The sequence below is a fragment of the Lacimicrobium sp. SS2-24 genome, from assembly GCF_002201535.1.
Classification (GTDB): domain Bacteria; phylum Pseudomonadota; class Gammaproteobacteria; order Enterobacterales; family Alteromonadaceae; genus Lacimicrobium.
On sequence record NZ_NIWW01000004.1, the window covers coordinates 57,672 to 173,014 of the forward strand.

General features: G+C 49.2%; 97 protein-coding genes and 1 tRNA gene (2 of these 98 cut by a window edge). 38 read left to right on the forward strand and 60 right to left on the reverse strand.

All coding sequences use genetic code 11. From position 1 onward, the window contains the following. Positions 1-155 carry the final stretch of a DUF6170 family protein gene (locus tag CCY32_RS08595; RefSeq protein WP_088330214.1) on the forward strand. The gene continues 157 nt to the left of window position 1, outside the view, so 155 of the gene's 312 nt are visible here — the last part of the coding sequence; its start codon lies beyond the left edge, outside the window; its stop codon occupies positions 153-155. Then, the gene (gene galE, locus CCY32_RS08600; RefSeq protein ID WP_088330215.1) at positions 148-1,164 is read left to right on the forward strand and encodes a UDP-glucose 4-epimerase GalE; all 1,017 of its coding nucleotides are present in this window, start codon (positions 148-150) and stop codon (positions 1,162-1,164) included. The genes CCY32_RS08595 and galE overlap by 8 nt, the downstream gene beginning before the upstream one ends. A gap of 274 nt (positions 1,165-1,438) precedes the next feature. On the opposite strand, the gene CCY32_RS08605 is transcribed toward galE, so the two are convergent. The 3 genes from CCY32_RS08605 to CCY32_RS08615 form a co-directional block, all read right to left on the reverse strand. Next, positions 1,439-2,779 carry a sigma-54 dependent transcriptional regulator gene (locus tag CCY32_RS08605; RefSeq protein WP_088330216.1) on the reverse strand — a complete coding sequence of 447 codons (1,341 nt, stop codon included), beginning with the start codon at positions 2,777-2,779 and terminating at the stop codon, positions 1,439-1,441. Continuing rightward, the gene (locus tag CCY32_RS08610; RefSeq protein ID WP_088330217.1) at positions 2,776-3,927 is read right to left on the reverse strand and encodes an ATP-binding protein; all 1,152 of its coding nucleotides are present in this window, start codon (positions 3,925-3,927) and stop codon (positions 2,776-2,778) included. Before CCY32_RS08610 ends, CCY32_RS08605 begins: the two co-directional genes overlap by 4 nt. A 232-nt stretch (positions 3,928-4,159) precedes the next feature. Continuing rightward, positions 4,160-5,614, reverse strand: a complete 1,455-nt coding sequence (locus CCY32_RS08615; RefSeq protein WP_088330218.1) for a sigma-54 dependent transcriptional regulator — start codon at positions 5,612-5,614, stop codon at positions 4,160-4,162. Positions 5,615-5,924: 310 nt separating this feature from the next. Between CCY32_RS08615 and CCY32_RS08625 the strand changes: the two genes are divergently transcribed. Next, positions 5,925-6,854: a KpsF/GutQ family sugar-phosphate isomerase gene (locus CCY32_RS08625; protein WP_088330220.1), complete on the forward strand. Its 930-nt coding sequence runs from the start codon at positions 5,925-5,927 to the stop codon at positions 6,852-6,854. A gap of 74 nt (positions 6,855-6,928) precedes the next feature. Here CCY32_RS08625 and CCY32_RS08630 read toward each other — a convergent pair whose 3' ends face one another. Further along, positions 6,929-7,729 (reverse strand): flagellin, encoded by an 801-nt coding sequence (locus tag CCY32_RS08630; RefSeq protein ID WP_088330221.1) that lies wholly within the window; start codon positions 7,727-7,729, stop codon positions 6,929-6,931. A gap of 203 nt (positions 7,730-7,932) precedes the next feature. Here CCY32_RS08630 and CCY32_RS08635 point away from each other — a divergent pair, with 203 nt between their 5' ends. The 10 genes from CCY32_RS08635 (at position 7,933) to rffA (ending at position 18,089) form a co-directional block, all read left to right on the forward strand. Then, positions 7,933-8,874 carry a Gfo/Idh/MocA family oxidoreductase gene (locus tag CCY32_RS08635; protein ID WP_088330222.1) on the forward strand — a complete coding sequence of 314 codons (942 nt, stop codon included), beginning with the start codon at positions 7,933-7,935 and terminating at the stop codon, positions 8,872-8,874. A gap of 1 nt (position 8,875) precedes the next feature. Continuing rightward, positions 8,876-9,457, forward strand: coding sequence for an acyltransferase (locus CCY32_RS08640; RefSeq protein ID WP_088330223.1), 582 nt, complete (start codon positions 8,876-8,878; stop codon positions 9,455-9,457). Continuing rightward, entirely contained in the window at positions 9,457-10,563 is a 1,107-nt protein-coding gene (locus CCY32_RS08645) for a DegT/DnrJ/EryC1/StrS family aminotransferase (RefSeq protein WP_088330224.1), read from the forward strand. Before CCY32_RS08640 ends, CCY32_RS08645 begins: the two co-directional genes overlap by 1 nt. After that, entirely contained in the window at positions 10,560-11,645 is a 1,086-nt protein-coding gene (gene wecB, locus CCY32_RS08650; protein WP_088330225.1) for a UDP-N-acetylglucosamine 2-epimerase (non-hydrolyzing), read from the forward strand. Before CCY32_RS08645 ends, wecB begins: the two co-directional genes overlap by 4 nt. Beyond that, on the forward strand, positions 11,642-12,721 hold the full coding sequence (gene rfbB, locus CCY32_RS08655; protein WP_246840567.1) for a dTDP-glucose 4,6-dehydratase: 1,080 nt from the start codon (positions 11,642-11,644) through the stop codon (positions 12,719-12,721). The genes wecB and rfbB overlap by 4 nt, the downstream gene beginning before the upstream one ends. After that, on the forward strand, positions 12,718-13,587 hold the full coding sequence (rfbA, locus tag CCY32_RS08660) for a glucose-1-phosphate thymidylyltransferase RfbA (RefSeq protein ID WP_088330226.1): 870 nt from the start codon (positions 12,718-12,720) through the stop codon (positions 13,585-13,587). The genes rfbB and rfbA overlap by 4 nt, the downstream gene beginning before the upstream one ends. A 90-nt stretch (positions 13,588-13,677) precedes the next feature. Then, positions 13,678-14,361 carry a WbqC family protein gene (locus CCY32_RS08665; RefSeq protein ID WP_088330227.1) on the forward strand — a complete coding sequence of 228 codons (684 nt, stop codon included), beginning with the start codon at positions 13,678-13,680 and terminating at the stop codon, positions 14,359-14,361. A gap of 10 nt (positions 14,362-14,371) precedes the next feature. After that, complete coding sequence (locus CCY32_RS08670; protein ID WP_088330228.1) at positions 14,372-15,991, forward strand: TDP-N-acetylfucosamine:lipid II N-acetylfucosaminyltransferase; 1,620 nt, start codon at positions 14,372-14,374, stop codon at positions 15,989-15,991. Then, on the forward strand, positions 15,988-16,953 hold the full coding sequence (locus tag CCY32_RS08675) for a sulfotransferase (protein WP_088330229.1): 966 nt from the start codon (positions 15,988-15,990) through the stop codon (positions 16,951-16,953). Before CCY32_RS08670 ends, CCY32_RS08675 begins: the two co-directional genes overlap by 4 nt. Positions 16,954-16,961: 8 nt before the next feature. Continuing rightward, the gene (gene rffA / locus CCY32_RS08680; RefSeq protein ID WP_088330230.1) at positions 16,962-18,089 is read left to right on the forward strand and encodes a dTDP-4-amino-4,6-dideoxygalactose transaminase; all 1,128 of its coding nucleotides are present in this window, start codon (positions 16,962-16,964) and stop codon (positions 18,087-18,089) included. Positions 18,090-18,111: 22 nt separating this feature from the next. Here the strand turns inward: rffA and CCY32_RS08685 are convergent, their stop codons facing one another. The 26 genes from CCY32_RS08685 to CCY32_RS08810 all read right to left on the reverse strand — a co-directional run bounded on the left by CCY32_RS08685 (position 18,112) and on the right by CCY32_RS08810 (position 45,786). Next, entirely contained in the window at positions 18,112-19,134 is a 1,023-nt protein-coding gene (locus CCY32_RS08685) for a sulfotransferase (RefSeq protein ID WP_088330231.1), read from the reverse strand. 182 nt (positions 19,135-19,316) lie between these two features. Beyond that, positions 19,317-19,835 (reverse strand): hypothetical protein, encoded by a 519-nt coding sequence (locus CCY32_RS08690; RefSeq protein WP_088330232.1) that lies wholly within the window; start codon positions 19,833-19,835, stop codon positions 19,317-19,319. Then, positions 19,832-21,709, reverse strand: a complete 1,878-nt coding sequence (asnB, locus tag CCY32_RS08695; RefSeq protein WP_088330233.1) for an asparagine synthase (glutamine-hydrolyzing) — start codon at positions 21,707-21,709, stop codon at positions 19,832-19,834. Before asnB ends, CCY32_RS08690 begins: the two co-directional genes overlap by 4 nt. A gap of 3 nt (positions 21,710-21,712) precedes the next feature. Further along, positions 21,713-22,858 carry a glycosyltransferase family 4 protein gene (locus CCY32_RS08700; RefSeq protein ID WP_141096204.1) on the reverse strand — a complete coding sequence of 382 codons (1,146 nt, stop codon included), beginning with the start codon at positions 22,856-22,858 and terminating at the stop codon, positions 21,713-21,715. Then, entirely contained in the window at positions 22,855-23,214 is a 360-nt protein-coding gene (locus CCY32_RS08705; protein ID WP_141096205.1) for a hypothetical protein, read from the reverse strand. Before CCY32_RS08705 ends, CCY32_RS08700 begins: the two co-directional genes overlap by 4 nt. Beyond that, positions 23,198-24,181, reverse strand: a complete 984-nt coding sequence (locus CCY32_RS08710; RefSeq protein ID WP_088330236.1) for a stealth family protein — start codon at positions 24,179-24,181, stop codon at positions 23,198-23,200. The genes CCY32_RS08705 and CCY32_RS08710 overlap by 17 nt, the downstream gene beginning before the upstream one ends. Further along, on the reverse strand, positions 24,178-25,632 hold the full coding sequence (locus CCY32_RS08715) for a CDP-glycerol glycerophosphotransferase family protein (protein ID WP_088330237.1): 1,455 nt from the start codon (positions 25,630-25,632) through the stop codon (positions 24,178-24,180). The genes CCY32_RS08710 and CCY32_RS08715 overlap by 4 nt, the downstream gene beginning before the upstream one ends. Before the next feature lie 38 nt (positions 25,633-25,670). Next, positions 25,671-26,396 carry an SDR family oxidoreductase gene (locus CCY32_RS08720; protein ID WP_088330238.1) on the reverse strand — a complete coding sequence of 242 codons (726 nt, stop codon included), beginning with the start codon at positions 26,394-26,396 and terminating at the stop codon, positions 25,671-25,673. Continuing rightward, positions 26,389-27,732, reverse strand: a complete 1,344-nt coding sequence (locus tag CCY32_RS08725; RefSeq protein ID WP_088330239.1) for a class I adenylate-forming enzyme family protein — start codon at positions 27,730-27,732, stop codon at positions 26,389-26,391. The genes CCY32_RS08720 and CCY32_RS08725 overlap by 8 nt, the downstream gene beginning before the upstream one ends. Positions 27,733-27,734: 2 nt before the next feature. Beyond that, entirely contained in the window at positions 27,735-27,995 is a 261-nt protein-coding gene (locus CCY32_RS08730) for an acyl carrier protein (RefSeq protein WP_088330240.1), read from the reverse strand. Then, a complete protein-coding gene (pseH, locus tag CCY32_RS08735; RefSeq protein ID WP_088330241.1) occupies positions 27,992-28,582 on the reverse strand; it encodes a UDP-4-amino-4,6-dideoxy-N-acetyl-beta-L-altrosamine N-acetyltransferase in 591 nt (196 codons plus the stop codon). The genes CCY32_RS08730 and pseH overlap by 4 nt, the downstream gene beginning before the upstream one ends. A 1-nt stretch (position 28,583) precedes the next feature. Further along, positions 28,584-29,636, reverse strand: a complete 1,053-nt coding sequence (pseG, locus tag CCY32_RS08740; RefSeq protein WP_088330242.1) for a UDP-2,4-diacetamido-2,4,6-trideoxy-beta-L-altropyranose hydrolase — start codon at positions 29,634-29,636, stop codon at positions 28,584-28,586. A 50-nt stretch (positions 29,637-29,686) separates the two neighbouring features. Beyond that, the gene (pseI, locus tag CCY32_RS08745; RefSeq protein WP_088330243.1) at positions 29,687-30,730 is read right to left on the reverse strand and encodes a pseudaminic acid synthase; all 1,044 of its coding nucleotides are present in this window, start codon (positions 30,728-30,730) and stop codon (positions 29,687-29,689) included. Then, complete coding sequence (locus tag CCY32_RS08750) at positions 30,717-31,715, reverse strand: hypothetical protein (RefSeq protein ID WP_246840568.1); 999 nt, start codon at positions 31,713-31,715, stop codon at positions 30,717-30,719. Before CCY32_RS08750 ends, pseI begins: the two co-directional genes overlap by 14 nt. Beyond that, positions 31,712-32,422 (reverse strand): pseudaminic acid cytidylyltransferase, encoded by a 711-nt coding sequence (gene pseF, locus CCY32_RS08755; protein ID WP_088330244.1) that lies wholly within the window; start codon positions 32,420-32,422, stop codon positions 31,712-31,714. The genes CCY32_RS08750 and pseF overlap by 4 nt, the downstream gene beginning before the upstream one ends. Next, the gene (gene pseC / locus CCY32_RS08760) at positions 32,419-33,564 is read right to left on the reverse strand and encodes a UDP-4-amino-4,6-dideoxy-N-acetyl-beta-L-altrosamine transaminase (RefSeq protein ID WP_088330245.1); all 1,146 of its coding nucleotides are present in this window, start codon (positions 33,562-33,564) and stop codon (positions 32,419-32,421) included. The genes pseF and pseC overlap by 4 nt, the downstream gene beginning before the upstream one ends. Beyond that, entirely contained in the window at positions 33,561-34,559 is a 999-nt protein-coding gene (gene pseB / locus CCY32_RS08765) for a UDP-N-acetylglucosamine 4,6-dehydratase (inverting) (protein ID WP_088330246.1), read from the reverse strand. The genes pseC and pseB overlap by 4 nt, the downstream gene beginning before the upstream one ends. After that, positions 34,549-38,118, reverse strand: coding sequence for a 6-hydroxymethylpterin diphosphokinase MptE-like protein (locus CCY32_RS08770; protein ID WP_088330247.1), 3,570 nt, complete (start codon positions 38,116-38,118; stop codon positions 34,549-34,551). The genes pseB and CCY32_RS08770 overlap by 11 nt, the downstream gene beginning before the upstream one ends. 2 nt (positions 38,119-38,120) lie before the next feature. Continuing rightward, complete coding sequence (locus CCY32_RS08775) at positions 38,121-38,432, reverse strand: hypothetical protein (RefSeq protein ID WP_088330248.1); 312 nt, start codon at positions 38,430-38,432, stop codon at positions 38,121-38,123. After that, the gene (gene fliS / locus CCY32_RS08780) at positions 38,429-38,860 is read right to left on the reverse strand and encodes a flagellar export chaperone FliS (RefSeq protein WP_088330249.1); all 432 of its coding nucleotides are present in this window, start codon (positions 38,858-38,860) and stop codon (positions 38,429-38,431) included. Before fliS ends, CCY32_RS08775 begins: the two co-directional genes overlap by 4 nt. Positions 38,861-38,869: 9 nt before the next feature. Next, positions 38,870-40,327 (reverse strand): flagellar filament capping protein FliD, encoded by a 1,458-nt coding sequence (gene fliD / locus CCY32_RS08785; RefSeq protein WP_088330250.1) that lies wholly within the window; start codon positions 40,325-40,327, stop codon positions 38,870-38,872. A gap of 26 nt (positions 40,328-40,353) precedes the next feature. Then, positions 40,354-40,719, reverse strand: a complete 366-nt coding sequence (locus CCY32_RS08790; protein WP_246840569.1) for a flagellar protein FlaG — start codon at positions 40,717-40,719, stop codon at positions 40,354-40,356. Positions 40,720-40,850: 131 nt separating this feature from the next. Continuing rightward, a complete protein-coding gene (locus CCY32_RS08795; RefSeq protein ID WP_088330252.1) occupies positions 40,851-41,675 on the reverse strand; it encodes a flagellin in 825 nt (274 codons plus the stop codon). Between the two features lie 777 nt (positions 41,676-42,452). Continuing rightward, on the reverse strand, positions 42,453-43,280 hold the full coding sequence (locus tag CCY32_RS08800) for a flagellin (protein WP_088330253.1): 828 nt from the start codon (positions 43,278-43,280) through the stop codon (positions 42,453-42,455). A 474-nt stretch (positions 43,281-43,754) separates the two neighbouring features. Continuing rightward, positions 43,755-44,585, reverse strand: a complete 831-nt coding sequence (locus CCY32_RS08805; RefSeq protein WP_088330254.1) for a flagellin — start codon at positions 44,583-44,585, stop codon at positions 43,755-43,757. A 376-nt stretch (positions 44,586-44,961) separates the two neighbouring features. Beyond that, entirely contained in the window at positions 44,962-45,786 is an 825-nt protein-coding gene (locus CCY32_RS08810) for a flagellin (protein WP_088330255.1), read from the reverse strand. Positions 45,787-46,045: 259 nt separating this feature from the next. Between CCY32_RS08810 and CCY32_RS08815 the strand changes: the two genes are divergently transcribed. Continuing rightward, positions 46,046-47,002 carry a hypothetical protein gene (locus CCY32_RS08815; protein ID WP_088330426.1) on the forward strand — a complete coding sequence of 319 codons (957 nt, stop codon included), beginning with the start codon at positions 46,046-46,048 and terminating at the stop codon, positions 47,000-47,002. Here the strand turns inward: CCY32_RS08815 and flgL are convergent. The 13 genes from flgL to CCY32_RS08880 form a co-directional block, all read right to left on the reverse strand. Beyond that, a complete protein-coding gene (gene flgL / locus CCY32_RS08820; RefSeq protein WP_088330256.1) occupies positions 46,979-48,202 on the reverse strand; it encodes a flagellar hook-associated protein FlgL in 1,224 nt (407 codons plus the stop codon). The genes CCY32_RS08815 and flgL overlap by 24 nt on opposite strands. Before the next feature lie 11 nt (positions 48,203-48,213). Then, complete coding sequence (gene flgK, locus CCY32_RS08825) at positions 48,214-50,358, reverse strand: flagellar hook-associated protein FlgK (RefSeq protein ID WP_088330257.1); 2,145 nt, start codon at positions 50,356-50,358, stop codon at positions 48,214-48,216. Positions 50,359-50,398: 40 nt separating this feature from the next. After that, entirely contained in the window at positions 50,399-51,415 is a 1,017-nt protein-coding gene (flgJ, locus tag CCY32_RS08830; protein WP_088330258.1) for a flagellar assembly peptidoglycan hydrolase FlgJ, read from the reverse strand. Between the two features lie 15 nt (positions 51,416-51,430). Next, positions 51,431-52,543 carry a flagellar basal body P-ring protein FlgI gene (locus CCY32_RS08835; protein WP_088330259.1) on the reverse strand — a complete coding sequence of 371 codons (1,113 nt, stop codon included), beginning with the start codon at positions 52,541-52,543 and terminating at the stop codon, positions 51,431-51,433. Positions 52,544-52,552: 9 nt separating this feature from the next. Continuing rightward, positions 52,553-53,233: a flagellar basal body L-ring protein FlgH gene (gene flgH, locus CCY32_RS08840; protein ID WP_088330427.1), complete on the reverse strand. Its 681-nt coding sequence runs from the start codon at positions 53,231-53,233 to the stop codon at positions 52,553-52,555. An 11-nt stretch (positions 53,234-53,244) separates the two neighbouring features. Beyond that, entirely contained in the window at positions 53,245-54,033 is a 789-nt protein-coding gene (gene flgG / locus CCY32_RS08845; RefSeq protein ID WP_088330260.1) for a flagellar basal-body rod protein FlgG, read from the reverse strand. Between the two features lie 32 nt (positions 54,034-54,065). Continuing rightward, positions 54,066-54,809: a flagellar basal-body rod protein FlgF gene (gene flgF / locus CCY32_RS08850; RefSeq protein WP_088330261.1), complete on the reverse strand. Its 744-nt coding sequence runs from the start codon at positions 54,807-54,809 to the stop codon at positions 54,066-54,068. 300 nt (positions 54,810-55,109) lie between these two features. Beyond that, complete coding sequence (flgE, locus tag CCY32_RS08855) at positions 55,110-56,498, reverse strand: flagellar hook protein FlgE (protein ID WP_088330262.1); 1,389 nt, start codon at positions 56,496-56,498, stop codon at positions 55,110-55,112. 58 nt (positions 56,499-56,556) lie between these two features. After that, positions 56,557-57,240 carry a flagellar hook assembly protein FlgD gene (locus CCY32_RS08860; RefSeq protein WP_088330263.1) on the reverse strand — a complete coding sequence of 228 codons (684 nt, stop codon included), beginning with the start codon at positions 57,238-57,240 and terminating at the stop codon, positions 56,557-56,559. A gap of 12 nt (positions 57,241-57,252) precedes the next feature. After that, on the reverse strand, positions 57,253-57,675 hold the full coding sequence (gene flgC / locus CCY32_RS08865) for a flagellar basal body rod protein FlgC (protein WP_088330264.1): 423 nt from the start codon (positions 57,673-57,675) through the stop codon (positions 57,253-57,255). Next, on the reverse strand, positions 57,675-58,076 hold the full coding sequence (gene flgB / locus CCY32_RS08870) for a flagellar basal body rod protein FlgB (RefSeq protein ID WP_088330265.1): 402 nt from the start codon (positions 58,074-58,076) through the stop codon (positions 57,675-57,677). The genes flgC and flgB overlap by 1 nt, the downstream gene beginning before the upstream one ends. A 100-nt stretch (positions 58,077-58,176) precedes the next feature. Further along, a complete protein-coding gene (locus tag CCY32_RS08875; protein WP_088330428.1) occupies positions 58,177-59,007 on the reverse strand; it encodes a protein-glutamate O-methyltransferase CheR in 831 nt (276 codons plus the stop codon). 14 nt (positions 59,008-59,021) lie between these two features. Then, a complete protein-coding gene (locus tag CCY32_RS08880) occupies positions 59,022-59,948 on the reverse strand; it encodes a chemotaxis protein CheV (protein ID WP_088330266.1) in 927 nt (308 codons plus the stop codon). A 271-nt stretch (positions 59,949-60,219) separates the two neighbouring features. Between CCY32_RS08880 and flgA the strand changes: the two genes are divergently transcribed. The 3 genes from flgA (at position 60,220) to flgN (ending at position 61,909) form a co-directional block, all read left to right on the forward strand. Next, complete coding sequence (gene flgA, locus CCY32_RS08885; protein ID WP_088330267.1) at positions 60,220-60,927, forward strand: flagellar basal body P-ring formation chaperone FlgA; 708 nt, start codon at positions 60,220-60,222, stop codon at positions 60,925-60,927. A 219-nt stretch (positions 60,928-61,146) separates the two neighbouring features. After that, positions 61,147-61,485, forward strand: coding sequence for a flagellar biosynthesis anti-sigma factor FlgM (gene flgM / locus CCY32_RS08890; protein ID WP_088330268.1), 339 nt, complete (start codon positions 61,147-61,149; stop codon positions 61,483-61,485). A 4-nt stretch (positions 61,486-61,489) separates the two neighbouring features. Continuing rightward, entirely contained in the window at positions 61,490-61,909 is a 420-nt protein-coding gene (flgN, locus tag CCY32_RS08895; RefSeq protein WP_088330269.1) for a flagellar export chaperone FlgN, read from the forward strand. A 144-nt stretch (positions 61,910-62,053) separates the two neighbouring features. On the opposite strand, the gene CCY32_RS08900 is transcribed toward flgN, so the two are convergent. Continuing rightward, positions 62,054-62,512 carry an LPP20 family lipoprotein gene (locus CCY32_RS08900; protein ID WP_088330270.1) on the reverse strand — a complete coding sequence of 153 codons (459 nt, stop codon included), beginning with the start codon at positions 62,510-62,512 and terminating at the stop codon, positions 62,054-62,056. A gap of 216 nt (positions 62,513-62,728) precedes the next feature. Here CCY32_RS08900 and CCY32_RS08905 point away from each other — a divergent pair, with 216 nt between their 5' ends. From CCY32_RS08905 to CCY32_RS08915, 3 genes are all read left to right on the forward strand, one after another. Beyond that, positions 62,729-63,883, forward strand: a complete 1,155-nt coding sequence (locus CCY32_RS08905; protein WP_141096207.1) for a flagellar assembly protein T N-terminal domain-containing protein — start codon at positions 62,729-62,731, stop codon at positions 63,881-63,883. 123 nt (positions 63,884-64,006) lie between these two features. Continuing rightward, a tRNA-Arg gene (locus CCY32_RS08910) sits at positions 64,007-64,081 on the forward strand. A gap of 134 nt (positions 64,082-64,215) precedes the next feature. Beyond that, entirely contained in the window at positions 64,216-64,668 is a 453-nt protein-coding gene (locus tag CCY32_RS08915) for a nuclear transport factor 2 family protein (RefSeq protein WP_210401712.1), read from the forward strand. 41 nt (positions 64,669-64,709) lie between these two features. Here CCY32_RS08915 and CCY32_RS08920 read toward each other — a convergent pair whose 3' ends face one another. Then, the gene (locus tag CCY32_RS08920; protein ID WP_246840582.1) at positions 64,710-66,725 is read right to left on the reverse strand and encodes a S9 family peptidase; all 2,016 of its coding nucleotides are present in this window, start codon (positions 66,723-66,725) and stop codon (positions 64,710-64,712) included. Positions 66,726-67,066: 341 nt separating this feature from the next. Between CCY32_RS08920 and CCY32_RS08925 the strand changes: the two genes are divergently transcribed. From CCY32_RS08925 to smrA, 4 genes are all read left to right on the forward strand, one after another. Further along, on the forward strand, positions 67,067-68,221 hold the full coding sequence (locus CCY32_RS08925; protein WP_246840570.1) for a paraquat-inducible protein A: 1,155 nt from the start codon (positions 67,067-67,069) through the stop codon (positions 68,219-68,221). After that, on the forward strand, positions 68,202-69,857 hold the full coding sequence (pqiB, locus tag CCY32_RS08930; protein ID WP_088330274.1) for an intermembrane transport protein PqiB: 1,656 nt from the start codon (positions 68,202-68,204) through the stop codon (positions 69,855-69,857). Before CCY32_RS08925 ends, pqiB begins: the two co-directional genes overlap by 20 nt. Next, positions 69,854-70,441: an ABC-type transport auxiliary lipoprotein family protein gene (locus CCY32_RS08935; protein WP_088330275.1), complete on the forward strand. Its 588-nt coding sequence runs from the start codon at positions 69,854-69,856 to the stop codon at positions 70,439-70,441. The genes pqiB and CCY32_RS08935 overlap by 4 nt, the downstream gene beginning before the upstream one ends. Before the next feature lie 252 nt (positions 70,442-70,693). Beyond that, positions 70,694-71,239, forward strand: coding sequence for a DNA endonuclease SmrA (gene smrA / locus CCY32_RS08940; protein WP_088330430.1), 546 nt, complete (start codon positions 70,694-70,696; stop codon positions 71,237-71,239). On the opposite strand, the gene CCY32_RS17200 is transcribed toward smrA, so the two are convergent. Continuing rightward, positions 71,208-71,375: a hypothetical protein gene (locus CCY32_RS17200; protein WP_168171460.1), complete on the reverse strand. Its 168-nt coding sequence runs from the start codon at positions 71,373-71,375 to the stop codon at positions 71,208-71,210. The genes smrA and CCY32_RS17200 overlap by 32 nt on opposite strands. Positions 71,376-72,182: 807 nt before the next feature. Then, positions 72,183-76,076 carry a phosphoribosylformylglycinamidine synthase gene (purL, locus tag CCY32_RS08950; RefSeq protein ID WP_088330277.1) on the reverse strand — a complete coding sequence of 1,298 codons (3,894 nt, stop codon included), beginning with the start codon at positions 76,074-76,076 and terminating at the stop codon, positions 72,183-72,185. Between the two features lie 214 nt (positions 76,077-76,290). Between purL and mltF the strand changes: the two genes are divergently transcribed. Beyond that, complete coding sequence (gene mltF, locus CCY32_RS08955; RefSeq protein ID WP_348638940.1) at positions 76,291-77,688, forward strand: membrane-bound lytic murein transglycosylase MltF; 1,398 nt, start codon at positions 76,291-76,293, stop codon at positions 77,686-77,688. Between the two features lie 299 nt (positions 77,689-77,987). Here mltF and tadA read toward each other — a convergent pair whose 3' ends face one another. Next, on the reverse strand, positions 77,988-78,500 hold the full coding sequence (tadA, locus tag CCY32_RS08960; protein ID WP_088330432.1) for a tRNA adenosine(34) deaminase TadA: 513 nt from the start codon (positions 78,498-78,500) through the stop codon (positions 77,988-77,990). 149 nt (positions 78,501-78,649) lie between these two features. On the opposite strand from tadA, the gene CCY32_RS08965 reads away from it, so the two are divergent. The 4 genes from CCY32_RS08965 to CCY32_RS08980 all read left to right on the forward strand — a co-directional run bounded on the left by CCY32_RS08965 (position 78,650) and on the right by CCY32_RS08980 (position 84,006). Then, on the forward strand, positions 78,650-78,862 hold the full coding sequence (locus CCY32_RS08965) for a hypothetical protein (protein WP_088330278.1): 213 nt from the start codon (positions 78,650-78,652) through the stop codon (positions 78,860-78,862). Between the two features lie 181 nt (positions 78,863-79,043). Further along, complete coding sequence (locus CCY32_RS08970; RefSeq protein ID WP_088330279.1) at positions 79,044-82,313, forward strand: winged helix-turn-helix domain-containing protein; 3,270 nt, start codon at positions 79,044-79,046, stop codon at positions 82,311-82,313. Positions 82,314-82,345: 32 nt separating this feature from the next. Further along, positions 82,346-82,717, forward strand: a complete 372-nt coding sequence (locus CCY32_RS08975; RefSeq protein ID WP_088330280.1) for a DP-EP family protein — start codon at positions 82,346-82,348, stop codon at positions 82,715-82,717. A gap of 233 nt (positions 82,718-82,950) precedes the next feature. Beyond that, a complete protein-coding gene (locus tag CCY32_RS08980; protein WP_141096208.1) occupies positions 82,951-84,006 on the forward strand; it encodes a diguanylate cyclase in 1,056 nt (351 codons plus the stop codon). Positions 84,007-84,090: 84 nt separating this feature from the next. Here the strand turns inward: CCY32_RS08980 and guaA are convergent, their stop codons facing one another. Further along, positions 84,091-85,668, reverse strand: a complete 1,578-nt coding sequence (gene guaA, locus CCY32_RS08985; RefSeq protein ID WP_088330281.1) for a glutamine-hydrolyzing GMP synthase — start codon at positions 85,666-85,668, stop codon at positions 84,091-84,093. Between the two features lie 86 nt (positions 85,669-85,754). Next, positions 85,755-87,224 (reverse strand): IMP dehydrogenase, encoded by a 1,470-nt coding sequence (guaB, locus tag CCY32_RS08990; protein ID WP_088330282.1) that lies wholly within the window; start codon positions 87,222-87,224, stop codon positions 85,755-85,757. Between the two features lie 180 nt (positions 87,225-87,404). Between guaB and CCY32_RS08995 the strand changes: the two genes are divergently transcribed. Beyond that, positions 87,405-88,349: a sensor domain-containing diguanylate cyclase gene (locus CCY32_RS08995; RefSeq protein WP_088330283.1), complete on the forward strand. Its 945-nt coding sequence runs from the start codon at positions 87,405-87,407 to the stop codon at positions 88,347-88,349. Here the strand turns inward: CCY32_RS08995 and CCY32_RS09000 are convergent. Next, positions 88,346-89,170 carry a hypothetical protein gene (locus CCY32_RS09000; RefSeq protein ID WP_141096209.1) on the reverse strand — a complete coding sequence of 275 codons (825 nt, stop codon included), beginning with the start codon at positions 89,168-89,170 and terminating at the stop codon, positions 88,346-88,348. The two genes, CCY32_RS08995 and CCY32_RS09000, sit on opposite strands and share 4 nt — an antisense overlap. A gap of 127 nt (positions 89,171-89,297) precedes the next feature. Between CCY32_RS09000 and CCY32_RS09005 the strand changes: the two genes are divergently transcribed. Further along, positions 89,298-90,623, forward strand: a complete 1,326-nt coding sequence (locus tag CCY32_RS09005) for a DUF3300 domain-containing protein (protein WP_168171464.1) — start codon at positions 89,298-89,300, stop codon at positions 90,621-90,623. Between the two features lie 105 nt (positions 90,624-90,728). Continuing rightward, complete coding sequence (locus tag CCY32_RS09010) at positions 90,729-92,597, forward strand: DUF885 domain-containing protein (protein ID WP_088330286.1); 1,869 nt, start codon at positions 90,729-90,731, stop codon at positions 92,595-92,597. Between the two features lie 119 nt (positions 92,598-92,716). Here CCY32_RS09010 and CCY32_RS09015 read toward each other — a convergent pair whose 3' ends face one another. Next, on the reverse strand, positions 92,717-93,460 hold the full coding sequence (locus tag CCY32_RS09015; protein WP_210401713.1) for a hypothetical protein: 744 nt from the start codon (positions 93,458-93,460) through the stop codon (positions 92,717-92,719). A gap of 132 nt (positions 93,461-93,592) precedes the next feature. On the opposite strand from CCY32_RS09015, the gene alr reads away from it, so the two are divergent. Beyond that, entirely contained in the window at positions 93,593-94,678 is a 1,086-nt protein-coding gene (alr, locus tag CCY32_RS09020; RefSeq protein WP_088330287.1) for an alanine racemase, read from the forward strand. A gap of 82 nt (positions 94,679-94,760) precedes the next feature. Here the strand turns inward: alr and CCY32_RS09025 are convergent, their stop codons facing one another. From CCY32_RS09025 to CCY32_RS09040, 4 genes are all read right to left on the reverse strand, one after another. Further along, entirely contained in the window at positions 94,761-95,537 is a 777-nt protein-coding gene (locus CCY32_RS09025) for a MurR/RpiR family transcriptional regulator (protein ID WP_281492510.1), read from the reverse strand. A gap of 134 nt (positions 95,538-95,671) precedes the next feature. Then, positions 95,672-98,167, reverse strand: coding sequence for a penicillin binding protein PBP4B (gene pbp4b / locus CCY32_RS09030; protein WP_088330435.1), 2,496 nt, complete (start codon positions 98,165-98,167; stop codon positions 95,672-95,674). A gap of 171 nt (positions 98,168-98,338) precedes the next feature. Next, a complete protein-coding gene (locus CCY32_RS09035) occupies positions 98,339-101,344 on the reverse strand; it encodes a carboxypeptidase regulatory-like domain-containing protein (RefSeq protein WP_246840571.1) in 3,006 nt (1,001 codons plus the stop codon). 552 nt (positions 101,345-101,896) lie between these two features. Next, on the reverse strand, positions 101,897-104,839 hold the full coding sequence (locus CCY32_RS09040) for a TonB-dependent receptor (RefSeq protein WP_088330289.1): 2,943 nt from the start codon (positions 104,837-104,839) through the stop codon (positions 101,897-101,899). Positions 104,840-105,219: 380 nt separating this feature from the next. On the opposite strand from CCY32_RS09040, the gene CCY32_RS09045 reads away from it, so the two are divergent. After that, a complete protein-coding gene (locus CCY32_RS09045; RefSeq protein ID WP_088330290.1) occupies positions 105,220-106,599 on the forward strand; it encodes an NlpC/P60 family protein in 1,380 nt (459 codons plus the stop codon). A 9-nt stretch (positions 106,600-106,608) separates the two neighbouring features. Next, positions 106,609-107,703, forward strand: a complete 1,095-nt coding sequence (locus tag CCY32_RS09050) for a dipeptide epimerase (protein ID WP_088330291.1) — start codon at positions 106,609-106,611, stop codon at positions 107,701-107,703. A 402-nt stretch (positions 107,704-108,105) separates the two neighbouring features. Here CCY32_RS09050 and CCY32_RS09055 read toward each other — a convergent pair whose 3' ends face one another. The 4 genes from CCY32_RS09055 to prsK form a co-directional block, all read right to left on the reverse strand. Then, positions 108,106-108,783, reverse strand: a complete 678-nt coding sequence (locus CCY32_RS09055) for a M15 family metallopeptidase (RefSeq protein WP_210401715.1) — start codon at positions 108,781-108,783, stop codon at positions 108,106-108,108. Continuing rightward, complete coding sequence (locus CCY32_RS09060; protein WP_088330292.1) at positions 108,780-110,174, reverse strand: Na+/H+ antiporter NhaC family protein; 1,395 nt, start codon at positions 110,172-110,174, stop codon at positions 108,780-108,782. Before CCY32_RS09060 ends, CCY32_RS09055 begins: the two co-directional genes overlap by 4 nt. Before the next feature lie 152 nt (positions 110,175-110,326). Continuing rightward, positions 110,327-111,685, reverse strand: a complete 1,359-nt coding sequence (gene prsR / locus CCY32_RS09065) for a PEP-CTERM-box response regulator transcription factor (RefSeq protein ID WP_088330293.1) — start codon at positions 111,683-111,685, stop codon at positions 110,327-110,329. Between the two features lie 178 nt (positions 111,686-111,863). Next, a complete protein-coding gene (gene prsK / locus CCY32_RS09070; RefSeq protein WP_210401716.1) occupies positions 111,864-113,885 on the reverse strand; it encodes an XrtA/PEP-CTERM system histidine kinase PrsK in 2,022 nt (673 codons plus the stop codon). 215 nt (positions 113,886-114,100) lie between these two features. On the opposite strand from prsK, the gene CCY32_RS09075 reads away from it, so the two are divergent. The 3 genes in view from CCY32_RS09075 to CCY32_RS09085 are tightly spaced (at most 25 nt apart) and all read left to right on the forward strand, a layout consistent with a single transcriptional unit that may run on beyond the window. Further along, positions 114,101-114,691, forward strand: a complete 591-nt coding sequence (locus CCY32_RS09075) for a twin-arginine translocation signal domain-containing protein (RefSeq protein WP_088330295.1) — start codon at positions 114,101-114,103, stop codon at positions 114,689-114,691. A 2-nt stretch (positions 114,692-114,693) separates the two neighbouring features. Next, on the forward strand, positions 114,694-114,954 hold the full coding sequence (locus CCY32_RS09080) for a hypothetical protein (protein WP_088330296.1): 261 nt from the start codon (positions 114,694-114,696) through the stop codon (positions 114,952-114,954). A 25-nt stretch (positions 114,955-114,979) separates the two neighbouring features. Then, positions 114,980-115,343, forward strand: the 5' portion of a protein-coding gene (locus CCY32_RS09085) for an HprK-related kinase A (RefSeq protein WP_246840572.1). 500 nt of this gene lie beyond the right edge of the window; only the first 364 of its 864 coding nucleotides appear in the window; its start codon is at positions 114,980-114,982; the stop codon falls past the right edge of the window.

Below are 115,343 nucleotides of genomic sequence, written 5' to 3' on the forward strand. Positions count from 1 at the left end.
CCTTTATATTGTACGCGCCAAAAGACTGGCTGAACCTGCTTTGGGCGGTGCTACTGTTGTGCGGCTACCCCTTGCTGGTCAAACCCCTTCAATATGGGCTGAGCGAAAAATACCTTCCATCACAGACAGTTCAGGGAGACACACAAGATGTCTGAAATCCTGGTCACCGGCGGCGCCGGTTATATCGGTAGTCACACCGTTCTGCAATTATTAAAGCAAGGCTATAGGGTTACCGTACTCGATAACCTTAGCAATGCCTCACAAGAGTCGCTGAAGCGGGTTGAAACCCTTACTGGCAAGCCCATCAACTTTATTCAGGGCGATATCCTCGACAAAGACTTACTGCAGCGCCTTTTTTCATCACAGAAAATCGATGCAGTGATTCATTTCGCCGGGCTTAAGGCGGTCGGTGAGTCGGTGGCACAACCGCTGCGTTATTATCAGAATAATGTGGCCGGTACGCTGACCCTGTGCCAGGCCATGCAGGCACACCAGGTGACCAACCTGGTTTTCAGTTCCTCGGCAACAGTTTATGGGGACCCGGCGGCCCTACCGTTATTGGAGTCCATGCCAACGGGCCAGCCCACCAATCCTTATGGACAGTCAAAACTGATGGTGGAGCTGATACTCAAAGACCTTTACCAGGCTGACCCGAACTGGAACATCACACTGTTACGTTATTTCAACCCGGTGGGTGCCCATCCCAGTGGCGACATTGGCGAAGACCCCAACGGTATTCCCAATAACCTGATGCCCTTTGTGGCCCAGGTTGCCTGTGGTAAACGGGAGATATTGAGCGTCTATGGTAATGATTATGACACCGAAGATGGCACCGGTGTCAGAGATTATATTCATGTGGACGACCTTGCCGCAGGGCACCTGAAAGCACTGGAGCATCTGCCCGGCTCCGGGATCAAAACCTACAATTTAGGCACGGGACAGGGTTTTAGTGTGCTGCAAATGATCAAAGCGTTTGAAAGAGCCAGTGGCAAGTCAGTGCCTTTTAAGGTGGTCAGCAGACGCCCGGGCGATGTAGCCAGCTGTTACGCCGACGCATCGTTAGCAGAGAAAGAGCTTGGCTGGCGTGCCGAGAAAGGTATTCAGCAGATGTGTACAGATACCTGGCGCTGGCAGTCACAGAACCCCGATGGTTACCGCAGTTAAGTTATCAGCAAATCGGATTCAATACTAAGATCTGGATTCCCGCCAAAGGCGTGCGGGAATGACTGTCTGTCATGCCCGAGTGTTGTTATCGTTATCGGGCACATAGTGGCCTTTGAGAAAACAAGATTAACCACCAAGGCTCGGAAAAACATTGGGATATCAGCGGTTTACGGTTCTATAAATCTCAGTGTCCTACTTGGCTCTGTGATGAATATTACTTTTTTCGTGCCTGTCGTGTTGTTCGTGGCTAAAAACGGTTTGATTCGTGCCAGCCTCAGGCTGGCAGCTCTATACCCACATCTCGCATTTTAGCCAGTTTATAACGTAAGGTGCGCGGACTGATGCCGAGCTTATCGGCAACGGCCTTACGACTGCCATTGCAGGATTTCAGCGTATCCAGAATGATCTGGTGTTCTTGTTGCTGCAATTCATTTCCCAGTTTGCTGCCCTCCGGCTCGCTATACTGCACCTCATCAACCTCTGTGGACATGTCCTGTTCGAGCATCAGATCGGCGGCATCAATCTGATCGTCACTAACCAGAATCAAGGCCCGCTGAATAACATTCTCTAACTCACGGACATTACCGGGCCAGCTGTATTGCTCCAGCTTGTTACGGGCTGATGCACTGAGGACAGGAATGGCGTTGCCGCCCTTTTGACTGTGCCGTTCAATCAGGTGCTGTGCTAACGGGATAATGTCGCCCTTGCGCTGCGCCAATGGTGACCAGATAAGCGGAAACACATTCAGACGATAATACAGATCTTCACGGAATTTTCCGTCCTGAACCGCCTGACGCAGGTCCCGGTTACTTGTTGCCAACACTCTGACATCCAGATCAATGGTTTTGCGACTGCCCAGGCGCTCCACTTCTTTCTCCTGTAACACCCGCAGTAATTTTGCCTGCAAAGACAAATCCATTTCAGTGATTTCATCCAGCAAAATGGTACCGCCCTGCGCCTGTTCAAATTTACCGGGACAGGCCTGCAACGCACCGGTAAAAGCCCCTTTGTCGTAACCAAACAACGTCGCTTCGAGCATATTTTCGGGAATGGCGGCGCAATTAATGGCCACAAATGGTTGCTCGGCTCGAGCTGACTGGTCATGAATATAACGGGCCAGCACTTCTTTACCCGAACCGCTGGGACCGAGCACCATAACTGTGGCATCGGCCCGGGCTACTTTTTGTGCCAGTTCCAGTAACTTTTTGCTGGCCGGGTCGCCAACCACGGGGTGACAGGATTCGACCTTCTGAGCCGGTGCATAACGCCCTACTAAGTTAAGCAGCACTTGGGGCGCAAAGGGTTTTGCAAGATAGTCGGTGGCGCCATCGCGCATCGCCTGTACCGCATCATCAATGGTTGCATAAGCCGTCATCAGCAGTACCGGCAGATTGGGATACTTCTGCTTAATACTGCGCAGAAGCGCCAGACCAGACATCTGTCCCATCTGAATATCACTGACAACCAGATCCACACTGTGCTCGCCGAGCATCGACATGGCGGTTTCTGCACAGTCCGCTTCGAGCAACTCATAGCCGCCCAACAGCAGGGTATCCACCAGAGCCTCTCTGAGACCGGCATCGTCCTCAACAATCAGTATTCTGCTCAGGCTCATACTTTGCTTCCTCCTGCACTCAACAAGGAATAGTTTTGCTCTTCCCGGTAGATAGGGAGCAACATCTCAACACACGCGCCCCCCTGTTTATTATTGGACGCTCTCACCTTTCCCTGATGAGATTGTGCCACCGACTTCACTACCGCCAGACCAAGCCCGGTTCCCTGGCTCTTTGTGGTAAAGAAGGGGTCGAAAATACTCTTACACTTACTGCTCGGGATGCCGGGCCCATTGTCACTCACAGACAGAATGACCTGCTCGGCATTTTGCCCGTCACGGGCCGCAGAAATGGTTATATGGCAGCCCTGCGGGACCGCCTGCAGGCTATTATGGATAAGGTTCTGCAAGGCGCTGGCCAGCGCCGTTTTATTCCCCATCACCAGGATATCGGGCTCAGGCAAAGCCAGTGTTAAGGAGGCCTGACGTTGTACTAACATGGCCTCACTGCCTGCTTCCACTTCAAGCATCAGACTTTGTAGTGACAGTTCCGTCACCACTTGCTGTTCACCACTTTTGGCGAATAGCAGCATGTCGTTTACCTGTTGCTCAAGATCTTTGAGCCTGGCCATCAGTTTGTCAGCAAACTGGTTACGGGAATCTGGGTTGAGTGTGGGGTTTTGCAGATTAGCACCATATAGCATGGCTGAAGCTAGTGGTGTGCGTATCTGGTGCGCAAGTGACGCCACCATGCGACCCAGTGATGATAAATTACGCATGTGACTGATCTGCTGCTGTAATCGCCGGGTGTGGGTCAAATCGGTAATCACAATCAGTTGTCCCGGCTCCAGCTCAAGAGGAGAAATAGAGAATTTCACCTTGCGGCCGTCCTGCAATGACACCTCATGGCCATCATCAGCCTGTGGCTTGAAGGCCCGGGTAATAATGGAGCGCCAGCCCTGTCCTTCAAGAGGCTCGCCGAGTAACTCAACCGCCACCTGATTAGCTTGTTTCACTACCCCGCTGCCATCGACAACGATGACCCCGGCGGGCATAACTTCGAGCAGGTGCTCAAGGCGAGAGGATTGTTGGCGCAACCGTAACACCTCTTGCGGTGGCACCTGTGCTGGCACTTCCTGCACGGGTGAACGCAAAGACTCACCGCTGGCTGAGGACTCAACTGATTTAGAATGCTGCAACTCGGTCGTCATAATTACCCCATGTCAAAACTTGGACACCGAAATGGACAGAGTAGCTAAAGCAGAGAACGTGCCAGTCTTTTTATTACTGATTTATCAAAAGGTTAGAGGCAATAACGGGTTGTCAGAAAAACGGCAGTGGGATGTTTAGGGGGCACAGAAGGCACGATGACAAGACGCATAAGCCGCTCTCAGCGGGCTGTTAAGGCCAGCCAAAAACGTTCTATCTGAACGTCGGCACAGATTATTCTTTAGAGAGCCCGTACTTGCGCATTTTTTCCACCAGCGTGGTGCGGCGCATCCCCAGCACCTCAGCCGCTCGGGCCACCACCCATTCCTGCTGCTCCAGTGCCTGGGTAATCAGATTCACTTCCAAATCGGCAAGGTACTCTTTGAGGTTAAGGCCATCCTGGGGCAGGTTATGGCTGTCGCCGGTCATCGCACCCTGCATCTCAGCTGAGGAGTCATCGAGCGTTTTATCATCACTGTCATCATCCGCGCCAAATAATGCGTTGATGGCCTCTCGCTCCAGTAACTCCTCCGGGTAATCGGGCTCATAGCCATCCGCTTCGAGGTGCTGGTATTTAGGAGGGAGATCACCCACATCCACCACACGGTTGGGATACAGAATGAGCAGGCGTTCCACCAGATTCGACAATTCTCGCACATTGCCTGCCCAGGGATGCTCCATTAAAGATTGCAGTGATGCCTGGGTAAACTTAACCGTGCTGCCGGATTCATTTTCCGCTCGGCTGACCAATTCCTGTAATAACAGTGGAATGTCCTCAGAGCGCTCCCGTAGGGGGGGACTGTCGATAGGGAAAACATTCAGGCGGTAGTAGAGATCCTCGCGAAAATTGCCTTCACTGATCATGGTTTCAAGATCACGGTGGGTCGCGGCGATGACACGTACATTACAGGGAATGGGCTTGACTCCCCCCACCCGCTCATACGTGCGCTCCTGCAACACACGCAACAATTTCACCTGCATTTGCAACGGCATATCGCCAATTTCATCGAGAAACAGCGTTCCCCCCTCGGCCAGTTCAAAACGGCCTTTTCGGGAGCTCACTGCACCGGTAAAGGCCCCTTTCTCATGACCGAAAAGTTCACTTTCCAGCAATTCTCCGGGAATAGCGCCACAGTTTACGGGTATAAAGGGCCCACTCTTGCGATTCGACAGGTAATGCACATTTCTGGCGACCACTTCCTTACCGGTACCCGACTCCCCAAGAATCAACACATTGGCTTCGGTGGGGGCAACCTGCTCAATCATATGCCGTACCGCCTGTATTTCGGCACTTTTACCGATAAGACTACGGAATAATTTCGTCTTATTCTGCACCGAGGTGGCGCTGCCTGGCCGGCGAGAGAGATACGCCTGACAGCGATGCAGCATCTGTGTCAGTTGAGGATAAGTAACCGGTTCGGCCACACGTCCCACCAGATTACCGCTGCACGCCTGACTGCTTTGCCCTACCAATACAAATGGCAAATGCGGATAGGCCTGACTCAGTGCGTCAATCACAGAGGTCGCTTCAGCGTCTATCAAAATAGCACCTAAAGCCTGATCACTTTGCAAATGCGAGGCCGCCTGTGCCGGCAGCACCTCTTCAGACTGTTCGCCCATAAATGTCAGTATGGTTTGCAGGCTGACTCGGCGAGCTTCTGGCTCACTGATAATCAGAATTTTACTCATACCCTGGCGACCTCAACGTTGTCATCGCAACCCGCACTGAAAATTGAATAAGGCAGAAGGCATTGCCCCCGGTTGAAAAGCCACCTGTTAATCATGGCTCTTGATGGACTGCTAACTAGGATTTTAACCATTAACATGGCCGACGCAACCAGTGCATTCAGGTTTATGATCAATAGCTTAGATATTGGATAAAAAAACAGCAAAATCCCCACATTCTGATGCTGAAACACTCATTGGCATGGAGTATATTCGACAAGCCTACCGCTTTTCAGTCAAAATAGCCGCATAATTTGCATCACGCTGAAGTCAGATGGATTACCAACACATTGCCCGAGAGGTATTTGACATAGAAGCCGCCGCGGTGGCGAATCTGTCCAGGCGTCTGGACAAACAATTTGACCAGACTATCGAGCAGATATTGTCGACACAAGGACGCGTGATTGTCTGTGGTATGGGCAAATCAGGTCAGATCGGACGCAAAATCGCCGCTACCCTGGCGAGTACCGGCACTCCCAGTTTTTTTATGCACCCTGGCGAGGCCTATCACGGCGATTTGGGCATGGTGGCTAAAGAGGATGTGTTTATTGCCATTTCCAATTCAGGCGAAACGGAGGAAGTGGTCAAACTGCTTTCGTTCCTAAAGGAAAACGGTAACTTCCTGATTGGTATGACCGGTAACAAAGACTCCACCCTTGCCAGAGCTGCCAATACGGTACTGGATGTGGCCGTGGATAAAGAAGCCTGCCCCCTGCAACTGGCACCCACCTCTTCAACCACTGCCACCCTCGCTATGGGCGATGCGCTGGCCGTGACCCTGATGAAAGCTCGTGATTTCCAGCCGGAAGAATTTGCCCGTTTTCATCCAGGCGGCAGCCTGGGCCGTCGCCTGTTATCTCGCGTCAGAGATGAGATGATCTGTGAAAACTTACCGCTGCTGTCTGCCGATGCCAGCTTTGCAGAGGTGGTTAATTGCATATCTGGCGGTAAGCTGGGCATAGCCGTGGTGGAAGCTAAGCAGGGCTACGGCATTATCACCGATGGTGATATTCGCCGCAGCTTTACACAACATGCAAAAGACGTGTTCGACCTGAGCGCAGCGAAAATGATGACCCTGCACCCCAAGAGCATCCCGGTTGATGCCAGAATGAATGACGCATTTTCATTAATGGAAAAGCACCAAATCACCTCTTTGCTGGTGTTGGGGGAAAATGGCAGTCTGATAGGCATTGTCAAGAAGTAAGCTGTTGCTCTGGCGCTTCATCATCAAAAAAGGCCGCTGTCGCGGCCTTTTTATTCTGTCAATTTACGAATACTTTAACTCAGCAGTGCGAGCACCTGCCCCTGCTGCTGATTGGCCTGAACCTGAACGCTGGTAGCTGCCTGACCCTGAACACTATTGGCTGCCTGCTCTGCAGTTGCCTGGGCATAATCCGTATCCTGAATACGACTCTTGGCTGCCGCCACATTCACCTCTGTGTTAGACAGATTACGCGCAGCACTCTCAAACTGATTCTGAACTGCACCCAGATCGGCTCGGGCCTGACCAACAGTCTCTACCGCTGCATCAGCCGCTTCCAACGCGTCAGACGCTCCTTGTGCAGTACTGATATCCACATTCAATATATCATTCAGACTACTGGCGACATCCTGGGTGGCCACACTGATACTCTGGCCTGGGTTAGCCCCTACCTGAAAATTAAGTTCGCCTTCAGCACTTAACAGCGGCTTGCCCGCAAATTCGGTACGATCTATGGTGTCTGTAATTTCCTGCTGAATCTGCGATACTTCTTTTTGCAGTGCCTGGCGGTCAGCGTCTGAGTATATTCCGTTACCCGCTTGCACAGATAGCTCGCGGATGCGGTTAACACTGTCTGATATACCAGACAGTCCGCCTTCGGCCACTTGCGCCAAAGAGACACCGTCATAGGCGTTGTTGTATGCCTGACGCAAACCTGTAGTCTGAGACGTCAGACGGTCAATAATCTGTTGCGCGGCCGAATCGTCCGCTGCACTGTTAACGCGTTTGCCGGAGGCCAGTTTTTCAAACAGGCTTTCCTGTTTGTTCTGCACCTGCTGAAGCAACGATGCATTGGACTTAGTGTTGATCTCTAACATAATCTACCTCCTCTACCTATCTATAAAGAATAGCAGAATGGTGGTTATAAAGTAAGCAACGATATACGCCTTGGGTATAGGTTTTGATAACAGGGTATATTAGCGATGCATGATAACACTCTGTTATCGCCCTCAGGCTTTTCAAGCATTGCCTAAATCGGCCGATAACCCTTGTGTAAGATTACGAACGTAGAGGGCTGATAATGAAAAAGTTTGCTTTGATGGGAGCCGCAGGTTATATCGCTCCCCGCCATATGAAAGCCATCAAAGAGACCGGTAATGACCTGGTTGCCGCCGTTGACCCCAGTGACTCGGTGGGGATCATGGATAGCTTCTTCCCTAATTGTCACTTTTTTACCGAATTCGAGCGCTTCGACCGTCATATTGATAAACGTCGTCGCAGCGGCAATCCGGTTGACTATGTTTCCATTTGCTCGCCCAATTATCTGCATGACTCTCATATTCGTTTCGCCTTACGTTCAGGCTGCCAGGCAATCTGCGAAAAACCTTTGGTGCTCAACCCATGGAATATCGACGCACTTCAGGAGATAGAAAGAGAGAGTGGCCATAAGGTAAATACTATCCTGCAACTTCGGCTTCATCCGACGATCATCGCCTTAAAACAACAGATCGAATCGCAAAACAGCAGCCAGAAGTACGACGTCGATCTCACCTATATCACTTCCAGGGGACACTGGTATTCCGTGTCATGGAAAGGGGATGAGAAAAAGTCCGGCGGTATTGCCACAAATATCGGTGTGCACTTTTTTGATATGCTGCACTATCTGTTTGGTGATTTGCAGGAAAGCAAACTGTTTAAATCGGATGGGCAGACCGCAAGCGGTTACCTTGAATATCAAAAAGCGAGAGTGAGATGGTTCCTCTCAACCGATGAAAATGCGCTGCCGGCGAGTGTTCGCTTGCAGGGACAACGGACCTACAGAAGTATCACCATGAATAACGAAGAGATTGAATTCTCCAGCGGCTTTACCGATCTGCATACACAAAGTTATCAACAGATTTTAAGCGGCAACGGATTTGGACTCGAAGACAACCGGGTTGCGGTCACTACGGTCTCAGAAATTCGCAACATGGCGCTAACCCAACACCATGACATGATTCACCCCTTTGCTATAAATTCATGAAATGAAAGATGTTTTTATACACTCATCGGCAATTGTAGATGACGGTGCAACAATTGGCTCTAAAACGCGAGTCTGGCACTGGGTTCATGTGTGCGGCTCGGCCACTATTGGCCGTGGCTGTTCTTTGGGCCAGAACGTCTTTGTTGGTAATAAGGTAAAGATTGGTAATAACGTCAAAATACAGAATAACGTGTCTGTTTATGAAGGCGTTGAGCTGGAGGATGATGTCTTTTGTGGCCCATCAATGGTCTTCACCAATGTCTATAATCCTCGCTCCGCCATTGAGCGCAAAGACCAATACCGCAAAACATTGGTACAACAAGGTGCGACTCTTGGCGCCAACTGCACCATTGTATGTGGCGTGTCCATCGGGCGATACGCGTTTATCGGAGCCGGAGCCGTTGTTAACAAAGACGTCCCAGACTATGCCCTGATGGTGGGTGTGCCAGCCAGACACATTGGCTGGATCAGTGAATTCGGTGAGCAGCTCAACCTTCCGCTCAAAGGTGACGCAGAAACCACCTGCCCTCATTCCGGCGACACCTATGAACTTAAAAACAATACAGTAACCAGGAAGGATTGATGGAGTTTATCGATCTACAGGCGCAACTGGCAACAATGCGCGAGAACATCGACCGGCGAATCGCCAGGGTGCTCGATCATGGCCAGTTTATCATCGGACCAGAGGTGCATGAGCTGGAAGAGAAGCTGGCAGATTATGTAGGAGTAAAGCACTGCATCAGTTGTGCCAACGGCACCGATGCATTGCAGCTTTCCCTCATGGCACTGGATGTCGGACCCGGCGATATTGTTTTTACCACTGCGTTTTCCTTTTTCGCCACCGCTGAAGTCATCCCTCTGGTCGGAGCCACACCCTACTTTGTAGATATTAACGAAGAAACCTACAACATTTGCCCAATTAGCCTGGAGCAAGCCATTATCGCCTGCAAAGCATCGGGAAAAGGAATACCCCGCGCTGTTATTGCGGTGGATCTGTTTGGCATGCCCGCCAATTATCCCGAACTGCGATTAATATGTGATAAATACGATCTTCATCTTATTGAAGATGGTGCGCAAAGCTTTGGTGGCAGCATTTCAGGAAAGAAATGTGGCAGCTTTGGCGATATTGCCACAACCAGCTTTTTTCCAGCTAAGCCTCTGGGGTGCTATGGTGATGGAGGTGCGATATTTACCAACAATCAGGATCTGGCTGAACAATGCCGTTCAATGCGGGTACACGGTAAAGGCGAACACAAATATCAAAACATTAGGATTGGCCTGAATAGCAGATTGGACACGATTCAGGCGGCTATCCTGCTGGAGAAACTGCAGCAATTCCCCTCGGAGCTTGAACAAAGAAACTATATTTCCAGGAAATATGCGTCAGCCCTGGGAGCTGATCTAGTTCACCAGAAAGTGAGTACTGGATTCTCCAGTGCATGGGCCCTTTACACAGTTTCAGGAAGATCTGAGTCACGTCAGTCCTATCTTGACAGACTAAGTGCACAAGGCATTCCCTCGGGTATCTACTACCCCGTTTGTCTGCACCGGCAACCCGCGATGCAAGACGCGTTGGCAGAGCCCTGTAAAAAAGCTGAGGCAGCCAGTCAAAAAGCTTTCAGTATTCCAATGCATCCTTATATGTCTGACCAGGACATTGATCACGTCATAAATGGGCTGAGCCAATGAAGATACTGACCGTTATCGGCGCTCGCCCCCAGTTCGTAAAAGCCTCAGTTGTCTCCAGAGCCATCCTTGAATTGACGCAACACCTGCCCGGACAGGTTACGGAGACGATACTTCATACCGGCCAGCATTTTGACAGCAATATGTCGCAGCTGTTCTTCGATCAATTGGGAATTCCTACGCCCAAGATCAACCTCAACATCCATAGCAACAGCCATGGTCAGATGACAGGTCAAATGCTGATTGAAATAGAAAAACACTTATTACAGGAAAAACCTGATTGGGTATTGGTATATGGTGATACCAATTCGACTCTGGCAGGTGCTCTGGCTGCAGCCAAGCTACACATACCCATTGCACATGTAGAGGCTGGCTTGCGCTCTTTCAATAAGAGCATGCCGGAAGAGATCAATCGCGTCATGACAGACCATGTGGCCAGCAGCTTGCTTTGCCCGACAGAGGCGGCAATGAAAAACCTTGAGCGAGAAGCACTGAGTAACAAAAGCTTACTAGTCGGTGATGTCATGTATGACGCATTCTTATATGCCCAATCAAAGTCAGAACAACACTGCTCGGTCGACCTCGAGGGCCTGGACGATGGTTTTATATTAGCGACCCTGCATAGAGCTGAAAATACCGATTCACTTCAGCGTCTGAAAGATATTTTGATGGGCCTAAATGAAATAAGTCTCAAAAAACGGGTTGTGTTGCCTTTGCACCCAAGAACAAAAAAACAAATTAGTCATTTTGGGTTAGAGGATTTACTCAAGGATATTCTGGTAGCTCCTCCACTAGGATATATAGAAATGGTTCGACTGCTGTCACTTTGCGAATGCGTCATCACCGACTCTGGAGGACTGCAAAAGGAAGCTTATTTTGCCAAGAAGCCTTGTTTGACGGTGAGAGATGAAACGGAATGGGTTGAAACCGTTGATGCTGGATGGAATCATCTGGTTAGCGCTTCATCACATCAAATTATTAGCCAATATGATGCTTTAGATACGCCTAATGAATGGAAGCCTCTATATGGTCATGGTGACGCAGGAGCGACTATTGTCCGGCATCTGTTAGATGGACAAAAATGATGGACATACCAGGCATTAAACGCATTCTAATCACCGGTGGATGTGGCTTTATCGGTTCTGCCTTAGTCCGACATCTTATGCACAGCACAGCCTGCCATGTACTGAATATCGATAAGCTCACATATGCGGCTAATCCAGAGGCAGTCAAAGACGCTGTAGACTCAGCTCGCTATCAACATGCTGTCGCCGATATTTGTGATAGAAGTAAAATCAAAACATTGATATCCAGATTTCAACCTGATGCGATCCTTCATCTCGCAGCAGAGTCCCATGTAGACCGCTCTATCTCCTCGCCATCCGTGTTCATGCAGACCAATATCATCGGTACATACTCAATGCTTGAGGAGGCTCTGGCCTATTGGCAAGAGCTACCCGAGAGTCGTCAGTCTAGATTTAAGTTTATTCATATCTCCACTGATGAAGTTTTTGGTGATTTGGAAACTGGTGATTCGGCTTTTGATGAATCAAGCCCTTACCTGCCCAGTTCACCTTATTCAGCCAGCAAAGCAAGTTCGGACCATCTTGCCAGAGCATGGCACCGAACTTATCGGCTCCCTGTCATAGTGACCAATTGTTCAAATAACTATGGGCCCTATCAGCATCACGAGAAATTGATACCCCATATGACTATGTGCGCCCTCAAAGAGCAGCCATTACCCATTTATGGAAATGGTAAAAACATTCGAGATTGGTTATTTGTCGATGACCATGTTGACGCTTTGACATCAGTACTCCGAGATGGCGTAGCTGGCGAGACCTATTGCATTGGCGGAAATAACGAGCTGACGAATCTCGAGTTGGTTAATACACTCTGCGCTGAACTAGATATCCTCAGACCACGAGTAAAAGGACGCTACATCGATCTACTGGAATTTGTCGAAGATCGCGCCGGGCATGACAAGCGCTATGCCATCAATAGTCAAAAAATCACTTCACAACTAGGCTGGCGGCCCTCTCACAACTTGCAGCAAGGCCTTAGTAAAACACTCCAATGGTTACTCAGTAGTTATCCGCAGTCGACTACCAACCCATGTGATGCAAATAAAATAACGGCAATAAGTGGAGAAGCGCAGTGAAAGGCATCATCCTCGCAGGAGGCAGCGGCACACGCCTTTACCCAATTACCAAAGGCGTTTCCAAGCAGCTATTACCCGTATATGACAAACCGATGATCTATTATCCCCTTTCCGTTCTTATGCTGGCTGGCATTCGCGATATTCTTGTCATCACCACACCCGCCGATCTGGATAGCTTCCGCCGCCTACTTAATGACGGTAAACATCTGGGGGTAAACATTCAATATGCCGTACAGCCTGAACCAGAAGGACTAGCCCAAGCTTTCCTTATCGGAGAGCACTTTATCGGTGACAGTCATGTATGTCTCGTGTTGGGTGATAATATTTTTTACGGTCAGGGGTTAACCCCAATGTTAAAAGCCGCAGCAAGACGACCTAAAGGTGCAACTATTTTTGGCTATCAGGTGAAAGATCCAGAGCGGTTTGGTGTAGTCTCATTTGATAGTCAGAAGCACGTATTATCCTTAGAAGAAAAACCAGCTAAACCAAAATCCAATTATGCAGTAACAGGGTTGTACTTTTACGATAATTCGGTTGTAGAGATTGCCAAGGGAATTGAGAAGTCTAGTCGCGGCGAATATGAAATTACCTCAGTTAATGAAGTGTACCTGAAGCGTAAAGAGTTACATGTTGAGGTGCTGGGCCGTGGTTTCGCCTGGCTGGATACCGGAACATACTCCAGCTTGCTTGATGCGGCTCAGTTTGTTGAAACGCTCGAAAAACGTCAAGGATACAAGGTAGCTTGTCTGGAAGAAATTGCCTTTAATAGAGGCTGGTTAGACAAGCAGATGCTGATACAGGCTGCGGATGCACACGGCAAAAACAGTTATGGCAGATATTTGCGTTCATTAATTCCGGAGATATAAGCCACTTTGACAGTGGTGCTCGGTAAAAAATGTTATACCAAGTCCGTTTGAACGAAGGTGATAATTTTCAGTTCTGAATCAGAGGATGTAATGAAAGTCGGCATTATCCAATCTAATTTTCTTCCATGGCGTGGGTACTTTGATTTTATTAGAGAGGTGGATTTATTTATTCTCTATGATGACATGCAGTACACAAAAAATGACTGGAGAAACAGAAACAGAATTAAAACAAAGGAAGGAGCAACCTGGATAACAGCTCCTGTATATAACACTCGCCTAAATAAAAAAATAGAAGAAACGAAGCTAGTTGAAGGGGGCCGCTGGCGAGAAAAGTTGCTTGGCAAAGTACATCAGTCTTATCGTTCAGCCCCCTATTTCAAAGATTACTTCAATGAGCTGGAATTCTTTATCAGACAGCCCGTCGAGACGATTTCTGAGTTAAATTACAGCCTACTCTTGTGGGGATGTGAACATCTGGATATAGACACCCCTATTAAATTTTCAAGAGAGTTGGAAGTAACAGGTGAGAAGACAGAACGCCTTATCAACATATTAAAAGCAGTAGGAGGGGATCATTATCTTTCAGGCCCAGCAGCACGCCATTACCTTCAGCCTGAAATGTTTGAGCAGGAAAATATAACCCTGGAGTATAAACGATATAATTATCCGGAGTATGAGCAGTTATACCCACCCTTTGAGCCTTCGCTCAGTATCATAGACTTATTTTTCATGCATGGTCCCGACTCTGTCAGATATCTAACTGACGTTAGCTAGGAGAAGAACTGTGCATAGCAATCTCGAAGCACTATGTGACTCAGCCCAACAGAGTTTTTCCCGACGGGAATATCAGAAAAGCGTTGAAGATTGGGAAAAGTATCTAGACAGCTCTCCAGCTGACAATGACCAGCTCTACAAAGCCAGCCTCGCAGCGCGGTATGCAAAAAATTTCCATTTAGCTAGAAAATGGTTAGTCACTGGATGCAGAAAGTATCCAGAGGATGGCCGATTCCGGTTAGATTCCGCCAAGCTCGCCATGAATCAAAAGCATTGGTCGGAAGCAGTGGTAATATTGGAAAATACCCCGGAAAACCTAATGAGTGAAGATTTTTTTCGTTTCCTGGCAATTTGCTACTACAGACAGGGACTGCCTGTGTTAGCGGCAAAGACATTAGAAAAAGGCTGTAAGCGTTATCCGCTTTCTCCACTCCTCTTACTCGAGTTAGTTGAACTGAGACAGGAATGTCGCCAAGACCTCTGTTTCAGAGACATTGAGGCTATCCTGAAAGCACATTCATATGGCACACTTTTCAATACACTGGAGTCTCTTCCTTGGAAAGAAACGCCAAAGAATCTGCATCTTGTCCCCTCCGGTAGATTCTCATTTCAATTCATCCGTTTTTTTGAAAAACACTTCGAACTCGACCAACATTGCTTCTTAATGTTAGATAAGACACAAGGCGAGCACTGGCCTACTGTTGAGCATATGACGCTATTTTCCAGTACTTTCCCTTCCAAAGAGCAGCAAATTGCTGATCTGGCCGCTTATATGAGAAAAGCCGATAGGATAATCCTGCATTCATTGTTTAATAGTATCGTTCTTGAGACCTTGTACCAGCATCCGCAATTTCTGCGTAAGTGTTACTGGTTCCTGTGGGGATCAGACCTCTACGGTAACGAAGAGAAAGATCGCAGTATTAGCAATCACAAAAGCAAGTTAATAAAAACAGTGATAAAGAACATGGCCCACTTGGTTTGTCACAATCCCAAGCATCTGTACTATGCGAGAAGGGAGTTTGATTGCCAAGCTGCGTATATTAATTGTTTTAAATACCCAAGTAATATGTGTATCGACAAAGACGCGATTCCCAAAGTCTCTTTTTCTTTCCTGGATGAAAAAGAACTCACCATATTAATGGGGAATTCCGCATCCTTACTTAACTGTCATGATGAAATTTTTACGCTTCTGTCTCCGTTTATCAACGAGGATTTTCAAGTTATATGTCCTTTAAATTACGGTGATAAGGAGTATGCTCATCAAGTAGCCCGCAAGGGTAAACTTTTGCTGGGCGATAAGTTCTACCCCCTGATGGAAGATATGGATTACGAGCGTTATTGTGCCTTGCTTTCAAAAATCGATTTAGCTGTCCTCTACCATCATAGGGACCAAGGAATGGGAACAATTCGCCAGCTTTTGGCTATGGGTAAGAAGGTATATGTTAATAGCGAACACGGGGCCTTAGAATTAATGACAGGTTTGGGTGTGAAAATGTTTGAACTCAAAGAGTTTGAACTGGAACCTGATTTTGAACAGCGGCAAAGTAACATTGAAAAAATGAACCACCATTATTCCCGCGACGCACTTCTTAAAGGGTTAGGTAATTTATTTGAGCAGGCTTATCGATGAGTCAGAAAGTTAAGCATGATTTTGTTATTTGTTCGGGGATGATGCGCTCTGGGACTACGCTACTACAGAAAATAATCAATACACACCCTCAAATCAACATCCAATATCAATCCTGCACCTCCCTCTTTCTTGAAAGCAAGAAGAATTTTCTGGAAGAAATCAATAGAACATCCTACCACAAACTGTCTCATTATAATGAAAAGGGTCATTACACGTTACCAGAGTTTACTAAGTGGCTGCTAATTAATGGAGAGCCGCTATTAAATACTTTAAGGAATAATTTAACTGTTTCTGACCATCGATACGTGGGGGTTAAAGAAATTCTTATCGAAGAGTTTTTTCCTTGGCTGGTGAATGCTGAAGTTAAATGTATCCTCATTGTGCGGGACCCGCGGGCCGTATTGGCGTCAACTGCATATGGCAGCACAGAACATACAGGAAAGCCAAGACCCACCTTGTTTGACATCAGAAACTGGCGAAAAAGCGTTCAGATTGGACGTTTGCTACAATCGAATAAGCATTTCAAACTGGTACGGTTTGAAGAGTTGCTGAAAGAGCCAGAGCCAATACTCAGAAACATTTTTCAGTGGCTGGGCATGGATGACGTGGATTGCCGGAAGCTCGTAGGAAAGTTTGAAAGCGAAAACAATAAGAGTTGGATGGGAAACTCTTCATTTTCTGAACGACGAGGGCTCGACATCAAAGCTATTGATGATTTTTCCTGCCGACTATCAAGCTCTGTGTTGAGTTATATTGAAGCAACATGTCAAGAAGAAATGTCATGGCTTAACTATTCGCATAGCAACTTGGATAAGGCTGAGCGGGTCAGGCTCGTAAAAAATTTCAGGGAACCGTTGACAATAACCCGTCCGGAGTTTTCACCTGATTACAGTATCAAGAAATCCAATGTGGAATTTGAAATCGCAAGAATAGAGGACTATTCCTCCAATTTATTTATTTGAGCAGGCCTATGATACCTTTCAACCGCGCGCCCTATACGGGAGATGAAGATCAGTTTATTCACCAAGCTTTGGCAAGCAGAAAGCTATCCGGCAACGGCTACTTTTCTGAAAAGTGTGAGCATTGGTTTGAACAACAGCTAGGGTGCCAGGCAGCATTAGTTACCCCAAGCTGTACCCAGGCTCTGGAAATGGCTGCAATATTGATCGATATTCAGCCAGGTGACGAAGTGATCATGCCTAGCTTTACTTTTGTCAGTACAGCAAATGCTTTCGTTCTGCGTGGTGCACGAATTCGTTTCGTTGACATTCGCCCTGATACGATGAATATAGATGAGGATCTGATTGAACTTGCAATAAATGATAAAACCAAGGCCATTGTTGTGGTGCACTATGCAGGAAGAGCCTGCAACATGGATAAAGTTATGGACGTTGCAACAAGAAATGATCTGTACGTGATAGAAGATGCTGCCCAGGCGATTTGCTCTTTTTACAAAGGAAGACCTCTGGGGACTATAGGCCATATTGGTGCTTTCAGCTTTCACGAAACAAAAAATATCACCAGCGCAGGTGAAGGCGGATTGCTAATTATCAATAGGTCTGAATTTTGTGAGCGAGCGGAAATAATAAGAGAAAAAGGAACCAATAGAAAATTATTTATCGATGGGTTAGTGGATAAATATAGTTGGGTAGATGTAGGAAGCAGCTTTCTGACTTCGGAGTTGCAATCGGCATATTTGTGGGGGCAACTACCACACGCTGAAAAGATCTGTAAGACTCGATTGATCAGATGGCAACAATATTATGACGCATTTTCCAATCTTCCCGACTCGGTTGAACGACCATTACCCCTTGCCAGCTCTCCCCATAACGGCCATATATTCTATCTCAAGGCCGTCGATGAACAGCAGAGACAAGAGCTGATACAGTTCTTGGGGAAGAAGAAGATAAAGGCAACTTTTCACTATGTACCGCTCCACAGCTCAGAAGCTGGAAGGCGCTTTGGTACATTTAATGCTGAGGACATTTATACAACGTCACATAGTAAAAAACTTATCAGGCTGCCTTTATGGTACGGCATGGAAGAAACACACCTTGAGAGAGTAGTTGATGCAGTAAAAGAGTTTTACGCCGTTTAAATGATAAAAAAATGCAGAATGCTCAAGTTTTCAAATCATTAATATTTGACCATCTGTTATAAAATCGTGATTTCATATCTCTGTGTTCTTTAATGGTCTCACTGGGCTGAGAAATATATTTATCTATTTCTCTATATTCTATCCTCTCAATGTCTTCGGCACTAAAATTTTCCAACTCTGACGATGAAGAAACCAGCTCATAGCCAAGTGATAGCATTTCGTTCTTACATATTTTTTCAATTGCCAGCAACTCTTCTTTCGTCAACTCCGAAGAAAACTTGTTGAAATTACCAGTCATCAAAGGCTTAGATAAATTTTCCCAAGTTGCATCCTTTTTCGAGTTTTCTATCGTGAGCTTATTAGAATGAAATTCCAATACTTTTTCATCAAAGGGTACAGTTAAGAATTTACAAAGTTCTTTTAACGTCGCCATAGGGGAAGATAAAAGATTTTCATAGGACAAATAGAAAGACCTCCCCATATTATTCATATTTTCATACTCATTAATATAATAAGCCTGATCGTGTTGCCACTGTCTTGCTGCTCGAACTACACCACCTGCATGGTTGATACTTTTCTTCCAGGATAGAGCAACATCTCTTGGATCTCTGACCAGAAAAATAAACTTGGACTCTGGAAAGTTCAAAAGTAGATAAGACATATATTCATATATTCTATTCTCTTTTATGAAAACAATATCTTTACCAAACTCTTTCGCCTCTGCCAAAAACATCCTTTTTAAAAGGTTTCCAGGATTACGTTCAGGTGACATTTCGTTCAACATCTGTACGGTGAAAACTTTTTTCCAGCGTGAAAATCCCATGTTTATTAAACTACAGATATCCTCAAGTAACGCCAACCAGTTTTCATCCCGCTTTAGGTCCCCATACCTGAAAAGGTTTCTGGCCACGGGGCTAATAATGTGCTTTGTGGAAGGGCCGCAAATCATAGAATGTGAATTCATGATCTGCACGATAAGGTTACTACCGGAACGTTCGGAACACATTAAGAAATTAAAATTAGATGAATTAAATTCTTTACTCATATCAGAACCTTACCGTTTGATTAACGCCATAAAAGACACTCTGCAATACGCCACTACTATTAGGCTTCCCGAATTCTCTTTCCTTAGAGATGTAAAGATTGAATGAATGCTCAATCTATCGCCTTTCAATGATGCACTCAATGAAGAGGTGGCGGCAGTAGCAAATCCAATGGTTTGCGTGTTTAATCATCGTTTTTCAAATACCTAGCGCACACCGAATAAAGTGCCTTGAGATTTTGTGTGTAGGCTCTGCGCGCAAACTCATCCCATACTTCAGCGCTGTCAGGAAACTCAAAAAGCAATTCCGTTAACAGTGTCTCATCATCTTGAAAAACCGCATCAGTCAGCTTAGCCCCGACAATCTCTGACTGGGACAACCGAAAGACCAACCCAATAAGCGATGGATAACGTTCGGAAATTATGTCAAAGATTTTTCTTTCAAAAGCAATGCTGGCAATAACTATAAGATCGGGTTTTTCTTCACCATCAAGAAATGAAACAGGATATACCTCTCTGCCATCAACACTCTTTCTTTCATTAATAGAGGAATCTACAATTCCTCGGAGCTCTATGCCAGGAAATTGCTGCTCAATCAGTGTGGCTAGCTGATCACCAACCTGACCGGCTCCCCATATTACTGCGCTTTTTATATCGGGACGTGATGTCAGGAACCTTGATACTCTCTGTGTAAGTAGGCTCATAATAGACCGGTTCCTTTGTCCAGGATCGCCAGATTGATCAATGGCCAAAACATCCCCATCTGCTCAAATTCTTTACTCTCATGGCACTGATTTACGGCTCTCTGCAATGCCTTGCCATCGAAAAGAGAGGAATCCCTGACGATTGAGTCATTAGCGAAGGAAACGACCCATTCACCAAGTCCCTGTTTCAACCACCGATAAAAAGGAGGAGAAAAGCCCGACTTATCCATTCGATTACGAATTTCAACTGGTATAAAAGAAAAATGATCCCGTAGCAAAGATTTGGTCCTTCCTCCTGAAAGCTTTAACTGGCTATCTGCGTTAAATGCAGCGAGTACAAAACGGTAATCTAAAAAAGGCGATCGCACTTCAACCGAGTGGCTCATGGATAAGCGATCATAGTTTCTGAGGATATAGGGCAAGGTAAAGTAATGAAAATCCTCATACAGCTTTTGAAACAACATGGTTTCCTGTTTGTAGGTTTCTGAATTCCGTTCGTTTACAATGTCATTACTGAAATGACTTGTCCCTCGAAGCAAGCTTCTGAGGTATAACTTCTTGCTACCCAGTTTATGATGTACATCCTCCGAAGACATGGGAGCCTGTAAAAGACTGCTCCTGACAAAAGCACTGCCAGCTCCCGGGCGCATGTCACCTAATGCTTTTATCAAGGTTGCCATGATTTCAGGCGAAGCCCGGTTTCTCATCACATCGCCCAGGTATACCGTCAGGTGTCTGTGATAACCGGCTAACAACTCATCACCACCGTGCCCCTCCAGCGAGACTTTGTAACCATCCTCATGCATCGCCTGATACACCTTCCATTGACCGACAATAGGCAGGTCATTGACATCCTCTAAAGCAAGACAGCTCTTTTCAACATGTTCCAATACATCGTCTTCTGAAACATTCACACGTCTATAATCAAGCTGATGAGTATCAACCACTAATTTCGCCCAGTGATATTCATCCATATCACTATCAACGAAGGAGCCGATGAAAGATTTTAGTTTCTTTGTTTCTTTGATACCGGATAACGTTGCCAGTCTGGATGTCACAGCCGATGAATCCAATCCCCCGCTCAATGCTGTGGCAATTTTTACATCTGTACGTGTTCTGATTTCACAGGCCTGACTGAACAGATGTTGCAAATCTTCCGCTGTTGATGGAAGGTCCTGCAGCTCTGTCAACTGGTCATAAGTATTCCACCAACGCTTATGTTCCGGCCCTTTCTGAGTGACGATCAAATACTCACCCGGAAGTAACTTATCCACATCTTTGTATAACGTCTTTCGTTCAGACTCCACGGCCTCTGGATACAACATCAGAAAACTGGCCTGCTCCGCACAAACCTCCAAGCCTTGAGGGTGGCAACGAAATGCTTTTTGTTCAGAGGCAAAAGCAAAGTGTTCACCATCATATCGATAATAAACTGGCTTCACGCCAAAACGGTCACGGGCAAGAAATAGCTGTCTTTTACGCTGGTCCCAGATCGCGAAGGCCCACATACCGTTTAATCTGCTGAGACAATCTGTCCCCCAATGTTGATAGGCTCTCAGAAGTACCTCGGTGTCAGAAGTCGTTCTGAATACATAGCCAAAAGACTGCAATTCATGTCTTAGCTCGGGGTAGTTATAAATTTCTCCATTAAAGGTCAGTATTAAACTTTTATCCTCAGAAACAAACGGCTGATTAGCCGCTCGAGATGTATCGACAATAGAAAGACGGCAATGACCTAATCCGAGGTGGCGGTGTTCTGAAAAATACACGGACTGCGCATCCGGTCCCCGGTGGCTTAATGACTGATTAAAAGTCTCCAGCACGTTATCAGGGATAGGGGTTTGATACTGAAGGATCCCGCTTATACCGCACATACATCAACCGCTTTTATTATCTAACAGTTCAGGAAAGTTCGTTTTGATATTATTCGTCACATTTAATGACACCACGTGCTTTTTGATAGCATCACGATATTGCTGTAATTTAATTGGAGTTAATTGGCGTACCTGCTCTGCAATCTGCTTTACAGACTCATGGCCAAAGCTCATTCCAACACCATATTTATCGGTAAAGTAACGCATATCTTCAGAAAAGCTGGTGATCACTGGTAATCCCGCATACAAAAATTCAAAATATTTATTAGGTAAGCAGTACCGGTTCTGGCTATCGTTAACCTCCATTAAGTAAAGTCCAACATCATACTCACTGCAGGTTTCAATAATTTCATCAGGATGCACTGGAGGGATGATACGCACATTTTTCATACCTTTTATCCGCTGCTTTAACTCCTCAAAATACTTATTCCCAGGAGTGTTAACCAACATCATATCCAGCGAATAGCCTTCACCTAATTCAGCCATCAGTTCAATCATTTTTTCCAGACCGCGGTTTCTAAACGCATTGCCGTGGTGAATTAACCGAATCGGCCGCCCCTCGATAGGCCGCTCTTGTGGGGAGATATAAAGGTCTTCTCTTGGATAGCTCGGAAACAAGCCTATTGGACAACCAATCAGTGCCTCATAAAGTTTTACAATCGATGGTGAAACCGTTATGCAACGATAGACCTTGGGCATATGCCGCAGGCAAATATGTCTGGCTAGCTTACCAACAGTTTTTGCCCACGCTTTGTTATCAGAAAACTCCATCGGATAGTATTCTCTGGCATCGAATATCACGCGCGTTTTACGAAAATTGCTGAAGTGTGGAAGTAAATACAAGTCATGAACGAAAATGTAATCAAACTGCCCATCGACCACCGTCGGCATGATGAAACGTTTAGCTTCAACGTGTGCTGCAATGTGACACCATCCAGACTCTGTCGCCACTCGCCCTAACCACCTTAAAAAAGGCGAGCCCGGAGAGCGCCTAAGATAGCCAAAACGCTGCGGGTCATTATCTTCATCAAGCGCTGGAGGGCACAAATACTGGCAGTCATGGATTTTGCTAAGCGTTAACATTAATCGCCTGGCTCTAGGACACTTCAATAGTGGCGTTTTAAAAACAAACAGGATTCGTTTACTCATAGCCACGTCTCTAAACTTATGAAGCGCCCTTCAAAGCCCCGATTTCGGCATTGCTGCATAATCTCTTCGGCATACGCCTCACTCGCAATAATCAGAAAAGCTGCTGAATCCATGTTTACCACCTCAGATGCTGGTTTGATTGGCTTACCTAAGAGTCGGTGCTCACCTTCTGGTATCGAAGAATCAAACCATGAGGAAATCTTGATTTGCGCTTCATCAAGACGCTGAACAATGGCCAGTCCAAGGTCTCCGCAGCCAAATACAGCAACCTCATTAAGGTTCAATGACACGGCTTCATTAACCAAAATCTTATCTGGGGAGCTGAAAAAACGGAGCACCTTATTCAACCACATCATTTAGTCCTTTCTCGGAAAGCAATGGGGTAGGAAACAGTTCATACACACGCGTTTTTACCTCAGGCATCCTTTTAATCAGAGACTGATATTCATTCAGGCAAAACATTTTCCTCTGACCTTGCGCGATCAGATCGAATAAAAAAGCAATTTTTTCCTTAGAACCCTCTCTGCACAGTTGGAAACTGAAATGCACCATTGACCCGGTATCCTGGAGCCTCCCAAGCTGATTTTTAACGCAGAAGTGATTAAATAATGACTCCAGGATAAATTGCGACTCATGTCGGAAACGGTGCTGTAGATTATTCTCAAAAGATTCAAAGAACTGCGTTTCCAGCGCCTGAACCAATGTCTTATCAAAAGGTAAGAAACCATGGCTTGGTACCAGAATTTCTGAATGGTTATAGTTCATCATCTTTGCCCCATTGATAATCCCCCTCTGCCAGAGGGTTTCCCCACAAGGGCTTTTCATGGTTGTCCAGTCTGCATAAATCACAGGTTGTCCATCAGCAAAGAAGAAATCACGTTGAACAGGGGCTCCGAGCATAATGTCGTCATTACCAAGGAGGTAGTACCGGCTCAGTTCCGGAATATGATGAACCCGCGTGGCCAGGGCTCTGGAGTTAAAGGTGGGTAGGTAATGTGCCTTTCCTCGAAAGAGCTGCTTATGATCAACGATGACAATGCGATCCAGCGCAAGCTTGTCTTTATCCAGAAACGCTGGCACTTGCTCGTCGGTAATAAGGTGAATTTTCCTATACCAAGGGGAAAACTGCTTGATCGACCTTAGGCAAAAGCGTAATTCATCATGTTGGACAAAACGTTTATCGTCGGTTGATTGCTCAGCGTTACGGGCAGATTCCAGACTAAAATCAGACAGATATTGAGACCGCTTCTGGCGATGAGCGGGATCGTTGCCGTCAACCCAAAAGATCACAAAATCAATGTCTGAGGGAGCATTCCCAGTCATGCTACGGCTCTTATATAAGCAGTAATATCAGGCAGCGATGGCTGACAACGGATAGCGAACTTTTCAATCAGTGCATCACGTTCATGCTTGAAGGCATCTTTCCCCTCTGTCAGTTCACGTAATGTTGCCAACAGCGCGCTCTCAGTTGTAACCAAGGGCCCGGCAATAAAATCACTATCTTTAATCATCGGCTCGCCCCGCACATGGCGATAGGCTTCTTTATCATACTGGTAATAGACAATTGGCTTGTCCAACACCAAAAAGTCGAGTGCAACAGACGAGTAATCTGTAATCAGAATTTCCGCATCAGCTAACCAGGGATAGATATTGCGGGCACTGGGAAAAAGAAACAAACGGGTATAGCCGGGAATGGCTTGTAATGTATCCGCATCACCTTTTAACCCCATTGCATCCCTGAACTTTCTGGAAATAAAAGGATGAAATTTAAAGATCAGCGTTTTGTCACATTGTTGACATAGGCTTTCCAACGCATCGAAGTTCAGGAGGTAGCTGTTGTCACCACTATCTCGATAGGTAGGCATATAAACCCATATACCCTGGCTATTTTTTGTGAAGGAGTCAAATACCTCTTCGGGAATGGAATTTAACCAATTACGTTGATGTTTTGGCTGTAAAAGAGCATCGCATCGCGGATAGCCATAATCCAGATACTCCTCAGCCCTGAATATATGTGGAAACCTGTGCTCATTAAACCATCGCGAACTGGATACAAAAGCGGTGTCACAAATGTTGGGAAAATGCGCGTTACCAGCGAGAGATTTGTAAGGTAATCCATGCCAGAGCTGTACAACAGGTTTATGCAGACGCACCTCTGAGAAAAGTAAGCTGGTGTATTCGTGATCGATGACAATCACCCTTGCGCGCAGCAGGACCCAATATGCCCGCCAACCCGACTTGATTCTTACAGCAAGATCACCATCCATGTCTTGCCCTTTCAGGTTTATCCCTAAAAGTTCGGCATCATCAGGGTGCATGCCAGCGTAATAATGCCAGGCCAACAACAGGTTCGTGTCGACAAATTCTTCAGCATAAAAAACCGCTTTTTTAGCCGGCAGAATGCGACAAAGCGTGCGAATAGAAAAACGCAGGGCTTGCTCAGCCACGTCTTTGATGAGGTCAGTCAGTGATTGTCTGAAAGGCGTTAGCTTCTGATTAGCTCGGTGACAGAGAATGGCCTCTTTTCTGAATCCTTTTTTGACTAAGCCACGGCAGATCTCAGCCTGAAAACGCCCTTCAGCCACGATGACCTGAATATCTCCGTTAGCCTGTTCCGCATGGTTAATAATGTCGCGCCCTTGCTTGAGGTTATCTACCATTGCGACAACCTTCACATTGTCTTCACGCAGGTGCTGTGCAAGAGCCCTACCCGCCGGATTAGCGGGAGCGACATACACTGACTTGCCTGAAAACTGGGAAAACCGTTCGCTCATTAACCTCTATCCATTACCACCGCACAAAACCATACAGCTTATGCGGTGCTACCAGCATCTACCGTCATTACCGTACCGGTAATGGCGCCAGCCTGTTCACTAAGTAAATAAACCACCATGGCTGCGACATCATCTGGTGTAGCCAGTTTTCCTAACGCGCTGCGACGCTCAATCTTCTTCAGATTCTCATCGCTCAGATTCTGAGTCATATTAGTTTGCATATACCCGGGCGCAACAGAGTTCACTGTAATACCTGCTTTTCCAACTTCTCTTGCCAATGAGCGGGAAAATCCCTCTAATCCGGCTTTAGTCGCCGCATACACACTTAACCCATTAAATCCGGTTTGAGCAATAATCGAAGAGATATTCACAATCCGGCCTACCCGATTCAACAGCATGGACCGCAACAAATACTTACTCATTAATATCGGCGCCTGCAAATTAAGGTTGAGTAATTCAGTAATCTGACTGTTATGCAGGGTGGCTAATACTCCGTCATGACCAACCGCAGCATTATTAATCAGTGCATAAGGACGGCCGTGTTTCTTTAGTAATGACTGACACAGAGCAGGAATAGCATTAAGGTCGCTTAAATCAGCACTGGCAAAAGTCAGCTTTTCAGGCTGCATTTTCAGCAATTCACTTAATGGCTCAGAACAGTGTCGCGACAACGCCACGACTCTATAGTCCTGCTCCAGCAAGGCTCTTACAATGGCCAGCCCCAATCCCTGACTCGCACCTGTGACGATAACCACATTACTCACTCAGTTGCCTCCTATCGATCTTGCCTGTCTCATTGGTTTTTATCTGTTTGACGAAATCAATCCGCACCGGAACCTGGTAGCGCGCCAGGCGCTGCATGCATTGCATGATGATTTTCTTTTTCAATGCTGCCAACTCAGTCTCGGCTTCTGCCACCACTTCAGCGCTGACTAAGCTACCCATCACACTGCTCTTTGAACCGAAGACTCTGGCACTCAACACCCCTTCAATGGACAATATAACCTGCTCTACCAGTTGAGGATGCACTTTATTACCCCCAACATTGATCACGCCGCCTGCACGCCCCAAAAAGTACACACGCCCATCAATAATCTCGACCATATCCTCGCTGTCAATGTATCCCTGCGCATCCATGCGATTTTTAATACCTGATTTGGGGAGCTGAAGAGGTTTTATGCATAAGTGGTGGTGAGCATTGATCTTAAGCTTTACACCGTAATACCCGTCTTTCAGCCAGGCTTCAGGAAATCCAGCCTTTCCATCACTCACAGAGAATCCCACCCCGGCCTCAGTGGAAGCATATATATGGATGATCCTCGCCTCGGTGAAGCGAGCACGCAGCATATTCAGTACCCCCTGATCGGCAATTTCACCTCCTAGTGTCAACTGGCTCAGAGACAGAGTTTCCAGCTCTCCACTGAGCAATAACTGACGCCACATACTTGGTGTTGCGGAAAGTGCAGTTGTTCTCGCAGCCCTTAATACCTTGATTCTACGTGAAATATCACCATTGCTGGCGTCAACTATAGATGCACCACTTAACAACCCCTGTAGCAACACCTGTAAACCAGCAAAGCGAAAGGGTTGATATAGCAATCCCCATCTCAAAGGCATTTGCTCAAGGTTCACACGAACAGAGGCAGTGAGACCAGCTAGTTGATGAGCTATCCATTTTGGTTTACTGGTGGTGCCTGATGTTGCGATATACCAGTGTGTAACGACGTGCTGTCCCTCAGGCAAGGCAGTGTCCCGTTTTACATCACTCTGTAGTCCAGCCCAACACTGACAATCATCAGGTAACTGTGGAGCATCATCCTCTGGAAGCAAATACAGAGCACCACACCAACCATCAAAGGCAAGCAGTAATCTGACAAAATCATTCAATCCCTGATAGCGGATAGCCACGGTCGCCCCTCGCAAATGAGGCTCCTTAGCGCGAATCAGCTCTGCTTCAGCAATAATCCTGGGCAGGGATATAGTATTAAGGTTGGGGCCCCTAACCGAATCAACAGGCTTTGAGCTGGCTTCTAACAACTCTCCTTTGACGCTATTATCAGCGTTTTCATAAAGCTCCTTGAGTCTGTGTAGTAGCTGCATCGCTACTCCCTGGTTTTTTCAGAATACTGGCGATAAATCGAGACGAACTCACCAAAAGTGCTCGGATAAACCGGAATGGCCATTTGAGTAAAGGGATCAAAACCGAGTTCTTCATCTAACTGGGCAACCAACATTGCAAAACCGAGAGAATCCAGGCCACTTTGTAACAGAACAGTATCGTCATCAATCTCATTAACCAACTGGCACTGGCTCAACTCTGCAACCTGCTCCATGGTATGGCGTATTTTCTGTTCAATGTTCACAATAGCTCCTGTTCAAAATCAATGAGTTGGGATGCTTCCCGAATTTGTGCCGGTAACTTTTTTAATATGTTTTGTCGCCGCTGCCGCCAGTCAGTTAATGGGTAACGAAAGCGATGTACCTCAAACGCTTTTCCTTCGCGCACACCCCCATCCCGGCTTTCCAACGACTGATACTCAAACAACCTGTGCAATTTAATCACCGCCTGATTGAAACTCAGTACCTCTGCATACAGAGCTTTGGCCTTTGTATAATCTGCAACATAATCCAAAGCCGCCACCTCCAACAGCAATCCACTACCAGGCCAGATATCCGCTTCACCAAGATAACACCCCCACTCTGGCTCTTCTGTATCCAGACCACTGAAATTAAGCACGCCAATCGGACGATCGTTTTGGTAAAAAACAAAGAACTGCCTGGTAGGATCCTGTTTTAAGGATTCAAACCAGCTCAGGTGCTCATGCCAAGGGATAGTTTTATCATTATGCATGTTGATGCGAATATGCGCCTGATTACGCCATTTCCACACCCTTTCCAGGTGGTGTTCATCAAACACCCTGAAAACTGACTTCGGATACGTTCGGCTCAACTTAACCACCTTTAAATCGCTTTCCGTCACTGCCAAGCATTGCCGACATAGATTCAAAAACTCTGCTACTCCCCATAGTATCGGCAAATTGCCCGGCTTTTTGATGCATGGTGGCCAGTTTGGAAGATTGCGACCACAGCATGACGGCGGTTTCAGCGAGCGCTTTGACAGACTCTCCCTGAGTCATATCAAAAACCTCACACCAGCCCTGCTGCTCAGCCTGAGCTGTCGCCAGCCGCTGATTCTCTGCGACCACTGCCAAAATAGAAGGAGTGCAACACGCAGCAAGCTCAAACTGACTCCCCCCCGCTGCGGATATGGCAAGTCGAGCTCTGGAAAAACAATCCGCCATTTGCTGATGATTGGGCAAGTGCTGAACGATCAGCCCTGTTCTCTTCAAAAAGTCATCCAGCGCTATTCCGTCGCGATACGCTGCCCCGGTAATCACGCGCACAGACATACTGGCGCTAAGGCTTTCAAGTGCTTGCAGTAAAGAGAGTGTAATGCCTGATGGATCGCTACCACCAAAGCATATCACCAGATCTCTTCGCTCTGAAAAGGGCATTGGTTCTGTGATTCGGAACTCATGGCGAAGCACACGATAGGGTTCACCTATGCAGCGTTGCGCCGTGGCAGCGGTCTGGTCATAATCCAGCATCTGTGCATGACTGGAACCATTGATCACTAGGTCTGCGTATAGCTGTCCTGAGTCATTATTGTCATCAAACAACGCAAACAATTTGCCCGTACTTTTGATAGCGAACCGATACGCCTGATCAAACTGGTAGCCATCCAACACAATCCAGTCTGCCTGGTCAAATTCGGGTAATTGCTGCATCCACCGAATCTCCGCATCTGCGGGGTAGTCTGGTACCGGTATAACCTTACCCACCCAGTCATGTCGGCTACGGCAAAAGGCCAGTGAAGACTCACTGACCAAAAAAGTGGCGTTCACCTGGTTGAGATCAAGTTCTTGTGCCAAGGCAAGACAGCGCATCAAATGTCCCAGCCCCATTTCTGAATTACCGTCAGTGCGAAATATAACTGAATCCATCTGACTCCCCGAAGGATGCTAATCAAAACCCATTGATCTATCTGTCAGGCTTAGGCAATTACGTCCCAGCTTAGTGGTGTTCCCTTACTCAAAGCGCATTTGGCAACTTTTCCCTGTACGCCATCCCAATACTTTGGAGCCAAACCAAAAGCCGGGCGTACAATACGTAAGTTTTCCGGTGAGAAGGGCTCTCCAGGTTGAATATCCCTGCATACGTAGATAGATCTGCGATATTGTCTGGCTTTTTCTTCAGCCTCAGTGCCACCATATCGGACTGCACCCAAAGCTTGCCAGGCCCTTCGCGTCTCCGTCACCAAGGCCTTCAGTTCCGCAGGTTCAAGAGAAAACGCAGCATCCACACCTCCTGCGGCCCTATCCAGTACAAAGTGTTTTTCTATCACCTGAGCGCCTAGCGCAACGGCGGCAACGGCAGCCCCTATTCCGGCAGTATGATCACTCAACCCAACCTGTACCCCAAAGGTTTCCCGTAAGTTTGGAATAGTGCGCAAATTGGTATTGCCGGGCTCCGCAGGATAGGTACTAGTGCACTTAAGCAAGATAATATCCTCACAACCTGCCGCTTTGACGGTAGTCACTGCCTCCTCTATTTCAGCCAGTGTCGCCATGCCCGTGGAGAGAATCATCGGCTTTCCCTTACTGGCTACAGACTTAATAAGGGGTAAGTCGGTAAGTTCAAAAGAGGCAATCTTAAAACAGGGCACGTTGAGCCCGGCAAGAAAATCAACGGCCTGTTCGTCAAATGGCGAACTGAATGCTTCCATGCCCAGTTCCTTAGCTCTTTCAAACAAGGGCTGATGCCAGTCATAGGGAGTCGCTGCCTGAGCATACAACTCGTGTAACTTTCTGCCCGCCCATAGACTATCTTTTTCTTTAATAACAAAGTCTTGCTGCTCTGAGTCCAGCGTCATGCTATCGGCAGTAAAGGTTTGCAGCTTGATGGCATCGGCGCCGGCATCGGCTGCGGCCTCAACCATTTTCAGCGCCAAATCGAGTTGCTGGTTATGGTTGCCGCTTAATTCAGCAATGATAAAAGGTGGCTGCTTTGGCCCAATTTCTCTATCACCGATTCGCATCTTCAATCTCTTGTTCGAAAATAGAAACAATACTCTGCGCCAGTTCTTCAGCGGGCATAGGCTCAGGCTTCTCGGCGGTAACAGGATCGGTTGCATAGTCCGGCATCAGCATGCGTGGATCCACTTCCCCACAAATCACCAGACTGGGACAATCTACCGTTGCCGCAAGCCATTGCCCGTCCCCCGGCACAGTCACTAGCAGATCCGACGCCTTCAGCTTCATTAGCTGATTGCGCAGGTTTTGTGTCGTGTCCAGCGTCCAGGTGCAAAAACCCAGGTCAGCCAGGCGGTTTTGTAGTTCTGCAGCAAAAGGATAGGTCAGTCTTGCCTCCGCCCCTTCACACATCAGTGCAATCACTTTGGTGGATTTAGCCTGGTTTTTCAGGGCTTTATCTGCTGGCACGTCAATATTCATTTGCATCTGTAGGGCGTCAAAGCCACAACAACTGCGCAGATAAAATTCCGGATAGCCGTTATCAGGCAACCACTCCCCCTGCCACCACGGACTATGCCAACGGGCCATGGAAAGAAAGGTGCTGCTCATATAGTTATCAGGCTGATTCACGTACTCAGGGGATAATGTCTGCTGCTGGAACTGCTCCAGCAGTTCCTGCACCGAGATACTCATATAGTTGCCAACGACTGGCTCACCGGCATCTTTTAGAAATCGCGCCAAGAAGCAGGGCATAAACCCTGTATCCAAATTAATGATTTGATCATAATCCTCAGAAACAATTTTCTCCGCCAATCCTAAAAAGGTTTCCATCGCCGGAATAATGTTATCCGGCCATTCCTGCTGCTCCAGACCAAACACTCTGACACCAGGTTGCGCCAGTTTAAGTAGCGCTTTGCCCTGAGCAAAGCTCAGCACTTCAATATTGGCCTCGCTGAGGCGAGAAAGAAAATAGCGAAGTGCGGGAATGCCAATAGCCGCCACATCACCCAGGGGCTGCATACGAATAAGCAGGACTTTCTCCTGACTCATGAGTTCTCCTTTAACGCGTGCTGACAAAACGCCCGATACAATAGTTCGGCCCGCTGCCAGTCGTCGGGTGTATCAATATCCTGCACCAGGTAGTGAGGCAGCAGGATGGGCAGACTGTGAGACGCAAAAACCCGTTTGTTCTCCACAAAGGCCTGGGCTCTGCCCCAATAAAACTGCCCCGCATCATGTAAGGCTTCAGGTAAATCCTGAGAACGCTTGGCAATAAACTCAGGAAACATCGGCTCGACACCGCCGTTATCACTTTTTATCAGCGCCCGCTGAACCGGAAAAGCAAACTCGGTAACGGAAAACGCATAGTGCTTTTCAGACTGCTTGCTAAGGGCCTCAAATCCCTCTTGCAGATAGCGCTGCTGTAATAGCGGAGCAGTCGCGTATACACAGCATACCAGCTCAGGATTGATACCCAGTTTACGGCATTCCTGAATGGCATTCACGACCACCGCACTGGTGCCGGTGAAATCATCAGCCAGTTCCTGCGGCCGCATAAAAGGTACCTCAGCGCCCCACTCCCTGGCCACATTCGCGACTTTTTCACTGTCAGTCGACACCACCACCTTTTCAAACAAGCCACTGGCTCTGGCTGCCTCGATAGAGTAGGCGATCAGAGGCTTACCACAGAAGTGTTTAATATTTTTATCAGGAATTCGCTTACTGCCACCACGGGCGGGGATAATGGCCAGATTCAACTCAGCCCCTCAATTACTGCATCAATCACCTGTTGTTGGTTATCGGCAGACAGGTCGGGATATAAAGGCAGAGTTAAGGCCTGTTGATAAAACGCTTCGGCATTGGGAAATTGCCCGGGTTCGAACCCCAGCGCCCGGTAGTAAGGCTGCAGGTGGATCGGTATATAGTGCACATTGACGCCGATGCCAGCTTGCTGCAATCGCACAAAGATTTCCTTTCTGTCATGATGCTTCAGGGCAATAGCAAAAACGTGCCAGGCACTGCTTGCGCTTTGCGTCTCGACAGGGAGATCTAACGGAAGCTGTCTGAATGCGTCCAGATAACGGCGGGCTTTTTCTGTGCGGGCCTTTACAAAACCGCTGAGCTTTTTAATTTGTGACAATCCCAATGCGGCATGCAAGTCGCTGAGCCGGTAATTGTACCCCAGGGCAATTTGCTGATAGTACCAGGGACCATCGGGCTGCCCCTGCATTTGCTGTGGATCACGGGTAATACCGTGGCTCGCAAATAGCCGAAGCTGCTTTTTCAACTCGGCGTTGTTTGTCAGCACCGCCCCACCTTCAGCACTGGTAATAGATTTCACCGGATGGAAACTCATTACGCAGGCATCGGAATATTCGCAGTTCCCCACCGGTTTACCTTGATACATTCCACCCAGCGCGTGACTGGCATCTTCGATCAGTGCAATCCCCAGTGGCGATGTCAGTTCGCGTATGGCCTGCATGTCGCAGCTTAATCCGGCGTAATGGACCACCACGATCGCTTTCGGTAAGGTGTTGGCCTTTTTCGCCTGTTCCAGTTTCGTTGCCAACGCCGTTGTACAGATATTGCGGGTTTGCGGATCGATGTCGACAAAATCAACCTGTGCGCCACAATAACGCGCACAGTTTGCCGAGGCGACAAACGATAAGGGTGAAGTCCACACGCTGTCACCAGCACCGACACCCAGTGCCAGACAGGCTATATGCAAAGCCGACGTGCCACTGTTTACGGCTACGGCATAACGGGCATTACAATTATCCGCCAGGGCCTGCTCAAAGGCAGGAACCTGTTGTCCTTGCGTCAGAAACTGGTTTTCCAGTACCTCCACGACCGCCTGAATATCCGCTCTGTCGATATGGTGTTTACCGTATGGGATCACGACAAAGACTCATTCAACTGCCGTAACTCCTGCACAGACAGAAATTGTGGATTGGTGCCCGAGTTGTATTCAAAGCGATCGGATACGTTAATGCCTTTTTCACCCAGTTTATTTTTATGATAATTGATATTCTTTTCAAAGAAGGTGATGGGCGGCGTAATCACATAATGGTCATCAAACTCCAGGCTGTGATGAGCGACCTCTTCGGGTACCATAATCTCATGGATTTTCTCACCGGGCCGTATTCCCACCACCTCATATTCTCGTTTACCGCTGATGGCTTCGACTAAATCCAGGATTCGCACAGAAGGAATCTTCGGTACAAAGATTTCGCCCCCCTGCATGCGCTGAAAGTTCTTCAGCACAAAATCCACACCCTGATCCAACGTAATCCAAAAGCGGGTCATATCCTCATGAGTCACCGGTAGTTGAGTTCTTCCCTGCGCCAGTAGTTCCTGATAAAAAGGCACCACAGAACCTCGCGATCCGACGACATTGCCATAGCGCACCACCGCAAAACGGGTGCTATTGGCACCGGAAATATTGTTTCCTGCCACAAACAGCTTATCTGAAGCTAATTTGGTCGCACCATAGAGATTCACCGGATTGGCTGCTTTGTCAGTAGATAACGCAATAACCTTACTCACCTCTGACTCTATGGCCGCCTCAATCACATTCTGTGCCCCCATGATATTGGTTTTAATACACTCCATGGGATTGTATTCCGCAGCAGGCACCTGTTTGAGCGCCGCGGCATGGACCACAAAATCGACGCCTCGCATGGCGGTTTTCAGACGGTGCTTATCGCGCACGTCACCGAGAAAATAACGCATACAGGGCGCATCAAACTTTTGCTGCATTTCGAATTGCTTTAATTCATCGCGGGAATAGACAATTAGCTTTTTTGGTTTGAAGCTATTCAGCACATGAGAGATGAATCGATGACCGAAAGATCCCGTGCCACCGGTTATTAGAATAACTTTATTATTGAACATGAGCGCGATCTTCCTGGTTAAGAATCGGATTTCGGGAAATCAATTGCGCTTTTATTTTCAGCGCTTCGTTTTCAGTTAATAGTGGCTGAGCAAACATCTTTGCAGCATAAAGATCCTGACCGATAAGTTGACCACGATTCCCACTGGCCGCCACATTATCTTCGTTTTTGGTTAACCTTTTAGTCGCAATAACAGCGTCATTATAGTCATAGAAATACCACTTCCCAGGTTTAAAAATCTCTATAGGATAAAGTGCTTTCAAGTCCTTGGTTGACCTTATATGGGGCAGAATATAATGGCACTGCCGGGTCATATTGAGATAACGAATAACCGAGTTAAATCTCTTTATATCATGACTTTGTGGATAAGCTGTTGAACGAGAGATGGTTCCAGGAACATAGACGATGGTCATGGGAACCATCAATTTCGACACTCTTTCTAACTCAACTGGTGTTTGTACACACACCACCAACCGAACAGCTTTGCTAAGTTCCTGAACATGTTGCTGCAACCAGAGGAATATCTCTTCAGTATTTGGGTGAATGATGACGTGGTCGATTTGCTTTAACTCATCGGTCGTCGACTTATGGTCGAAATACTTCAAGACTAATCCAAGACCATCTTTTTCGTTTTGTTTCTCACAAACTTCAACAAATTGCTGAGAATTCGTCACCACTGCAAGACGAGTTCCGCCTACCTGACGCTTCAACCAATATTGATAACGTTGATAAGCAAACGTGCTGGTGACGTCATATGTCAACATCTCGTGCTTGCATTTTAGAAGAATCTCATTCAGAGCATCCTGCCACTGTTCTAATACGATGTTGAACCGCTTTAAAACCGTCTTTTTATCGGTTGATGAATACAGCACTTTAGTCAATACAGAGTTCGCGTAATTGGTAGTACCGTACAAGTAATAAAACAGTAAAGACTGACCTTGCTGATAAGACAAAAAAAGTAATTTTTTTTGTGATTCTATCAGTGCCTCTGCTTCTGTTAGCGAATCAGGTTTGGATCTTGACTGATTAACGAATACACGGAGTTCTTTTTGCAATACCTTATGGGAAAACTTATTGGAATGACGTGTTTCGAAATCAGACGAAGGCACCACCCCGAAAGCATGCTCTTTTAGAAAAAGTAGGCTTTCTTCCTTCGTCCTCTCATCAGCAACGATCAATATGTCACTCACCTTTAGGGGGGTACTCCCACTGACCAGTGCACCATCCGAACAGTTATAGCAATCCATCTTGGTAGCAAAAAGTGACTGCTCAAGTAACATTTTAGCGACCTTAAATTCATGCTTGGTGTAAACCATGTTCCTGAAGTTACCCTGTACGACTATAGCTGTATTGTTATTTTCCGAATAATCGTAGAGCTCATCTCCATCGTCCTTATAATATCCAGACTGCTTTGAATGATGATGCTTTTTTTCAGCAAATCCGAGGTCTACACCTAACAGATATATTTGCTTCATCCCCAAAGCCGCCATAAAGTTCATGGCAAAATTGGTCACCGTGGGAAAGGCGAATTCAAGGATTTGGTATTTATCCTTTCCCAGCACTTCTAGCGTCGACACTGTTGAGGATTCGCCCTCTTTAAAAGCCTGATAGACATCTTTGTACAAGTCACAGGTATCCGGATGAATGCCGTTACAGGATATCAGGCTGATACTCTTGAGGTATTCTAAATCTCCGATTCTGCTGGCCCAGTCAAAAGTGGACCGGTTCTGCTCAATTTCCGCATGAAAATCAGGCGTAATACCATTACGATGCAGTACCTGAAGGGACGTACCGCAGGACACAATAATTGCCTTATCCTGCCACTCCTTTATTGCCTCAATAGAAAAGTCCAGCGATGGACCATTTCCTACCAGGAAAACAGGGACTTCCTGATACTCTGCTGCAATCAGGCTTGCAGAATCTTTCTTCATAAAGGGATATTCGCGACGCAGTGCCTCTTTCGTATGAGCAATACCGTAATAAGCGTGATCAAAATACTCCCCCATAGAGATCACGACTCTCAACTGCTCTCGAAGCTGGGCAATGGCCTGATTTAACGCACCATTGTAGTAGCCCTGATAAAAGTATGTGCTGTTGAGCATATAAGGGCCAATGGCATAAAATTGATTGAGCAAATCCCTGAACAGATTGGTACCATCATCGCCGATATTTAAATAAAGTCGGCCATCGCACTCATCAATAGTGTGAAGAATGGATGCCCAATCAATGGCAAATAGCGAGGCATAAAAGAAATCCCGGTTCGGCTCACAGATAAAAAGCTTTTCTACCTTGTGTTGCTGAAAAAGCCGCTCCACCTGATAACCACATCCCATACCGAATAAAATCATGGACTTAATGGTTTCGGGTAAGCTGCCCTGCTCTTCTTCGAGCTGTTCGAGTATTGCTTCGGTTTTCTCCACAAACTGGTAATGCAGATAATGTTTTAATTTTGTTCCGTTGTACCCCAGCACCAATCCGTCTTTGTGGGGATGTTCAGAAAACCCCTTAAGGTTTATCTCACTCTCGGTGACCGGGCTGTCACCATACCATGGCACCAATCGACGTTTATCAACGACATTAACCTCCCCATTGTGCTGTTGCACCGGCAACCAGCGTTTGGGTTGATAAGCCTTAAAAGTGTCGTATACAGCAGGGAAATACTTTCTAAATGCTGTGATGTTCTGCTGAAATCGCGGGGAATCGGCATCCACATCTTCCCAGGTTTGCGATTTGGATGCCGTCGTCCAGCCGGGTAAGTATTCATCGGCCCCTTGCGCAAAACGAAAACTTAATCCCTTTTCAACCAGCGTATTCCATGGCTGAGTCGTCAGCTGCTGATAAAGCATATCGAAAACAGGGTGGTTATAATGCTGATAAAGATAAGCTCCCTCTACCTCAACATGTTCACGCAGCTCCTGGATATTATTGATAAAGTCGCGACCGTCTTTTTCAATCTGCAGAAACAGCGCTGTACCCTTGTCTTTAGCCAGCTGCAATATGCGCAGCCAATCAATCAGCATGGTAGAGCTTTTAAAGTATTGAGGCTCCGGCTCATATACCAGTAAATGGCGAATCTGATAACGTTCAATCAGCTCCTGTATATGAAAGCCCAACCCTATACCCAACACCACAACCAGATCAGGTGCATCAGGCAGTGGTTTCGCCCCTTTACGCAGCCGGTACTCGGGGAGCCCGGATAGTCGGGTAATTTTGGATATATCTTCATCCTGAATATCTTTTACTGTCTCGCTCTCAAAAGAAACGTATGGCGCACTGTCGGTAAAACTTTTCAGATGGGCCTGTATTTCATCCTGCGGATGCAGTCCGTAAAAGGTTCTGCCGGTACCATAATCCACCAGATTGTAGTCGCCGTATTGATTGCAAAACACCGAGATATTTTGGCTCTGTTGCTGAATGTAAGGCAATAATGATGGGATATGACGCTGAAAAGCATTGATATTCTGATGACTGGTTTGGGCGATGTGTGCCGCCAACTGTTCTTCTTGTTGCTTTTGTTTTACTTCGTCTTGTTGCAAATGGAGGCGAATATTTTTAAGCATAACTACTTCTGATAATTACGAATCGCTTTTCTGCTGCGCAGAAACTGGGTGAAAGTAGACTCTGTCTCATCCAACATGGGTTGGATAATGGTTAGCAATCGCTTATTGCATGCCAATTCAGCCTCGGCAAAGGCTTTCCGTTGTTCATCTTCAAGGGAATTGAGGTGGGTAAGAATCAGGTTGTCGCGCTGAACAATCAGCTCCTGAAGTTGCGCCACATCAGGCTCCTGATCGCAAAGAAGCCCACAAAGGGCTTCATTGATTGCATCAAGTTCTGCAAAGGTCTGAGAATGATTAAGAGTCAGCTTTTTCACACGACCGCTTGTTGTTTTTGCCGCCTGGCCTCGTAGGCCTCCTGCTTCGCTTGCTCAGGAATTTCCGCCCAGGCTGCCTTGATAGGTAACATCAGACTAATGACTTCATCCATAATCTTCAAGTTATTCTGCCCGTTGGCATCAACCAGACGATCCAACATGTAGTCATATAAAGCGTACAGATTCTCACCCACCTCACTTTTCAAGGACATATCCAGGCTGTCTCTGAGGTTCATAATGATGGCACTGGCACGAGAGAGATGCTCGGACTTGGCTTCATACTCCTTGCGCTCCATACTGCCTTTGGCAAAGGCCATGCGATCAAGCGCCCCCTGCATCAGCATCAGTGTCAACTTATGAGGATCGGCATGGGTAATATCCTGCTTAAGATTGCCCTTCTTATATGCATTAATACCTTTAAGCGACATAACGACTCCTTAAAATCCGGTTGAACTCAACGCAGCCATCAGTGCATTGCCAGTGCGATTAAGCTGAGAAACAGTCTGATCCAGTGCCAGATACTTTTTACGCTGAATATCTTCAAAGTTAAGCATCTGCAGCTCAAAACGCTCGCGCTCTTTGCCCAGCTCATCTTTTTCATCTTTTACAGATTGCTCGCGGGTTCTCAACAAACCACCAAAAGTGGTGTACTCGCGCAGGTATTCATACATGCGCGTGGCGATGCCTTCTTTTTCATCTGTAAAGAGGCTGGCAAACTGGTCAAAGTTTTCATCCAGAGCTTCATTCAACCTGTCTTCGCCACTGCCAAACCCGTACTCATCAAAATCTGAAATGCTCAGTTTACCGTCTTCATCAAAGGCGATACCAATCTGGAACAAGCTGCCCAGTTCAGAACTGCTTACCGTACCTGAAGCAATATTTGCCAATCCAGAAGAGATCCCTCTGGCCATAAAATCGCCAGCCAGTGCGCCATCATTTTCCAGTTCAGACTCCCCGTATTTCGTCAGGGTCGCTATTTCTGAAATCAGTGAGTTATAGTCATCCACAAAGTCGCGAATTTTCTTTTCTGTGCCTTCTTTATCAAAGCCCACACTTAAGGTGGACTCCTGAAAATCGCCTACGGTATCTTTGCTGGATAACTCTGTGGCGGTAAACGCAACATTATCAATGACGTTTTCAAAACGGTTGGTTTCACTTTCGACCACAATACCATCTACCGTGGCCTGAGCATTTGATGCTAGCTGCACCGGCGTTAAATACGTTGTATCTTCGGCGGCGTTAGTCGTAGAGACTCTTTGTAGATCGGCAATATCGTCATTATTAACGATTTGCAAATCATTACCTGTGCCGGTCTTATCTGAGGTAAACACCAGCTTCGCGCCATCTGCCGTACCCGTACTGATAATACTGGCAGTGACACCAAAATTGTCTGCATTGGCGTTCACTTTGTCACGTAACTGCTCCAGGGTCATGCCCGCAGTCACGTTAATATCAAAACTGTCTGTGCCGACCTTGAAGGTCAGGGAACCTGCTGTACCGCTGACAGCAGAGGTTTTACTGGCAAAATCGCCATTGGCAGTTTCAATGCGGCTGCCTTCTGCTAACTGGGTAATGGCAATTTTATAAGATCCGGTCACGGCGCTGTTGGATGCTTCAGCGGTAAAAGGGCCTGCCCCGTCTTCACTGGTCAGGCCTGGATGGCTGGCGATAGCCGTGCGGCTGTTAAGCTGACTGTTACGTCGCAATGCATCGACGGAGTCTTTGAAGGCATCCATCTTGGATTTCAATTGCCCAATACCGGAAATGACCGCGTCGAGTGACTCTTCGCGTTTATCCAACCTGTCTTGTTTAGGTTTGCGCTCAGCCTCGATTAACTGCCTGACCAAATCGTCAAGTGCTAATCCTGAACCTACCCCGAGTGATTGAATTGCCATTTAGTACCTCAATAAAGCGTTATGTATTACACCGCTTTGTTAAAAAACACGCCCACTGCAGCGCCGACTTCTGTCTGTAGCTCCTTTATTCTCTCTGCCAGTTGCAGTACCTCTTCAGAGGGTATCTGGCGGATGACATCACCGGTCTCTGCGTCCATTACTTTAATAACCCGACGCTGACTGTCTTGGTCGATACTGAAATCCAGTTGCCTGCTTTGCAAGTTGGCAAACTCACGAATTTCTTCAATCGCCTCAGCGACGCCGCTATCACTAGCTTCTCTCTTTGTATCCTTTGTATCGGCATTTTGCTGCCGGTCTTTAATATCCTGAGTGGTACCGTTCTGTTCTGATTCCCTTACAGGTTTCTCAGCGACAGCGTTGCCACCTGACAACTTTCGTTCCTCAGCCCTTTCATTTAAGAGCCTACCGGAATCCTGAACATTTTGTGAAAAATTAACGTCCATTTTTCACCTCCCGCTAAGGAAAAGCGCGGACCACTATAATTATAGTGGTCCTGGCTGGTTTATCCCAAAAGACCCAGCGCTGCCTGAGGCCGCTGATTTGCCTGACTCAGTACAGACAAGGATGCCTGCTGTATGATCTGATTACGTGTCAGCTCAGCCGTTTCTGTCGCAAAGTCCGTATCACGAATCTGCGAACGGGCACCTGATACGTTTTCAACGATATTAGCCAGGTTCCGGATCGTAGACTGGAAGCGGTTCTGCAGTGCACCCAGATCAGCCCGGGCTCCACCAATAGCGGAAATCGCTGTGTCAACGGCTGTCAGTGCTGCAGAAGCACCTGTAGTCGTAGAGACATCAACGGTCCCAACCCCCAAACCGGAAGCACCATAGCCACCAGTACGAGACAGGTTGACAGAAATCGTCTGACCACCATTAGCACCTACCAGGAAGGCTGCAGAATAGCCACCGGTCAGCAGATCAACACCCGCAAACTGAGTATTTGCTCCGATACGGCTGATTTCTGCAGTCAGGGCTGTCACTTCCTTCTGCAACGCAGCACGGTCAGAAGAACTGTTAATACCGTTTTGCGACTGCACAGCCAACTGGCGGATTCGCTGCAGAGATGTTGTGATCTCCTGCATCGCACCTTCAGCGGTTTGTGACAGTGAAATGGCATCGTTGGCATTACGCACGGCCATGTTCAGGCCCTGGATTTGTGAAGTCATGCGGTCAGTGATCTGCAAGCCAGCAGCATCATCGGCGGCACGGTTAATACGGAAGCCCGAAGACAGCCTTTCGAATGATGTCGACAAAGCATTTCCGGAACTCATTAACTGACGCTGAGCGTTCAGCGACGATACGTTAGTGTTTACATATAAACTCATAAGAGTTACCTCCTGAAAGCCTTCCCTGATACCCTCATATCAACGTTGGCTTGCCTCAATTCAACTCATTGCTGAGTTGCCTCATAATTGGAATCCGGCTTTACGCCAAAATCCAAAACTTAAATTACTCCTCGACTAATGGTATCGACCGAAGATTGAGTCTCTTTAGGATTTTTTTTAGTTTTTTAATGAAAGAAATTTAAGCTATTGTTTTAGCTTGATTTTTAATAATTAATCTGGACGAAAAGCCAGCGTATAAGGCACTCGCCGTTATGGTTTTTGTGCTGTGTTTGACGTGAATAGTGGGTTAATTTGCGCGTATGAAAAGGGCTGCAGACGAAATTCAGGCACCTTAGGATTTTTTTGACGAGAGGTTCTTTTTAGATTAGAACTAGCGCTGAAAGCAACTTAAGTGTCGGCACGCCGTTTGTTGAGTACAGTGGTCTAGATTTTTCGGTGTTGGCACAACCTTTGCTTTGTATTGGGAGTATAAAAAAGGCCAGGTCAAATGACCCGGCCAACTTGCTCACGTTAGGAGAACGAGCAAATAAGGTTTCTGTCCGGCTTGCAGGTTTTGAGAATGAAACTGGCCTCTCAACCACTTCTACACTCTCGGTCCTGCTGGTCGGCGTTTTATCCCTTGTCAGCCCGGTTACTCAACCGGGCTGACTGTAGCTGGGCCGTTAATCGGCCGTTGCTACATCCCTGGTGTCATGCCTTTGGGCATGACTGGCGGCCTCTCACTTCCACCCTCTTGATTTCATTAATCTTTTTTACTTACCCTAGCAACTGCAGTGCAGCCTGGGGGCGCTGATTGGCCTGCCCCAATACCGTAACACTGGCCTGCTGTATGATCTGCCATCGGGTCAATTCTGCCGTTTCAACGGCAAAATCTGTATCACGAATACGTGATCTTGCCGCCGCCACATTCTCAGAAATATTACTGAGGTTACGAATGGTTGACTGAAAGCGGTTCTGTATGGCACCTAAATCGGCCCGGGCTCCCCCGATAATAGAAATGGCGGTGTCCACCGCATCCATGGCCGCCGAGGCACTAGCGGCCGTAGCAACTGACAGATCCACACCGTTGAACAACCCGGATGAACCAAAGCCCCCCTGCCGGGAAATATTCACACTAATGGTCTGTCCTGCATTGGCCCCCACCAGGAATACAGCCGAATACGTCCCATCAAGAATATTCACGCCACCAAACTGAGAGGTCGACGCGATACGGCTCATTTCCTGTTTCAGCGCCGACACTTCTTTTTGCAGCGCCAGGCGGTCAGCAGAACTGTTAATGCCGTTTTGTGACTGTACTGCTAGCACCCGGATCCGCTGCAATGCGGTGGTGATCTCCTGCATCGCACCTTCTGCCGTTTGCGCCAGAGAAATGCCATCATTGGCATTTCGCACAGCCATATTCAGGCCCTGAATCTGCGATGTCATCCGATCAGAAATCTGCAAGCCAGCCGCATCGTCTTTAGCACCGTTAATTCTAAAGCCCGAAGACAGGCGCTCGAAGGCAGTACTGAGGTTATTGTTAGAGGTAAATAATTGTCTTGTGGCATTCAACGATGACACATTGGTATTAACATAAAGGCTCATAACTCTCTCCTAACCCTGCGATAACATTATTATTTTTATGGCGTTATCGCGTCATTGGGTAACATTAGATTAAATGTTGGCACGCTAAGTGCTACATCTTGTTTGCCTGTCAGAATTCTGATGGGCGCTTTACTGGTTACCTAGCCTGTAAAGAGAGTTGCAAAAAAGTGAGCGCAAGCTCTGGTCGCACTGACGGGTTTGGTGGCCAAACCTCAAACCTCTACTACCTCCTGGCGTCATTCCTGTCAGTCGGCCGCTTACAAAAAGGCCTCGTCCTTGGCTGTAAGCTCAAAGCATCTTTTGTCTCGTTAGTAATCGGTAAAGTTTCTCTGTCTTCAGGTCGGTTGCAGCTTGCCCCACAATTTGCATACCGGCCTTTTTCTTTGCTTTTTAGCTATTTCAGTCCAAAAAGCCTATCTGTCTTCAGTTATTGCAGCTTGCCCCCGCATTGCAATATCACTGATGTCCATGATCTTACCCCTGCAGCAGTGATAGCGCCGCCTGTGGTCTCTGGTTCGCCTGCCCCAGCACCGTCACACTGGCCTGCTGAATAATCTGCCAGCGGGTCAGTTCTGCCGTTTCTACGGCAAAGTCTGTATCTTTGATACGCGATCTTGCCGCCGCCACGTTCTCAGAGATATTGCTGAGGTTACGAATAGTGGACTGAAAGCGGTTCTGGATTGCACCCAAATCTGCTCGGGCACCACCAATAATGGATATGGCGGTATCCACCAGCCCCATTGCTGCTGACGCATCCTGCGCGGTCGCCACAGACACATCCACGCCGTTAAATAAACCGGAGGAACCAAAGCCACCGGGCCGCGAGATATTCACACTAATGGTCTGTCCGGCATTGGCGCCGACCAGAAACACCGCTGAGTACCTGCCATCCAGAATGTTGACGCCACCGAATTGAGAAGTGGACGCAATACGACTCATCTCCTGTTTCAGGGCAGACACTTCTTTCTGCAAGGCAAGACGGTCAGCGGAGCTGTTAATACCGTTTTGCGACTGCACCGCCAGTACGCGGATCCGTTGCAAGGCGTTGGTAATCTCCTGCATGGCACCTTCTGCGGTCTGCGCCAGCGAAATGCCGTCGTTGGCGTTACGTACAGCCATATTGAGGCCTTGTATCTGAGCCGTCATACGGTCTGATATTTGTAGTCCGGCGGCATCATCCTTGGCGCCATTAATTCTGAAGCCAGAGGACAGACGCTCAAAAGACGTACTGAGCTGATTGTTCGAGGTAAATAATTGGCGTGTCGCGTTTAACGAAGACACATTTGTATTGACGTACAAACTCATGATTTTCTCCTAACTTAGACAAAAAGACGCCAGACTTGTTATTTTTATATATTTGCTTGGCGTTAGCAGGTCCATATTGTTGTTATTAGCGGACTCTGCGGGGCATGAGTTTATTGATTTTTTTATTTCTCATTGCCTTTGTAACAGTTATCGAACCATTTGCTCAAAAGCTTTAGAGAAATTTTAGGCAACAGAAAAACCCGAGAAGATTCAGTATCTTACTCAGGACCAATGATGTCGACGGATGTGGGTAAAAATGACCGGGGGAAGTCCCCCGGTCAATCGCTCTTCGTTAGGAGAGAGTGAGCGAAACTCTTTGCGTCTGGTTTCTCAAACCTCTACCACCTCCTGGCGTCAGTTCCCAGACGGGTATTAATTATCCTAACAACTGCAGTGCGGCCTGAGGACGCTGATTAGCCTGACTCAACACTGTGGTGCTGGCCTGCTGGATAATCTGGTTACGGGTCAGCTCTGCTGTCTCAGTCGCAAAGTCAGTATCACGAATCTGCGAACGGGCGCCTGAAACGTTTTCAACGATATTAGCCAGGTTCCGAATGGTAGACTGGAAACGGTTCTGAAGCGCACCCAGATCAGCCCTGGCTCCACCAATAGCGGATATCGCTGCATCAACGGCTGTCAGTGCCGCAGAAGCACCTGTAATCGTCGAGACATCAACGGTTCCAACTCCCAAACCGGAGGCACCATAGCCACCAGTACGAGACAGGTTAACCGAAATCGTCTGACCACCATTGGCACCCACCAGGAATGCAGCAGAGTAGCCTCCGGTCAGCAGGTCAACACCTGCAAACTGTGAGGTTGCACCAATACGGCTGATCTCTGCTGTAAGAGCTGTTACTTCTTTTTGCAGTGCCGCACGGTCAGCTGAGGTATTGATACCGTTTTGTGACTGAACAGCCAGCTGACGAATACGCTGCAATGAGGTTGTGATCTCCTGCATTGCACCTTCGGCAGTCTGTGACAGTGAAATGGCATCATTGGCATTACGAACGGCCATATTCAGGCCTTGGATTTGGGATGTCATACGGTCGGTGATCTGCAAGCCTGCAGCATCATCGGCAGCACGATTAATGCGGAAACCGGAAGACAGTCTTTCGAACGACGTAGACAGTGAACTCGAAGAGTTCATCAACTGGCGCTGCGCATTAAGTGACGAAACGTTGGTATTTACATATAAAGACATAAGTCTCTCCTACACTCTCAGTCCAGCGGTCTGCTGGCATCCGGCTTTCACCGAAGGTTTAAAAACACTTAAGGAACAATAACTTTGTCAAAAAAGTTAGTGTTACTGGCTCTCTCGATTAAGTTTATCGACGGTGCTGAAAATCCCTTTAGGAAAAATTGCCGCCTGTGGCAAAAATGCGGCAAAAGTTTGCCGTTTTGCAATCTCTAAGCATTTGAGATTCAATGGTTTAAAGATAAAAATTGGAATAGAAAAAAAGATGGTGACACAGTGGCAAAAATGCATTTCGGCACGGGCTTCTCACAGCGCCTTTACGGATCTATGTGAATTTAACCAACACCTGTACTGTTGTTTTCGCGAAGCCACAGACCATATCAGTGGCGATGGCCGGATTTGTATTCTGAAGCTCAACTGGCAAGGTCAGATCATCGATAAAAACCATCTGCGCATTGCCGGCGCCGATCTCAGAGATCCCAAATTAAGCGTCGATGGCAACAACAAACTAATACTACTGGCTTATGCCAGATATCGAGGTGAGTCCGGTGCTTATTCCCAGCCGCTGACCTGGTTCTCCGGCGATGGGTTTAGCTGGTCATCCGCCAAAGAAATCGGTCACAAATACTGGTGGCTGTGGCGACTGAGATGGCACCAGGGACAAGCTTTTGGGGTGGCCTATAACAGACAGGCTCAGCGTACCGCACTCTATTCGGGGCATCCGCTGCGCACTTTTGAGTGCATCGTAGACGATTTATTCAGCTTATCCCGCCAGGCTAAGGGCTACCCGAATGAAAGCGATATGCTCTTTACGCAGGACAACACGGTGTATGTGCTGCTGCGCAGAGATGCTGATAGCTGCACGGCCCAATTAGGCATGGCAAAGCCACCTTATCGGCGCTGGCAGTGGCAGGATTTAGGGGTTTATCTGGGGGGCCCGACAATGCTTGGGTTGGATCAGGAGCGCGCCCTGGTCAGTGGCAGAGTATGGACAGAACAAGGGCCGAGAACCGCATTGTTACGCCTGAACCTACGGTCAGCCAGGATAAAACTGATCACCCTGCTGCCCTCAGCGGGGGATAACAGCTACCCGGGCATGGTCATTAAACATAACGCCTTGTATGTCAGTTACTATTCCAGTCACCAACAGCAAAAAAGCTGCATTTACCTGTACCACCACGGTGACGTGGAGCGACTACTAAATGAAGTCGAAGAGGGATAAACCGGTCACCCGGGAAAAGGTCGATTGAGCCGCCTGCAATGCCGTCTCCTGACGACTGAGATCAGAAACCGCCTGCGCATAATCCACATCTTCAATATCTGAGCGGGTGGACTTATGTGCGATCTCCAGATCCAGGTTGGACTCATAGATCGATTCCGCCACATTCAGCCGACCACCGACACCGGCCGTGGCCGCGCCGAGTTTCTCCAGACCATTATCGATGCCGATCAGCGCATCGCTCAGGTTCTCCTGAAAATTTTGTTGCGAGATGTTCGGATCATTGAGCGCCACAAAAAAATCATCCAGTGTCTGAGCCAGGTTTTTCTTTTGTGGTGGATCTAGCTGAAACTGAACCGTATCACCCGGTCCTCCGTCAATAGTGAACTGCAAGCCATTGAAGGTAAAAGGCTCGCCGGCACTGAAATTAAATGAGCCGAGGTTGGCACCGGTACCGGTGTTCGTCACCGTCACCTGATTGCCGGCGCCATTGATTTGCAACTGAAACTGGTTGTTTGCCGGTGTCACCGCATCATAGTTTTGAATATGAAAGGCATCAAAATCTTTTTGCAGTGTCACTTTCAGATCCACATCTGCCGCACTGCCACCGGTTACACTGGACTTAAAGCGGGCAAACACATCCTCAAAAACGGTTTTACCCGAATCGGCAGCCTGAAGTCTGACTGCCGGAGACACCTGCAACTCGTTGGTCCCTTCGTCGCCCTGAAACTGATATTTATTGCCAGTGGCGGCCGGATCAAACACAAACGCGGGCGATTTTGACTGATAACCGGCAAAGATATAGTCACCAGAGGCATCACGGGAGTTCATCAAATCAAACACCTCATCCCGGATGGCCCCGATTTCCACGGCCAGAGCCGCTTTATCTTCCGCCGACATCACGCCGTTGCCCGACTGTACCGCCAATTGGCGGGCCCGCTGCACAGAGCTGTTGATGTTGCGCATGACCGCTTCCTGCTCTTCCAGCGCACTGGTGAGCACGTCATTATTACGCTGAAACTGCTTAATTTGCTCCAGTTCTTCGGTAAGACGAATCACCTTGGATGCCCCCACAGGATCATCCGATGGCCGCAATAATTTTTTACCTGACGCCAGTTGTTGCTGCAGATCAGAGAGGTTCCCCTGATTATTGAGGATACTCTGAATACTGCGATCAAAAAGCTGATTGGTAGAAATGCGCATACGCTTACCTTTTACCGTGCTGCACTGAGTATAGTATCAAACAATGACTGTGCTGTGCTCAGCACCCTTGCCGAGGCCGCATAAGCCTGCTGAAAACGAATCAGGTTGGAGGCCTCTTCGTCCAGACTGACCCCGGACACAGACTGGAACCAATCACTGGATTGTTGCTCCATGGCCTGTGCGGCTTTGAGCTCTATATCGGCCGTCGCCGCTTTTTCACCAACACTACTGACGGTTTCGGCATAGGCTCCATGAAAGGTGGTGCCATTCTGGTCACTGAAACCGGTACTCACATTCCGTCTGATGGTATTGACATCCTGCAAGCCAGCCAGTTCAAGACCATTGCGGTTATCGTCTACGCCATTGGTGTTAAAACCTATGCTGAAACTATCACCAGCCTTGGGCACCCCTTCTAAACTAAGGTCGAAACCAGGATAATCATCCAGAGCAGAGAACGCCGCTGGCCAAGCCGGGCCTGCACCGATGGCCTCACCCTGTGCCAGCAGATTTTTCAGATCAGGGGCGTTGCTCACCGTGGTGATCACGGTACCGGCACTATCGAGGATCTGATACGAATCGGCAGCAGTAAATACAATCTCCGCCGGTGCCCCAACACCACCGCCCGGCGCGGCGCCCGGTCCATGGATGCCCCCAGTGCCGTCAAAGGCCGAGGCCCCGGAATCTGCAAAGGTGTTATCGACGGTGGTATTACTCACTGACGTGGCAACCACCTGAGCCCCGCCTAAATTACCGATATCGCCTTGCGCTTTTATCGGAGAGGCAAAGGCCAGATCCTCACCGCGAACGATATCCAGGTTCACCTCTGCCGCGGTATAGCGAGTAGGTTGCAACAGGAATTCGTCATCAACTGCATAAGTGGCGCCATCGGGAAACTCCAGTTCCAGCCCATCCATAATCGGCTCCCAGGTGCCACCGGCTGCCTCCAGTCCGGTAAAGGTCTGGGTGATGGCATTGCCATTGGTATCCAATGACGGGGTGCCATCGGGATTTAGCAGCTCAACGGTGATATTCACCGTATCCGGTGGGCCCGCATTAACCGCATCAATGGTAATTTTATAATCGGAGGTGCTCAGGTTTTCCGCCTGACCGGCCTCAACCCTGCCGTTGACGGCCAGGGTATTTGAAGAATTACCTGCATAATTCAGGGCCTGCACACTGGGCAGGTTAAAAATATCCACACCGAGCTGTCCGTCATAATCCATGCCCAGGCGATTTTGCTCGTTCATGGCATCAGCAAATCCGAGCGCCAGTTGCCCCAGTTCTCGTTGTGCTGGCGCCAGCACCTCGTCACGAAAGGAGAACAGGCCACCCAGTTTTCCGCCCAGATCGGTTTCCGCCACATTGATCGTGGCCGGTTTGTCGGAGCTTTGTAACTGCAGCGTTTTACGGGTGATATCCGGATCACCGCTAATCTGAAAGACATTGAACACCCCGGCATCCAAGACCAGTGATTGACCTGATGTCAGATTAACCAGGGTACTGCCATCGTCTTTTTGCCGGGTTTCGATAGAAACGATTTCGGCCAGTTTCTGAATCGCCATATCCCGCTCGTTTTTCAGCACGCCCGGTTCTTCAAATTTATTACCGGCTTGTATCTCGCGGATCTTACGATTCAGTTCAGAGATGTTCTCAATCAGATCGTTGGCCTCGGTGGTAATATTACCGAGTTCCTCGTTCAGTTCCTGCTCAGTCTGATTCATATAATTGGACAAACTGCCCATGCGCTCCAGGGTCGACCCGGCCTGACCCAGAACCAGCCCTCTGGCCGCCACATTACCCGGCTCATCAATCGCGGTTTGCAAGGCGGAAAAGTAGCGGCTCAGGCTACCGGAGATACTGTTCGCTTCGCTGGCCAGAATATTATCCAGCTGTGCAATACGCTGATAGAAAGCCTCGGCCTCACCCAGCCGGGTGGTATCACGGCGCAACTGGTTTTGTGCGAATTGATTAATGACACGCTCGGTTGTTCCCTGACCAACTCCCCCGGTAAGTTGCGAGACAAAATTGGTGCGCTCACGAACAAAACCTTCCGTATTCACATTGGAAATATTGTGACCTGTGGTTTGCAGCAGCGTATTGCTGGTGCGAAGACCACTGTTGGCAATGGAGAAAAGATCGGATGTACGAATCGTCATATATCAATCCTGCTCTGGTTGATGACAGTGCATCTGACAATTATTCATCGCCAGTCCCTGCCTGTCTCAGAATGGCCTGAGTCGCCACAATTGTCTCTCCCTGGTTGTGAGCGGATAAGCCAGCACCACGCTGAAACAGCTCGCTATCCATCAACTTAAGAATCTTATCCGCATATGCTGGGTCTGTGGCATAACCTGCCTGTTGCAGTGTGTTGAAATACCCTTTGGGGTCGTCGGTTTGCTTCATGGCCTCGGCATACCGGGGGTTGTCACGCACAAAGTCCACATAATCCTGCATCGAATCCGCAAAGGAGGAATAGCTGCGAAAAGGCGCTTTTTCCGACTTCGCCAACCCATCGCGGTATTCCAGGGTATTGATCAGAGCTTTATCCCCCTGCCAGCCCTTACTGGCTTTAATACCAAACAGGTTATGACTGTTTTGCCCTGATGGCAGGTGAATCATTTTCTGCCCCCAGCCAGTTTCCAGTGCAGCCTGTGCCAGCAGTGCCCGGCCATCGAGGCCAATCTGAGCACCAATGGCCTGCGCATGCGGCAACAAGCTTTCGACAAACTCTCCGGCGTTGTCAAAAGCCGGTAACTTCTGCCCCAGTTGCGTATCTGGCCCAAGAACCTGTGTCTGCGCATCGGCGGTACTTTGTATTCGCTGGCGATTAATGGATGACAAATTACCGTCATTGCGCAACAAGCTTGCCGGTGTATAGCCTTCTACGTTCTGCCCCAGTTGCTTGACAATGAGATCCGCCAGTCCCAGTGCTCCTGAACCACTGATATCGGTGGCCATCTGCTGATCATGCATATCCCGGTAGAATTTCACCTGCTCCGAATTAAAGGGGCTGTCTTCATCGGCAAGCACATCCTGAGCGTCACGCATGGACTTGAGCATCATACGTACGAAGATGCCCTCAAATTGTTTAGCGGCTTCTTCCAGCGCATTTTTATCGCCACTCACTGCCGCTTTTCGCAGAGTGTCCAGACCTTTGATGTCATGCACATTTCTGGATTGTTGCAGTTGTTCGAGGGAATAACGCTGTTCCATAATTCTGTCCCGGGCTCAAATAACGATAAGCTGTCCCTGTAAGGCACCGGCTTTGCGCAGTGCCTCCAGGATGGCCATCAAATCACCTGGCGCAGCCCCGACTTCGTTCACAGCCCGCACTAACTGATCGAGGGTCACGCCTGGCTCAAATTTAAACATCCGGCTGTCTTCCATGTTCACATCGACGATTGAACGCGGGGTCACCGCCGTGTCACCCTCTGCCAGCGCATTGGGTTGATCGACCTGGAAGTTCTCTGAAATGGTCACCGTCAGACCACCATGGGTGACCGCGGCGGGCCGCAATCTGACATTTTCACCGATCACTATGGTGCCGGTACGACTGTTTACGATAACTCTGGCAGAGGCTTGAGCCGGTTCGAATTCGAAGTTTTCCAGTGTTGCCAGAAAGCCCACGCGCTGTCCCACATCCCTTGGTGCAGAGACCCTGACAGACGCCGCATCGATGGGTGTGGCAACCGCCTGACCTTTGCTGGGATCGGCGCCCAGCTTCTCATTAATGGCATCCGCAAGCGCCTGGGCGGTAGAAAAATCAGGATAGTTCAGGTTCAGGGTCAGATAGTCATTTTGCATCAGCCCACTGGGCACGGCTCTTTCTACCATTCCACCGTTGACAATGGTTCCCACCGTTGGCGTGTTGGAGACAATTCTGGAGCCATCGGCGCCTTCAGCACCGAATCCACTGACCACCAGACTGCCCTGAGCCACAGCATAAACGTTACCGTCCAGACCTTTCAGAAAGGTTTGCAACAGGGTACCGCCGCGCAGGCTGTCGGCTTCACCAATGGACGATACGGTCACATCAATAGTCTGGCCGGGTTTCACAAACGGCGGTAACTCGGCATGCACTGCCACGGCCGCCACATTCTTGATCTTCGGCTTCAGGTTACTGGGCATCATGATGCCAAAATTAGACAACATGGTACGAAAGCTTTGTTCTGTAAACGGACTCTGTTCTCCGGTGCCCGGCAAACCGACCACCAGACCATAGCCTACCAACTGATTACTGCGCACACCTTGTATCGAAGCCAGATCTTTAATGCGCTGAGCCGCCTCAACGACCGGAGCAAAAACCATCAGTATACTGAGTAACACGATTAGACTGCGCATAGTTAACTCCTAGAAAGGCCACCACTGCGATGAAAAGAAACGGGTCAGCCATCCTTTTTCCTGAGACCGTGCAAAACTCCCCGTACCGCTGTACTGAATTCGGGCGTTGGCAATTTTGGAAGAATCCACCTGATTCTCCGGACTGATATCCGCTGCCCGCACAATGCCGGTCAGGCGAATGTATTCGTCACCATTGTTCAGGGTCAGCCATTTTTCTCCCCGCACTGCCAGATTCTGATTGGGTAAGACCTGGGTAACGGTCACCGATATGTTGCCGTTCAGACTGTTACTCTGGTTGGCGGTGGCACTGCCGGAAAACTCATTGGAGCTGTCCAGCCCAAGCTGAATCGACTCATTGCCAATATTAATGTTGTTGCCACCGAGTCCGGTAATCGGTAGTACATCGATCTCAGACTCTTTACTGGTATTGGTGCCGGCAGATTTGCTGGCATTGGTGTTTTCCCTGAGCACCACCGTAATAATGTCGCCCACACGACGTGCTTTGACATCAGAGTACAGGCTGTTGGCGAAATTCTGCTTATAAATGGAGCCATCCTCTTCGAGCTTCTCCTCCGGTGCATCGGGCATCACCGGTGCAAAAAAGGGATCACCGGGCGCCGGTCCACGGGGCACGGAGCTGGCACACCCGAGCATCATCAAAGAACAGAAAAAAAGCGTAAGCAGTTTCATCATTTTACCCATTAGAGTTGCTGGATAACCTGGCCTAACATCTGATCTACCGATGAAATCACCTTCGAGTTCATCTCATAGAGTCGCTGACTTTCAATCAGGTTTACCAGTTCTTCAGTTACGTTAACGTTCGAGGTTTCCAGTGAGCCCTGATTCAACGATCCCAGCCCTTCAAGGCCTGGCACTCCCTGCAAGGGTGCACCGCTGACTGCAGTTTCTACATAGAGGTTCTGGCCGATGGGCTGCAACCCGGTGGGGTTGATAAAATCCGTCAGATTTAGCTGTCCCAGTACCACAGGCTCCGCCTGTCCACGTATGGTGGCGGAAACTTCGCCATCCTGAGAAATGGTAATTTGCTGAGCATCTTCAGGCACCGCGATCACGGGCTGTAACTGGAATCCGGCACCGGGCGTTACAATTTCACCGTCTTCGTTAAGGGTAAACTGTCCATTACGGGTATACGCCAGAGTACCGTCAGGTTGAAGAATTTCGAAAAATCCCCTGCCCTGAATAGAGATATCCAACGCATTATCCGTTGTCAGCAAGTTCCCCTGTGTAAAGGCTTTCTGGGTTGCCACCACTTTTGAACCTGCGCCCAACATCAAGCCCGAGGGAAGCTCGGTGTCTGCCGAGGAACGCCCGCCAGGCTGGTTGATATTCTGATAGAGCAAGTCTTCAAAAATCGCACGGCTTTTCTTAAAGCCAACGGTACTGGCATTGGCCAGATTATTGGAAACCACCGAAACATCGGTTTGGGCCGCATCCAGGCCGGTTTTACTGATCCATAATGCCGGGTGCATAATTTGTCTCCACGGTTCGTTTCACACTTTAATCAGATAATCCGCAACAACATATTGCCGCGCATATCCAGTTCATCTGCTTTTTTCATCATCTTGACCTGCAACTCATAGTGACGCTGCAATTCAATCATGCTGACCATCTCTTCGATGGGATTGACGTTACTGCCCTCAAGCATGCCGTTACTTAAGCGGACATTAATGTCCTGCGCGGCCGGTGTGCCGTCTTTCAGACGAAATAAGCCGTCACTGCCTTTTTCCATCTGACTCAGTTCAGGGTTAACCAGCTTGAGCTGCCCGACTTCTGCCAGGACTTCAACCGGAGCACCCTGAGGGCGAATGGATAAGGTGCCATCGGCGGCAATATCTATCTTCGACAGGGGCAACGGCAAAGCAATGGGACCGCCATCACCAATAACCAAGTTACCGTGACCATCTTCGAGCAAGCCATCGGCTCCGACCTGTAAGTTACCTGCGCGGGTATAGGCTTCATTGCCCTGAGCATCCTGAACACTCAACCAGCCGCGCCCCTGAATGGCCACATCCAGTTCCCTGCCGGTTTTTATCATGGCGCCACTTTCATATTTGTGACTGGGACTTTCGGTCATCGCAAACACCCGGGTCGGCAAGCCTTCGCCAAATGCCGGCATCGCCCGGGCTTGTTCCAGCTGAGCCTTGAAACCGGTGGTCTGCGCATTGGCCAGATTGTTTGCCCGTACGCCCGTTGCAAGCAGATCCTGCTTAGCACCACTGGCAGCGATATAAAGCATTTTGTCCATGACACTTTCTTGACTGTTAAACCTTATCCATAACTCTGCAAGTTAAGTGCCAGATTGGGGGAATTGCGAATGATGAATGATGAGTTTTAATTAGCCCCCAGTTTTCAGCTATCAGTCATCAGCAGCAAAGAAGCCAGACTGCAATTGCTCTGATGCCGTGCTTTTGCTGCCCACTGATAGCTAAGGACTGATAACTCTTTTTCTCTGAGGTAAAATCCGTTTCTGGTATCTTTCTTTTATTAAAAAAGGGGTGAGATGGTTTCCCAACCTCACCCCTCGCTCTTCTCTCCTAACTTTTCACTATCTGATGTTCAATACTGTCTGATTCAGCTGGTTATTCACTTCAAGGGCTCTGGAGTTGGCCTGGAAGTTACGCTGCGCGATAATCATATCAATCAGCTCTGTGGTCAGGTTGACGTTGGCCTGCTCCAACGCAGAGGAATTTATCTCACCAAAGGTACCCGTGGTGGCTTCACCGGCCAGGGCTTCACCGGAAAGAATACTCTCCTGCCATTGTGTGCTGCCCATCTGGGTCAGGCCCTGCTCATTGGCAAAGCGCACCAGTGCAACACGACTCAAAGGCTCAGAGGTACCATTTGAATAGGTCGCACGTACCAGCCCATCCGGGCCGATATCGACCCCGGTAAGACGCCCCACCGGCAATCCATCCTGCTCCAGCGCAGTCACTTCAAAGCCTGAAGCAAACTGCGTAGGCTCATCGGGTGTTGCGGTCGCGGCATTAAGATTAAAGTCGATGGTGATATCCTGAGCCGGATCTGAACCATTAGACAAAATACCCGCACCCAACGCATCGGTAATCAGCTTGCTGTCTGCCTGAGCCGCACCATCTGCTGATTCTATGGCAATAAAGTCACCGCCGGAGGAAAAGGTTAATCTGGAGCCTGATACAGCGTTACCGGTATTGGTACCGGCTGTGTTGGCCGCAGCACCCGGGGCAAGCGGCGCTCCGGCGCTATCATTGATATTGACCAGCTGGTCATCAATGGAGGTGACCATCACCCACTCATTCGCCGCCACGCCCGCGGTGGAGTCTTTAATAAAATAGAAGGTCTGCACATGGCTGTCGCCCAGTGAATCATAAATGGTCACTGAAGTAGCAGCGTTATAGGTAAGCGGATCGGTGGGATCAAAATCTGCCGGATCCAGCGCACCATCATTAGCGGGCAGGTTCATTTTAAGGTCCACTTCGCTGGTAGCCTGTGGCGTACCAGAAGAGTCAGGCACCCTTACTGGCTGTGTGGTACTTAAAGCCACCGACGCCGATGAGCCATCAGGGTTAACCGGAAAGCCCAACAGGTGATCGCCATTTGAGTTGACCATAAAGTTTTCGGAATTTAGCTTAAACATGCCTGCGCGGGTGAAGGAAAAGTCCCGGGCTGAGGGTTCGGGTACCGTGGCAAAAAAACCATTGCCGGTAATCGCCAGATCCAACGCGTTATTGGTGAACTGCAGGCTACCCTGAGTAAACTGCTGAGCCACTTCAGAGGTCAGTACACCGTCGCCCACTTTGGTCTTGCCGCCTGCTAGCAAGGAGGCGGCATACACATCCACAAACTCGGCGCGGGACTCTTTAAAGCCTACCGTATTCACGTTAGCAATATTGTTTGCTGTTGTATCGAGGTCTTTTTGTGAGGCATTAACGCCACTTAAAGCAATATTAAAAGACATGGTCACTCTCTCCTATACGGTTTCCTGTAGAAAACCAGTTGTGCCAGCGGCACTTTAATTAACTTTTACCAATTTGCAGTACATCGCCAATCTTGACACTTTCATCACCGGCCAGATTCAGAATCACACCCTGGCTGCTTGATGCCAGACTGACACTGTTGACATGGCGGTTAATGGCCGTTGGCAGATCGCGGGTTTCGTCTCCGACTCTGCCACTGGCTTTAATGGTGTAGTTGCCGGGGGGCAATAAATTGCCGTTACTGTCTGTACCATCCCAGCCAAATTCGATGTTGCCGGCCTGATTGGTACCAATGTTCATGGTGCGCACTGTCTGACCAAACTGATCTTCCACGGTGATCTTCATATCCTGAACAGACTGCTCGTTTATGATGACGCCGGACACGGCACCTTCAGCCCCCAGCGCAGCCTTATTGCCCATCACCAGAACGTCCTGACCAATCAGGCTGGATGCCTGCAATGCCTGGCTGGAGTTCATATTGGCGGCAAAACTTTCGAAATTGGTGTTCAGATTGTTCAGACTGTCCGCCATGGTGAAGTTGGTCATCTGCGCAATCATCTGATCGTTGTCCACCGGCTTGGTCGGGTCCTGCATCGCCAGTTGTTCAGTCAGCAAGGAGAAAAAATCCTCCTGCGTCAGCTTGCCATCTTCAGGCTTGGGAACGCCGGATTCTTCCTGCCAGTACAAATCGCGAATATCTTTGTTATTGCTCACGCTTTCCATCATTGGCTCCTGTTATTGACCCTGGCCAAGCATCAGCACACGACGGAAAATCCGCTTAGTGGTATCCGCTACCTGGATATTGGTCTCATAGGCCTTGGAGGCAGAAAGCATATCCGCCATCTCTTCTACCACATTGACATTAGGCTTGTAGATGTAGCCGTTTTCATCGGCCATGGGATGGCTGGGGTTGTGTTCAACCAGCAACGGCTTGTCGCTCTCTACAATCCCCTCCACCTTCACCCCCGGCGTCGCATTCTGGTTATTCATGGCCTGCTCCATGGCCGCAGCGAATACCGGCTTACGCGCACGGTACGTGTCTTCATAACTGCTGCTAACACTGTTTGCATTGGCGATATTGCTGGCTGTGGTATTCAGACGAACACCCTCTGCCGCAATACCGGTGGTAGCGATATTCATTATATTAAACAGGCTCATTAGGCTTGCCCTCCTTTCAGGGCGTTTTTCATGCCCTTAAATTTACCCTTGAGGAATTCGAGACCAGCCTGATAACGCATGCCGGTATCCAGAAATTCGTTTCTTTCTTTTTGCACTTCGACAGTGTTGCCGTCACCCGTATCGGGCTGCATCGGTACCCGATAGAGCAAATCCTGGGTGTTACGTATCTGCACATCAAAGTGCTTTTCGTGAGTGCGACTGAGGCTTGACTTCTGCTCAAGCTGTGCCGTTTGCATGGCAGCTTTAAAGTCAACGTCGCGCGCCTTGTAACCCGGAGTATTGGCATTGGCCAGATTTCCGGCAATGGTTTCCATACGCTGATCGCGAATCGTCAGCGCCTTGTGATGAAAGCCCACCAATTTATCCAGACTGATTGCCATGCTGTACTCCTGCAAAAAACAACTTCGCAGAAAACAAAGCAAAGGCTATGCCAGAATCTGATTTATTTAAGAGGTGAAAAGCGGAATTTTAGAAAAAGCGTTATTTTTTAACGTAATACAGCCCGGGGCTGCAGCGCACCATACTGAATGCATCCGATAAGCCTGACATGGACTCAGACGCCCCAAGGAATAACACTCCTTCATTTTGCAGGCTGGCGGCAATCTGTTGCAGTATCTTTGCCTTACTCGCCGGTGAGAAATAGATCAGCACGTTTCGGCAAAAAACCAGGTCAAAGCGACCCATCGACGCATAAGAGTCGAGCAAATTGATGGGCTTGAAGGACACCATGCTGGTGACCTGAGATTTTAATTTAAGGGTGCCATTGGCGGTAGGTTCAAAGAATTGCCGCTTGCGATCCTCTGACAAGCCACGTGATAACGACAGGTTATCGTATTCCGCAGCCTTACACCGGTTCAACATGTCTACAGAGATATCCGTGCCCACTATCTGCACACCACCGGGAAACGCCCCCGGATTACGTTGCTGGTACTCCAGCGCCGTCATTGCAATGGAATAGGGCTCCTGCCCGGAAGAACAAGCCGCCGACCAGATTTTGAGCGGCGAAGACTTACCCTTAAACTTGGCGAACAACTGTGACTTGAGCAATTCAAAGGGATAGGTATCCCGAAACCACAGAGTCTCATTGGTGGTCATCGCGTCGATGACAGCCTCGCGTAAGGTGCGATCGTGGCTATTGACTACCTTGGCAATTAACTGCGCCAGGCTGTCTATCTGAAATTTTCGCAACAACGGTGATAAACGACTGCGCACCAGATACTGCTTGTTATCACCCAGCACAATACCGCATTGTTTTTCCAGGTAATTACGGAATAGCTGATAATCCTGGCTAGCGATTTCTCTGTCAGACACGGACTGCACTCTTGTTAAACTTCAAGACCTAACCATTTTTTCACTGAGTTGGCGAGTTCATCTGGGTGGAACTTAGCAATAAAGTCATCGGCTCCCACCTTTTTCACCATCGCCTGATTGAACACACCGCTTAAGGAGGTGTGCAGGATAACATGAAGTTTATTCAGCTTAGGGTTATTTTTTATCTCGGCGGTCAGGGTATAGCCGTCCATTTCCGGCATCTCGATATCCGACACCAGCACCCCAACTTTGTCGGTCACATCGCCGGTTTCTTCGGCCAATGCCAGCAATCCTTTCAGCGCCTCAGCGCCATTTTTTGCCGCTTCGATTTTCAGCCCTAAACTGGTGAGCGCCTTAATCACCTGCTTTCTGGCCACTGAGGAGTCATCGGCGATATAGATGATTTTGTCCTTAATGGCAGAGATATCCAGCCCTTCTGTCACCGACGCACTGACGTCAGTTCCCAGTGGGGTAATTTCATTCAGAATCTTCTCTACATCCAGAATCTCAACCAACTCATTGTCGATTTCTGTGACGGCAGTGAGATAGCTGGCTCTGCCCGTTCCCTTAGGCGGAGGCAGAATCGAGTCCCAGTTGATATTGATAATGCGCTCCACTGAACCCACCAGAAATCCCTGCACAGAACGGTTGTATTCAGCAATGATGATAAAGCGCTTGGTCACATCATCAATCATTTTGCCACCGGTCGCCATGCTTAAATCAATCACAGAAATAGTCTGGCCACGAATATGAGCAACACCGCGAACAAAGGGATTCAGTTTAGGCATGGAGGTGAGTGGTGGACACTGCAACACTTCGCGCACTTTAAACACGTTAATGCCAAAGCGCTGATTACCCTGCAACTTGAATAACAGTAATTCGAGTCGGTTCTGCCCGACTAACTGTGTACGTTGATTAACTGAATCAAGGATCCCAGCCATATATCACCCCAAAGCTGTTTCAGTGTAGGCACAGAACTTGCCACTACTGAATTATATTAGCCTGTATCGACAGTAATTTGACAGTCGATACAAGTCAGACTGAACCGGTAGCAGCACGATGCACTGATGTCGGCACACGTAAAGCCTATGCGTTGTAATCGTTATCGCAACCCCTGGCGCAAACATTAATTCTGAATGAGTCAAAATAGGAAGCTGCTGCCATGTTACAAGATTTTGTCCTTAAGCATAGCCAAACTGGTACAAAGTGAATATGAAAAATTTTCCTAGCATTCTGAGAACACTGACATTTTTCTCTTTGATAGCGGTTTTCAACAGTGCAATCGCCACCCCCGAGTCTGTGCATGAAGCGATTCGCAGCGCGGCTACCGAGTTTGTTACATCCCAGGTTTCCACGGACAATAGCAGTACCGTTCATACTGAAGTGTCGGCTGCCAAAGTGGATCCACGTATCCAGGTGCCAGAATGCCGACAACCATTTCAGGCTTCGGCCAGTGACAATAGTCTGACGCAGAGCAATGTGACCGTGCGGGTATACTGTCCCGGCTCCAACTGGTTTTTGTATGTGATGGTCAACGTTCAGCAAAAGCAGGACGTGGTCGTGGCAAAGCAGGCTGTCTCGCCGGGAGAGCTATTGAATCAGGATCAACTAGAGGTGATCCGACTCGACGTCAATCAACTGCGCAGCAGCACCTATTCCAGCATAGAGAGTCTCAGCGGCGCGCGCAGTAAAAGGCGGCTTCGGGCAGGACAGCCAATTGAACCCTCTTTACTCTGCTATGTCTGCAAAGGAGACAATGTGGTGATTTCGGCTAACGTCAACGGATTGGAAATCAAAGCCAGTGGCATCGCTGAGCAGGACGGCAATATTGGCGATACCATTCGTATTGAAAACACCTCAAGCCGCCGACAGATTGATGCCACCGTGATCAGTGCATCGGAAGTGGCAGTCAGTATTTAAGGACCGCGCCATGGATGCCGATATAGAGGCATACAGGTATAATCGTGTCAGCCTTAAAGCGGTGCACCGTAATGCGTTAAATAGTGCTTGCGCTTTACTGCAATATGGCAAAGAGTGAGTGTTGGTAAAAATTTTGCTAGAATTCACCAAAGAGTGCTAAAGAACAGAAATTACCTGCCGATAACAAAGCAGAGGTAAAATAGGTAGTGGGAATTAAGCATGTCAGTTAACAACATTAACAGCAACAATGGCAACCTGAATAAAACACAGGTAGACAGCCAGAAGCTGAATCAGCAGACGCAAAATCAGGCGTCTACACAAACTGATAGTGCCCGCAGTCAAGCTGCGACGGCACCCAGGCAGGATTCTGTATCGCTGACCCAATCTGCTCAGCAATTGGCGCAAATGCAGAAGAAGAGCAACGATGCTCCTGTCAATCAGGAAAAAGTGGACCGCCTGAAAAAAGCCATTCAATCCGGTGAATATCGGGTTAACCCTGAAGTCCTGGCAAGCAAAATTGCCCGACTTGAAGCAGAACTGTTCGGGGTGAAGTCCTGATTTTATGAGTCAGATTAACGAGGCGATGAAGCATCAACAGGAGCTGCTGGGAAAGTTACAGCTGCTATTGGACAGCGAGTTACAACTTATCAGCTCCAGAGATGCCGAGGCGCTCATTAATCTGGTTAACCAAAAAGAAGCGTTGCTGGATGAGATTCAGCAGCAAGATCAGAAAATCGCCAGCCTCTACAGCAACGACAGCGTTAAGGATACCGACTTCGACGAGGCTAAAGCCGCAATACAGAAGCTGGTTGAAGATTGCCAATATCGCACGCAAATCAATGCGACAGCCGTTGAACAAGGTCAGTTAAGACTCGAGCACCTGCGCAACCTGATTATGGACGTGCGCGCCAAAGAAAGCCTGACCTATGACAAAGCCGGTAAAAAGAAATCCGGCCCTATGGGCGGCGGCGTCAAAGCCTAATTTTCAGTTTCCAGTTTCCAGTTTCCAGTTTCCAGTTTCCAGTTTCCAGTTTCCAAAAAAACATCCCCTTCCCCGCCAGAAAAGTCATGTTTAAGCTCATTTGTCTTTTTATCTGATCACTGCAAACTGATGCCTGACGGTTTGTCAGTAATATTTCACATCTTTAATGCGCCGGGGTTTAGCGACTGACAGATAAATGTCGTACACCTTTTTCATATCCAGTTCGAGCTCGGTGGCGTAGGTGTTCTCACCCACAGCATAGGTTCTTACCACCTTAGCGCCTCGAATGACCCCCTGCACAGAAGAGGCTAAATTTTCATCCTCCAGCAACATATTCTGTAATGACTGCTGGGCATTGACTCTGTGGCCATATACCTGCTCGGCAAGCTCACGATAAGCGTCCAGTTTAGAGGCTTTGACCGCCTGAAGCATGCGCAATGAGGGGGACTCTCCGGATTGCTCGTTGATTGGTGCATAGCCCACCGCAGTGAGAATGGGATAGCTGTCAGGCTCCACATATTCCCATTCCACATGTTTGTCATAGAGCACTGAACAACCACTGAGAAGCAGCATCAACATCGCCAGGACAGAAAAGGGTTTCATCGGGCACCTCAAGTATGTGTTGGGTCTGACTCATCGGAATCTACTTCCCGCTGAAGCGCAGACACATTGTTGTCAGGTTTATGAACGATAATACAAGCAAGTTACGTACCCTTTTGGGAAACATCGTTGGTACTTCTCGGACTATCGTCAAAAAAATGCTGCCAAAACGGTATATTTTGTGCAGGGAGGGTGAAGGATAAGTATGAGGTGGTTCCCGTGAATACATTGTTTTCTTTATTAGCCGTTGCCCTATCCCTATGCACCCTGTGCAGTTTTCAGGCTCAGGCTATTTGGTTTGAAGCCAGCGGACAAGCCGTTGTTCACAATGGTGATAAACGTCATGCCAGAAAAATGGCGACGCAGGAGGCACTCAAGCAAGCACTGATGTTTGCCGGTGCCCGTGTCAATAGCGTACAGCAGCTCGTCGACGGGCTATTACAGGATGATCGTCTGGAGGTGCGTGCCGGGGGTGAAGTCAATAAAGTGGAGCTCATTCACGAAAACTATCAGGGTGATATCGTCACCGTTGCCATCCGCGCGGACATTTTTCCGCAAGAAAGCCAGTGCCGGGCATCGGACTATCAGAAAAGTGTGGTGACCACCTGGTTTCCAATCCGCAATAAACAACAAGCGACGCTGGGACAACTCTACAATATCGGCAAAGATTTGCCTCGCCAGTTGCATCGCTCTTTTTCTGCCACCAGCCAACATGCCAATATTCACTCAGTGGAAAACTTCTATGTCACGCCCGGTAACGATTTAAGTCGTCAGGCAACTGCCTTGGCCCGCAAGGCCGGAGGACAGTTTGTGTTATTGGCAGAGATTACCGATATCAGCAATCAGCAGAGCGATCCGTCCATGCTGGCCTTCTGGAAAGACAGCGAGATCAATCGTAATTTTACTCTGGACGTCCACCTGATCAACGGTATGACCGGCGAGGTACTGATTTCACAGCCTTTTCATACTCAGTCAGACTGGCCCTTCGATCCCCATAACACCGTCGATACCGCCAGTAATACCTTCTGGCAATCCAGCTATGGGAGTGCTATCCGTCAACAACTGGATGACCTGGCACAGCGCATTGATGAAGAGATTGCCTGCCTGCCAGCCCATGGCAGAGTGTTACAAAGCAGCCATCAGCAATTGTCTATCGATATCGGTAAAGCCCATGGTGTGAGTCTTGGCGACAGGCTTAAGGTTTTTAAGCTGAATCAGTTTTACGATCCTATGGGGAACAGCCACTATCAGTATCAGGTGCATCCGGTGGAAGTACAGGTCACCAGATTGTCACTGCGCTCGTCGGTAGTGGAGTCAGTAAACGGTGTACCTCTTGCCAATATTCAGCCCAACGACTTTGTATCCAGACGCTGAGTGTCATACGTGCAGCCGATGATTATTTATCCACTCACCGACATCGGACTTTAAATTACCGGGGCCTTAGGTAATAATGCCCGCCGTCAGGGCCGTGACGCCCCTGCAACATAACCGCAATTGGTCCCCGTAGTTTAATGGATAAAACAAGGCCCTCCTAAGGCTTAGATCCAGGTTCGATTCCTGGTGGGGACGCCAGTATCAAATCGCACCCGCTGCTCTTCGCGGTAGTGTCTGTTATCACGTTGTTCTGACCTTTAGTCCCACCCCCTCTCTCGCTTACCGGATTTTTACGTTATACCTGTAATCTTTCGGCTATGGAGCACCTGACAATGGTCCGTCTGTTTCTAATCGGTTTTCTATTTAACATGAGCTTCGGTGTGATAGCCGATGACGACACACCTGAATCTGAACTGCTTCAACTACAGGAGCAGGTGTATCAGCGCGAGCAAGCCTTTGCTGACACTATGGCCGCTCGGGATTTTGTCGCATTTCAGTCTTTTCTTCATGAGGATGCCATCTTTTTCACTGACACTGACCCGCTCAGAGGTAAACAGGCAGTTTCAAAAGGCTGGCAAAGGTATTACCAGGACGATGCGGCTCCCTTTTCCTGGCAGCCCCTACACGTCGAGGTACTGGCCAGTGGGCACCTGGCCCATAGCAGTGGCCCGGTATTTAATCCTCAGGGTGAGTGTGTCGCCACGTTTAATTCGATATGGCAAAAAGAGCCTGATGGCCAATGGTTGGTGGTGTTTGATAAGGGTTCACCAGGTTGCCCCAACTAGCGGCCTGTGGTGAACCCGTTAACGGATATTTCCCGTCCCGGCTACTGCGCCTTTTGGTAACGTTCGAACCAGGCCAGCGTGTGCTCAATCTTGGCAATCATTCGTGACGGTTTGCCGGCAATGCCATGGGGCGTTCCGGGCACTCTGACCAGTGCCGCATCCACTCTCTTGAGTTTCAGCGCCTGATAGAATTGCTCAGATTCAGACATGGGCGTACGCCGGTCTTCTTCTCCTGTCATGATCAATGAGGGCGTGGTCACATTGCCCACCAGTGACAGCGGTGAGCGCTGCCAGTAATGCTCAAGATGTTCCCAGGGCATACCTGGAAACTGATTGCGAATTTGACCAAGGTAACTGTCTGCGGTGAGCACTTTACTCACCCAGTTGATAACCGGCTTGGTAATGGCCGCCGCGTTAAACCTATTAGTGAGGCCAATCGCATAGGCACTGGCAATGCCACCGGCTGAGCCACCGGCGATAAACAGGTTCTGACTATCAATAAATCCCTTGTCTATCATGGCATCGACGCCGGAGTTGTGATCCGCAAAGTCTTCTTTGGAGCTGTACTTGCCATCCAGCAGCATGGCAAACCGCTCACCATAAGAGGAACTGCCGCGGTGATTGGCGTAAAACACCACGTACCCCTCGGCGGCATAGCGCTGAAGTTCAGCACTGAAGTGTGGGCCGTAGGCAAGATGGGGGCCGCCATGGATCTCCAGAAGTAAAGGATACTCCTTTTTTGGATCAAATCCTGGCGGGGTGATATACCAACCCTGAATGGTTTCGCCGTCAAACGACGAGGCATATTCTATTTCGTGCACCTGTCCAAGCTGTTTATGACCCAGTGCATCCTGATTGACATTGGTTAATGCGCGATCTTTATCATTAAACCAATACCCCAAATCAGCCGGGCGCTGACTGTTGCCGCGCGTATAGGCCACAGCACCGTTTTCGGCCACGGAAAAGCTGCCGCTGATATAGGGGCGCCCCAGTGTGGTACCGGATACCTTATCCAGTATGGGCTGATAACTGCCATCCTGCTTAAGCCTTGCCAGTATGCGCTTGCCATGGTCATCGTACTGGATCATCAGCTCGTTATTATTGTGCCAGCCAAACTCGGATACAGAACGATCCAGTGTCTTTGTGACGCTCTTGGTTTTATCCGTGTCGAGGTCCCACACCCTGAGTTGTGTGTTCTGATAGGGCACTTTGGCATTGGTACGGCTTAAATAAGCCAGCTGCGAACCATCCGGAGAAAACTGCGGAGCATACTCCGAGCCCTCAGCAGTCGTCAGCTCAGTCAGTTTGCCGTCTTCTAAGCTGATCTGATACAAATTTGCTTCGCTGCCCTGATATTCCCAGTCTGCGTTACGGTTAGAAGTATAAACAATCGCGCTGCCATCTGGCCGCCAAGTAAGCGGGCCCCGATGCTGATAGTCTCCCTGCGAAACCTGTCTGGCGCTTCCACCTGTGGCAGGTACCACAAAAACATGCCGATACGCAGGCTCTAACATGCCGCGTCCATCGGCCTGGTATCTGGCTTTTTCAATGATGATTGGGGCTTCTGCCCACTCGGCCCCCTGGGGCTTTTTGGGTGTGTACACAGATCTAGCAAAATCGGTGGGGCCTGCCATCACATCCATGGTGAACGCAAGTTGCTGTCCATCGGGAGACCAGCTGATATCCCTTATACCTTTTTCCACCTGAGTCACCAGGGCAGTCTTGTCCTGTAACAGCCAATGCACATAGAGCTGACTGCGCCCATCGCGATTAGAGATAAAAGCCAATTTCTGACCATTGTCGGACCAGACCGGCTGGCTGTAATCATGCTGATCTGCAAACAGCGGGTAATTTTCATTGCTGTCCAGCTCGTACATCCACAAACTGTGTCTGTTATCGTCCTGCATGACATCAAAACTGCTGCGCACATAGACAATACGCGAGCCGTCAGGAGAGATTTGCGCATCACTGACATACTCAAGTTCAAAAATGTCTTCCGAGACAAAACGAGACCCATCCTGAGCCAACGCCGTCTGTGAAAACAGCACTGCCGACATCAGCATCGCCAGCATTCGTACAGCAACAAACATAAAGGTATTCTCCGGACAAAATATGGGCCTGTGACCATAAGCAGTTTTACTATTTGCCACAAGCCTGATGCGTTGTACTGCATAAAACGACGAGGACTTGCGCCAAACAATCCTCTGGAGGTCCGCCCTGTCCTGATAACGACAAAAAGACGGTAATCCTAAGCTGTACATTTGGCGCGGTTTACGCTCCACTTATAGGAGCCAGGCTGTTGCTGGCACGTTACTAAAAATTAGTGACACAGCCTTTGACTGGTTTAATTTTAATTGCCGCCGAGAGAATAACGCTATCTATGGATGATAATGTCGCCATGACTGAGGATTCGATTGAGGTGAGATGCCCGGAGTGCCACCTGTCAGTCTCGGTCACCGGATTGCAACACAAGCAAAAAGCCTTGTGTCCTCGCTGTGGCTATCAACTCACGCTACTGCGCTTCCAAGCCAACGATAAAATCATGGCATTCAGCCTGGCAGCGTTATGCTTCCTGATCGCGTCCATTCCGTTTGAGTTTATGATTTTCAGTGTTCAGGGACAGTTTCAGCGCATGAATATTCCACTCAGCATCAGCACTTTGGTAGAGCAGGAGTATCCGATCCTGGCAGTGATCCAACTGCTGGCCATCTACGTCATCCCGGCCTGCATCCTTATTTGCATGATTTATTTGAGTTTTTTTCTCAGAAAGCAGAAGTATCCGCCTCACGGTGGCTGGGTTAAACGTATCCTTTTCACGCTATTACCCTGGAGCATGGCAGAAATATTTTTAGTGGGAGCACTGATCAGCCTGATCAAAATACGGGACCTGGCGGATATCGCGCTGGGCCTGTCGTTTTATGCTTACCTTTTATTCACCCTGTGTCTGCTTTGTTGTCTGGTCTACCTGGATGATTTTCAACTCTCCAGAGATCTGCGTCGTTTGGGTGAAACACGCTGGAAACTGGCAAAAAAAGCGCCGCCGTCATTAAGCCATGTAACCCAGCGCACCTGGGCCTACCTGGTAGCCGCGTTAATCCTGTATATCCCGGCTAACACCTTACCCATTATGCATACCCGGGTACTGGGTCAGGAGCAGCCCAGCACAATACTTGGCGGCGTCGTCAGTCTTTGGCAAGATGGCTCTTACCCCGTCGCTTTGGTGATTTTTATCGCCAGTATCGCCGTGCCGGTGGGCAAGCTGGTGGTATTGAGCTGGCTTAACTACAGCATCCAGAAACAAGTAGCCAGTGGTCAGCAGTGGCGCACGCGCCTGTATCGCATTACGGACTTTATCGGACGCTGGTCGATGCTCGATGTCTTTGTCGTCGCCATTCTGGTCAGCCTGATCCAACTGGGTAACACCATGAGTGTTTATCCCGGACCGGCTGCCCTGGCGTTTTCTGCGGTTGTGATCCTGACGATGCTGGCCGCTAACAGTTTTGACAGCAGATTAATTTGGATAAAAAAACCTGATGACAACACCTCAGAATAATCGCGCTGCCCGGTTAGAGCCGGCTTCATCCTGGTCCAAGATCTGGCTGGTCCCCCTGGTCGCTTTAGGGATTGGTATCTGGATGGTATATACCGAACTCAGCCAACAGGGCCCCTTGATCAGCATCGAGTTCAGTTCAGCCAAAGGGCTGGAGGCCGGTAAGACCCGAATCAAAGCGCGGGATGTGGATATCGGCCTGGTCAAAGAGATTAAACTCGCGCCGGGCAGTAAAGGCGTTATTGTCACGGCCAGAATGACACAGGAATCAACACCGCTGCTAACCGAAGATGCCAGCTTTTGGGTGGTGTCGCCCAAAGTGAGCCTGTCTGGTGTGTCGGGTCTGTCCACCTTGCTTTCGGGCGCCTATATAGAACTGGCGCCCGGGGCAAGCGATCAAACAGCCACAAATTTCCGTGGCCTGGACGATCCCCCCCTGACGCCTGCCGGTTCGCCGGGTATGCATCTGACCCTGAGCAGTGGAGAGGAGTTTGCGTTCACTGAAGGAGACCCCATTATTTATAAAGGCATGACAGTGGGCAAAGTAGAAAACGTGTATTTCAATTATGCCGAGCGCACGGTCTACTACAACGCCTTTGTGCACGCCCCTTATCACCAGTTAATTACTGAAAACACCCGCTTCTGGAATATCAGCGGCGTTCAGGTGAAACTGGACACCGAAGGCTTAACTGTCGCCACAGGAAATCTGCAAACCTTGTTAACCAATGGCATCACCTTTGGACTGCCTGAAGGCATGCCAGCCGGTCAGATCATACGCCATCGCAGCTTTTTTCAGATCTATTCTAACTATGAACAGGCGTCTCAGCCTGAGTTAAAAGAAAAGCTGCAGTATGTAATCCTGCTGGAAGATTCGGTGAAAGGGCTGGATATTGGCGCCCCCGTCGAATACCAGGGCTTAACAGTAGGCAAAGTGGAACGCATTAACGTACCACTGCCATCCGAGCAACCTCCCTTTCTGCATAAGGATTATCGCATTCCGGTTATCCTTTCACTTTTCCCCGCACAATTAGGCTTACCTGACGATAAGCAAGGTGCAGCCACACTAAAAACACAAATGCTGGGCTGGATCGATGAAGGTCTCAGCGCATCGCTGGCAACGGGCAATCTGATTACCGGAAAACAATATGTGGAGCTGAAATATCACCCGAATCAGGAGGCCATCTCAGACCAGCAGTTGGGTGAACTGACCCTGATCCCCAGTATCTCCGGTGAGTTCTCGTTACTGACTCAAAAACTCGATGCCGTGCTGGATAAACTCAATGGGCTACCTCTGGAGCAGCTCAGCGCGGATATTTCCATGACCATGAACAGTGCCACCAGCACCATGGAGCAACTACAGAGCAGCCTTGCTGGGGTAGAAAGCCTGCTCAGTGAGATGGAGCAACAACAACTAGTGAGCGAACTCAACAGTGCCCTAAAAGCCTTTACCCAGCTCAGCGCTGACTATGGCTCCGGCTCGTCCAGTCACAACCAGCTTACCCGCTCATTAGCGCGGCTTGAACAGAGCTTGAGTCAGCTTCAACCCCTGTTACACAAACTCAATCAGCAGCCAAGCAGTCTGATATTCAGTCGTCATGGCGAAGAGCCACAGCCAAGAGCTAAAGGAAGCCAGAAATGAAAATTCGTCTCATACTATTGTCGGTGGTCATGCTCAGCGCGTGTAGTGCCTCTCCCCCTGCAATCGAATATTACCTTCTGGATACTCCCTCGAGCGCAGTTAGCAAAGGCCAGAGCAATGTGCCAGCGGTGGTGCTGGAAAGTCTGCAAATGCCGGATTACCTGCTCCAAAACGGTTTAGTCATGAGCAAAGGCACGAATCAACTGCATATATCCAGTCAGCACTACTGGGCTCAGAGCATGAAAACCGCAGTACAGAGTGTCCTGCTAAAAGAGTTAAATGGTGCAGACAGCAACCTGCGCCTGCTCGCTGGCGCAGAGGTAACGGCACAACACAGCCGTTATCAGCTGCACATCGACCTGATACATCTTCTGATTGTTCAGCAACACGGTATCCGGCTGCAAGCCCGTTATTGGCTTACCGGACAGGAAAAAAATAAAATCCTTCACCAGGGTACCAGTGATATTGATATCGCACTCACCGCTGATGGGTATGAACATGCCGTAGAAAAAATGCGTGAGGCGGTTGTGAAATTTTGCCAGCAACTGAACCAGGAACTGGGCCCGGCAGTATTAGTCCATTAGTCTGGCATACCTGCCTGCAATGAGATGGGGACAATAATATATAGGTACTATACGGGCCGGTCAGGCAAAAATGGTAAACTTCGCCGACGAAAATCTTTACCTTATCGGGACACCGTTTTTATCCGTCTGAGCATTTTGGCAATGACGTCACCGCTGTATCTCACTGCGCTAACAGTATTCGCGTTAAATTCTTAAACAGGAGGAGTCATCGTGGAGGACACTAAAAAAGATCTTCAGGATTTTCTCGATGCCATGCAGGATGTTCGCCCCATTGCTTCCGATGACAAGGTGGTACTTCACCAGCCAGCCACAGAAACCCTGGCTCAACGACTTAAGCGTGAAGCACTGGAGCACATTAATATTCATAGTACTAATCCGCTTAGCACAGAGAGTGTGGAGCCGGTGGCACCCTATGATTATCTGGAATTTAAGAAAGCTGGTGTACAAGAAGGTGTCTACAAGAAGCTCAGGTTGGGTAAATACCTGATCGATGACGTGCTGAATATGCAAAGAATGAGTGTGGAGCAGGCCCGCAAAGCGTTGTTTGAAACAATAATGCATGCCCATCAACGCGGGCTGAGAACCCTGTTAATCCAGCATGGCCTCGGGCTGAACAGTAAACCCATACCGGCCCTGATAAAAAGCTATGTGAATCAGTGGTTGCGGCAACTGCCTGTGGTGTTGGCATATCATACGGCGCAGAAGCAACACGGTGGCATGACAGCCACCTATGTACTGCTTCAGAAAAATCAGCAACAGAAACAGATTAATCGTGAACGCCACCAGAAACCGAAGTAACGATAACGCTACGCTCTGCATGCTGCGGATACAGGGGCGCAGATTCTGCTCTGGCCCCAAAGAACGCCGTTACAACCATGATAATCACGGCAAACAGCACTCCGGCAAGACCAAAGCCTCTTGATGAGCGATTCATAAACCATCTCTTTTATTGTTTTATTGTCTACAAATCCCTGCTCGGTCCTCTCCACTCAGTTATTACGTCCATGACATAACCAAACTACGCTGAAAAGGAGACCGTGGCATGCTGTACAGATCAGACCAATGCACGGTTCAGTACAGATAGTAAACAGGGTTTTGTTATTTAACAACAGCTTAGCTAAAAAAATGTCATTTTTTTGACTTTTCATACAGAATTCCATGGATCTGCAACAATTCTGACAAGCATTCGATATAGAAATGGCGCTGAAATCTCATGGATTGCCGTGATGGCTCTGCGTTTACCTGAGACAACAACCTGGCAGGAATACGTACTAAAAGTACAGATTATGTTTGCTTCCGTCAGAGCATGGCCTCATAAACCCTTGCGGATATTTTCGGCCCATGGTTATCAGGGAAGATCCATATGCGGTGTCTGCAGACATTCTCATGCGTCCGTCGGTCCCCGGACATCGCCGGAAAAACGTTCCCGGCATTTCCGGCATACCGTCCATCCCTGGACATCGCCGGAAAAACGTTCCCGACATTTCCGGCATACCGTCCATCCCTGGACATCGCCGGAAAAACGTTCCCGACATTTCCGGCATACCGTCCATCCCTGGACATCGCCGGAAAAACGTTCCCGACATTTCCGGCATACCGTCCATCCCTGGACATAAAAACGGCACCTGCAGTGACTGAAGGTGCCGTGAAAAGGTGAGCGTCCTGCTCATTCAATGTTTACTCATCACTCCACGCTAAGGAGTATGGATATAGACAGTCATATCGATAAAAAAATTCCCGTTTAATCAACAAATACCCGGGCATTTCTGAATAATCGCATCCAGGGACTATCTTCCTGCCAGTCGTCAGGATGCCAGGAATTCGCCACCGTGCGGAAAACACGCTCAGGATGCGGCATCATGATTGTCACACGACCGTCTGTTGTGGTTAAACCGGTGATCCCCTCAGGCGAACCATTGGGGTTCGCGGGGTACTGCTCGGTTACTACTCCGTAGTTATCCACATAGCGCAGCGCCACCTTACCCGAATTCAAAGACTGCGTAAGCGCTGATGGGTCGGCAAACTCAGCCCGGCCCTCACCGTGGGACACGGCGACCGGCATGCGAGACCCCTGCATGCCCTGTAACAATACGGAGTCGGATTTCACCACTTCAACCATTGAAAACCTTGCCTCAAAACGTTCACTGCGATTGGTCACAAAGTGGGGCCAATGCTCCGCACCCGGAATCAGAGTCTTGAGATTCGACAGCATCTGACAGCCATTACAGACACCCAGTGAGAAGGTGTCATTGCGACTGAAGAACGCCGCAAACTGGTCGCGGGCGCGGCCATTAAACAGGATAGACTTGGCCCAGCCTTCACCCGCCCCGAGTACGTCACCATAAGAAAATCCGCCACAGGCCACTAATCCCTGGAACTGGCTCAGATCCACACGCCCTTTAAGAATGTCACTCATATGAACATCTATGGCGGCAAATCCGGCCCGGCTGAATGCCGCTGCCATCTCCACATGGGAGTTAACGCCCTGCTCTCTTAAAATCGCCACGCGGGGCTGAACACCTGTACTGAGATTCGCAGCAATCAGCGGTGCAGCAACATCCTCATTCAAATCAAAGGTCAGGTGAGCATGTAAGCCCGGATCGGCCACATCATTTTTCTGACGCAACTCCTGCTCGGCACATTCAGGGTTATCCCGCAAAGACTGCATATGATGCGTGGTCTGTGCCCATAAATTACGGTAATGACCACGGCTGGACGCCAGCACGGTGCGCTGTTCCTGCTGAAAACGAATGCTCTCACCTTCAACAGGCTGACCAATATCATGTACCACGTCCTGCAAACCTTGTGCTGCAAATAACGACATCACCTGTCCGAGATCTGCGGTTTTGACCTGGATCACCGCTCCAAGCTCTTCACTGAACAACGCTGGCATGACATCACCCAATCCATCCAGGCTGATATCCAGGCCACAGTGACCGGCAAAAGCCATTTCTGCCAGTGTTGTAAACAAGCCTCCGTCAGAGCGGTCGTGATAGGCCAACAGCATATTTTGCTGATTGAGTTGCTGGATGGCATTGAAGAATCCGCTCAGTAACTCAGGGTTATCCAAATCCGGTACCCTGTTACCGAGCTGCGTGTAAACCTGCGCCAGACAGGAGCCACCGAGGCGGTTCTGACCACGTCCCAGGTCCACCAATACCAATCGGGTATCGCCGCTATCCAGACGCAACTGTGGCGTACGGGTGCGCCGTACGTCCTCCACTCTGGCGAAAGCGGTAATCACCAGAGACAGCGGAGATGTGACAGACTTATCCTGCCCTTGCTGCTGCCAGCGGGTTTTCATTGACATGGAGTCCTTACCAACGGGAATGGTCAATCCCAGTGCCGGACACAGTTCTTCACCCACCGCTTTTACCGCCGCGTACAACCCTGCGTCTTCACCGGGGTGGCCCGCTGCAGCCATCCAGTTGGCAGAAAGCTTGATACGTTTCATTTCACCAATATCCGCCGCCGCAATATTGGTAATGGCTTCTGCCACCGCCATTCTTGCAGATGCTGCATGATCAAGCAGCGCCAATGGCGTACGTTCACCCATCGCCATGGCCTCGCCATGGTAGGTGTCATAGGCTGAGGCTGTTACCGCCACATCCGCCACGGGGATTTGCCAGGGCCCCACCATCTGATCGCGACTGACCAGACCGGTGACGGTGCGATCGCCAATAGTGATGAGGAAGGTTTTTTCTGCCACAGTGGGCAGTTGTAATACCCGCTCTGCTGCCTGCTCGGGATCAATACCATCGAGTGCGACGGCCTGACCTTCAAACGAAGCTGATTGTACATCCCGGTGCATTTTGGGCGGCTTACCCAACAATACATCCAGGGGCATATCCACCGGCGCATTGTCAAAGTGGCTATCATTCAATGTCAGATGAGGTGCTTCGGTAGCTTCACCAACAACCGCGTAAGGCGCGCGCTCTCGTTCACAGATTTGTGCAAACAAGGGCAGATTGTCTGGCGCCACGGCCAGTACATAACGCTCCTGAGATTCATTACACCAAAGCTGCAGAGGCGACATACCGGGTTCATCATTGGGAATATTGCGCAATTCAAAGCGTCCGCCACGACCGGCATCATTGACCAGCTCCGGAAACGCATTGGACAGCCCACCGGCGCCGACATCATGAATAAACTGGATGGGGTTGTCTTCACCCATGGCCCAGCATCGGTCGATCACTTCCTGGCAACGCCGTTCGATTTCCGGATTGTCCCGTTGTACAGATGCAAAATCCAGCGCTTCACTGGATTGTCCTGAGGCCATGGAAGACGCCGCGCCCCCACCAAGACCGATATTCATCGCAGGGCCACCCAGGGCAATCAATTTGGCACCAACAGTGATGTCACCCTTTTGTGTGTGCTGTGGCCGAATATTACCCAGTCCGCCTGCCAGCATAATGGGCTTGTGATAACCGCGCACTTCTTCGCCATTGAAGCTGCTGACCTGCTGCTCATAGGTACGGAAATACCCGAGAATGTTGGGCCGCCCAAACTCATTGTTAAAGGCTGCTCCCCCCAGAGGGCCTTCCAGCATAATGTCCAGCGCACTGACAATATGGCCTGGCTTACCGTAGTCCTGTTCCCATGGCTGCTCATAGCCGGGAATACGCAGATTTGAGACACTGAAGCCTACCAGCCCGGCTTTGGGTTTAGAGCCGCGACCTGTAGCCCCTTCATCACGGATTTCACCGCCCGAACCTGTGGCGGCGCCGGGGAAGGGAGAAATCGCCGTGGGATGATTATGGGTTTCCACCTTCATCAGAATATCAATGCGTTCCTGATGATATTGATAGACCTTGTCCTCACCGTCAGCGAAAAAACGACCGGCAAATGAGCCTTCCATCACGGCAGCATTGTCTTTATATGCCGAGGAAACGTAGTCAGGGCATTGCTCAAAGGTATTCTTGATCATCTTAAACAGCGATTTGGGCTGCTTAAGTCCATCAATACTCCAGTCCGCGTTAAAGATTTTATGTCGGCAGTGCTCTGAGTTGGCCTGTGCAAACATATACAGTTCCACATCATTAGGATTGCGACCCAGACGTTTAAAACTGCTTAACAGATAGTCAATTTCATCTTCTGCCAACGCCAGCCCCATCTCCTGGTTAGCCTGCTCAAGCGCAGTACGGCCCTGCCCCAGAATATCCACGGTGCGCATCGGCGTAGGTTGTTGCTGTATAAACAGGGATGCGGCCTGGTCCATGTCATTGAGCACGGACTCTGTCATGCGGTCATAGAGCAGCTCCTGGTACTCTGCTAACCGGGTGTCATCAATCCCTTCCAGATAAAACGCAATACCACGCTCTAACCGTTTAACCTGAGTTAAACCGCAGTTGTGGGCGATGTCGGTGGCCTTGGAAGACCAAGGGGAGATGGTGCCGGGTCTGGGGACGACCAGTAACATTTTACCCTGTACGTCGCGATCCTGTGCTTTGGGTCCGTAGACCAGCAAGCTGGATAACACCTTATGCTCCTCCGGGCTCAATTCCCCCTCAGTCTGGGCAAAATGCACGTACTCTGCGCTCAGGGCAGAAATATCAAGCTGCCTGTCAGTAAATTGTGCGAGCAGTTTATTGATTCGGAACTCAGAGAGGGCTGGCGCCCCGCGAAGAACTAGCATGCTATCTATCACCAAAGTTGCTGGAAATGTCAGGCCGCGGATTATATACCGATTGGGCTGCGAGTGATAGTTCAAGCGCCCGTTCAAAGGCCTGTCGTCAAGCATCGGCAAAACCGCTTTTGCCTCTTTTACCTGTCACCTTTAACAAGACTGGCACCCATGCCCGATTTTGGTCACAATGACCCCCTGTCGATCAGATTAGAACAGGATATCCGTGCGCTTGCTCAAACCCTATCTCCACATCACTATCGCGCTGCTGCTGGGTCTATGCCTGCTATCCTGCCAGCCACAGCGCCAGCCTAATGTGCTGGAGCAAGTTGCCGAGTCCGGCGTGCTTAAAGTCGGCACCCAGTATGGACTGACCACCTATTATACCGGACCTAACGGACCTGAGGGCTTCGAATACGAACTGGTCAAAGGTTTTGCGGACTATCTGGGCGTACGCCTGGAAGTGTATCCCTTTTTTAATTTAAACCAGGCTTTTACACAGGTACAAAAGCAACAGGTACAGCTGCTTGCCGCCGGACTGTCCGTGACACCACAACGGGCGGAGGCGTTTAAATTCGGTCCGCCGTATCAGTACGTGAGTCAGAAGTTGATTTTTAAGCAAGGGGCAGAGCGGCCCCGTGGTCCTGAAGATCTCACCGGCGAGATGATTGTGGTGGCGGGGAGCAATCACACTGATACGCTCAGGCGCCTGCAGCAGCAATTTCCGCAACTTAGCTGGCAGGCCACGAATGAAATGGATAACGAAGAGCTGATGGAAGCCGTATTGCGCGAAGAATATGACTACACCATTGCCGACTCTAATATTCTTGCCATCATGCGCCGCCGTCATCCGGAACTGTCCATTGGCTTTACCCTTCAGGAGCCACAGCGGGTTGCCTGGGCCATGAGCAAAAATCAGGACGACTCGCTGCTGGCCGCGATGCTGGACTACTTCAGTACACTTTACGAAGACGGTCGACTGGCCGCTCTGGAAGACAAGTATTTTGGTCATGTCAGGCAGTTTAATTATGTGGATACCCGGTTGTTTATCCAGGCTGCTGAGCAGACCTTGCCCACATATCAGCCGCTGTTTATGCAATATGCCGACAGTATTGACTGGCGCTTGCTGGCCGCCATGAGCTACCAGGAAAGCCATTGGAATCCACGGGCTCGCTCCCCTACCGGTGTGAGAGGGTTGATGATGCTGACCTTACCCACAGCCAAGGATTTAGGGGTTACATCCCGCCTCGACCCGAAACAAAGTATTGAAGGCGGTGCCAGATATCTACAGGGTTTAGTTGAGCGGATCCCGGAGCGCATCGAATACCCTGATCGCCTGTGGTTTGCTCTGGCAGCCTACAATGTTGGCATGGGTCATCTTGAAGACGCCCGAATCCTCACCGAACGACAGGGTGGCAATCCTGACATCTGGGTCGATGTGAAATCCAGATTGCCTTTGCTGCGCCAGAAACGTTTTTATAAGACCACACGCTATGGCTATGCCAGAGGTGATGAAGCGGTAACGTATGTGGCTAATATCAGGCGATATTACGACACCCTGGTATGGCTGGACGAACAGCAGCGTTTAGGGGAGCAGCCCACGGGGGAAACTATCGGCCACTGACGATGTCAGAGGATATATCCATTAAAACAACAACAGGAGACAACATTGCGTAGACGACATCAACTCAGGGTTTCCGCCCCCCTTCGCTGTCACAGCCGTCGCCGGCTGGTTATGAAGAAGCTGCACCGGAAAATCCAACTCAGACGTCAGCAGTTCCAGGCCAGCGACATGGCACCAGGAGATATCGCGCAGGCCAGCTAGAGACTCTTTCCCCAGGCTATAAAAGGGTTATATTCCACTCTTCCGATAGCGTTATCCCGCCGGGAGGAGCTGCCATCAGCACGCATCCGCAACGTAATTTATGGTCGGTTCAGTGTCTGTTCGTTTTTTCGCTCGGCCCTTTTCTGAGCCCGGCGCCAGCGGAAAAAATCCGACAACAGCGTAGAACACGCCTCTTCTAACACGGCACCGGTCACGCTTACCTGATGGTTAAGTGCAGGATGACGGGCAATATCCATGACCGAACCACAGGCTCCGGTCTTTTTGTCCGCAGCGCCATAGACCACACGGCCGATACGCCCATGCACAATGGCACCAGCACACATGGCGCAGGGTTCCAGCGTAACGTAAAGCACCGTATCCAGCAGACGATAATTGCCGATGTGTTGCCCGGCTTCCCGGATTGCCATCATTTCTGCGTGTGCCGAGGGATCATGGTGGCCAATTGAACGGTTCCAGCCCTGACCCAACACGTCATCGCCTTTTATCAATATGGCGCCCACCGGTACTTCCCCTTCATCCCAGGCCTTTTGTGCCAGGCCCAGCGCCTTGTTCATCCAATACTCATCAGTTTGTTGTTGACTGTCGGTCATATTCACCATTACTTCGTTCAATTCACTAAAACAGTCCGTCTGTTATCGGGCGTAATTTTGTAACACAATGAAAATAATGACTTTTTCCATTGGCCTGCAGTTTGCTTTACAGGTTAGGATAACAGCATTACGAAAAAGGAAACATTGCTATGAATATTACTGCCATCGCCATTGTCGCCATTTGTTGCTGGGCGCTTGTTGAACTGGTTAATTCGCGTAACAAAAAAGCCCCAAAATCACAAGAGTTAGACGCGTTAAAACAAGAAGTGTCAGGCCTGAAGGACAGAGTCCAGACCCTTGAAAAAATCGTCATTGATGAAAACTACGATCTGAAAAAGCAATTTGATGATCTAAAAGACTAAGCGCCATCTCACATCAAAACGCCTCCTTATCACCTGATGCTCAGTCAGCCCGTTGCAGTTTCAGGTGGTGCGGGCAAAAAAGTGGCGACCACCTCAGTTTTGCGTATAGTAAACGGCTATTAAAAATAACCAGCCGTCAGCTGGTGTTGGTCACCCCGAATCATGATGTGTTGAATGACAAGTGGAAAGTAGTCAGTTTTACTTAGGAGACTGGCAGGTATCTCCAGCCAGCAACAGCCTCAGACTGGGTAAAACCCTCAGTGTGGTTGAACCCAAAGCCATGGATGTCCTGCTACTGTTGTGCCAGCAGGCCGGTGAGGTTGTCAGTGCCGATACGCTGGTAGAACAATGCTGGGGGGCCGTGGCGGTCGGTGATAACCCCGTACACAAAGCGATCACGCAGCTGCGCAAAGCATTGGGTGACCGGGCCACCCAACCCATCTATATCGAGACCATCCGCAAACGGGGTTATCGGATCATTGCCGATGTGGTTTTTCCCCGTGATGACCAGGCCAGAGCAGAAAAAAGCCAGTGGCAGGGGGGCTCCCCTTTTCTGGGTTTGAATGCCTTTAGCGATAAAGATGCGGGCATTTTCTTTGGCCGACAATCCCAGATAGAAGAGCTGCTTCAGCGGCTCAATAGCCAGGTGAGGCGCAATCATGGCTTCTTACTGTTGCTCGGAGCCAGTGGCTCAGGAAAGTCCTCGCTCATTCATGCCGGTCTCATACCGCGCCTGACCGCCGCAACCGGTGTCGATGGCCTGGGTGTGGTGAGTGTAACCAGCACAGACTTTGCCGATGTGAGTGCCATGGATATATGGCAAAGTATCGCCAGCGCGTTACTGGACTGGGAGATTGACGCGCAACCGGTGTTTTGTGGTTTCAGCGCCCAAAGCCTTGCACTGGTACTACAGACTGACATTGAGCAGGTGTGTAACCTTTGCCAGCAAGCCATCAAAGCGCATCCGCAGTATCGCACTGCCCGGCTGATGCTGGTCCTGGATCGTCTCGAAGTCCTGCTGGACTCACCGCAGTTCAGTGATGAAGACCGTCAGGGGATGACACAGCTGATCGATGCATTGGCGCGATGCCAGGCTGTCATCGTCGTAACAGCGTGCCGCAATGATTTTTACCCTCTTCTTGCTAATTATCCTGCGCTGATGCGCGGTAAAGATCATGGTAGCCATTTCGATCTGGCTCCTCCATCCCCCCATGAACTGAGCCAGATGATTCGACTTCCCGCCATCGCGGCTCAGCTGACGTGGGGCAAGGATACGGATACCGGTATGCCTCTTGATGAGGTCCTGGTGCTGGAAGCAGCCTCACAGCCCGATGCGCTGCCCTTGCTTCAGTACACGCTGCAAGAATTATATGAACAGCGCAATGAAAATCAGCTTCAGGCCAGTGTATACCGTGAGTTAGGTGGGATTGAAGGCGCCATTGGTCACAAGGCTGAGGAAATATTTAAAGGCATGTCAGCCAACAATCAGCAGGCATTTTCTGAGGTAATGGCGCTGTTAGTTACCCTCAGTCATGATGCCAGCAATCTCACCAGTCGCACTGCACGCTGGCAAGAGCTGAACACCCCGGCACAACGGGCCTTTGTACAAACCATGGTCGACAACCGCTTGTTTGTGTCCCACTTACAGGATCAACAGGCCTGTTTTCGTCTTGCTCATGAAGCGCTCCTGCGCCGTTGGTCAAGGGTCTCAGACTGGATTAGTCAGCACAAAGACAGCCTTGCCATCCGAAGCCAGTTACATCAGCAGGCACAGAGCTGGCTGGCAGAAAATCGCAGTTCTGCCTATTTACTGGCAGACGGTAAACCGCTGCAGGAAGCCCAACGCCTGCTCCATAATCGCAGTTTCACATTGCTTGACCATGAGCAGGCACTGATTCGCGCTTCGCAGACAAAAGTCAGAAACCGTCGCTGGTTAAAGCGTGGAACCGTGACACTCTTAGCTCTGCTCACCTGTATTTCAGTTTTTATGACCTTACAAAGTCAGCATGCCCAGCATCTGGCCGAACAAAAACGTCAGGAAGCAGAGGGACTGCTCGGCTTTATGGTAGGAGAATTTGCCGACAAATTGCGCAGTGTCAAGCGCATGGATCTGTTGGATGGGATCAGTGGTAAAGCCGTCGAATACTTCAGTGCCAGTGATGAGCAGACAGATATTGCGCCGTGGTGGCTGCTTTTTGACTTGCAACCCAGCAATGAGGCCCGCTTTCAGCGCGCCCTAACACTTCAGGCTCTGGCCGAAGTGGCTTATTCACGAGGTAATAATGAAGAGGCCAGACAGAGTTTCACCGCCGCTGAGCGTCAATTGGTTAGGTTGCTGGACACCGACGTCGAACAAAGTGAACTGCTGACCATGCTTGGGGCGAATGCATTCTGGCGTGCGCAACTTGATTATGACGCCGGTCACTATGAACGGGCCAAACCCATTCTGGAAGCCTATCTACACTACAGTCAGCGCCTGTTAGCCATACAGCCACAAGACAGTCAGGCGCAACTTGAGCTTTCCTATGCGCACAACAGCCTTGGATCTCTGGCGGTAAAACAGCAGCGCTATCAGCAGGCACTCACCTCATTCCGCCATTCTCTGGCACTGAAAATTGAGCTGGCAGAGGCCGATAGCAAGAATGTTGCGCTACTGGCTGATATCGCCGACACCTATTCGTGGCTGGCTTCTGTTGCCCGGCATCTGGGTGACGCGAACGCGGCACTGAAGTATTTTACGCTTGGCAAGGAACGTCTTCAGCAGGCCCTTGATGTGCAACCAGACAATGCCTATACCCTGGAGAGCATGGCACTGGTGCTATGGCAACATGCCAACTTGCGTGAATTAACCGGTGATATCAGACAGGCTACGGCGCTTGCCAGCAATGCCCTGCACTATCTGGATAAACTGACAAACCAGGATCCGCAAAACGCCGTATGGCAGGATGACAAGCGTAAGGTTCAGCTGCTGTTGATACGTCTTAGCACCCTTATTGAAGAGACAGACACTGGCTATGCACCCAATGAAACAGACGCGCTGCTGACGCGCATCTTTACTGAAAACACGTTGACTGACTCTGACTACCTGACACTGGCCTTTATCTATCATCAGCAAAACCGGACCGAAGCCAAGCAGAAGGCGTTATACAAAAGCCGAGATTGGCTGGACACACTGAATCCAGACAGTTCCATCAGTGCCGCTATTTTCCATGCACAGTATCAGCTATTACAAGCCTTCCCGGTGCCGGGCAATCCCGATCAGTCTGCGCCGAATCAGCACTGTGAAAACGCGCGAGAGCTGCTGTTGCCCCATGCCCGCATCAGCAAAGATGCGCAACTTATTCAGTTGTTGATGGCGACCCGGCAATGTAGTGAAGAACAGCCACTTGCTGACCGGCAAGATCATACACTGAGCCCCGAGGGCATTTCAGCGTCGCCGTATTTCCACTAACCCGTACACAATACAACTAAAAGGAAAAACCAATGACAACGACCTCACCCATTCAGTTTAAAGTCAGTGTTGACATCACCACGACACCACCGCTTTTCACCATCTATGACCAGCAAGGCCATGCCACGGATGCACCGGTGGATGTTACCCAGCTGAACACCCCGGTGACCTATACCCTGCAAGATAATCAGGACAACCTAAACTTTGTCACACCAGAGATTACCGGCGATAAGTACGGCAATCTCGACCCCACGATTTCTAGTGATGGGCAAACGCTCACGCTGATGGACAGTGATAACGATAATGAAACGCTGTGCGTCAGACTCGTGGTCGTGCAAGGCGACACACATGCCCCCCGCTATGTCAGCCAGGATCCACAAATTCGTAATCGCCCACCTGCATGAACACTGCGACCTGAGGGTCAGACGCACCTGTTCTGCGATTTAGAAAGCGCAAAAAAAAGACGCCGGCGGCGTCTTTTTATCCTTCCGCTCTCAAGAAGTCTTTGTGAGAAGTCTATTTTTATCCTTACTTTTCAGTATGTTAAATCAGAAGGTTGGCGGAAGGTTTACCTTAAATAAAATGCGTACGCTTTGCCTGAGATGACATTGAACCATTGACAGGCTAAGGAAACATTATGCGTACTCATCATAACAACAACACTGAGATCCCGGCATATTCATCAAACCACCTTAACGACATTCAGGCGTTATCATTAAAAGCCTCCGCCCAAGTGCATCAGCTTCAGCACGCTGCACCTTCCAGCTATTCTCCCCAGCAACATGGGCTGAACACCGAGCAGGGCTCACTGGCCACCATGATCAATTTCATGAGTGAAGGCATTGTCGTGCTAAACACCTCTGCCAGCATTGAGATGATTAATCCGGTTGCCGCCAATTTACTCGGCGAATCGCGTGCCGCTTTGCTGGGGCGTAACTTGCTCTCGCTCATGGGGGAACACTATGCAGAAGAATATCATTGCCTGTTCAATGAACTGCGCGCAGACAAGAGCATAAAACTCAACCATGGCCCCAAGGAGGTGACCTTTTACCGAAGCAATGGCAAATCCCTTGCGGCAGACCTTTCTCTTTCCAGTGTTCCGGACATTTTCGCCTTTGATGATGTTTATCTGGTGGGTGTAATTCACGACCTGACGGCCCACAAAACAGAGTTTGGCCGTTTACAACGACTTGCCCGAACCGATTATCTGACCGGTTTATCCAATCGCCATCGCTTTGCAGAGGCATTAGCCGAGAGCTGGCAGATGTGCACCCGTGATAACCTGCCCCTGAGCATGTTACTAATTGACGTAGATTACTTTAAGCGTTTTAACGATGAACATGGTCATATTCAGGGAGATAAATGCCTGCAAAAAATCGCCAATGTCATTGACCTGTGCCTGCCAGCCCGCGACTGTGTCGCCGCACGTTATGGCGGCGAAGAGTTTGCCGTGTTATTACCGCGCTGCTCAACCCGGGTCGCCCAGTTGATTGCAATCCGGATGAACCGTCATATCGCTGAGCTGGATTTCACTGAGCTTAACTTATCTGCTGATGCCCCGGTCACGGTGAGCATTGGTGTAGCCTGTCAGCAGAACCAACGCTTTCACAACTCTGAAGCGCTGATTTGCGCGGCCGATGCCGCCCTCTATACCGCCAAGGCCGATGGGCGCAACCGCATTCATTGCAATTAAATACATTGCCCCAAATAAACAAAAAGCCCGCAATCATACTAATGATCGCGGGCGTACAACTGCGTTATTGGCTGTTAACTGGGGTTATTCCCACTCTATGGTGGCCGGAGGCTTGCCGGAGATGTCATAGACCACGCGAGAGATACCATTAATCTCATTGATAATGCGGTTAGACACCTTGCCCAGGAACTCATATGGCAGGTGTGCCCAGCGCGCTGTCATAAAATCGATGGTCTCTACAGCACGCAGTGATACAACCCAGTCATACTTGCGGGCGTCACCCATTACCCCTACCGAGCGCACTGGCAGGAATACGGCAAAGGCCTGACTGACCTTGTGATACAAATCGGCCTTGTGCAGCTCTTCGATAAAAATGGCATCGGCGCGACGCAGCAGATCGCAGTATTCCTTTTTGACCTCGGCCAGTACACGCACCCCTAAACCGGGTCCCGGGAATGGGTGACGATAAAGCATGTCATAAGGTAAGCCCAGCTCCAGACCGATTTTACGCACTTCATCCTTGAACAGCTCTCTCAGCGGTTCAACCAGCTTCATTTGCATATTGTCAGGTAAGCCCCCCACGTTATGGTGAGACTTAATAACATGAGCCTTGCCCGTGGCAGAACCGGCAGACTCAATCACGTCCGGGTAAATGGTGCCCTGAGCCAGCCATTTGGCATTGGTCAGTTTACCTGCTTCCTCGTCAAAAACTTCGATAAAGCTGTTGCCGATGGCTTTACGTTTCAGCTCAGGATCTTCAACCCCTGCCAACGCATCCAGAAAACGCTGCTCAGCGTCAATCTTGATAATATTGAGACCAAAGTGGTCACCAAACATATCCATCACCTGCTTGCCCTCATTGAGGCGTAGCAAGCCATTATCCACGAATACACAGGTCAGCTGTTTGCCGATGGCCTGGTGCAATAACATCGCAGTGACCGAAGAGTCCACGCCACCGGACAGCCCCAGGATCACCTCGTCCTCTCCCACCTGCTCGCGGATCCGTTCCACGGCATCTTCAATGATGGACGCCGGTGTCCACAGCTTTTCACAGCCACAAATATCCGACACAAAGTGTTCAAGCATTCTCAAGCCCTGGCGGGTATGGGTCACTTCAGGATGGAACTGTACGCCGTAGAACTGCTTGTCCTGATGCACCATCGCCGCGAAGGCACAGCTGTCAGTTTTAGCCAGCGTTTCAAACCCCTGGGGAATGGCACTGACCTTGTCGCCATGACTCATCCACACATCCAGCAAGGCATTGCCGTTTTCGCCGACATGATCCTCAATGTGGCTTAAAAAGGGAGAAGGTTTCACCACCTCTACCTGAGCATAACCAAACTCGCGGATATCCGAACCCTGTACGGCGCCACCCAGTTGCGCGGCCATCGTCTGCATGCCATAGCAAATGCCCAATACCGGCACACCGGCCTCGAAAACATAGTCAGGGGCGCGGGGAGAGTCGGGTAAGGTAACCGATTCGGGACCACCTGAGAGAATGATCCCCTGAGGATTAAATTCACGGATTTGCGCCTCACTCACGTCCCAGGCCCACAGTTCACAATAGACGCCAATTTCGCGGATTCGACGGGCAATGAGTTGAGTATACTGAGATCCGAAATCCAGAATCAGGATACGATGGTCATGGATGTTTGTGGTCATGGAGTTTCCTGGCAAAGCCGTTTTTGTTACTACGAATTGATACGAAAAGGCCGGCACTCAGAGGCGTGCCGGCGACTCAATGGGATTTAGCCCAAACGATAGTTTGGTGCTTCTTTGGTGATCGACACATCATGAACGTGAGACTCACCCATGCCCGCAGCACTGACCCGCACAAAGCGCGCCTTGGTGCCCAGCTCTTCAATGGTGGCACAACCGGTCAGACCCATGGCACTGCGCAGTCCACCCATTTGCTGGTGAATGATGTTGGCAATAGGGCCTTTATAAGCCACGCGTCCTTCTATGCCCTCTGGTACCAGCTTTTCAGCATTGTCACCATCCTGGAAATAGCGATCGGACGATCCATGGCTCTGATTCATCGCACCCAGCGAACCCATACCCCGGTATGACTTGAAGTACCGGCCCTGATACAGTTCGACTTCACCTGGTGCCTCTTCTGTTCCGGCGAGCATACTGCCCACCATCACACAGCTTGCTCCGGCGGCCAGCGCCTTGGCAATATCACCGGAAAAACGTATTCCACCATCGGCAATAACGGGTATGCCGGTGCCTTTGAGACCCTCAACGGCATCCGCTACGGCGGTGATCTGAGGCACACCACAACCGGTTACGATTCTGGTGGTACAAATAGAGCCTGGGCCGATACCCACTTTCACCGCGTCCACGCCCGCTTCAGCCAGGGCCTTAGCGCCCTCTGCTGTGGCAACATTGCCTGCGATCAGTTGCAGTTCCGGATAATCTTCCCGCACCCGAGTAACGCGGTCGATGACGCCTTGTGAATGTCCATGAGAGGTATCGATCAGCAGAATGTCCACGCCGGCTTCAACCAGCAGTTTAATGCGCTCATCTGTACCCGCACCCACGCCTACCGCGGCGCCCACACGCAGACGGCCAAGTTTATCTTTACAGGCGTTGGGTTTACTTTCGGCTTTCTGGAAGTCTTTTACCGTAATAAGCCCTTTGAGCTTAAAGGCATCATCCACTACCAGGATTTTTTCAATACGGTGTTCATGCATCAGCGCCAGAACCTCGTCAGAGCTGGCACCTTCTTTGACAGTCACCAAGCGCTCTTTGGGTGTCATCACGTTGCTGATCGCCATACCATGATTATTTTCAAAGCGCAGATCGCGACCGGTAACAATGCCAACGAGGTTGTTTTCAGCGTCCACTACCGGAAAACCAGAATAACCATGTTGCAGGCTAAGGGCATTGATCTCGCGAATGGTCGCATGGGGGTTGACGGTTATAGGGTCTGAGACCACGCCGCTCTCATACTTTTTCACCTGGCGGACATGGCTGGCCTGCTGTTCTGCCGTCATGTTTTTGTGGATAAAACCTATCCCCCCTTCCTGCGCCAGGGCAATGGCAAGACGGGCCTCACTGACCGTGTCCATCGCCGCCGAGATAAGCGGAATATTCAACTCCACATCACGGGTGACGCGGGTTTTTAAACTGGCAGTATGGGGGAGGACAGTGGAATGACCGGGAACTAACAGTACGTCATCGAAAGTCAGGGCTTCTTTTTCGATTCTGAGCATGGCAACAACACCTTTAGAATGGGGCTTTAGTTGCGGCGCAATTGTAGCCGTTTTGCCCTTTTGGGTAAACCAAATTCCGCCTTAAAACACAAGTTTTTATACAAATAATCGTCACATTCGAAAAAGGATGCCGTTTACTAGATCCAGGTCAAGGGTGTTATTAACAACTCAGATACAATAATGAACAAAGACGCAATATCTGGTCACGATGTAATGGATGTTTCTTCTCCCCTTCAGACCTTCGAAATCCTGCTACAGGCATTACCGGATGCCACACTGGTCATCGATCGCCGCGCTCAAATCGCCATGTGTAATGAGCAGGTCAGTGATCTTCTGGGATATCGGCAAACAGAGCTAATCAACCAGCCTGTTCACCTGCTAGTGCCGGATGCTCAGCGCGGCCAACATCAACAACATGTTGCTCAATATCTGGCCCAACCAAATCGGCGATCCATGGGAGAAGTGATGTCCCTGTATGCACAACACAAACAGGGGCAGCAGATACCCGTAGATATCATGCTCAGTCCCTTGTCGCTGAATGGCCAGGATTGGGTAATCTGCTCGATTCGGGATATCAGCAAACTCAAAAACTTGCAGTCAAAACTGGAGCAGGCTCTTGAACAGGAAAAGCGACTGGCCCGAATGGACTCGCTCACCAAAATTGCCAATCGCCGGGCATTTTATGAAGTGGCCGCTAAAGAGCGCGATCGCAGCCAACGCCACAAACTGGTGTTTACACTGGTCTATATTGATTTGGACAACTTTAAGACAGTCAATGACAGCTTTGGTCATGCCACCGGCGATACATTGCTCCAGACTGTCGCCTCAACCATCAACAAAGCCATCCGCAGTTCAGATTTATTGGCCCGCCTGGGCGGCGATGAATTTGGCATTGTGCTCCCCGAAACCGATCAGAAACTGGCGCAGAAGCTGGTGGCCCGATTGCTTGAAAAATTGCGTACAGCCATGGCTGCGCAGCAGTGGCCGGTGACCTTCAGCGTTGGCGTTTTAACCTGTCACCACACCAGTGCTGCGCTGGATGAGCTGATGAAAAAGGTAGACAGCCTGATGTATCAGATTAAGCATCAGGGCAAAAATGCCATATTATATTGTACCGCCCCCTAACCTTTGTTTGCATAAGGCTGATACAACACCTCCCGGGCCTTTTCCTGGGTAAATTGTTCATACAAGTCGGTGAAAATCCGGCTCTTTGAGAGACGGTCAAATGACGCCAGAACCTCCTCTATGCGCTCATCCTGCAATCGGCAACATACTTGGTAGCGCGCGACCAGTTCCACAACAGAAGGACGCTGTTGTGCTGCCAACTGCTGCTCTGCCAGCACAAAAAACCAGGCACTGCCCCAATATGCTGACGCATAGTGGCCCTGGCTAAGTAACTGACGAGCGATAGCGGCCACGCTATGGTCACTGTTAAACCAGCGCATATGGTCGTGCACCTTATCCCTGTAACGCTGCTCAGGAGACACCGCCAACAGGCCAGCCCGTGACATGATCTGATATTGCATAAAACTGGCAAAACCTTCTGCAAACCAGGCCTGCTGACTACCCAGGTAAGGTAACGCCAGGTGACTGAGCTCATGATAAAGCGTCCAGTCATCAATAAACTGCGCCAATGAGAAACGCACATCCACATACAGATGCACAGATTGTTTGCCTGCTCGCCAGGTGTTTGCCCAGGGCACAGGCTGCCCGGCAGTACGAGGATAAAGATGGAAATACACGGTAAAAGGATAGTCCCCCAGCACCTTGGCGGTTTCTGATACACCGTGTTCCAGCCACTGAATTAATTGCTGCTGCTTTTGCACCGTGAAGCGCTTTTCACCTTCAACACGAAAAGCATCCTGACTGTGCACAGAGTATGAAAAGCCCATCAGGCAAAGGCACAGCCAGGCACAACCAAGTGGCAATCCGGTTGGTCTACGCATGCTGACTCCAGTTCGGCGAATACGCCATTTTTACAGCCGGATCCGATGTTTGGTTCACCTGCAGTTCAGCCAGGGTTAAGCCCCGTTGCCCTATAACCAAAGTGAAAGCCAATAAATGGATACTGTTATGAATATCTTAGCGTACTGGAAAGCCCATTTGCGGTTACTCATCATTCTGTTGCTGGCGTTTGGTCTGATCTTCGTGACTCAGGCAAAGGCGTCAGAGCAAACACAGGACGATGCCAGCATCGATAGCCTGCTCGCACCGGTGGCACTGTACCCGGACACGCTGCTATCTCATATCCTTATTGCTGCGAGCTATCCCCTTGAAGTGGTTCAGGCTTCTCGCTGGCAAAAGCGTCATCAGCACCTCGATCCAACAGACATTATCGATGCAGCGGAAGAGCAGGACTGGGATCCCAGCGTCAAAGCCTTGCTGCCCTTTGAAGATATCCTCACACGGATGAGTGAAGACCTGGAATGGACCCAGGCTCTGGGTGAATTCTTTGTGGCGGATGAAGAACGGGTGTTAGCCCGCATTCAGGTGCTGCGCCAACATGCCTATAAGGCCGGCAACCTGTCTTCAAACAGCAATGTTAAGGTCGAGTCTGACGCTGAGGTGATCCGAATTGAAACGGTGCGCAGAGAAGTGGTCTACGTGCCTTACTATGATACACGGGTTGTTTATGGTGACTGGTGGTGGGCCCATCACAGACCACATTATTGGCATCACCCTTACAGCTATGCGACGGTGAATATTGTCTGGGGGCCACGCATCCATGTACGTCCCTACTTTTATTTCAGTAACTTCCACTGGCATAACCACTATGTGGTGGTTAATCGCCCCTATTTCTATCAGCGGCCAAAACACTATTCCCGCCAAACCCTGATCATTCGCGATGGCAAGCGCTGGCAGCATCAGTACAAACATCGTCGTGGGGTGCGTTATGATAACCCGGTTGTACACAGAAAGGTGACGGACCGCCAAACCAGTCTGAGTCGGGAAGTAGCCCCCAGGCACAGAGTTGAAGGTAAAATAGCATCAAAAGTGGTGCGCTCAAGTGAATCGGCAAACCATCATAAGGCACTCAGAGACTCCCTGCACAAGCAGTCCAGGGCCGAGCATGCTCGCAGCTCCTCCTCTGAATCAGGGCAGTCTCAGCGGGCGCGAACCACTGAATCTCCCTCAGCCAGAACGGATGTGCTGCGCCATTCCCGTAAAGAATCCACAGGCGTGCAAAATCGTCAGGGCCGGTCACAGGCCACGCCTCAACCTAAAAAGGTTACAAATAACCATGCCGGTGCACGCAGTACCGGTCACAAACAGGTAATACGCCATGCCCGGGATTCACATGGGACATCGTATAAACGTGCAGATAGCCTATCCACCAAGCATGTCAGAAACACGGGCAGCCATCGTGACAAGGATACGGGTCGGATACAGCGGCGCTAAGTACATATCCATCAGATAAAATTGGCAGGTTTTACGATCAGAACCATGCCTTTTTGTCTGCAAAGAGAGTAAGTTAGGCATACTTACACTCCATGGATTCATCTAATGTACTCAAAAAGTCTTATCAGTTGTGTGGTTGCCCTGGCTCTGGCCGGCTGCCAGCCTAATTCAACCCCACAGGGCAATACCGGGCAGGAACAAATCAGCGCAACGGCCACCCAACAACAGGATGTCAGAGCGCAGATTGAGGAATATACCCGCCAGTTTCTGGCACTTCAGCCGGCACTGGCAACCATGCTGGATATTCCTCAGGAGATGGTGGGCGGCGCGTATCATCACCGCTTACCCGACTATTCTGCACAGGGCATGCGCGAAGTGCAGCAGCAGATGACAGAAGCGCTGGCGTCCTTGCAACAAGTGGATACACAACAGCTGGATGACGCCACCCGCCAGCATGTGGAGATTGTTAAAGTGATTCTGGCGTATTTTTCAGGAGACCCCGATTTCAGCGCCGGCTATATCGACACCTGGGCGGGGCATTTACCCTACATTATTAATCAAATCTCAGGACCCCTGATCGACATTCCCAAGCTGATGCAGGTACAGCAACCTGTTACCAATGCCGAACAGGCTGAAGCCTATCTACAACGCCTTGCAGCGCTGGAGCAGATGACATTTCAGGTTACAGAAAAATTCCAGCAGGATCTGAGTCAGGGCATTCGCCTGCCCGCCAAACTGATCCCTGGGACACTGAATTACTTCGATCGCTTCCTTGGCGTTGCGCCAGCCGAACATGCCCTGGTGACCAGTTTTGCCGAGCGCCTGGAAAAGGTCGAGGCGCTGGCAGATAACCGCCAGGCGCTAGTGGACCAGGCCACCGATATTGTAAAAAGCAAAATTTACCCTGCCTATGCCCAGGCTCGCCAGGTTGTGGCGGATTCCGCAGAACAAGCGCCCAACGATGATGGGATCTGGACTCAACCAGGGGGTGCAGGTTTTTATCAGCATGCGCTCACCTATTTGGGTGACACCAAGATGAGTGCTGAAGCGGTTCACCAGACCGGTCTGGATGAGGTTGCCAGAATCAGTCAGGAAATGGATACCATACTCAAGGCCAATGGCTATGAGCAGGGCACCGTGGGAGAGCGCATGGTGGCGCTTGCTCAGGAGCCTGAGTTCTTATTCGCAGATTCAGACGAGGGGCGTCAGGCTTTGCTTGATTCACTCAATGTTGAAATCGACGCCATCATGGAAATTGCGCCATCATTATTTGCCACGATTCCCAGTCAATCGGTAGAGGTAAGGCGTATCCCTGAGGTATCGGAAAAAGGTGAAGCCGGTGGATTTTATACACCGCCGTCCATGGACGGTTCGCGACCAGGTATCTACTGGATCAACCTGCGTGACATGTCCGCTGTGCCCAGTTTTGGCCTGAAAACGCTGACGTATCATGAGGCCGTACCCGGTCATCACTTTCAGATAGCGTTGAATATGGCCCAACCCGATATTGGCCTGATGCGTCAAAATGCCCCTTTTAATGCCTTTGTTGAGGGCTGGGCCCTGTATTCAGAATTGGTGGCAAAAGAAATGGGATTGTACCAGGACGACCCTTTTGGTGATCTGGGACGTTTGCAGGCTGAACTCTATCGGGCGGTGAGACTGGTGGTAGATACGGGGCTGCATGCCAAAAAATGGACCCGTGAGCAGGCAATCGACTATTTCCACACCGCCACCGGTACCTCAATGACTGATGTGGTTGCCGAAGTTGAGCGCTACATGGCCTGGCCGGGACAGGCTCTTGGCTACAAGTTGGGGATGCTGAAACTGGTGGAGTTACGGAAGATGGCCAAAGAGGCACTGGGCGAGCAATTTGATATCAAAGCCTTCCACGACCTGATCTTGCTACCCGGAGCCCGTCCCATGAGTATTGTCGAGCAGGATGTCAAAAACTGGATAGCTGAAAACCAGCAATAAGTACAACGACACAGAGTTCACAGTGAAGGATAAGAGGAGAGTTGGATAAAAGATGGAATCCTTAATCCTTCACGGCTCTGTGTACCTTTGTAATGAAAATGTGCTTTTCCGATAACCTCTTACAGTGCTGGCAAGGCCCATTCAGACCGGCGCTTGAGGTATTCATCTTTAGGCAGTAACACCATTGCCGGTGCTTTATCAGCGTCCAGCCAACGGATTAGCGTGTCCATTGCCTGCGCAGGCATTGCGGTGCAACCGGCTGTGGGTTTGTCTTCTGCGCGCCAGAGGTGCAGAAAGATACAGCTTCCGGCACCCGCAATGTTCTCTGGATTGTGCGCCACAAAAACGCCCTGACGATAAAGTTCATCGCCGTAATGAAGGTCGCGGCGCATCCCCTCAGATGAGCCCTCTACGGCCTCTTCCCCCACCCTACTGGCATCCACAATCTGGTTATAATAAACCGATTCGTTCACATCCATGCAGTAATGGCTGCGTTGCATCTGTTGGTAGGGAATCTGCAAACCACCAAGTGCTTCATAACCAAATCCTTGTGTTAAGGCAAAGATCCCGGCCGGTGCTTTTCCGTCGCCCTCTTTTTTCTGCTGACCCGGTTGCTGGGGGTGAAGCCCGATGCCCCATGCTGAGCCGGTTCGTCCGATCGTCACGGCAGTATGAAGGGAACCTTTTCGCCATCCGTTGTCACTGCGCACATAGGTCTGCATCTGCCCCTGGATCCCATCCCAGTCTTCGGTGGTTACCACCACCAGTTGTTGTATGTGGTCGGGCAGTTGCCATTCAGCCTCAGCGAAGGCCCCTGAGGTAAAAAGTGCCGCAAATGCAATCGTCATCCAGGTTTTCAACATATTAATCCTTATCAGCGAGATCAGATTAGTGAATAATAGAGCAAGGCATCAAAAGAATAAACTATTACTAATAAATCGTTTTGATGTAAGTTAATATTCCAATCTATCTTGCGTCCGGAGCCATTCTTAACCATGACATACAGGCCAAGTTTTGCCGAAATCGACCTGGGTGCTATCCGTGAAAATTATCGTCTCAGTTGCCAGTTGGCACCCAACTCGCAGCACCTGGCGGTCGTCAAAGCCAACGCTTACGGCCATGATGCCATTGAGGTAGCACGGATTCTTAAGGGGCATGCACCTGCATTGGCAGTGGCATTTATCGACGAAGCCCTGCAATTGCGTGAAGCCGGTATTGATTCCCCCATTCTGGTGCTTGAGGGCTGCTTTTCAGCCAACGAACTGATACTGGCCAGCCAGCATAATCTGTGGCTAATGTTTCATAGTGTTGAGCAGGTGATAATGCTTGAGAGCACATCTCTGCCCACCTCGATCACCGCCTGGCTAAAGGTAGACACCGGCATGCACCGATTGGGCATCGATGCTGCACAGGCGCCCTCAGTTTTACAACGTTTACTGGACACCCAGAAACTGTCACAACAACCGGTGCTGGCCAGTCATATGGCCAACGCCGAAGTACTTGATCATCCACTGAATCGCCAGCAAATTGAGCAAGTGCAACAACTGGGAAAACAGACCGGATGTGCACTCAGTCTTGCCAATAGCGCAGCGCTTATGCAGTTACCCGCAAGTCGCTTTGACTGGAATCGACCAGGGATCATGCTGTATGGCTGTTCACCGCTGGAAAAAGCATCTCAGCAAATAGGACTCAAACCAGCAATGAGAGTGGTTAGTAGTATCATGGCCATCCGCGAGCTACATCCCGGCGAAGCGGTCGGCTATGGCGGTCATTGGGTGGCCAGCCAGCCCAGTCGCATTGCGACGGTCGCAATTGGCTACGGCGACGGTTACCCTCGTTCCACCCACGGCAAAAGCGATGTATTTCTGCATGGCCAACGGGCCAAAGTTGTGGGGAGTGTTTCGATGGATATGATTGGCGTCGATATTAGCCATATCCCCCAGGCTCGTATCGGCGATCAGGTGGAGATATGGGGAAGTCATGTCAGGGTCAACGAGCTGGCAGCCCAGGTTAATACCATCAGCTATGAATTGCTGACGCGCATCAGCCAGCGCCTGCCCAGACGATTTATTCAACCCTGAGCTGTGCAGCTAAGTGCTTATTTCACTCAGGCTTTGAGACTAACGACGGCATTCTACGCACTGACTAAAGGCATATACAGGCTCAGTTATCTTCCTGTGCGCGCTGCAACGCAATAATCAGCATGTCCATCAGATAGGACAAGTTGATGGCCTGGGGGGGTAGCAAGAGCTGGGGTATTTGGGTGTCCACCAGCATTTGCAGAGTAATGTCACACATACTGGGTAATTTTGTATCGCCATACTTGCAAATACCGATAATTTTATTGCGGTGACTGCGGTTCAGGAGAATCAATTCCTGCAAATGCTCATCACAATCTTCCAGGCTGATGATCACCAGCACTTTCTCCGCTAGCGTCTGATCGGCCAGCAACAGATCCAGCCGGTAGTCAGCCACATGCTGCACCTGCTTTTCTAACTGGCATAATCCCTGCGCCAGACGGGTTGCAGGATAGAGTCCTTCACCCAGTCCCTGCACCTGCACCCATTTCGCCTCGGCCAGCACACTTACCGCATGCACAAAGGCATCTGAGGCTTCGATCTCTGCCAGATACTCAATGGTCTTTGCCGATTCCTGCCGAATAAAGTCGGTAATCGACTCTTTATCCTGACGCCTGGAGAGCGGACCATTGCTGGTATTTAAACCAATACCTCGGGCCAGACTCTCGTTGACAGCGAGTTTTAGATCAGGATATCCACGATACCCCATTTTCTGGCTGAATTTGACCACGCTGGACTGACTCACCCCTACCGCACTGGCAAGCTGCTGCGACGAATAGTCGCGCAACAAGTGAGTGTTATCGAGAATAAAATCAGCCAACTTCTTCTCACTGGAAGACAAGTTGTCACGCATGGCTTTCATTTTCAGTAAACAGGTCAATGGCGTTCCCTACTGCAATATCATTTTTATTATCGTTTATCTGCATAGAATACCGCTTTTTATCTGCGAGTCATCCCTAACCGGTATAATCGTCACAATTTTGACACCTGACACTGTCAACGTGAGATTACCGATTCATACACCAGCGAGATAATGCTGCCGTAGCCGCTCAGTTCAAATTCATCGCCACTGAACCCATACTGGTCCTCCTCGAGCTCGACCACAGGTGTATGGCGACGGTTTGTCAGCAGAATAATAGCCAGATCATATTGCGGATCCACCACGGTCACGGTGCCGGTCCAGCCGGTATGTCCAAATGCCTGTGGACTGGCGTAAGGGCCAAAATGCCAGCGCCTTTCACCATTACCCGCGCGGCGCCAGCCAAGACCCAATGTAATGTCCAAATCCGAGGCTTTAGTGAACTGATCCAACACTGAAGGCGTGAAAATTTGCTTTTCACCATAGCCTCCACGGTTTAACAACACTTGCGTCAGAACCGCCATATCTTCAGCACTGGAGAAAAGCCCGGCATGACCTGATACGCCCTGCATGGAATAAAAGGCCTTTTCGTCATGCACTTCCCCCTGCAGAACATGGGTGCGGACATTGTCAAAGTCGAGCCGCCCTCCGCGAGTATTGCCACGAATCTCCGTGGCCGCAAACTGACTCTTCACCGCGCCCTTTTTCAGCGGATTAAAGCGTGTATCCTGTAATCCTAATGGTTCATAGATCTGGGATTCAACATAGCGGTCCAACGCCATACCCGTGATTCGTTCCACCAGCAGCCCCAGCAGCATAAATCCGGTGTCGCTGTATACGCTGTGGATACCCCGTCCGATCTCCAGCGGTACTTTGTGTAAAAGCAGTTGCTCCGTTTTAGATTTGTTTTGAGAGAAGAAGGCTTCGCCCAATTTGTTATCGCGGGTAAAAAAGCGAACTTCCGGACCGTATCCCGCAGTATGCGTTAACAGATCCTTTACGCGAATCGCACTCCGGCCCTGACCTCTAAATTCAGGTATGTGCTGGGACACTGGGTCGTTGAAGCTCAGCTTTCCTTCACTCATCAGCTTCATCAGCGCAAAGTTAGTGGCAAACATCTTGGTGTTTGATGCCATATCAAACAGCGTATTCCGGGTCATCGGCTGAGGTTGTGCCAACGGGCGTCCTTCATCATCGTATACACGCCGATGACCGTAGGCTGTGTGTTTAATGACTTTGCCCTCTTTCACCACCAGCAATACGGCGCCGGGATACCCCTGGGCAACCTCCTCTTTTATCAGGTTATCCAACCTGGTGAAGTCATATTCTGATGTCGTTGCCTGCTCAAGCTCTGGAAATGGCACTCTGACACGCACCTGGCTGCCAGGCGGCTGCACATTTTCGACCCTGAGATGATTCACGCCGTCCACCGTGCGGCGGGCTAAGGAATAGCGATATTGCTCATTGATAGCGAAAGGCTGCTGGATGTTCAGCTTCTCACCATTAACAAAAATATCCGCGTATTCGGCATCCTGACTGTCAATAATGATCTCCCCGCGACCGGCATAAGCCTTAAAAGCCTGACGGTCATTCACCCACACCCGTTCGCTGGGCTCAAGCTCAGGAAAAAGGCGATCGATCTGACCAAGAGAAACGGATTCCACCTGAACTGATTCCTGTTGCTGCCATGTCCGTTCTTTTTCATAGCGCTGCATTAATGACGTGATGTCATCCGGGAAGTACTTATCGATCAGGGCAAAGAGAGTTGCCGCGGTTTTGTCGCTGGCTTCGCCGTTCACATGCCAGGGTAGAAAGTGCATCTGAAATGCCGACAGTGTATCCAGAGTCTGTCCGTCCAGACGACCGGTTTCTTCCACACCATAGCCATAGGTATTGAGAGCAGATTGCACCAGACCAATAGAAGGCGAAGCCTTGGTAAATTGCTGCCAGTAACGATTCACCGTGTCATTATCGTACCAGGCACCGATGCCTTCTTTATATAACTGGTACCAGGGAAACCGGGGACCAGGATCATTTTTGCGACTGGGGGTAATATCCGAATGCCCAACGACCTGCGTAGGCCCGATGTCCGGATGGCGTTTGAGAATCGCCTTAGAGAGCTTTACCAATAGCGCAATTTGTTCGGGATCATAATCGGGAAAAATACACAGCCTGCCATCGCCATGTTCATTGCCATTGTCAGGATCACTGAAATGATGTCCCATTTCCCGCTCACATTGAGGCACATTGACAATTTCAATGCCAATAGATTGATCATTAATGTCTTGCTTACCCTGCCAGTAACTGCTGCCGGCATGCCAGGCCCGATCTTTCTCGTCCACTAACTGCAGGATTTTCAGTTCTTCTTCCGGGTAGGTGTCATCAAATCGCTCGGGAATCAGATAATGTGAGCTGACATAAGGCCCTTTCACCAGCGCATTCACTGATCTCTGATAATCAATCGCAGTAAAGTGCATGACCAAAAACTGCACCCTGTGATTATATGACTGCGAGGGCATTTGCTCGATGGGCAAACTGCTGCAGCCAACCAACATGACAGTTACCGCAAAGGCTAAAGGACGCAACAACCTCATCAGCGAGATTGCACAACGGCTGAAAAATGTGACTTTCATGACAATCTGAATCCGGGAACTGTTCAAGGTAAAAACAGGTTTACCTTGCAAAGCATATTAAACCTAACATAAAAAATCCCCGCCATACTGCGGGGATTGAATTAGTGCCCGCAACAATGCGGGCAAACACAGTGGCATTCCTTTGCCGATACAACACACAACGTTAACTCATCAGAACACTAAATTAACGGACAACTGAATACGTCTGGGGTTGATCAGATCCCTTGGCTGACCAAAAGTCTCATTGGTCACATAAGGGTCGTAATCGTAACCGGTTTGCTTGTCGAATACGTTAAAGATATCGGCGGCAAACTCGAGGGCCAGATCATCGTTGATGATCCAATCCTGACGATAGTTCAGATCCAGCTGCCAGTGACTGGATTCACGACGGCTACCCGCCGGTTCTGCGAAGCGGATCGTGGAGCTGGAATACCCGTACAGAGACCCATCCCAGGCTTCCCACACATCACCAGACTGGTAGAAGAAATTGGCACCAATATTGGCATTCCAGTCAGTAGTATAGTAACCAAAGACTTTAACCTTATGCGGGCGATCACCATTGAGTTTACCGTACTTACCATCCCACAACTGACGGCCGATACCATCTGCCAGCAGCGAGGAACCGATAAAGAAGTTTCCGTCTGATGCCCCGTTGGTAATGTCCTGATCATAGTTACCGTAGTAATGAGACCAGACATAGGACGCGTTGATGTACCAGCGTTCAGCAAAATACTCACCTTCCAGGCTGACTTCCCAGTATTTGTTCTTCGCACCATCCAGTTCGGCAATCACATAGGAAGAGCCACCGACCTCAGCACGGTAATCTTCCAGCTCAGGAATATACGGGCCTTTTGCCGCTATCCAATCCGGTACACCACCGAAGGGACCGTCATAGTCATACTCACGGGAATAGTTCCAGGTATCTTCCCATGGGTGGGAGACTTCGCGATGACGCACATGTCCACGCAGCATCCAGCCACTTTCCAGGTTCTTAGTCATACCGATAGTAATTTCATCGGTACGGCGAGGCTTGATACCTTCCTGGAAGAATTTACCGGATGATCCCGGACGCGCTTCACTATCCAGGTAGTTACCGTCCTGATCAAAATACACGTTTAGTGTATTTTGGCTGTTACGTGCCCAGGAGGCAGCCCGTGCCAGTGAACTGGCGTCAGGGTTATAACTGGCAAAGTTAGCGAAAACGGTGGCATCAGGCTGGAATTGCCAGGTCACACCCAGACGGGGCTGTATCATGTCTGAGAAGTCTATTTTATGCATCTCATACTTGTTACCTGGAGCCAATTCATAGCCAGAGACATTGTTCGAATTCTTTTTCAACCCCTGGCCAAAATACGTATCCTGACTGATTAGGACCCCAACATTGTAGATAAAGTCACCATGCTCAATGGTGTCATTGATTTCAATATTGTAGGTCTCAACCCATGATTCAACAGGGGGTACACTCTCACCTGACGCATCAAGGAAACTGCCTGCTTCGACTATCGCCTGGTAATAAACAGGTGTATCTCCGCTATAGTCACCATCAGGCTGTCTACCACCAATGTAGCTGATAGAACCCCAACCATTGGAGCGACGAGCCAGTTCCTCTTTACCTTCCTGATATTGAATGCCGAAGTGCAGGGTATGATAGGCTCCTGCTACTTCCATCTCATGGTCAATATTGAATTCGAACGCATCACGATAGAAGTTATTTACGTTAATCTGTGACGCAGCTCCGACGTCGCCGCCACCAATACGCTGCCCACCTTCCTGGTAGCCGTATTGGTTAATCAGGGCGAGTGCGACAGTATTGTCATAATTTGGATCATCAAGATCTAAATTAGGAACATTAAATAAACCTTGTTGATCCAGCTGAGCGATATTCAGCGCATCGCCAAGTTGTGGCGTCACTGAGGGCAACAACGTATCCGGACGGGAACTTGTTTCCAATTCATACTGGCTAAAATTAAAGGACAGCGTCGTGGCATCGCCCAGGTAATAGGAGCCATCTAAAGTGAAGATATTTTGTTCATCCAGACTACCTTCGGAAGTAGAATCCGCAGAGGTATCCCCTACTGACAAACCTTTACCTTCTTTTTCAGAAGTACGGTAGCTCATGTTAAACAGCAAATCGGCGGTGGGTGCCCACGTAAGCTTGCCAAAATATTCATCACGAACAATTTCGTAATCTTTGGTTTCACCGTAAGCCGTCACTTTGCTATCTCGCGTCGTTTCCGGGCGATAATAAGAAGAATAGAAGTACAATTCATCTTCGATCAGTGGGCCACTAAAACTACCGGTGATCCAACTCTGGTCCTGCTCAAACGTTGAGCCGTCAGTATCATCGCGATCGGCTTCTAAACTAGCGGGTTGAATACGGTATTCCAGGTTCCCATGAAACTCATTGGTCCCTGATTTCGACGTGGTATTAATAGAAAAACCACCAGAGCGGTTAAAACCTATGGCCTTTGCACCACCCCGGTCGATAGAAACGTTGGCAATATCATGCGTGGATGGCTCTGCAGCCAAAGTACCAAACAAAGGTAAGGTGACGTTTACGCCATCAAATGCATAGCTATTGTCACGACCAGAACCACCGGCTGAGGGCCCAAGTGTACTGTTCTCAGTGTATTCAACACCCGGAATGATTTTAAGCAGGTCTCGATATGACTGGCCAATAGGCAAGCCCTTGATCGCACTCTCACCCAGAGAGTTGCTCAGAGATGAATCACCGGAACGAACCAGATTGGTGCCCACTATGGTGATAACCTCAGCTTCATCTGCCACTGCGGGTAAGGTAATATCCACTGACGCAGTCTGATCGAGTAACACTTCCAGTTGTACAGTGCGGCTGGCGCCATTTGCCGCTTCTACTTTAACGGTATAATTACCGGGAATCAGAAAAGGCAGATTAAAGCTGCCGTTTTCTTTTAATTGGGTGCTTCTTGGCTTGGGCATATTGGGGCTGCTGGCCGTCACAGTAACCGTGGTGGGATCAACATCACCCTGCACCGTTACCTTACCTGCAAGACCACCTGTCTGTTGTGCTATGGCAGGAGCGACAATCATCGAACTTGCCAACACCGCCGCCGAAACGGCGGTAACAGGCGCACTCAGCGCCCCACGCATTGCCATCACAATGCGCTTTCTAGCAAAAGCTATATCATTGAATTTCATAGTTTTGGTATCCCTGGATCAGTTTTGCTTGTTTGCTTTTTAATTCAACACTTGTGAGTTTTTTTATTGCTGACTTTTTAGCCAGTCATTACTAAACCTATCACTCTTTTCTAAAAAAGAAAATATTTTATTCCTTTTTAAATTGACTTAAGGAATAAGGGCTTCATCTTGTAGTTCCGGTTGCCATAATTTGCAATCAATTCTGCGTTGCTTCATCGCTAAGAATCTAACGGAACTATCTCACGTGGCCCAAGTCATTGACACTGACTTAACAGGTGCCAACGGAGGAAGTGACGTGTCTCAAAGTGTAGCAGTTACCAGAGATATTGTATTAGTCTGAAGCCACGGCAATAATAATTTATTATTTATTCTTTGGTTAATGAAGATAAGTTACCTTTATCGCCTCTCGGATATGCCAAAGTGAATCGCCACATCAGCCTCACAACACTTCCCGACTCGACTGCAAGCATCACCTTATACCTTGAAAGCATGTATTCCCCGTATAAAAAAAGCCCGCATGAGCGGGCTTTAATTTGGTCTTATAAAACGCTTTTAGAAGCGCACTGATGCACTCAATCGGACATAGCGAGGTGAAGATATGCCATTTGGCAACAGGAACTCTTCATTATCAAATCCGCCTACCGTGCCGTTGTCTACATAACGATCAACAGAAGTAATAATCTGACTATCCAACACATTAAAGATATCCAGACCAACGCGGACGTCTGCACCATTAACCTGAGTTTCATAGGTCATGTTGATGTCTAATCGGGTAAACCAGCTCAAATCGCCATAGAACCCATTAGGAATATGCTTAAACGTTGCTTCAGACAGATCGCCTTCGCAACCGTCAACACAAATGTAATGCATTTCTTGTCGACTATTCCCGGTCAGTGGATTACCTGATCCAACCGCGTTAATAGGTTTGCCAGCCTGAGCGGTGAACTTAGCGCCAATGCGCCAGTTATCATCAATCTGGTAGGCGCCAGACACTAAGAAAGAGTGTGGAATGTGATTGGGGAGCTTACCCCAGTTCGTGTTGAGGAACGCCACATCGTCTGCAATTTCCGTATAACCCGGAATATCGTTACCTGTTTCAGTGAGTACCCCACCTTCAAAGTTGCCATAGTTATTGGCCCAGGTATAAGCAAAATTAGCTGTCCATACATCATCCCATGCGCGGTCCAGCTCCAGTTCCAACGCATTGTATAAACGACGAGGTTGAACACCACCAATAACTTCCCCGGTGATACTATTCCATGAATCAGTAGCTTCTGATAATGGAATAGTCACGTCGCCACAATCTAAGCTAACCTCCAAATCACGGCCAGGGTTGCCGAAGAACCACCCCCAGATATTTCCGCATGCTTCTGGAATATTGGGATGATCATCGGGCATGACATCAACATACATATCCTCAAAAGCGTTGCGATAATCTCGGTGAATAGCACGCACACCCGCAGACCATTTTTCATCGATCATAAACTCATAACCAACAATAAATTCATTCTGGAAAGTGGCTTCAGGATCCTGATCAATCTCATCTGCACCAATGCGACCTGGGGATGAGAAAGTAATAGTGTCGTCTAAGCGCTCACCGGTAATTGGTGTTACATTGGTTCTTCCGTTGACCTCTTCAGTTTCAATTCCGTCTAATGCAAACCAATCAACGGTATAAACACCGCCTCCCCCTGCGCGAGCGGCTACCGCCTGGGCCAATGGCTGATAGTAACGCCCGGCATTAACAAAGAATTTGGACTCACCGTCACCATTCACATCCCACGAAAAGCCAATCCGCGGTGCAATCATGTCATCCAGTTTCAGGAACGTTGAGCCATCATATTGCTTAAGATGAAAAGAGTCCCAGCGCAAACCCGCTGTCAACGTCATGGTGTCATTCATCGTCCATACGTCTTCGACATAAGCTGCTTTGGTATCTTGCTGAGCGTCTGTTGTATTAAATCGGGTGCGGACTTCTACGACTTCAGAAACGTCATCAGGAACAGTAAACCCTTCATACTCAGAACCAGGTGTTACACTGTCCAGATAGTAACGTTTAAAATCAGGCCCGGGGGTGACACGCTGAAAATCGGTAGCACGATCTTCATTATCCAGTCCGAAACGGATAAGGTGGTCGCCTAACACGTACTCAAAATCAATACGAAAGGCATCGCGGGTACTGGTTCTGTAGTCAAATAAACTATTTGTTGTGCAGCCAATATGTTCATTCAGACCATCTCGGGCATCAAATACACGGTTGCAGAACGGGTCATTAGAACCGCCGAAACTATATTGGTATTCGCTGCGGCCAAACAATACTTTCGCCGTCAGGTCGTCAGTCCAATAGCCGGTATAGGTTAACGAGTAGTTGTCCCCACCTGTGGTAAAGAAGTCAGTGCTGTTATACTCACCATCTCTGTAAACATCGGTCAGCGTCTCGCTCTCGTCTGAAAAAGCGAGCAGCTCCACCAGGTTATTGTCGTTTACCTGCCAATCAATCTTAGCTCCCCAGAAACCAGAATCATTCTCCCCGATATCGCGGTTCTGAGATTCCCTGCCATAGACATCGTCAGACTTCACATTGCGTGGCTCGTACATGGCATAGAAAAACAACGTATCCTCAATAATTGGGCCACTTGCATAGACTGACACTGTATAGGCATCATTTTCATCCTGGCTGCGGTTCACCCGAATATCACCATTTTTGTAGTACAGGTTTTTACGTTCGGCCCGCAAAGATTCGGGGGTATAATAGACATCCGCGCCAAATTCAAACTCATTACCACCGGATTTAGTGACGGCATTGACCACGCCTCCCGTAGTTCGACCGAATTCAACTGAATAACCACCAGTTTTTACCTGAAACTCTTCGTAGAAAGAAAAGGGAACGGAGTTAAATCCGATACCCCGCTCTACATCAGAAACATTCAAGCCGTTTATAAATACAGCATTTTCATTAACGGAAGCACCACCAAAGGAGATACCGCCAAAACCTCCATCATTAACGGCTGTTGAAAGGTTTGCCACGGCGGTGATGTCACGCCCTACAGGTATCCGCTCCAGTTCAACAGCACTGATGTTCAGACCGGTTCCAGATGAACTGGTATCAATCATCCGATAGCGCCCCCCGGTTACTGAAATGACTTCAACGTCACCAGGCGTCATAGCCAACTGCACAGTGCTGGTTGAACCAATCGCTACTCTTACATCGTCAACTTTGGCGGTATTGAAACCGTCTTTACTGGCCTTGATGTCATACGTGCCGATGGGCAGACGTGAAATTCTGAATTTTCCGTCAGCGCCTGCTGTTACAGTTCTGGCCAGGCCAGTATCCTCATTCACGATTGCGATGGTTGCTCCGGGCTCTGCCTGTCCCGCGAGAGTACCATCGTTATTAGCCGCCAAGGCATCAGCAGAGTAATTTGCTACAGTGAGTCCCAACATGCCGGTCACGGCTATATTAAGCAAAGAGCGTTTAAAGAGTGCGTTTTTCATAATGTTCCCCACACTTGAAGTGTCGATTTCTTGTATTGTTTAGGTTCAATGATCCGTGACCTTTAGAATCAGCCACCCTAAATAAACTAACACTTTCCAGATGCCTGTAAATAATTTATTATTATTTTTATATTTATATGTAATATTATTCCTGCATGTTTTTTAACAATTCGGCGGGAGCTGAAAGAAGCGCTTGGCAGCAGTGGGCGTAAGACGACTCTTTCCACAATGCGGATAAGTGTGTTTACGATAAGGCGGTGTTTGGCTGTTATTTACACCAGACTAAATCATCGTAAAGGCTCACCCACGGTGGGCGCAGTTGGTATACTGATGGGTATCGAGCAGGACACAAGACAGGAATTCAGAGAAAAAACATCATAATGAAACGATTACCTTTACTGATTAATGTTTTTACACTTTTGGCACTGAGTTGCTCACCATCACTCTTTGCAACTGAGACCGATGTGCCTGGTGTTACAGCCAGTCAACTGACGCCTCAGTACTGGGTTGATAAAACGCACAGTGCTGACGAGATGCTGTTGACTCCACACGCCATTGAAGAGCTCAATCAGCGTACCTTTAAGCTGCAAAGTGAACTGACGGTATTAGAAAATCTCCCCGGGCACTATGACAAAGCCTCCTTAAAAGCCATGATTGAAGAGGTCAGTTCAGTACCACGCTACGATCGCTTTTATGCAGATGGGCGGCAACTGACACAACAGGACTACGATAAATATCTTCAGAACATGGATCTTGGCGCACTTAAGACGGTGAATCCGGTTCAGTTTGCATTGGTGACAACGCGCACCACCATGCGCCGCTTCCCCTCTGATGACAAAGCCTACAATGACGAAATGGACCTGGACATCGACCGTTTTATCGAAACCGGCGTGTTTCCCGGTGATGCGCTGGCCATCCTGCACAGAAGTCGCGATGGCAACTGGTTTCTGGCTCGCGCATACCATTATCTTGCCTGGATTCCTGCTAAAGATGTGGCGCTGGGTAAAAGAGATGAAGTACTGAGCTTTCGCCAAAGTGATAACTTCGTGGTCATAACCGGTGCCAAAGTGTTTACCAACTACAACCCACAATTCCCTCAGTTGTCCGAAAAGCAATTGGATATGGGTGTGCGACTGCCGCTGATGGATAATCAACACGTTGGCCATGAGCTGTATGGCCAGAACCCTTATACCAGTTATGTAGTGAAGCTGCCCTATCGTGATGAAAAGGGGCAGTTAAGTATTCGTCCTGCGCTGATTAGCAAAAATCAGGACGTACATATCGGTTACCTTCCCTTTACCCGCGAAAATATTATTCGCCAGGGATTTAAGTTTCTCGGTGAACGATATGGCTGGGGGCACGACTACAATGCCAGAGACTGCACCGGTTTCGTTTCCGAGGTTTATCGCACCTTTGGTATCCTGATGCCGCGAAATTCAACCCAACAGGGTAAAGGTGAGTATGGACAAAACCTGCGCTTTAATGCCAGTTCATCAACAACAGAGAAACACGACGCCATTAGTAATATGGAGGTGGGCGACCTGGTGTATATCCCCGGCCATGTGGTGATGTATCTGGGTGAAGATAACGGTCAGCCCTATGTGATCCATGACGTACATGGCATGTCATATCTGGACAGTAACAACAATTATTATACCGGGACCCTCAATGGTGTGTCGGTGACCCCGCTTTTACCCATGCGCTTATCAGAATCAAGCAGCTATGTGGATAAAATTTACACTATTAAGTCTATTCGTTAAGGGAATCAGATGAAAATCACCGACATCAAATTTGCCATGCTCAGAGTGCCGCTGAACACGCCTTTTAAAACGGCGCTACGCACGGTAGATAAAATAGAAGACGTGGTGGTCATAATCGAGACAGACACTGGTCATGTGGGCTATGGAGAAGCCCCCGCCACGGCAGTGATCACAGGCGACACCCATGGCTCGATTATTGAAGCCATTAAGACCATGATCAAACCGAAACTCATCGGTGAAGAGATAGAGAACCTCAATCGTATTACCCATTTGATCCAGGGCTCGATTGTTAAAAATTACAGTGCCAAAGCGGCGGTGGAAATTGCCGTGTATGACCTGTTCGCACAGCGCTACAACGCCCCTTTATATAAAATACTCGGCGGCGGCGAACCCACTCTGAGCACCGATATCACCATCAGTGTCGATTACATCGATAAAATGGTGCAGGACAGCATAGAAGCGGTCAATAAAGGGTTTGAGACCCTTAAAATCAAAGTGGGCAAAGATATTGGTGTGGACATAGAGCGGGTGAAAGCCATTTATGCCGCCGTAGAGGGCAAAGCATTATTGCGCCTGGACGCAAATCAAGGCTGGACAGCCAAAGAGGCTGTATACGCGCTGACCCGCCTTGAAGATGCCGGTGTGCGTCTTGAACTGGTTGAACAACCGGTGAAAGGCCACGATCTGGAAGGAATGAAATACATCACCGAGCGCGTTCATACCCCCGTGATGGCCGACGAGAGCACCTTTGGCCCCAAAGAAGTCATTGAGCTGATTCGCATGCGCGCCGCCGACATTATCAATATTAAACTGATGAAAACCGGGGGTATCAGCAACGCCATTCGCATCGCGGATATTGCCGAAACCTATGATATTCAGTGCATGATAGGATGCATGCTGGAGACCAGCATCAGCGTCAGCGCAGCGGTACACCTGGCTGTTGCCAAATCCCATGTGATCACCAAAGTGGATTTAGATGGTCCGTCTCTCTGCGCCTTTGACCCGGTTATCGGAAGCGTTAAATTCAAAGGCTCCGACATCATTATTGAGGATAAACCGGGGATCGGTATCGAGAGCATTAAAGGGCTGGAAATGCTGAAGTAACACAGCAAAGTTCTCAGTCTTCCACATCTCCATTACGTTGGACTGTGTAACTCCCTGCTCCGTGTTGGGTCGAACGCATTTGAAAGGTGCAGCGTATTAATCTTGTAAAAGCGCAGAGAACCGAAAAGCGTCATTACCTAAATCCTCTGCGGTAAATCTACCATCATAAAAGGCGCTAGATGCCCGAAAAATACACTCGGGCATGACAGTTTATTGTGCCTATTGGTCATTCCCGCGAAGGCGGGAATCCAGAGCCCTTCAACACCACAGCCGAAAGGGCGCTAGATGCCCGATAACAACACTCGGGCATGACTGACGGTCTTTCCCAAATGAGGCTGACGGATCAGTTGCAGAACGGTATTGCCCTGAGAATTGAGAGCGCCTGACTGAAAGCCAACGGCGCTATTTAACCGGAAAATCGAAATACGTATCCGGATAAGGTTGCGGTGTCAGTGAGTAGTGCCACCACTCCATCGCATAATTACTGAATCCCTGGCTCTGCATCAGGCTTTTCAGACGCTGCCGGTTTTCTGCCTGTTCAGAACTGATGCGGGGATCGGCGGTATTCGATAGTGTATCGAACATGTCGAAGGGCGAGGCCATATCCAGCTCCTGCCAGCTGCCGTCAGCATCTTTACTCACCAGCGTCAGATCCACCGTAGCGCCACGGCTGTGTCCAGAACGCTCGGCAATATACTCGCCTACCAACTCATCTTTAGGCAAATTAGGATAGTATTCAGACTTCGTCCGGGTATCGGAGAGATCCTGTGCCCAGCGCATAAAATGCGCGACAGATCGCTGCGGTCGATAGCAATCGAATATCTTCAGCTTTAGCCCATGCTCAGCCGCTTCCTCGGCGACCTTTTTCAAAGCCCTGGCCGCCTTCTCCTGCAAGATACATTTGGGGGCCTGGTAGCCCTCAACTGGCGCACCAACAAAATTGTTGTCAGAGAAGTAGCGAATGTCATACAGCGCTTCAGGCAAAAAGGCATTCATATCCACAAAATCATCGGGCATCGGCTGTGAAAAAACCGACGCCGACGTCAGCACTGTCATCGCAGTCAATAACGTTTTCATCATACACCTATCCAGAATATTCCCACCAACACATAAGCGATAAGCGTGAGTGCGCCGCTAAATAAAGCATAAGGTAACTGGGTTTTGACGTGCTCAAGCAGATCGCACCCTGAGGCCAGACTACTCACTGCTGTAGTATCTGATATCGGCGAACAGTGATCACCAAATACGCCGCCACCGAGAATCGCCGCCATTACCAGAGAAGGAGGCAAGTCGAGGTTCAGCACCATTGGCATACCAATGGGAATAAGAATGGCAAAGGTGCCCCAGGACGTGCCAGTAGTAAAAGAAATCAGCGCGCCGGCCAGAAACAGCAGAGCGGGAATAATAAACAGGGGCAATGACTCGGCCACAATGCCGGAAATAAAGTCCCCGGTTCCGAGTACTCTGAGACTGCCGCCTAAGGCCAGTGAAAAGAGTAAAATGGCCACCAGCGGCAACAACTCACTCATTCCTTCAAACCCTACCCTGACCAGTTCCTTGTGCTCAAATCGCTTCGAACCAATCATCATTACATAGGCCAGCATACAGGCCAGCGTAGTGGCATAGAGCACCGATTTAGACCCATCACCATCAGTGAGGTTGCCATTACCTGTCCAGTACATAAATCCCAGCATTCCCACCACCATGGTCAATAGCGGCAATACCATGTAACGGGCTTTGGATGCCTGATAGTCAATCTCGGTGTGATTGGCTGACTTGCTCAGCACACGCTCTGACTCTTTCATGGGACCGAACACCTTCCCCGTAATGATGGTAAACAGCACAATGACCAGTGTGATCAGTGCATAAAAGTTAAGCGCAATGGTGCCAACCAGAATAGAAACCGCACTTTGCTCTGTGGGGTATGTGCCTAACAGCCCCAGCACATATGCACCCCAGCCATTTAGCAGAATTAGAATACAGATTGGCGCGCTGGTGCTATCAATCACATAGGCCAATCGGGCACGACTCATTTTGAACTTGTCATACAGGCCTCTGGACAAGATCCCCGCTGTCAGCACACTCAGGTTCGACTCAATGAATACCACCACACCGGTAAAGAAAGATAACAATCCCACCTGGCGCTGACTTCTTGCAACGCCCTTGTTGATCATTTTCTCCACCAGCGCCGTCACGCCTCCGGAATGTCGCATGTAAGCCAGTAATGCTCCCACCATCAGCGAAAACACCAGTAAGCGGCTGTTACCCGGTGACTCCAGCACAGAAATAATGCGCTCAACCGTCTGAAAAGGGCTCTGTAAAACTGAAGCGGCAAAGCCGGTTTGGCCTTGCATCATTAATAGTAATTCAGAGCTGAACAGCGCAACTAACAAAGCCAGAATGACTTCTTTGCGCCAAAAAACGACAATAATTGCCAGAGCAGGAGGGAGAAGCGTTAACCAGTCAGACAAGGGACACCTTTATTGTTATTGATCATTTGGGGAACGACGCAAACACCAGCCCCCTGCGACAAGAATTTATATTCCATTAATTTAACATTTTTTCAATAGAATATTCGAGCCTATCTTGGCCGCAAGGCACAAATGTCTTTTTGAGATCGGGCTTAACTGGTCGGTTTGATGTCCTCAAGCCGGTATTTTTCTATTAAGGAATACAAGGTAGGCCGGGTTATTCCTAGTAACTCTGCTGTACGGGACATATTCTGACCGGCAAGGTGCCAGGCCTGTCGAATCGCCCTGCTCTCTGCGGCCTCTCGCACTTCACGCAGATTCAGAGTTTGCATACCGGTATCTTCGTCACTACTGAACAGTCCCAGGTCATCGGTCTGAATCACGTTACCTTCTGCCATGATGACAGCCGACTTGAGTTTGTTTTGCAGTTCACGGATATTGCCAGGCCAGCGGTGCTGCAACATCGCCTCAATGGCCGCTTCACTGAACCCTTTAACCTTGGAGTTGTATTCTTCTTTATAGTCATTGAGGAAGGTTCTGGCTAACAGAATGACATCGCTCCCCCGGTCCCGCAGCGGCGGGATATGAATGGTAATTTCGCTCACCCGGTAAAACAAATCTTCGCGAAAGCTCTGCTCTTGCACCATGGCGGAGAGATCCCGGTGCGTGGCACAGATCACCCGGACATCCACGGGAATTTCATTGCGGCCACCAACACGCTCAATGACGCGCTCCTGAAGAAATCTCAGCATTTTTGCCTGCAGGCCAATGGGCATATCACCAATCTCATCCAGGAACAATGTGCCCCCCTGCGCCGTTTCAATTTTCCCCGGGGTGGTTTTATTGGCCCCGGTAAAGGCGCCCTTCTCGTAGCCGAAGAGTTCACTTTCAAGCAGGTTTTCCGGGATGGAAGCGCAGTTGATGGCAATAAAGGGCTTATTACGACGGCCGCTATGGTCATGAATGGAACGGGCAAAGACTTCTTTACCTGTACCACTCTCGCCCAGCAGCAGTGCACTGATATCGGTCTGGGCAATCTTTTCGGCACGACGACTGGCTAACTGAATGCTTTCACTGCTGCCGATAATCTTACCCATTGCCGGCTGCGACTGTGCCAACTGGCGATTTTCCAGCTCCAGGTTGTACAGGTTCATCGCCCGGCTAACCAGAATTTTTATGGTATCTGAGTCAATCGGCTTCTGATAAAAATCATAAGCACCCAACTCCACCGCCTTAAGCGCATTGTCTTTGTCGTTATTGCCGGTCACCACAATGACTTTGGTCTGTGGAGCAATATTGAGAATTTCAGCCAGGGCTTGTAAGCCTTCTGATGCATTGGCGGGATCTGGCGGTAAACCTAAATCGAGCGTCACCACTTTGGGTTCAAAACGCCGGAGTTGAGCAATAGCAGACTGTCGGTCATCGGCAAAAATTACTTCATAGCCACTAAAACTCCATTTCAGCTGCTTCTGTATGCCCAAATCGTCATCAACAACCAATACTTTTTCCATAAATGCATGTTCCTGCTATTGTTCTTCGTCGGTTTATCGTACCAGATTATCACGTCACTACACCGTTGCGAGTATATATGTCACTTCAGCAAGGTATACACAGAGGCAGCGCCAGATGGCGCTGCGGTAAAACGTATTACTCCATTAGGCACGCGCTACTGTGCCGAACCTTACCTACCTAGGCCATTGGCAGAAATAAACTGAAGGTTGTGCCCTCACCCTCTTTACTCATCACTTCCAGGCGTCCGCCGAGCTTTTCGATATAGCTTTTGGCATCATAGGCCCCAATTCCCATACCAGCGTTGCCTTTGGTGGTATCAAAGGGTTTAAACAAGCGATGGGCGATAAAATCTTTGCTCATCCCGCAACCGTTATCTTCGATTTCAATTAAACTGAACCCTTGCTCCTGAGCAGTACCAATGCGCACAACCACCTGACCGTCATCTGAAGTAGCTTGCTGAGCATTGCTGATAAGATGATATAAAACATTACTCAATTTTTCTTCATCTACTCTCAGACTGACGTCTGCAAGTTTATTAATCGTCGGTGTGGGCTTGTACTGGTGACACTTTTCATCGATTACCTTTTCCGTTAGCTGCACCAAATCCGTTGTTTTCGTGGCACTGGGTTGCGATGCTTTTTTCTCTGTCAGCTGTCGCAACATGCGATCCATACGATTTTTGGTATGCTGCAAGGTCTCAAAGGTATCTTCTATAAACTCAGGATTATGCTTATGCTGCTCTGCATTGCACAGAATCAGGTCTATTTGCGCCAGTACATTTTTTAAGTCATGGAGTACAAAAGCTGACATACGGTTAAAGGCGGCAAATTGCGCATTCTCCGCCAGTTCCTCTGCGGCCTCATAGTGAAACAAATAATTTGCCACCTGGGCTGTTACCGCGCTCAAATAGTCACGCAGTTCCCAGTCGAGTCGCACGCGCTCCGAACCGCTGGTATGAAGCAGGGCCATCCCCCATAACGTTTCATCCTGATAGACCGGGATCACCAACTGAAAGCGACACTGGTTTAAGATAGCATGGTTAATTTTTAAGCCTTCGTATAAAAAGGGCTTGTAACGCAACTCCTCAATGTCCACCAGCCAGTGTTTCTGCTCTAAAAATTGATATAGCTGTAAAAGCACATCATTCTCAACTTCCGTCAGCGGTTGTGACTCGGTTGCGCCAACCACCTCAAACTGATGAGAACGGTACTTTAACAACATACCACGGTCGTAATTAATCGCCTGTAAAAAACACCTCAACCCTTTTTCATAAACCTTGGACAAACTTTTTTCGCTTGCATTGAGGGTTTTTGACAGTTTCAGCCACTCTTCCCGATAATCATACTGATTGGCAAAAAAGTGCTTGGTTATAAAGACTTTTACTTTGGCTCTGAAGCTATTTGAGAGTAACAGCACGGCGAGTAACGTCAGTGACAAAAAGAGTAACACCAGTTGTACCGGACCACTCCAGTCACCACCGAAATACCGAATCGCATATCCGGCCACCGCCATCACAAACAGGTACCCACCGGCAGCCAGCAAGAGGGTACTGTGAAGCACCACATCCCGTGAGATGAATATTTCGATACCCCAGTGTTTAATCCGTCTAATGCCCACCACCAGAGCTGGCAGCAGCAATGCGTAGATATAGCCCCTTGCGGCCCAATACATGGGGTCCATCTGATTGACCATGGTGGCATCAGCAAACATCACAAAATCGTATAAACTGGTGGCGCCCAGGTAGATAACCAACGGCTTGTAATGCCAACGCTGCTCACCGGATTGGCGATAAAGGGTTTCCAGCAAAATCAAAACCGCCAGGGCAATTATCGTATGCAACAGAAGCTGCCACTTCAGCGGCACTGACAGCCAGGGCAGGCAAAGCGCCAGCACTGGCAAGGTGATCACCAGCAGGGTTACAGGTTGAGTGATGAGTGTTCGAAAGCTCGTCAGTTCACGCTTCAGCACAGAGCAGGTAAACAGCAACCAGAATAACCCTCTGAGCGCCTCAGCCTGCATCATCCAGTTAAGATGAATGAGATCCAGAGCAAAGCCAAGATTAGTGACCGACCACAGCATATTGATGATAACCGCCATAATCAGCAGGCGCTTTGCCAGGCCAGGCTTTTTGACCGTGAACAAAAGCAGCAACAGGAGCAAATTCCCGGCTAACGTCAGTGCATATCCGGCGGCAAACATCAGTGTCTTTCCTCTGTGATAGCGATGGGGTAAACTCTGACAACTATGACCATTGCAAGTTAGTCAGAAAATTTTACATTAACGATAAATGTGGATTTTCACAACAAGATAATTCCTTTATTTTCATGCGGATAGATGTTTGGTTCGTTTCTTGCATAGTCTTGCGTGTTAAACACATTATGGCCGTGCATCGGTAAATTAATTGGAAGTACATTATGGCAGAACAACAGAAGCAACCGCAGAACGTTAGCCTACAACAGGTGGGCAGCAGTCGCCGTAACTTTATAAAGGGAGTCGCGGTAGGATCCGCTTTAATCACTACAATAACCAGTAAGCCAGTCTGGGCCAGTCAGTGTTCCGTTTCCGGAAACCTGTCCGGCAATGTTTCCCACCATGATGAAACAGAAGTGTGCACCATGTCGAGTTACAGTCCTGGTGGATGGCTTAATGGCAGGGCCTCTGGTAATGCTGGGACTAACCCAAATCTGTGGTCCTATACCGGTGTCACCAAGTCGACCCCGCTTACCAGCTTGTTCGCCACTACCTCGTTTACGGGTACCGTGGCACAGGCATTGGCTGGCGGATCTCACGGCTGGGAACGTCAGTGTACTTGTGCCTGGTTGAATGCCGCTCTTTGGCAAAGAGCCATGGACGATTGCCAGACCGATACCAATTGTCAGATCGTTAATGACCTTGCGCCTGGCTTTTACTTCCCTATGACCACGGCACAGGTTGAAGCAATCTACGCCAGCGGTAAAGACGAAGTAATGATGGCTGACATGGAAGCTGCACAAAATATCGATTAACAATGTTGCTCAGATTATCTCAGCATTGTGAATGCCGGCCCCTTCCTGATGGGGCCGCTGTCTTTAATAGCCTCACCAATACCACACAGCTTATCAGTCAGCCCCATAGCGATATTCTCATTCGACTCGCGCAAGCCAGAGACGCGGGCGAATCTGTCAATAAATCTGACATAATGACCATGGATAACTGTGAGCTGACGGAAGAATTTATTGAACAAGCATTGGTTCTGCGTATTATAGAGAAAGCAACACCCACTCCCTGAATATTGGTCAACTAAGAGCAGAACTTTGTATAGTCACCGCATTCCTATTGGTCCTTTCTGTTTTTCTATCTCTACCAATATTCGCACTGTCAGCCAACAAGTAAGTCAGCTATACGCGTTTCATCTGAATCAAAACAGTAGCGATCATACAGATTTCGATGTGCAGGTTCGGACACCCTGCTCACACCGGCGATGGTTTCGGCCGCAAGTCGAGTTTTTTATGGACGAAGTGAACCCGTTCAAGCCGCTCCCTAAAGATCAGGCTTACCCTATGCTGGAGTGGGGAATGAACTGGTGCATTGCCAATCATGCACATCAGTATTTTATCGTTCATGCGGGGGTGATTGAAAAAAAGGGTAAAGTTATCATGATGCCAGCAACACAGGGCT

Excerpts from the sequence above, each read along its gene's own strand:
- smrA (WP_088330430.1), top strand. The coding sequence starts at position 70,694 with ATGCAGGATGTTCGCCCCATTGCTTCCGATGACAAGGTGGTACTTCAC.
- CCY32_RS09045 (WP_088330290.1), top strand. The coding sequence starts at position 105,220 with ATGAAACGATTACCTTTACTGATTAATGTTTTTACACTTTTGGCACTG.
- CCY32_RS09010 (WP_088330286.1), top strand. The coding sequence starts at position 90,729 with ATGTACTCAAAAAGTCTTATCAGTTGTGTGGTTGCCCTGGCTCTGGCC.
- prsK (WP_210401716.1), bottom strand. The coding sequence starts at position 113,885 with ATGTTTGCCGCCGGATATGCACTGACGTTAGCCGGGAATTTGCTCCTG.
- CCY32_RS08900 (WP_088330270.1), bottom strand. The coding sequence starts at position 62,512 with ATGAAACCCTTTTCTGTCCTGGCGATGTTGATGCTGCTTCTCAGTGGT.
- CCY32_RS08815 (WP_088330426.1), top strand. The coding sequence starts at position 46,046 with ATGGTGACACAGTGGCAAAAATGCATTTCGGCACGGGCTTCTCACAGC.
- CCY32_RS08640 (WP_088330223.1), top strand. The coding sequence starts at position 8,876 with ATGAAAGATGTTTTTATACACTCATCGGCAATTGTAGATGACGGTGCA.
- CCY32_RS08835 (WP_088330259.1), bottom strand. The coding sequence starts at position 52,543 with ATGCGCAGTCTAATCGTGTTACTCAGTATACTGATGGTTTTTGCTCCG.
- asnB (WP_088330233.1), bottom strand. The coding sequence starts at position 21,709 with ATGTGCGGTATAAGCGGGATCCTTCAGTATCAAACCCCTATCCCTGAT.
- wecB (WP_088330225.1), top strand. The coding sequence starts at position 10,560 with ATGAAGATACTGACCGTTATCGGCGCTCGCCCCCAGTTCGTAAAAGCC.
- CCY32_RS17200 (WP_168171460.1), bottom strand. The coding sequence starts at position 71,375 with ATGAATCGCTCATCAAGAGGCTTTGGTCTTGCCGGAGTGCTGTTTGCC.
- flgJ (WP_088330258.1), bottom strand. The coding sequence starts at position 51,415 with ATGGAACAGCGTTATTCCCTCGAACAACTGCAACAATCCAGAAATGTG.
- CCY32_RS08975 (WP_088330280.1), top strand. The coding sequence starts at position 82,346 with ATGACAACGACCTCACCCATTCAGTTTAAAGTCAGTGTTGACATCACC.
- alr (WP_088330287.1), top strand. The coding sequence starts at position 93,593 with ATGACATACAGGCCAAGTTTTGCCGAAATCGACCTGGGTGCTATCCGT.
- CCY32_RS08925 (WP_246840570.1), top strand. The coding sequence starts at position 67,067 with ATGACTGAGGATTCGATTGAGGTGAGATGCCCGGAGTGCCACCTGTCA.
- CCY32_RS08965 (WP_088330278.1), top strand. The coding sequence starts at position 78,650 with ATGAATATTACTGCCATCGCCATTGTCGCCATTTGTTGCTGGGCGCTT.
- flgM (WP_088330268.1), top strand. The coding sequence starts at position 61,147 with ATGTCAGTTAACAACATTAACAGCAACAATGGCAACCTGAATAAAACA.
- flgL (WP_088330256.1), bottom strand. The coding sequence starts at position 48,202 with ATGCGCATTTCTACCAATCAGCTTTTTGATCGCAGTATTCAGAGTATC.
- prsR (WP_088330293.1), bottom strand. The coding sequence starts at position 111,685 with ATGGAAAAAGTATTGGTTGTTGATGACGATTTGGGCATACAGAAGCAG.
- CCY32_RS08980 (WP_141096208.1), top strand. The coding sequence starts at position 82,951 with ATGCGTACTCATCATAACAACAACACTGAGATCCCGGCATATTCATCA.
- guaA (WP_088330281.1), bottom strand. The coding sequence starts at position 85,668 with ATGACCACAAACATCCATGACCATCGTATCCTGATTCTGGATTTCGGA.
- pseI (WP_088330243.1), bottom strand. The coding sequence starts at position 30,730 with ATGCGAATCGGTGATAGAGAAATTGGGCCAAAGCAGCCACCTTTTATC.
- CCY32_RS09075 (WP_088330295.1), top strand. The coding sequence starts at position 114,101 with ATGGCAGAACAACAGAAGCAACCGCAGAACGTTAGCCTACAACAGGTG.
- CCY32_RS08800 (WP_088330253.1), bottom strand. The coding sequence starts at position 43,280 with ATGAGCCTTTATGTTAATACCAATGTGTCATCGTTGAATGCCACAAGA.
- CCY32_RS09005 (WP_168171464.1), top strand. The coding sequence starts at position 89,298 with ATGAATATCTTAGCGTACTGGAAAGCCCATTTGCGGTTACTCATCATT.
- flgE (WP_088330262.1), bottom strand. The coding sequence starts at position 56,498 with ATGTCTTTTAATATTGCTTTAAGTGGCGTTAATGCCTCACAAAAAGAC.
- pseG (WP_088330242.1), bottom strand. The coding sequence starts at position 29,636 with ATGGATTCAGTTATATTTCGCACTGACGGTAATTCAGAAATGGGGCTG.
- CCY32_RS08995 (WP_088330283.1), top strand. The coding sequence starts at position 87,405 with ATGAACAAAGACGCAATATCTGGTCACGATGTAATGGATGTTTCTTCT.
- CCY32_RS08935 (WP_088330275.1), top strand. The coding sequence starts at position 69,854 with ATGAAAATTCGTCTCATACTATTGTCGGTGGTCATGCTCAGCGCGTGT.
- CCY32_RS08710 (WP_088330236.1), bottom strand. The coding sequence starts at position 24,181 with ATGACTGGGAATGCTCCCTCAGACATTGATTTTGTGATCTTTTGGGTT.
- CCY32_RS08880 (WP_088330266.1), bottom strand. The coding sequence starts at position 59,948 with ATGGCTGGGATCCTTGATTCAGTTAATCAACGTACACAGTTAGTCGGG.
- fliS (WP_088330249.1), bottom strand. The coding sequence starts at position 38,860 with ATGTCGCTTAAAGGTATTAATGCATATAAGAAGGGCAATCTTAAGCAG.
- CCY32_RS09080 (WP_088330296.1), top strand. The coding sequence starts at position 114,694 with ATGTTGCTCAGATTATCTCAGCATTGTGAATGCCGGCCCCTTCCTGAT.
- flgB (WP_088330265.1), bottom strand. The coding sequence starts at position 58,076 with ATGGCAATCAGTCTGGATAAATTGGTGGGCTTTCATCACAAGGCGCTG.
- CCY32_RS08860 (WP_088330263.1), bottom strand. The coding sequence starts at position 57,240 with ATGGAAAGCGTGAGCAATAACAAAGATATTCGCGATTTGTACTGGCAG.
- CCY32_RS09025 (WP_281492510.1), bottom strand. The coding sequence starts at position 95,537 with ATGAAAGCCATGCGTGACAACTTGTCTTCCAGTGAGAAGAAGTTGGCT.
- CCY32_RS09035 (WP_246840571.1), bottom strand. The coding sequence starts at position 101,344 with ATGAAATTCAATGATATAGCTTTTGCTAGAAAGCGCATTGTGATGGCA.
- CCY32_RS08645 (WP_088330224.1), top strand. The coding sequence starts at position 9,457 with ATGGAGTTTATCGATCTACAGGCGCAACTGGCAACAATGCGCGAGAAC.
- CCY32_RS08690 (WP_088330232.1), bottom strand. The coding sequence starts at position 19,835 with ATGAGCCTACTTACACAGAGAGTATCAAGGTTCCTGACATCACGTCCC.
- guaB (WP_088330282.1), bottom strand. The coding sequence starts at position 87,224 with ATGCTCAGAATCGAAAAAGAAGCCCTGACTTTCGATGACGTACTGTTA.
- CCY32_RS08635 (WP_088330222.1), top strand. The coding sequence starts at position 7,933 with ATGAAAAAGTTTGCTTTGATGGGAGCCGCAGGTTATATCGCTCCCCGC.
- flgA (WP_088330267.1), top strand. The coding sequence starts at position 60,220 with ATGAAAAATTTTCCTAGCATTCTGAGAACACTGACATTTTTCTCTTTG.
- flgK (WP_088330257.1), bottom strand. The coding sequence starts at position 50,358 with ATGACGATTCGTACATCCGATCTTTTCTCCATTGCCAACAGTGGTCTT.
- CCY32_RS08915 (WP_210401712.1), top strand. The coding sequence starts at position 64,216 with ATGGTCCGTCTGTTTCTAATCGGTTTTCTATTTAACATGAGCTTCGGT.
- CCY32_RS08630 (WP_088330221.1), bottom strand. The coding sequence starts at position 7,729 with ATGTTAGAGATCAACACTAAGTCCAATGCATCGTTGCTTCAGCAGGTG.
- CCY32_RS08675 (WP_088330229.1), top strand. The coding sequence starts at position 15,988 with ATGAGTCAGAAAGTTAAGCATGATTTTGTTATTTGTTCGGGGATGATG.
- CCY32_RS08705 (WP_141096205.1), bottom strand. The coding sequence starts at position 23,214 with ATGATGTGGTTGAATAAGGTGCTCCGTTTTTTCAGCTCCCCAGATAAG.
- CCY32_RS08750 (WP_246840568.1), bottom strand. The coding sequence starts at position 31,715 with ATGAGTCAGGAGAAAGTCCTGCTTATTCGTATGCAGCCCCTGGGTGAT.
- flgC (WP_088330264.1), bottom strand. The coding sequence starts at position 57,675 with ATGAGCCTGTTTAATATAATGAATATCGCTACCACCGGTATTGCGGCA.
- rfbB (WP_246840567.1), top strand. The coding sequence starts at position 11,642 with ATGATGGACATACCAGGCATTAAACGCATTCTAATCACCGGTGGATGT.
- CCY32_RS08805 (WP_088330254.1), bottom strand. The coding sequence starts at position 44,585 with ATGAGTTTGTACGTCAATACAAATGTGTCTTCGTTAAACGCGACACGC.
- flgF (WP_088330261.1), bottom strand. The coding sequence starts at position 54,809 with ATGGACAAAATGCTTTATATCGCTGCCAGTGGTGCTAAGCAGGATCTG.
- CCY32_RS08610 (WP_088330217.1), bottom strand. The coding sequence starts at position 3,927 with ATGACGACCGAGTTGCAGCATTCTAAATCAGTTGAGTCCTCAGCCAGC.
- CCY32_RS08810 (WP_088330255.1), bottom strand. The coding sequence starts at position 45,786 with ATGTCTTTATATGTAAATACCAACGTTTCGTCACTTAATGCGCAGCGC.
- CCY32_RS09000 (WP_141096209.1), bottom strand. The coding sequence starts at position 89,170 with ATGCGTAGACCAACCGGATTGCCACTTGGTTGTGCCTGGCTGTGCCTT.
- pbp4b (WP_088330435.1), bottom strand. The coding sequence starts at position 98,167 with ATGAAAGTCACATTTTTCAGCCGTTGTGCAATCTCGCTGATGAGGTTG.
- CCY32_RS08770 (WP_088330247.1), bottom strand. The coding sequence starts at position 38,118 with ATGCTTAAAAATATTCGCCTCCATTTGCAACAAGACGAAGTAAAACAA.
- CCY32_RS08795 (WP_088330252.1), bottom strand. The coding sequence starts at position 41,675 with ATGAGTTTATATGTAAACACTAACGTATCGTCGCTGAACGCTCAGCGT.
- CCY32_RS08625 (WP_088330220.1), top strand. The coding sequence starts at position 5,925 with ATGGATTACCAACACATTGCCCGAGAGGTATTTGACATAGAAGCCGCC.
- tadA (WP_088330432.1), bottom strand. The coding sequence starts at position 78,500 with ATGACCGACAGTCAACAACAAACTGATGAGTATTGGATGAACAAGGCG.
- CCY32_RS09055 (WP_210401715.1), bottom strand. The coding sequence starts at position 108,783 with ATGATGAAAACGTTATTGACTGCGATGACAGTGCTGACGTCGGCGTCG.
- flgG (WP_088330260.1), bottom strand. The coding sequence starts at position 54,033 with ATGCACCCGGCATTATGGATCAGTAAAACCGGCCTGGATGCGGCCCAA.
- flgH (WP_088330427.1), bottom strand. The coding sequence starts at position 53,233 with ATGAAACTGCTTACGCTTTTTTTCTGTTCTTTGATGATGCTCGGGTGT.
- purL (WP_088330277.1), bottom strand. The coding sequence starts at position 76,076 with ATGCTAGTTCTTCGCGGGGCGCCAGCCCTCTCTGAGTTCCGAATCAAT.
- CCY32_RS08725 (WP_088330239.1), bottom strand. The coding sequence starts at position 27,732 with ATGCAGCTACTACACAGACTCAAGGAGCTTTATGAAAACGCTGATAAT.
- CCY32_RS08685 (WP_088330231.1), bottom strand. The coding sequence starts at position 19,134 with ATGAGTAAAGAATTTAATTCATCTAATTTTAATTTCTTAATGTGTTCC.
- CCY32_RS09015 (WP_210401713.1), bottom strand. The coding sequence starts at position 93,460 with ATGTTGAAAACCTGGATGACGATTGCATTTGCGGCACTTTTTACCTCA.
- fliD (WP_088330250.1), bottom strand. The coding sequence starts at position 40,327 with ATGGCAATTCAATCACTCGGGGTAGGTTCAGGATTAGCACTTGACGAT.
- CCY32_RS08715 (WP_088330237.1), bottom strand. The coding sequence starts at position 25,632 with ATGAGCGAACGGTTTTCCCAGTTTTCAGGCAAGTCAGTGTATGTCGCT.
- CCY32_RS09040 (WP_088330289.1), bottom strand. The coding sequence starts at position 104,839 with ATGAAAAACGCACTCTTTAAACGCTCTTTGCTTAATATAGCCGTGACC.
- CCY32_RS09050 (WP_088330291.1), top strand. The coding sequence starts at position 106,609 with ATGAAAATCACCGACATCAAATTTGCCATGCTCAGAGTGCCGCTGAAC.
- CCY32_RS08615 (WP_088330218.1), bottom strand. The coding sequence starts at position 5,614 with ATGAGTAAAATTCTGATTATCAGTGAGCCAGAAGCTCGCCGAGTCAGC.
- flgN (WP_088330269.1), top strand. The coding sequence starts at position 61,490 with ATGAGTCAGATTAACGAGGCGATGAAGCATCAACAGGAGCTGCTGGGA.
- CCY32_RS08700 (WP_141096204.1), bottom strand. The coding sequence starts at position 22,858 with ATGAGTAAACGAATCCTGTTTGTTTTTAAAACGCCACTATTGAAGTGT.
- pqiB (WP_088330274.1), top strand. The coding sequence starts at position 68,202 with ATGACAACACCTCAGAATAATCGCGCTGCCCGGTTAGAGCCGGCTTCA.
- CCY32_RS08605 (WP_088330216.1), bottom strand. The coding sequence starts at position 2,779 with ATGAGCCTGAGCAGAATACTGATTGTTGAGGACGATGCCGGTCTCAGA.
- galE (WP_088330215.1), top strand. The coding sequence starts at position 148 with ATGTCTGAAATCCTGGTCACCGGCGGCGCCGGTTATATCGGTAGTCAC.
- CCY32_RS08920 (WP_246840582.1), bottom strand. The coding sequence starts at position 66,725 with ATGTCGGCAGTGCTGTTTTCACAGACGGCGTTGGCTCAGGATGGGTCT.
- pseB (WP_088330246.1), bottom strand. The coding sequence starts at position 34,559 with ATGTTCAATAATAAAGTTATTCTAATAACCGGTGGCACGGGATCTTTC.
- rffA (WP_088330230.1), top strand. The coding sequence starts at position 16,962 with ATGATACCTTTCAACCGCGCGCCCTATACGGGAGATGAAGATCAGTTT.
- CCY32_RS08665 (WP_088330227.1), top strand. The coding sequence starts at position 13,678 with ATGAAAGTCGGCATTATCCAATCTAATTTTCTTCCATGGCGTGGGTAC.